General features: G+C 65.6%; 111 protein-coding genes, 1 tRNA gene and 1 pseudogene (2 of these 113 running past the window's edge). 54 read left to right on the forward strand and 59 right to left on the reverse strand.

The genetic code is table 11. The features are described 5' to 3' along the window. Positions 1-1,238, forward strand: the 3' portion of a protein-coding gene (locus AC5Y2L_RS13670; protein ID WP_499936209.1) for an outer membrane protein assembly factor BamB family protein. The gene continues 67 nt to the left of window position 1, outside the view; the window shows 1,238 of its 1,305 coding nt (coding positions 68-1,305); the start codon falls outside the window, past its left edge; the stop codon is at positions 1,236-1,238. A 64-nt stretch (positions 1,239-1,302) separates the two neighbouring features. On the opposite strand, the gene AC5Y2L_RS13675 is transcribed toward AC5Y2L_RS13670, so the two are convergent. The 8 genes from AC5Y2L_RS13675 to ctaD all read right to left on the reverse strand — a co-directional run bounded on the left by AC5Y2L_RS13675 (position 1,303) and on the right by ctaD (position 9,842). Next, on the reverse strand, positions 1,303-1,986 hold the full coding sequence (locus AC5Y2L_RS13675; protein ID WP_499936208.1) for an esterase: 684 nt from the start codon (positions 1,984-1,986) through the stop codon (positions 1,303-1,305). Between the two features lie 65 nt (positions 1,987-2,051). Further along, positions 2,052-3,233: a THUMP-like domain-containing protein gene (locus AC5Y2L_RS13680; protein WP_499936097.1), complete on the reverse strand. Its 1,182-nt coding sequence runs from the start codon at positions 3,231-3,233 to the stop codon at positions 2,052-2,054. A 10-nt stretch (positions 3,234-3,243) separates the two neighbouring features. Continuing rightward, positions 3,244-4,227, reverse strand: a complete 984-nt coding sequence (locus AC5Y2L_RS13685; protein WP_499936096.1) for a class I SAM-dependent methyltransferase — start codon at positions 4,225-4,227, stop codon at positions 3,244-3,246. Positions 4,228-4,237: 10 nt separating this feature from the next. Then, on the reverse strand, positions 4,238-5,002 hold the full coding sequence (locus AC5Y2L_RS13690) for an enoyl-CoA hydratase (RefSeq protein WP_499936207.1): 765 nt from the start codon (positions 5,000-5,002) through the stop codon (positions 4,238-4,240). An 8-nt stretch (positions 5,003-5,010) separates the two neighbouring features. Further along, a complete protein-coding gene (locus AC5Y2L_RS13695; RefSeq protein WP_499936094.1) occupies positions 5,011-5,841 on the reverse strand; it encodes an NUDIX hydrolase in 831 nt (276 codons plus the stop codon). Beyond that, positions 5,838-6,710, reverse strand: coding sequence for an ABC transporter ATP-binding protein (locus AC5Y2L_RS13700; RefSeq protein ID WP_499936093.1), 873 nt, complete (start codon positions 6,708-6,710; stop codon positions 5,838-5,840). The genes AC5Y2L_RS13695 and AC5Y2L_RS13700 overlap by 4 nt, the downstream gene beginning before the upstream one ends. Positions 6,711-6,830: 120 nt before the next feature. Continuing rightward, positions 6,831-8,066, reverse strand: a complete 1,236-nt coding sequence (gene serB / locus AC5Y2L_RS13705) for a phosphoserine phosphatase SerB (RefSeq protein ID WP_499936092.1) — start codon at positions 8,064-8,066, stop codon at positions 6,831-6,833. A gap of 15 nt (positions 8,067-8,081) precedes the next feature. Further along, on the reverse strand, positions 8,082-9,842 hold the full coding sequence (gene ctaD, locus AC5Y2L_RS13710; RefSeq protein WP_499936205.1) for an aa3-type cytochrome oxidase subunit I: 1,761 nt from the start codon (positions 9,840-9,842) through the stop codon (positions 8,082-8,084). 193 nt (positions 9,843-10,035) lie between these two features. Between ctaD and AC5Y2L_RS13715 the strand changes: the two genes are divergently transcribed. From AC5Y2L_RS13715 to AC5Y2L_RS13730, 4 genes are all read left to right on the forward strand, one after another. After that, the gene (locus AC5Y2L_RS13715; RefSeq protein ID WP_499936204.1) at positions 10,036-11,118 is read left to right on the forward strand and encodes an iron-siderophore ABC transporter substrate-binding protein; all 1,083 of its coding nucleotides are present in this window, start codon (positions 10,036-10,038) and stop codon (positions 11,116-11,118) included. A gap of 59 nt (positions 11,119-11,177) precedes the next feature. After that, entirely contained in the window at positions 11,178-11,408 is a 231-nt protein-coding gene (locus tag AC5Y2L_RS13720; RefSeq protein ID WP_499936090.1) for a hypothetical protein, read from the forward strand. Continuing rightward, the gene (locus tag AC5Y2L_RS13725) at positions 11,398-11,715 is read left to right on the forward strand and encodes a type II toxin-antitoxin system PemK/MazF family toxin (protein ID WP_499936089.1); all 318 of its coding nucleotides are present in this window, start codon (positions 11,398-11,400) and stop codon (positions 11,713-11,715) included. The genes AC5Y2L_RS13720 and AC5Y2L_RS13725 overlap by 11 nt, the downstream gene beginning before the upstream one ends. 210 nt (positions 11,716-11,925) lie before the next feature. Next, entirely contained in the window at positions 11,926-12,966 is a 1,041-nt protein-coding gene (locus AC5Y2L_RS13730; protein WP_499936087.1) for an NAD(P)-dependent alcohol dehydrogenase, read from the forward strand. Here the strand turns inward: AC5Y2L_RS13730 and AC5Y2L_RS13735 are convergent. The 5 genes from AC5Y2L_RS13735 to AC5Y2L_RS13755 form a co-directional block, all read right to left on the reverse strand. Continuing rightward, the gene (locus AC5Y2L_RS13735) at positions 12,955-13,368 is read right to left on the reverse strand and encodes a DUF3349 domain-containing protein (RefSeq protein WP_499936203.1); all 414 of its coding nucleotides are present in this window, start codon (positions 13,366-13,368) and stop codon (positions 12,955-12,957) included. The genes AC5Y2L_RS13730 and AC5Y2L_RS13735 overlap by 12 nt on opposite strands. A 256-nt stretch (positions 13,369-13,624) precedes the next feature. Further along, complete coding sequence (locus AC5Y2L_RS13740; RefSeq protein ID WP_499936085.1) at positions 13,625-13,978, reverse strand: DUF4190 domain-containing protein; 354 nt, start codon at positions 13,976-13,978, stop codon at positions 13,625-13,627. Between the two features lie 55 nt (positions 13,979-14,033). Beyond that, positions 14,034-15,008 (reverse strand): class 1b ribonucleoside-diphosphate reductase subunit beta, encoded by a 975-nt coding sequence (gene nrdF, locus AC5Y2L_RS13745; protein ID WP_499936083.1) that lies wholly within the window; start codon positions 15,006-15,008, stop codon positions 14,034-14,036. Between the two features lie 196 nt (positions 15,009-15,204). Then, positions 15,205-16,767, reverse strand: coding sequence for a flavin-containing monooxygenase (locus AC5Y2L_RS13750; protein ID WP_499936082.1), 1,563 nt, complete (start codon positions 16,765-16,767; stop codon positions 15,205-15,207). Between the two features lie 166 nt (positions 16,768-16,933). After that, positions 16,934-17,686 carry a TetR/AcrR family transcriptional regulator gene (locus AC5Y2L_RS13755; protein WP_499936081.1) on the reverse strand — a complete coding sequence of 251 codons (753 nt, stop codon included), beginning with the start codon at positions 17,684-17,686 and terminating at the stop codon, positions 16,934-16,936. 116 nt (positions 17,687-17,802) lie between these two features. On the opposite strand from AC5Y2L_RS13755, the gene AC5Y2L_RS13760 reads away from it, so the two are divergent. Beyond that, positions 17,803-18,417: a dihydrofolate reductase family protein gene (locus AC5Y2L_RS13760; protein ID WP_499936079.1), complete on the forward strand. Its 615-nt coding sequence runs from the start codon at positions 17,803-17,805 to the stop codon at positions 18,415-18,417. Positions 18,418-18,518: 101 nt separating this feature from the next. Here the strand turns inward: AC5Y2L_RS13760 and nrdE are convergent, their stop codons facing one another. The 4 genes from nrdE to AC5Y2L_RS13780 form a co-directional block, all read right to left on the reverse strand. Continuing rightward, complete coding sequence (gene nrdE, locus AC5Y2L_RS13765) at positions 18,519-20,684, reverse strand: class 1b ribonucleoside-diphosphate reductase subunit alpha (RefSeq protein ID WP_499936077.1); 2,166 nt, start codon at positions 20,682-20,684, stop codon at positions 18,519-18,521. Then, positions 20,654-21,166, reverse strand: a complete 513-nt coding sequence (nrdI, locus tag AC5Y2L_RS13770; RefSeq protein ID WP_499936075.1) for a class Ib ribonucleoside-diphosphate reductase assembly flavoprotein NrdI — start codon at positions 21,164-21,166, stop codon at positions 20,654-20,656. The genes nrdE and nrdI overlap by 31 nt, the downstream gene beginning before the upstream one ends. Positions 21,167-21,218: 52 nt before the next feature. Further along, a complete protein-coding gene (locus tag AC5Y2L_RS13775) occupies positions 21,219-21,458 on the reverse strand; it encodes a redoxin NrdH (protein ID WP_067240163.1) in 240 nt (79 codons plus the stop codon). Between the two features lie 466 nt (positions 21,459-21,924). Beyond that, on the reverse strand, positions 21,925-22,485 hold the full coding sequence (locus AC5Y2L_RS13780) for an NAD(P)H-dependent oxidoreductase (RefSeq protein ID WP_499936074.1): 561 nt from the start codon (positions 22,483-22,485) through the stop codon (positions 21,925-21,927). Between the two features lie 89 nt (positions 22,486-22,574). Between AC5Y2L_RS13780 and AC5Y2L_RS13785 the strand changes: the two genes are divergently transcribed. Both AC5Y2L_RS13785 and AC5Y2L_RS13790 read left to right on the forward strand, forming a co-directional pair. After that, complete coding sequence (locus tag AC5Y2L_RS13785) at positions 22,575-23,195, forward strand: TetR/AcrR family transcriptional regulator (RefSeq protein WP_499936072.1); 621 nt, start codon at positions 22,575-22,577, stop codon at positions 23,193-23,195. Further along, positions 23,192-24,250: a DNA polymerase IV gene (locus tag AC5Y2L_RS13790; protein ID WP_499936070.1), complete on the forward strand. Its 1,059-nt coding sequence runs from the start codon at positions 23,192-23,194 to the stop codon at positions 24,248-24,250. The genes AC5Y2L_RS13785 and AC5Y2L_RS13790 overlap by 4 nt, the downstream gene beginning before the upstream one ends. A gap of 218 nt (positions 24,251-24,468) precedes the next feature. Here AC5Y2L_RS13790 and AC5Y2L_RS13795 read toward each other — a convergent pair whose 3' ends face one another. Then, complete coding sequence (locus AC5Y2L_RS13795) at positions 24,469-25,356, reverse strand: SDR family oxidoreductase (protein WP_499936068.1); 888 nt, start codon at positions 25,354-25,356, stop codon at positions 24,469-24,471. Positions 25,357-25,382: 26 nt separating this feature from the next. Continuing rightward, a complete protein-coding gene (locus tag AC5Y2L_RS13800) occupies positions 25,383-26,039 on the reverse strand; it encodes a TetR/AcrR family transcriptional regulator (protein ID WP_499936067.1) in 657 nt (218 codons plus the stop codon). 126 nt (positions 26,040-26,165) lie between these two features. Here AC5Y2L_RS13800 and AC5Y2L_RS13805 point away from each other — a divergent pair, with 126 nt between their 5' ends. Together AC5Y2L_RS13805 and AC5Y2L_RS13810 are read left to right on the forward strand one after the other, a co-directional pair. Next, positions 26,166-27,647, forward strand: a complete 1,482-nt coding sequence (locus AC5Y2L_RS13805; protein ID WP_499936065.1) for a cytochrome P450 — start codon at positions 26,166-26,168, stop codon at positions 27,645-27,647. 197 nt (positions 27,648-27,844) lie between these two features. Further along, the gene (locus tag AC5Y2L_RS13810) at positions 27,845-29,635 is read left to right on the forward strand and encodes a CocE/NonD family hydrolase (RefSeq protein WP_499936201.1); all 1,791 of its coding nucleotides are present in this window, start codon (positions 27,845-27,847) and stop codon (positions 29,633-29,635) included. Positions 29,636-29,703: 68 nt separating this feature from the next. On the opposite strand, the gene AC5Y2L_RS13815 is transcribed toward AC5Y2L_RS13810, so the two are convergent. From AC5Y2L_RS13815 to AC5Y2L_RS13835, 5 genes are all read right to left on the reverse strand, one after another. Next, positions 29,704-30,210, reverse strand: coding sequence for a homocitrate synthase (locus tag AC5Y2L_RS13815; RefSeq protein ID WP_499936063.1), 507 nt, complete (start codon positions 30,208-30,210; stop codon positions 29,704-29,706). 185 nt (positions 30,211-30,395) lie between these two features. Beyond that, entirely contained in the window at positions 30,396-31,160 is a 765-nt protein-coding gene (locus tag AC5Y2L_RS13820) for a prolipoprotein diacylglyceryl transferase (RefSeq protein ID WP_499936061.1), read from the reverse strand. Between the two features lie 595 nt (positions 31,161-31,755). Further along, positions 31,756-32,172: a DUF302 domain-containing protein gene (locus tag AC5Y2L_RS13825; protein ID WP_499936059.1), complete on the reverse strand. Its 417-nt coding sequence runs from the start codon at positions 32,170-32,172 to the stop codon at positions 31,756-31,758. Between the two features lie 4 nt (positions 32,173-32,176). Continuing rightward, positions 32,177-33,157 (reverse strand): anti-sigma factor RsbA family regulatory protein, encoded by a 981-nt coding sequence (locus tag AC5Y2L_RS13830; protein WP_499936057.1) that lies wholly within the window; start codon positions 33,155-33,157, stop codon positions 32,177-32,179. Between the two features lie 138 nt (positions 33,158-33,295). Further along, positions 33,296-34,489 (reverse strand): thiolase family protein, encoded by a 1,194-nt coding sequence (locus AC5Y2L_RS13835; RefSeq protein WP_499936055.1) that lies wholly within the window; start codon positions 34,487-34,489, stop codon positions 33,296-33,298. Positions 34,490-34,553: 64 nt separating this feature from the next. Between AC5Y2L_RS13835 and AC5Y2L_RS13840 the strand changes: the two genes are divergently transcribed. Further along, positions 34,554-34,907 (forward strand): Zn-ribbon domain-containing OB-fold protein, encoded by a 354-nt coding sequence (locus AC5Y2L_RS13840; RefSeq protein WP_499936054.1) that lies wholly within the window; start codon positions 34,554-34,556, stop codon positions 34,905-34,907. A gap of 148 nt (positions 34,908-35,055) precedes the next feature. After that, a complete protein-coding gene (locus tag AC5Y2L_RS13845) occupies positions 35,056-35,316 on the forward strand; it encodes a hypothetical protein (RefSeq protein ID WP_499936052.1) in 261 nt (86 codons plus the stop codon). Here AC5Y2L_RS13845 and AC5Y2L_RS13850 read toward each other — a convergent pair. Continuing rightward, positions 35,313-36,176, reverse strand: coding sequence for a class I SAM-dependent methyltransferase (locus tag AC5Y2L_RS13850; RefSeq protein WP_499936050.1), 864 nt, complete (start codon positions 36,174-36,176; stop codon positions 35,313-35,315). The two genes, AC5Y2L_RS13845 and AC5Y2L_RS13850, sit on opposite strands and share 4 nt — an antisense overlap. A gap of 128 nt (positions 36,177-36,304) precedes the next feature. On the opposite strand from AC5Y2L_RS13850, the gene AC5Y2L_RS13855 reads away from it, so the two are divergent. Further along, complete coding sequence (locus tag AC5Y2L_RS13855; RefSeq protein ID WP_499936048.1) at positions 36,305-36,979, forward strand: winged helix-turn-helix transcriptional regulator; 675 nt, start codon at positions 36,305-36,307, stop codon at positions 36,977-36,979. Between the two features lie 94 nt (positions 36,980-37,073). On the opposite strand, the gene AC5Y2L_RS13860 is transcribed toward AC5Y2L_RS13855, so the two are convergent. Both AC5Y2L_RS13860 and AC5Y2L_RS13865 read right to left on the reverse strand, forming a co-directional pair. Continuing rightward, positions 37,074-39,239 carry an acyl-CoA dehydrogenase family protein gene (locus tag AC5Y2L_RS13860; protein WP_499936047.1) on the reverse strand — a complete coding sequence of 722 codons (2,166 nt, stop codon included), beginning with the start codon at positions 39,237-39,239 and terminating at the stop codon, positions 37,074-37,076. 164 nt (positions 39,240-39,403) lie between these two features. After that, positions 39,404-40,162, reverse strand: a complete 759-nt coding sequence (locus AC5Y2L_RS13865) for an SDR family NAD(P)-dependent oxidoreductase (protein ID WP_499936045.1) — start codon at positions 40,160-40,162, stop codon at positions 39,404-39,406. A gap of 111 nt (positions 40,163-40,273) precedes the next feature. Here AC5Y2L_RS13865 and AC5Y2L_RS13870 point away from each other — a divergent pair. The 10 genes and pseudogenes from AC5Y2L_RS13870 to AC5Y2L_RS13915 all read left to right on the forward strand — a co-directional run bounded on the left by AC5Y2L_RS13870 (position 40,274) and on the right by AC5Y2L_RS13915 (position 51,299). Further along, positions 40,274-41,802, forward strand: a pseudogene (locus tag AC5Y2L_RS13870) (ATP-dependent DNA ligase). A 90-nt stretch (positions 41,803-41,892) separates the two neighbouring features. Continuing rightward, positions 41,893-44,133 carry a carbon starvation CstA family protein gene (locus AC5Y2L_RS13875; protein WP_499936044.1) on the forward strand — a complete coding sequence of 747 codons (2,241 nt, stop codon included), beginning with the start codon at positions 41,893-41,895 and terminating at the stop codon, positions 44,131-44,133. 92 nt (positions 44,134-44,225) lie between these two features. Then, positions 44,226-44,561, forward strand: coding sequence for a hypothetical protein (locus tag AC5Y2L_RS13880; RefSeq protein WP_499936042.1), 336 nt, complete (start codon positions 44,226-44,228; stop codon positions 44,559-44,561). Positions 44,562-44,760: 199 nt separating this feature from the next. Then, positions 44,761-46,302: an Hsp70 family protein gene (locus tag AC5Y2L_RS13885; RefSeq protein ID WP_499936041.1), complete on the forward strand. Its 1,542-nt coding sequence runs from the start codon at positions 44,761-44,763 to the stop codon at positions 46,300-46,302. 10 nt (positions 46,303-46,312) lie between these two features. After that, positions 46,313-46,978, forward strand: coding sequence for a nitroreductase family protein (locus AC5Y2L_RS13890; RefSeq protein WP_499936040.1), 666 nt, complete (start codon positions 46,313-46,315; stop codon positions 46,976-46,978). 31 nt (positions 46,979-47,009) lie between these two features. Next, complete coding sequence (gene ppk2, locus AC5Y2L_RS13895; RefSeq protein WP_499936038.1) at positions 47,010-47,888, forward strand: polyphosphate kinase 2; 879 nt, start codon at positions 47,010-47,012, stop codon at positions 47,886-47,888. 70 nt (positions 47,889-47,958) lie between these two features. Continuing rightward, entirely contained in the window at positions 47,959-48,789 is an 831-nt protein-coding gene (locus AC5Y2L_RS13900) for an oxidoreductase (protein ID WP_499936037.1), read from the forward strand. Between the two features lie 73 nt (positions 48,790-48,862). Further along, a complete protein-coding gene (locus AC5Y2L_RS13905) occupies positions 48,863-49,105 on the forward strand; it encodes a DUF1918 domain-containing protein (RefSeq protein ID WP_499936035.1) in 243 nt (80 codons plus the stop codon). Between the two features lie 99 nt (positions 49,106-49,204). Beyond that, positions 49,205-49,987: an enoyl-CoA hydratase/isomerase family protein gene (locus AC5Y2L_RS13910; protein WP_499936033.1), complete on the forward strand. Its 783-nt coding sequence runs from the start codon at positions 49,205-49,207 to the stop codon at positions 49,985-49,987. A 16-nt stretch (positions 49,988-50,003) separates the two neighbouring features. Beyond that, complete coding sequence (locus AC5Y2L_RS13915; protein WP_499936031.1) at positions 50,004-51,299, forward strand: acyl-CoA dehydrogenase family protein; 1,296 nt, start codon at positions 50,004-50,006, stop codon at positions 51,297-51,299. Positions 51,300-51,301: 2 nt separating this feature from the next. On the opposite strand, the gene AC5Y2L_RS13920 is transcribed toward AC5Y2L_RS13915, so the two are convergent. The 5 genes from AC5Y2L_RS13920 to AC5Y2L_RS13940 form a co-directional block, all read right to left on the reverse strand. Then, positions 51,302-51,955, reverse strand: a complete 654-nt coding sequence (locus AC5Y2L_RS13920; RefSeq protein ID WP_499936200.1) for an MspA family porin — start codon at positions 51,953-51,955, stop codon at positions 51,302-51,304. Between the two features lie 234 nt (positions 51,956-52,189). Then, positions 52,190-52,384, reverse strand: a complete 195-nt coding sequence (locus tag AC5Y2L_RS13925; RefSeq protein ID WP_499936030.1) for a hypothetical protein — start codon at positions 52,382-52,384, stop codon at positions 52,190-52,192. A gap of 26 nt (positions 52,385-52,410) precedes the next feature. After that, positions 52,411-53,208 carry an SDR family NAD(P)-dependent oxidoreductase gene (locus AC5Y2L_RS13930; protein WP_499936028.1) on the reverse strand — a complete coding sequence of 266 codons (798 nt, stop codon included), beginning with the start codon at positions 53,206-53,208 and terminating at the stop codon, positions 52,411-52,413. A gap of 53 nt (positions 53,209-53,261) precedes the next feature. Beyond that, entirely contained in the window at positions 53,262-54,551 is a 1,290-nt protein-coding gene (locus AC5Y2L_RS13935) for a lipase family protein (RefSeq protein WP_499936026.1), read from the reverse strand. Between the two features lie 71 nt (positions 54,552-54,622). Beyond that, positions 54,623-55,054, reverse strand: a complete 432-nt coding sequence (locus AC5Y2L_RS13940; protein WP_499936198.1) for a DoxX family protein — start codon at positions 55,052-55,054, stop codon at positions 54,623-54,625. 127 nt (positions 55,055-55,181) lie between these two features. Here AC5Y2L_RS13940 and AC5Y2L_RS13945 point away from each other — a divergent pair, with 127 nt between their 5' ends. From AC5Y2L_RS13945 to AC5Y2L_RS13955, 3 genes are all read left to right on the forward strand, one after another. Continuing rightward, a complete protein-coding gene (locus AC5Y2L_RS13945) occupies positions 55,182-55,889 on the forward strand; it encodes a C39 family peptidase (RefSeq protein WP_499936024.1) in 708 nt (235 codons plus the stop codon). Positions 55,890-56,032: 143 nt separating this feature from the next. After that, positions 56,033-56,446, forward strand: a complete 414-nt coding sequence (locus AC5Y2L_RS13950; protein ID WP_499936022.1) for a hypothetical protein — start codon at positions 56,033-56,035, stop codon at positions 56,444-56,446. Positions 56,447-56,538: 92 nt separating this feature from the next. Continuing rightward, entirely contained in the window at positions 56,539-57,924 is a 1,386-nt protein-coding gene (locus AC5Y2L_RS13955; protein ID WP_499936020.1) for a sensor histidine kinase, read from the forward strand. On the opposite strand, the gene AC5Y2L_RS13960 is transcribed toward AC5Y2L_RS13955, so the two are convergent. Then, positions 57,913-58,581 (reverse strand): response regulator transcription factor, encoded by a 669-nt coding sequence (locus tag AC5Y2L_RS13960; protein WP_499936018.1) that lies wholly within the window; start codon positions 58,579-58,581, stop codon positions 57,913-57,915. The two genes, AC5Y2L_RS13955 and AC5Y2L_RS13960, sit on opposite strands and share 12 nt — an antisense overlap. A gap of 241 nt (positions 58,582-58,822) precedes the next feature. Continuing rightward, positions 58,823-59,164: a hypothetical protein gene (locus AC5Y2L_RS13965; RefSeq protein ID WP_499936016.1), complete on the reverse strand. Its 342-nt coding sequence runs from the start codon at positions 59,162-59,164 to the stop codon at positions 58,823-58,825. 117 nt (positions 59,165-59,281) lie between these two features. Between AC5Y2L_RS13965 and eno the strand changes: the two genes are divergently transcribed. Continuing rightward, a complete protein-coding gene (eno, locus tag AC5Y2L_RS13970) occupies positions 59,282-60,580 on the forward strand; it encodes a phosphopyruvate hydratase (RefSeq protein WP_499936014.1) in 1,299 nt (432 codons plus the stop codon). Between the two features lie 79 nt (positions 60,581-60,659). Here the strand turns inward: eno and AC5Y2L_RS13975 are convergent, their stop codons facing one another. Next, a complete protein-coding gene (locus AC5Y2L_RS13975) occupies positions 60,660-63,458 on the reverse strand; it encodes a DUF2232 domain-containing protein (protein ID WP_499936197.1) in 2,799 nt (932 codons plus the stop codon). A 385-nt stretch (positions 63,459-63,843) separates the two neighbouring features. On the opposite strand from AC5Y2L_RS13975, the gene AC5Y2L_RS13980 reads away from it, so the two are divergent. Further along, entirely contained in the window at positions 63,844-65,202 is a 1,359-nt protein-coding gene (locus AC5Y2L_RS13980) for a WS/DGAT/MGAT family O-acyltransferase (RefSeq protein WP_499936012.1), read from the forward strand. A gap of 21 nt (positions 65,203-65,223) precedes the next feature. On the opposite strand, the gene AC5Y2L_RS13985 is transcribed toward AC5Y2L_RS13980, so the two are convergent. Beyond that, positions 65,224-67,044 (reverse strand): FAD-dependent oxidoreductase, encoded by a 1,821-nt coding sequence (locus AC5Y2L_RS13985; protein WP_499936010.1) that lies wholly within the window; start codon positions 67,042-67,044, stop codon positions 65,224-65,226. Positions 67,045-67,054: 10 nt separating this feature from the next. Then, on the reverse strand, positions 67,055-67,789 hold the full coding sequence (locus tag AC5Y2L_RS13990; RefSeq protein ID WP_499936008.1) for a YwaF family protein: 735 nt from the start codon (positions 67,787-67,789) through the stop codon (positions 67,055-67,057). 168 nt (positions 67,790-67,957) lie between these two features. On the opposite strand from AC5Y2L_RS13990, the gene AC5Y2L_RS13995 reads away from it, so the two are divergent. Next, positions 67,958-69,028, forward strand: coding sequence for a hypothetical protein (locus AC5Y2L_RS13995; protein ID WP_499936007.1), 1,071 nt, complete (start codon positions 67,958-67,960; stop codon positions 69,026-69,028). A 1-nt stretch (position 69,029) separates the two neighbouring features. Here the strand turns inward: AC5Y2L_RS13995 and AC5Y2L_RS14000 are convergent. Both AC5Y2L_RS14000 and pgm read right to left on the reverse strand, forming a co-directional pair. Next, a tRNA-Ala gene (locus tag AC5Y2L_RS14000) sits at positions 69,030-69,102 on the reverse strand. A gap of 155 nt (positions 69,103-69,257) precedes the next feature. Beyond that, on the reverse strand, positions 69,258-70,889 hold the full coding sequence (gene pgm / locus AC5Y2L_RS14005; protein ID WP_499936005.1) for a phosphoglucomutase (alpha-D-glucose-1,6-bisphosphate-dependent): 1,632 nt from the start codon (positions 70,887-70,889) through the stop codon (positions 69,258-69,260). Positions 70,890-70,971: 82 nt separating this feature from the next. On the opposite strand from pgm, the gene crcB (AC5Y2L_RS14010) reads away from it, so the two are divergent. The 3 genes from crcB (AC5Y2L_RS14010) to AC5Y2L_RS14020 are packed head-to-tail and all read left to right on the forward strand — an operon-like array spanning position 70,972 to position 72,826. Further along, the gene (gene crcB, locus AC5Y2L_RS14010) at positions 70,972-71,370 is read left to right on the forward strand and encodes a fluoride efflux transporter CrcB (RefSeq protein WP_499936003.1); all 399 of its coding nucleotides are present in this window, start codon (positions 70,972-70,974) and stop codon (positions 71,368-71,370) included. Continuing rightward, positions 71,367-71,732: a fluoride efflux transporter CrcB gene (gene crcB, locus AC5Y2L_RS14015; protein ID WP_499936001.1), complete on the forward strand. Its 366-nt coding sequence runs from the start codon at positions 71,367-71,369 to the stop codon at positions 71,730-71,732. The genes crcB (AC5Y2L_RS14010) and crcB (AC5Y2L_RS14015) overlap by 4 nt, the downstream gene beginning before the upstream one ends. Beyond that, positions 71,729-72,826, forward strand: a complete 1,098-nt coding sequence (locus AC5Y2L_RS14020; RefSeq protein ID WP_499935999.1) for a DUF190 domain-containing protein — start codon at positions 71,729-71,731, stop codon at positions 72,824-72,826. Before crcB (AC5Y2L_RS14015) ends, AC5Y2L_RS14020 begins: the two co-directional genes overlap by 4 nt. A gap of 73 nt (positions 72,827-72,899) precedes the next feature. Here the strand turns inward: AC5Y2L_RS14020 and AC5Y2L_RS14025 are convergent, their stop codons facing one another. After that, entirely contained in the window at positions 72,900-73,256 is a 357-nt protein-coding gene (locus AC5Y2L_RS14025) for a DUF488 domain-containing protein (RefSeq protein ID WP_499935998.1), read from the reverse strand. A gap of 119 nt (positions 73,257-73,375) precedes the next feature. Between AC5Y2L_RS14025 and AC5Y2L_RS14030 the strand changes: the two genes are divergently transcribed. After that, positions 73,376-73,795: a hypothetical protein gene (locus AC5Y2L_RS14030; protein WP_499935996.1), complete on the forward strand. Its 420-nt coding sequence runs from the start codon at positions 73,376-73,378 to the stop codon at positions 73,793-73,795. A 39-nt stretch (positions 73,796-73,834) separates the two neighbouring features. Here the strand turns inward: AC5Y2L_RS14030 and AC5Y2L_RS14035 are convergent, their stop codons facing one another. Then, a complete protein-coding gene (locus AC5Y2L_RS14035) occupies positions 73,835-74,557 on the reverse strand; it encodes a mycothiol-dependent nitroreductase Rv2466c family protein (protein WP_499935994.1) in 723 nt (240 codons plus the stop codon). 13 nt (positions 74,558-74,570) lie between these two features. Beyond that, complete coding sequence (locus AC5Y2L_RS14040) at positions 74,571-75,488, reverse strand: HpcH/HpaI aldolase/citrate lyase family protein (RefSeq protein WP_499935992.1); 918 nt, start codon at positions 75,486-75,488, stop codon at positions 74,571-74,573. A gap of 253 nt (positions 75,489-75,741) precedes the next feature. On the opposite strand from AC5Y2L_RS14040, the gene AC5Y2L_RS14045 reads away from it, so the two are divergent. Together AC5Y2L_RS14045 and AC5Y2L_RS14050 are read left to right on the forward strand one after the other, a co-directional pair. Further along, positions 75,742-76,299, forward strand: coding sequence for a hemerythrin domain-containing protein (locus AC5Y2L_RS14045; protein ID WP_499936196.1), 558 nt, complete (start codon positions 75,742-75,744; stop codon positions 76,297-76,299). Between the two features lie 75 nt (positions 76,300-76,374). Then, on the forward strand, positions 76,375-77,820 hold the full coding sequence (locus AC5Y2L_RS14050; protein WP_499936195.1) for a protein adenylyltransferase SelO: 1,446 nt from the start codon (positions 76,375-76,377) through the stop codon (positions 77,818-77,820). 13 nt (positions 77,821-77,833) lie between these two features. On the opposite strand, the gene AC5Y2L_RS14055 is transcribed toward AC5Y2L_RS14050, so the two are convergent. Both AC5Y2L_RS14055 and AC5Y2L_RS14060 read right to left on the reverse strand, forming a co-directional pair. Then, positions 77,834-78,664, reverse strand: a complete 831-nt coding sequence (locus tag AC5Y2L_RS14055; RefSeq protein ID WP_499935990.1) for an LLM class F420-dependent oxidoreductase — start codon at positions 78,662-78,664, stop codon at positions 77,834-77,836. An 80-nt stretch (positions 78,665-78,744) separates the two neighbouring features. Then, positions 78,745-79,590 carry an oxidoreductase gene (locus AC5Y2L_RS14060; RefSeq protein WP_499935988.1) on the reverse strand — a complete coding sequence of 282 codons (846 nt, stop codon included), beginning with the start codon at positions 79,588-79,590 and terminating at the stop codon, positions 78,745-78,747. 89 nt (positions 79,591-79,679) lie between these two features. On the opposite strand from AC5Y2L_RS14060, the gene AC5Y2L_RS14065 reads away from it, so the two are divergent. Further along, a complete protein-coding gene (locus AC5Y2L_RS14065) occupies positions 79,680-80,258 on the forward strand; it encodes a TetR/AcrR family transcriptional regulator (RefSeq protein WP_499935986.1) in 579 nt (192 codons plus the stop codon). A gap of 37 nt (positions 80,259-80,295) precedes the next feature. Here AC5Y2L_RS14065 and AC5Y2L_RS14070 read toward each other — a convergent pair whose 3' ends face one another. Beyond that, a complete protein-coding gene (locus tag AC5Y2L_RS14070) occupies positions 80,296-80,703 on the reverse strand; it encodes a DUF4267 domain-containing protein (RefSeq protein ID WP_499935985.1) in 408 nt (135 codons plus the stop codon). Positions 80,704-80,725: 22 nt separating this feature from the next. After that, positions 80,726-80,992 carry a hypothetical protein gene (locus AC5Y2L_RS14075; RefSeq protein WP_499935983.1) on the reverse strand — a complete coding sequence of 89 codons (267 nt, stop codon included), beginning with the start codon at positions 80,990-80,992 and terminating at the stop codon, positions 80,726-80,728. A gap of 37 nt (positions 80,993-81,029) precedes the next feature. Here AC5Y2L_RS14075 and AC5Y2L_RS14080 point away from each other — a divergent pair, with 37 nt between their 5' ends. The 7 genes from AC5Y2L_RS14080 to cmaA2 all read left to right on the forward strand — a co-directional run bounded on the left by AC5Y2L_RS14080 (position 81,030) and on the right by cmaA2 (position 88,950). Further along, on the forward strand, positions 81,030-82,733 hold the full coding sequence (locus tag AC5Y2L_RS14080; RefSeq protein WP_499936193.1) for a patatin-like phospholipase family protein: 1,704 nt from the start codon (positions 81,030-81,032) through the stop codon (positions 82,731-82,733). Between the two features lie 45 nt (positions 82,734-82,778). After that, positions 82,779-83,444, forward strand: a complete 666-nt coding sequence (locus tag AC5Y2L_RS14085) for a DUF732 domain-containing protein (RefSeq protein WP_499935982.1) — start codon at positions 82,779-82,781, stop codon at positions 83,442-83,444. Positions 83,445-83,539: 95 nt separating this feature from the next. After that, positions 83,540-84,760 (forward strand): DUF1214 domain-containing protein, encoded by a 1,221-nt coding sequence (locus AC5Y2L_RS14090; RefSeq protein WP_499935980.1) that lies wholly within the window; start codon positions 83,540-83,542, stop codon positions 84,758-84,760. Positions 84,761-84,773: 13 nt separating this feature from the next. Then, a complete protein-coding gene (locus AC5Y2L_RS14095) occupies positions 84,774-85,919 on the forward strand; it encodes a sulfotransferase family protein (RefSeq protein WP_499935978.1) in 1,146 nt (381 codons plus the stop codon). Next, the gene (locus AC5Y2L_RS14100; RefSeq protein WP_499935976.1) at positions 85,916-86,563 is read left to right on the forward strand and encodes a TetR/AcrR family transcriptional regulator; all 648 of its coding nucleotides are present in this window, start codon (positions 85,916-85,918) and stop codon (positions 86,561-86,563) included. The genes AC5Y2L_RS14095 and AC5Y2L_RS14100 overlap by 4 nt, the downstream gene beginning before the upstream one ends. 15 nt (positions 86,564-86,578) lie before the next feature. After that, complete coding sequence (locus AC5Y2L_RS14105; RefSeq protein ID WP_499935974.1) at positions 86,579-87,382, forward strand: SDR family NAD(P)-dependent oxidoreductase; 804 nt, start codon at positions 86,579-86,581, stop codon at positions 87,380-87,382. Positions 87,383-88,044: 662 nt separating this feature from the next. Continuing rightward, entirely contained in the window at positions 88,045-88,950 is a 906-nt protein-coding gene (gene cmaA2 / locus AC5Y2L_RS14110; protein ID WP_499935973.1) for a cyclopropane mycolic acid synthase CmaA2, read from the forward strand. Here the strand turns inward: cmaA2 and AC5Y2L_RS14115 are convergent. Both AC5Y2L_RS14115 and AC5Y2L_RS14120 read right to left on the reverse strand, forming a co-directional pair. Next, positions 88,943-89,842: a DUF808 domain-containing protein gene (locus tag AC5Y2L_RS14115; RefSeq protein ID WP_499935971.1), complete on the reverse strand. Its 900-nt coding sequence runs from the start codon at positions 89,840-89,842 to the stop codon at positions 88,943-88,945. The two genes, cmaA2 and AC5Y2L_RS14115, sit on opposite strands and share 8 nt — an antisense overlap. 87 nt (positions 89,843-89,929) lie before the next feature. After that, positions 89,930-90,853 carry a lytic transglycosylase domain-containing protein gene (locus tag AC5Y2L_RS14120; protein ID WP_499935970.1) on the reverse strand — a complete coding sequence of 308 codons (924 nt, stop codon included), beginning with the start codon at positions 90,851-90,853 and terminating at the stop codon, positions 89,930-89,932. A gap of 111 nt (positions 90,854-90,964) precedes the next feature. On the opposite strand from AC5Y2L_RS14120, the gene AC5Y2L_RS14125 reads away from it, so the two are divergent. Beyond that, entirely contained in the window at positions 90,965-91,423 is a 459-nt protein-coding gene (locus AC5Y2L_RS14125; protein ID WP_499935968.1) for a GAF domain-containing protein, read from the forward strand. A 43-nt stretch (positions 91,424-91,466) separates the two neighbouring features. Here AC5Y2L_RS14125 and AC5Y2L_RS14130 read toward each other — a convergent pair whose 3' ends face one another. Next, positions 91,467-92,075: a TetR/AcrR family transcriptional regulator gene (locus tag AC5Y2L_RS14130; RefSeq protein ID WP_499935966.1), complete on the reverse strand. Its 609-nt coding sequence runs from the start codon at positions 92,073-92,075 to the stop codon at positions 91,467-91,469. 83 nt (positions 92,076-92,158) lie between these two features. Here AC5Y2L_RS14130 and AC5Y2L_RS14135 point away from each other — a divergent pair, with 83 nt between their 5' ends. Continuing rightward, the gene (locus AC5Y2L_RS14135; protein WP_499935964.1) at positions 92,159-93,331 is read left to right on the forward strand and encodes an aromatic ring-hydroxylating oxygenase subunit alpha; all 1,173 of its coding nucleotides are present in this window, start codon (positions 92,159-92,161) and stop codon (positions 93,329-93,331) included. A gap of 213 nt (positions 93,332-93,544) precedes the next feature. Here AC5Y2L_RS14135 and AC5Y2L_RS14140 read toward each other — a convergent pair whose 3' ends face one another. Next, entirely contained in the window at positions 93,545-94,516 is a 972-nt protein-coding gene (locus AC5Y2L_RS14140; RefSeq protein ID WP_499935962.1) for an LLM class F420-dependent oxidoreductase, read from the reverse strand. After that, positions 94,513-95,637, reverse strand: a complete 1,125-nt coding sequence (locus AC5Y2L_RS14145; protein WP_499935960.1) for an acyl-CoA dehydrogenase family protein — start codon at positions 95,635-95,637, stop codon at positions 94,513-94,515. The genes AC5Y2L_RS14140 and AC5Y2L_RS14145 overlap by 4 nt, the downstream gene beginning before the upstream one ends. 79 nt (positions 95,638-95,716) lie before the next feature. Between AC5Y2L_RS14145 and AC5Y2L_RS14150 the strand changes: the two genes are divergently transcribed. Continuing rightward, the gene (locus tag AC5Y2L_RS14150) at positions 95,717-96,181 is read left to right on the forward strand and encodes a winged helix-turn-helix transcriptional regulator (protein ID WP_499935958.1); all 465 of its coding nucleotides are present in this window, start codon (positions 95,717-95,719) and stop codon (positions 96,179-96,181) included. 91 nt (positions 96,182-96,272) lie between these two features. Here the strand turns inward: AC5Y2L_RS14150 and AC5Y2L_RS14155 are convergent, their stop codons facing one another. Next, positions 96,273-97,487, reverse strand: a complete 1,215-nt coding sequence (locus AC5Y2L_RS14155; protein ID WP_499935956.1) for an oxygenase MpaB family protein — start codon at positions 97,485-97,487, stop codon at positions 96,273-96,275. Between the two features lie 74 nt (positions 97,488-97,561). On the opposite strand from AC5Y2L_RS14155, the gene AC5Y2L_RS14160 reads away from it, so the two are divergent. Beyond that, on the forward strand, positions 97,562-98,197 hold the full coding sequence (locus tag AC5Y2L_RS14160; protein WP_499935955.1) for a TetR/AcrR family transcriptional regulator: 636 nt from the start codon (positions 97,562-97,564) through the stop codon (positions 98,195-98,197). Here AC5Y2L_RS14160 and AC5Y2L_RS14165 read toward each other — a convergent pair. After that, positions 98,181-99,656, reverse strand: coding sequence for a phospholipase D-like domain-containing protein (locus AC5Y2L_RS14165; RefSeq protein ID WP_499935954.1), 1,476 nt, complete (start codon positions 99,654-99,656; stop codon positions 98,181-98,183). The genes AC5Y2L_RS14160 and AC5Y2L_RS14165 overlap by 17 nt on opposite strands. Positions 99,657-99,664: 8 nt before the next feature. Further along, positions 99,665-101,833: a hypothetical protein gene (locus AC5Y2L_RS14170; RefSeq protein ID WP_499935952.1), complete on the reverse strand. Its 2,169-nt coding sequence runs from the start codon at positions 101,831-101,833 to the stop codon at positions 99,665-99,667. Between the two features lie 208 nt (positions 101,834-102,041). Between AC5Y2L_RS14170 and AC5Y2L_RS14175 the strand changes: the two genes are divergently transcribed. Together AC5Y2L_RS14175 and AC5Y2L_RS14180 are read left to right on the forward strand one after the other, a co-directional pair. Then, a complete protein-coding gene (locus AC5Y2L_RS14175; protein WP_499935951.1) occupies positions 102,042-102,440 on the forward strand; it encodes a hypothetical protein in 399 nt (132 codons plus the stop codon). Positions 102,441-102,625: 185 nt separating this feature from the next. Further along, positions 102,626-104,260, forward strand: a complete 1,635-nt coding sequence (locus AC5Y2L_RS14180; RefSeq protein ID WP_499935950.1) for an NHL repeat-containing protein — start codon at positions 102,626-102,628, stop codon at positions 104,258-104,260. A 19-nt stretch (positions 104,261-104,279) separates the two neighbouring features. On the opposite strand, the gene AC5Y2L_RS14185 is transcribed toward AC5Y2L_RS14180, so the two are convergent. From AC5Y2L_RS14185 to AC5Y2L_RS14200, 4 genes are read right to left on the reverse strand one after another with little or no spacing between them, the layout of a single operon-like run. Then, positions 104,280-104,672: a type II toxin-antitoxin system VapC family toxin gene (locus AC5Y2L_RS14185; RefSeq protein ID WP_499935949.1), complete on the reverse strand. Its 393-nt coding sequence runs from the start codon at positions 104,670-104,672 to the stop codon at positions 104,280-104,282. Beyond that, the gene (locus AC5Y2L_RS14190; protein WP_499935947.1) at positions 104,669-104,914 is read right to left on the reverse strand and encodes an antitoxin VapB family protein; all 246 of its coding nucleotides are present in this window, start codon (positions 104,912-104,914) and stop codon (positions 104,669-104,671) included. The genes AC5Y2L_RS14185 and AC5Y2L_RS14190 overlap by 4 nt, the downstream gene beginning before the upstream one ends. 42 nt (positions 104,915-104,956) lie before the next feature. After that, positions 104,957-105,496 (reverse strand): TetR family transcriptional regulator, encoded by a 540-nt coding sequence (locus tag AC5Y2L_RS14195; protein WP_499935945.1) that lies wholly within the window; start codon positions 105,494-105,496, stop codon positions 104,957-104,959. Then, complete coding sequence (locus AC5Y2L_RS14200; RefSeq protein WP_499935944.1) at positions 105,480-105,926, reverse strand: SRPBCC family protein; 447 nt, start codon at positions 105,924-105,926, stop codon at positions 105,480-105,482. Before AC5Y2L_RS14200 ends, AC5Y2L_RS14195 begins: the two co-directional genes overlap by 17 nt. An 81-nt stretch (positions 105,927-106,007) precedes the next feature. On the opposite strand from AC5Y2L_RS14200, the gene AC5Y2L_RS14205 reads away from it, so the two are divergent. From AC5Y2L_RS14205 to AC5Y2L_RS14215, 3 genes are read left to right on the forward strand one after another with little or no spacing between them, the layout of a single operon-like run. After that, positions 106,008-107,075, forward strand: coding sequence for a DUF2855 family protein (locus tag AC5Y2L_RS14205; RefSeq protein ID WP_499935942.1), 1,068 nt, complete (start codon positions 106,008-106,010; stop codon positions 107,073-107,075). Further along, positions 107,072-107,836: an alpha/beta fold hydrolase gene (locus AC5Y2L_RS14210; RefSeq protein ID WP_499935940.1), complete on the forward strand. Its 765-nt coding sequence runs from the start codon at positions 107,072-107,074 to the stop codon at positions 107,834-107,836. Before AC5Y2L_RS14205 ends, AC5Y2L_RS14210 begins: the two co-directional genes overlap by 4 nt. Continuing rightward, positions 107,833-108,579, forward strand: coding sequence for a M15 family metallopeptidase (locus AC5Y2L_RS14215; RefSeq protein ID WP_499935938.1), 747 nt, complete (start codon positions 107,833-107,835; stop codon positions 108,577-108,579). Before AC5Y2L_RS14210 ends, AC5Y2L_RS14215 begins: the two co-directional genes overlap by 4 nt. A 4-nt stretch (positions 108,580-108,583) precedes the next feature. Here AC5Y2L_RS14215 and AC5Y2L_RS14220 read toward each other — a convergent pair whose 3' ends face one another. Then, positions 108,584-110,116, reverse strand: coding sequence for a serine hydrolase domain-containing protein (locus tag AC5Y2L_RS14220; RefSeq protein ID WP_499935936.1), 1,533 nt, complete (start codon positions 110,114-110,116; stop codon positions 108,584-108,586). Between the two features lie 135 nt (positions 110,117-110,251). Here AC5Y2L_RS14220 and AC5Y2L_RS14225 point away from each other — a divergent pair, with 135 nt between their 5' ends. Together AC5Y2L_RS14225 and AC5Y2L_RS14230 are read left to right on the forward strand one after the other, a co-directional pair. Beyond that, positions 110,252-111,046, forward strand: coding sequence for a class I SAM-dependent methyltransferase (locus AC5Y2L_RS14225; RefSeq protein ID WP_499936191.1), 795 nt, complete (start codon positions 110,252-110,254; stop codon positions 111,044-111,046). 22 nt (positions 111,047-111,068) lie between these two features. After that, a protein-coding gene (locus AC5Y2L_RS14230) for a phytanoyl-CoA dioxygenase family protein (RefSeq protein ID WP_499935934.1) crosses the window boundary here: on the forward strand, positions 111,069-111,715 show its 5' portion. It continues 214 nt past the right edge of the window; only the first 647 of its 861 coding nucleotides appear in the window; it begins with the start codon at positions 111,069-111,071; its stop codon lies beyond the right edge, outside the window.

The raw sequence follows: 111,715 nt of genomic DNA on the forward strand, positions 1-111,715 counted from the left end.
GTAACACCGACGCGTGGGTGGACGCGAGGCCCGCGCAGGGTTGGTCCGCGCCCTACGGCGATGCCGCCAACAGCAGCTACACCACCACCAACGGCGCCACCAAACTGGCGTTGCGCTGGACGCGGTCGGTCAAGGGCAGCTTGGCGGCCGGTCCGGCGCTGAGCGCACGCGGTTATCTGGCGCTCAACGCGCAGACCCCGGCCGGATGCTCGCTGATGGAGTGGGAGAACGACGAGAACGGCCGGCAACGCTGGTGTGTCCGTCTGGTTCAGGGCGGTGCCGTGGGCGGCCCGCTGTTCGATGGGTTCGACAACCTCTATGTCGGTCAGCCCGGAGCGATGGACTCGTTTCCGCCCACTCAATGGACCCGCTGGCGCCAGCCGGTGATCGGGATGCCGTCCACCCCGAGGTTCTTGGCGGGCGGTCAGCTGCTGGTCAGCACGCACCTGGGGCAGGTTGTGGTCTTCGACGCCCATCGCGGCATGGTGGTCGGCCCGCCGCTGGATTTGGTGGACGGCGTCGATTCCACCGATGCCACCCGGGGATTGGCCGACTGCGCGCCGGCGAAACAGGGCTGCCCGGTTGCTGCCGCTCCGGCCTTCTCGACGGCCAGTGGGACGGCCGTGCTGGGCATCTGGCAGCCGGGCGCACCCGCCGCCGCTCTGGTGGGACTGAAATACCACCCGGGACAGACGCCGCTGCTGACTCGCGAATGGACAACCGAGGCCGTCACCGCCGGTGTCTTGGCCAGCCCGGTGTTGTCCGCCGACGGGGCGACCGTGTATGTCAACGGCCGCGACCAACGGCTGTGGGCGTTCCGCGCCGCCGACGGGAAGACGAAGTGGTCGGTGCCGCTGGGGTTCCTGGCGCAAACTCCGCCGGCGGTCACGCCGCAGGGTCTCATCGTGTCCGGCGGCGGCCCCGACACCCGGCTGGCGGCATTCCGGGATGTCGGCGACCACGCGGACCCCGCCTGGCGCCGCGACGACGTCACGCCCCTGTCGACGTCGAGCCTGGCCGGTGGCGATACCGGTTATACGGTGATCAGCGGCCCACCACGGGACAATGCGCCAGGCATGTCGCTGTTGGTGTTCGATCCGGGCAATGGACACACCGTCAACAGCTACCCGCTGCCGGCGGCCACCGGCTATCCCGTCGGGGTTGCGGTGGCCAAGGATCGCTCGGTGGTGACGGCGACGAGCGACGGCCAGGTCTACAGCTTCGGCCCGGCCTCCTAGCGCCGAGCAGACGCAAAATCCCCTCAAAACAGCCATTTTTGGGGGATTTTGCGTCTGCTCGCCGTTAAATCGCGAGCGGTGGGATGGAGCTGCGCGGCACCTGGGCTTGGGTTGCGCCGGCAAACGACGGCAGCAGCTCGCCCGGCGAGAAGTAGAAGATCAGCGCGTCGTCGGTGATGGCGAAGTTCTGGTAGTGCGACGAGTCCAGGCCCGACGACGGCGATATCGCGGCGCCCAGCGCGTTCTCGTGCTCCAGCTCGCGCTGGACGATCGGGAAGATACTTTCCAGCGGGGCGGTGCCGGGAGCGAACAGCGTGTCGAACGTGATCGGCTGTTTGGTCCCCAGGTTGTAGTTGAACGCCTTGAACCAGGTGGACGGCCGCGTCCCACCCAGATCCTGGAAGAACTTGAGCACCACGCTGCGAGTGTTGTGCGGGGGTTGCCCGGAGCTGTGCTCCTCGCTGGTGGCATCCATTTGGTAGGGGTGATCGCGCGCCCCGGACCCCTCGGCGACGTTGACGAACCCGTCGCGGTTCTGCGTGATGTAGTCGGTCAGCGCCTGCTGATCGGGATAGTCCGTCGGAAACGTCATGTTGAGCGTGTACGTCGCGCCCGAGGCGTGCACGCGGCAGGTTTGAGCGGCCACGACGGTGCCGCCCAAGCCGGCACATGACGGCGGCTCAGCGGCGGCCGGGCAGGCAGCCCAGAGCGCGAAAACCGACAGCGCGGCAGCTATTACATAGCGCATTGTCGAGTGGCCCTCGCAGACTCGAGGGGTCGCCTGGAAGAGCATCGTCGACAGCTTACCGGTCGCTAACGCGAGGGCCGGCAGACGAACACCGTCGCCTGACTTGCCGGTCCGGAGCCGATGCGGGTGATCACGGCCGACAGGGCCTGTCTCCCGCGCAGCCGCAGCCGCCGGCGCAGCGCGTCGAGATCCACCGGCAGGCCGCGGATCAGGATCTCGAGCGCGCCGCAGTCCAGCGCCGTCAGCGCCTGTCTGAGTCGGCGCTCGTCGAACGCCAACTGGTCGAGCACTTCGAAGCCCCGCACCCGCGCAGGCAGCCGGTCCCCCGACAGGTACGCGATGTCGGGGTCGAGCTGCCACAGTCCGTGTCGCGCGCCGTAGTGCCGCACCAGACCGGCGCGGACCACGGCGCCGTCCGGGTCGACGATCCATCGCCCGGCAGACCGCACCGGGCAGTCCCCCGGCTCGGCGTCGGTGATCTGCTCATGGCTGTCCAGGATGGTGGCCCGACGGCGCACGCCCGGCTCGGCCAGCCCCGGTGACCACAGGCACGCCTCCCGGACCGAACCGCGATACGACGTCACCTCGATTTCGCCGCGGAATCCCAGCCCGGCTAGTTGTTCGAAATCTATTCCAGGAGAACACTTTACGACCAGCTCCCGGCCGCGATAGCAGTCCATCAACGGTCCCAGGGCAGGCTGGTAGTCCCGGGGGTTGAACCGTCGGCGCCCGGCCGTGCGACGCCCGGGGTCGACGAGCACCACGGCGTCGCGGGTCACCGGGGCCAGCGCGTCGGCACGACACAGCAACGTCGCCGGCCCCAGATTGTGGCGTGCCATCGCCAGCCGTACCGGGTCGATATCGCTTCCGACGGCGCGGATTCCCGCGACGCGCAACGCAGCCACTTCGGTGCCGATCGAGCAGGTGGCGTCGTGCACCGGAGCGCCGGTTCGAGCCAGCCGGTCGGCCCGGTGCAAGGCCACCGGCCCCGCCGTGGCTTGCTGCACCGCCTCGTCGGTGAAAAGCCAGCTCGACACGTCACAGAGGTCGCCCAGCTTGGCCACCGCCCGGCGGCGCAGCAGCGTCGTCTCGACCAGCACCGGCGCCCGGTCGCCGAACCGGGTCCGCGCCGCGGCGGTATCGGCAACCCGGGTGACCTCCGTCAGCGGTGATTCAGCGACCGCTCGCAGGGCCTCGGCGCCGGTTTCGGACCGCAGGTATTTGACGTCGTCGACGCTGAACCGCAACGCGACGGACTCAGGACGGCTTTACCCCGGTGATCATCACGTTGTAGAACCAGCCCTTGGGCACCAAGTGACGCCATACGTTGGCGTCCACCCAGCTCAGGGTCTTCCAGCTGGTGAAGGCGAACTTCGCCCAACCCCAGCCCAGGCGCTCGGGCGGCACCGCGCATTCGAACGTGCGCAGCGGCCAGCCCAGCATGGCGGCGGTGAACTCCACGGTGGCGGTCCGGACCTCGGCGGCGCCGGCGTTTGCGGCCATCCGCTCCAGGTCACCGGGGGTGAAAGTGTGCAGGTCGACGAGAGCCTCCAGGGCAGCGGCGCGGGACGACTCGTCGAGCTCGGCCTGGGGGCGCCGCCAGTCCGTCAGACCCGGCAACTTGGTGGCATTGGTGATGACTCGCCAGGTCAGCGTGGACAGCGTGCGGGCGTAGCCGTCGCCCACGCTGGTCGGCTCGCCGGCGAACACGAACCGGCCACCCGGCTTCAACACCCGGATCGTCTCCCGCAGCGACAGCTCGACGTCGGGAATGTGGTGCAGCACCGCGTGGCCGACCACCAGATCGAAGGTGTTGTCGTCGTACGGGATGCCCTCGGCGTCGGCGACCCGGCCGTCGATGTCCAGCCCGAGCGACTGCCCGTTACGGGTGGCGACCTTGACCATGCCAGGAGAGAGATCGGTGACCGACCCGCGGCGCGCTACACCCGCCTGGATCAGATTCAGCAGGAAAAACCCTGTCCCGCAACCTAATTCCAAGGCCCGATCATAGGGCAGTTGGTGCAGAACCTCGTCTGGCACGGCACCGTCGAAGCAATCCCGGGCGTAGTCGACGCAGCGCTGGTCGTAGGAGATCGACCATTTGTCGTCGTAGGTCTCGGCTTCCCAGTCGTGGTAGAGCACCTGGGCCAGCTTGCTGTCGTGGCGTGCGGCTTCCACCTGTTCCGCGGTCGCATGCGGGTTGGGGGCGGCGTCAGCGGGGATGTTGGAGCTCCTCGTCATGCAGGGCAGCCTATCGGCCGCCCGGATCGCCCGCGTCGGCAAGGCCCTGACCAGCGGCGAATGCCTCGACATAGCGGTGGTGTTCGGCGGCCAGGCGCTCGGCAGGCTCGGCGTTCCACAGGGCATTGATCCCCGCCTTGGCGGCCGCCAGCGCGTGCGAGGGTCCGTCCAAAAAGCGGCGCGCCCAGGCCGCGGCCTCGTCGTACACGTCGTCGGGTGCGACCATCTCGTCGATCAGGCCCAACGCCATGGCCTCCTTGGCATCGAAGAAGCGTCCGCTGAACACCAACTCCTTGGCCTTGCTGGACCCGGTAGCGCGGGTCAGCCGGGCCATCCCGTCGCCACCGGGGATCAGGCCGGCCAGGATCTCGGTGGCACCGAACTTCACGTTGTCACCGCTCACCCGCCAGTCGGCGGCCAGCGCCAACGTCAGCCCGGCGCCCAATGCGTATCCGGTGATAGCGGCGACGGTGGGTTTGGGAATTGCGGCGACGGCCTCGATGGCGGCGCGCCGGACCCGGTCGGCGACGCCGGCCTCCGCCGGGGTCAGCGTCCGCAACTCGGCCATCTCGTCGCCGGCCGAGAAGATTTCGTGGCCACCGAACAGGATCACCGCGGCGACGTCGTCGCGCCGGCCCAATTCGTCTGCGGCGGAAGCGATTTCCCGGTACACCTGACGTGTCATCGCGTTGGTCGGCGGCCGCGACAGCAATAGCATCGCCAGACCGGCGTCCTGTGAGCCGTCGCTGACCACCACGCTGACGAACTCTCGCACCGAGGAGGTCACAGCGGCCACCCCATGGTTCCGCCTTTCTTGCGTGCCGCGTGGTAGCGGTCGGAGTCGAAGAACTCGAAAATCCAGTTGTCGCCCTGGATTTCCAGGTGGGGCTGCACGGCGACGATCTGACGCTCCACGGCCAGGATGTCGGCGACGGTGCGGCCGGCCAGCGAGTCGAGCTGTGTCCAGGTCGGCGGCAGCAAAAAGTTGCGGCCCGCTTCGAAGTCCGCGATGGCGGCCTGCGGCGTCATCCATTCGGCCCGGTCCGATTCGGTGTTCTCGCCGTCGGCGCGCTGACCGTCGGGCAGCGCCCCCACGAAGAAGTAGGTGTCGTAGCGCCGGGTCAGCTCGGCCTCCGGGGTAACCCAATTCGCCCACGGCCGCAACAGATCCGAACGCAGCACCAGGTTTTCCCGGCGCAGGAAATCCGCGAACGACAGCGAGCGATTGGCCAGCGCCTGCCGGGACTCGCGGTACACCGAGGCGTCGCCCACGATGGCGTCCGGATCGTTGACCGGCCCCGCGAACAGCACTCCCGACTCCTCGAAGGTCTCCCGCGCCGCGGCGCAGACCAATGCCTCGGCCAGGTCGGGTTCGATGCCGAACCGCTGTGCCCACCAGTCGGGCGGCGGACCGGCCCAGGCGATATCGGCGTTGCGGTCGCGATCGTCCACCCCGCCGCCGGGGAACACCATCACCCCCGCGGCGAAGTCCATCGCCGAATGCCGGCGCATGAGGAACACGCTGACACCCTCGGCGGAACCGGGCTCGGCGTCACGGACCAGCATCACCGTCGCCGCCGGCCTGGGAGTGAGCGGCTCCTGCGGTGTGTTCATACCTGCCTCCGGTGGGCTGCGCGGGTGCGGACCCGCCTGGCGAAATAGCGTCCGTCGACGACGTCCAGGGCGATCGACTGGCCGAAGGCGATGGACAGGTTTTCGGCGGTCAGCACATCGGGCAGCAAACCGGCGGCGACCACCTGGGCTTCCGACAGCAGCATGCAGTGGGTGAAGCCCGGCGGCACCTCCTCGACATGGTGGGTGACCAGCACCAGCGCCGGCGCGTCGGGATCGGCAGCGAGGTCGGTCAAACGCGCCACCAGCTCTTCGCGCCCGCCGAGGTCCAGCCCGGCGGCGGGTTCGTCGAGCAGCAGCAGTTCCGGGTCGGTCATCAGCGCCCGGGCGATCAGCACCCGTTTGCGCTCGCCTTCCGAGAGCGTGCCGTAGGTGCGGTCCGCCAGATGCTCGGCGCCCAGGCTCTCCAGCATGTCGACCGCCCGGCGGTAGTCGATGTCCTCGTAGCGCTCCCGCCATCGGCCCAGCACCGCGTAGCCGGCCGACACCACCAGGTCGCGGACCAGCTCGTGGTCTGGCACCCGTTGTGCCAGCGCCGACGAGCTCAGCCCGATCCGCGCGCGCAGCTCGGAGACGTCGACACGGCCCAGCCGCTCCCCCAGAACGTAGGCCGTTCCCGACGACGGGTGTTCGGTGGCCGCGGCGATGCGCAGCAGCGACGTCTTGCCGGCCCCGTTGGGACCGATGATCACCCAGCGTTCGTCGAGTTCGACGGTCCAGTCGACGGGCCCGACCAGTACGCGGCCGCCGCGGCGCAGCGAAACGCCCTTGAAGTCGATCAGCAGATCCGGGTCAGCGGTTTCGGTGTCGGTTTCGGGGCCGATTTCGGGCACCCGATCATCGTGCCGCATGCATGGCGAGCAGACACAAAAGCCCCCATATGTCACCGCGAGCGTGCGCAAATGTACGCGTTTTCGCCGTCTAAGGCGTACCTTTGCGCACCCTCGCGGCAGAGGCGGTGCTCGCGCCCCCTAGGCCGGCGGGATTTCGACGCGGCGGACCACGCCGTCGACCGCATCGGCGGCCTCGATCTCGCCGCGGGTCACGCCCAGCAAGAACAGCACCGTGTCCAGGTAAGGATGGCTCAGCGACGCGTCGGCCACGGCGCGCAATGCCGGCTTGGCATTAAAAGCCACGCCCAGCCCGGCTGCTGCCAGCATGTCGATGTCGTTGGCCCCGTCGCCGACGGCGACCGTCTGCTCCATGGGGACCCCGGTCTGCTCCGCGAAGTCGCGGAGCGCCTTGGCCTTGCCGGCCCGGTCGATGATCGGTCCGATCACCCGACCGGTCAGCACACCGTCGACGATCTCCAGCTCGTTGGCCGCGACGAAGTCCAGCATCAGCTCGTGGGCCAGCGGATCGATCACCCGCCGGAATCCCCCCGACACGACGCCGCAGTGAAAACCCAAGCGCCGCAACGTCCGTATCGTCGTTCGGGCGCCGGGCATCAACTCCAGCTGATCGGCGACCTCGTCCAGCACGCTCGCCGGCATGCCCGCCAAGGTCGCCACCCGCTGCACCAGTGACTCGGCGAAATCCAGCTCCCCGCGCATCGCAGCCTCGGTGATCGCCGCGACCTTGCCCTGGGCGCCCACCCGGGCCGCCAGCATTTCGATGACCTCGCCCTGGACCAACGTCGAATCGACGTCGAACACGATGAGCCGTTTGGCGCGCCGGTCCAGCCCGTAACTCTCGACCGCCACGTCGACCTGTTCCGCGGCGGCGACTCTGGTCAGGGCGGTCTGCAGCTCACCACCGACTCCTGGCGGCACCGATACCCGCAACTCCAACCCGGTGACCGGGTAGTCGGACACGCCGCGAATCAGGTCGATGTTGACCCCGAGTGCGGCAGCTTCCCGCGCGACGGCCGCGAACGCCTCGGCGGTGATCGGCCGTCCCAGCACCATGATGATGTGGGTGGAGGGTTCCCGGATGATCGGCAAGTCGTCACTGCGTTCGATCGCGACGTCGAGACCGACGTCGTGGATCGCGGCCTCGACGTCGCGCCGCAGGGCAGTGTCCTCGGCGACATCGGCGGTCACCGACACCAGCACACCCAGCGTGAGACGGCCGCGAATCACCACCTGTTCGACGTTGAGCAACTCGACTTTGTGCTGCGACAGCACGTTGAACAGGGCGGACGTGACACCTGGCTGATCGGCACCGGTGACGGTGATCAGCACCGACACCTTGGGTGGCGAGTTCACTCGCGGCGGCCGCCGCTACTGTTCACTGGTCGAGCGATCCGGTTCTGTTCGTGGGCCGAATCCCTTCGGCGACTCACCGGCCGTGGCGTGGCGCCCGATGTGCGCCTCGGCGCGAAGTCGTTCCACCATGTGCGGGTAGTGCAGCTCGAACGCCGGACGCTCGGAGCGGATCCTGGGCAGCTCGGTGAAGTTGTGTCGAGGCGGCGGGCAACTGGTCGCCCACTCCAGCGAATTGCCGTAGCCCCAGGGGTCGTCGACGGTCACCACTTCGCCGTAGCGCCAGCTCTTGAAGACGTTCCAAACGAACGGCAGCATCGACGCGCCCAGAATGAACGCCCCGATGGTCGAGACGACGTTGTAGGGCATGAAGCCATCGGTCTTCAGATAGTCCGCGTAGCGGCGCGGCATGCCCAAGTCGCCGACCCAGTGCTGCACCAGGAATGTGGTGTGGAATCCGATGAACGTCAGCCAGAAGTGCAGCTTGCCCAACCGTTCGTCGAGCAGCCGGCCGGTCATCTTGGGAAACCAGAAATAGATGCCGGCGAACGTGGAGAACACGATGGTGCCGAACAACACGTAGTGGAAGTGGGCAACCACGAAGTAGCTGTCGGTCACGTGGAAGTCCAGCGGCGGGCTGGCCAGCAGCACACCGGTCAGGCCACCCAGCAGGAAGGTTACTGCGAAGCCGATGGAGAACAGCATCGGCGTCTCAAATGTCAACTGGCCCTTCCACATTGTGCCGATCCAGTTGAAGAACTTGATCCCGGTGGGCACCGCGATCAGATATGTCATGAAGGAGAAGAACGGCAGCAGTACGGCGCCGGTGGCGAACATGTGGTGCGCCCATACCGCTACCGACAACGCGGCGATCGACAGGGTCGCATAGACCAGCGTGGTGTAGCCGAAGATCGGCTTGCGGGAGAACACCGGGAAAATCTCGGACACGATCCCGAAGAAAGGCAGCGCGATGATGTACACCTCGGGGTGGCCGAAGAACCAGAACAGGTGCTGCCACAACAGAACTCCGCCATTGGCCGCGTCGTAGACATGGGCGCCCAGGTGGCGGTCGGCGGCCAGCCCGAACAGGGCGGCGGTCAGCAGCGGGAACGCGATCAGCACCAGGATCGAGGTGACCAGGATGTTCCAGGTGAAGATCGGCATCCGGAACATCGTCATGCCCGGAGCGCGCATGCAGACCACGGTGGTGATCATGTTGACCGCGCCCAGGATGGTACCCAGACCCGCGACGATCAGACCCATGATCCATAGGTCACCACCGGCGCCCGGCGAGTGGATGGCATCGGTCAGCGGGGTGTAGGCGGTCCAGCCGAAGTCGGCAGCCCCACCCGGCGTGATGAACCCGGCGGCGCCCAGCGTGGCGCCGAACAGGAACAACCAGAACGAAAACGCATTCAGCCGCGGGAACGCCACGTCGGGGGCCCCGATCTGCAGCGGCAGCACCAGGTTGGCGAATCCGAACACGATCGGCGTGGCGTAGAACAACAGCATGATCGTGCCGTGCATGGTGAACAGCTGGTTGAACTGCTCATTCGACAGGAACTGCAGACCCGGCATGGCCAGCTCGGTCCGCATCAACAATGCCAGCAGGCCGCCGATGAAGAAGAAGATGAAGCAGGCGACGCAATACATGATGCCGATCAGCTTGTGATCGGTGGTGGTGATGAGCTTGTAGACCAGGTTTCCCTTGGGCCCCATGCGGGCTGGGTAGGGACGGACGGCTTCGAGTTCTCCCAAGGGGGGCGCTTCGGCTGTCAACAGCTCCTCCAAACATCCGTCCAGGACAGTGCCCAAAACGAGGCCCAAAAACCAATACTGCCCAGAATCTTAGCCTTCGATCAGGTCAGTGGAAGGCTTGGTCCTACAAACTGTCGTATTCGCGGTCAAGCCGTTTCGGCTCGGTGCCGCGAGGCGAGCGGATGTTACCGTCGAACGCGTGTTTTTCGGTCGGATGCGACTCACCGCGTCCGCAGCCTCGATAGCCGCAGCGGTGACGCTGGTGACGTGCAGCGGGTGTGGATCCGATCAGCCTTCCAAGCCGTCCCGGTCGGTGCCCACCCCGACGACCCAGATCGCCCGGGCCGGCGTGCTGGGTAACGATCGCAAGCCCGACGAATCCTGCGCACGTGAGGCGGCGGCTCCCGACGCCGGACCGCCCACCCGGCCGGCGCACAACGCCGAAGGCGTCGTACCCGACGTCGTACAAGTGCCGTCCGACCCGCAGCGCATTGTCGTGCTCGCCGGCGACCAGCTCGACGCGATATGCGCGCTGGGTCTGCAGTCGCGGGTGGTAGGAGCCGCGCTGCCGGACGGCCCGTCCGGTCCGCCGACATACCTGGGCAACGCGGTGCATGGGCTGCCCGGCGTAGGCACCCGAAGTTCGCCCGATCTGAACGCGATCAAGGCTGCCCATCCTGACTTGATCCTCGGCTCGCAGGGCTTGACGCCGCAGTTGTATGCGCAGCTGGCGGCGGTCGCTCCGACTGTGTTCACTGGGGCCCCCGGCGCGGGCTGGCAGGACAACCTGCGTGCCGTCGGCGCGGCCACCGCACGCGGCGCCGCCGTCGACGGACTGATCGCCGGCTTCACCCGGCGCGCGACGGAGGTCGGGGCCAAGCACGACGCGGCGCACTTCCAGGCCTCGATCGTGCAGCTGACCGCCAACACCATGCGTGTGTACGGGTCCAAGAACTTTCCGGCCAGCGTGCTGGGGGCGGTCGGGGTCGACCGTCCGGCGTCGCAGCGCTTCACCGACAAGACGTTCATCGAGTTCGGCGCCAGCGATGCCGACCTGGCCAAGTCGCCGGATTGGTCGGCGGCCGACGCCGACATCGTCTACGTGTCATGCACCTCGCGGGCCGTGGCGGAGCGCGCCGCCCACATCTTCGACAGCGATCCGTGGCGCAGGCTCTCCGCTTACCGCGACAACCGTGTCTTCGTCGTCAACGATGAGATCTGGCAGACCGGCCAGGGTTTGATCGCCGCGCGTGGCATCGTCGACGACCTGCGCTGGGTCAACGCGCCGATCAACTAAACCGCACAGGCAAGCTTGACCTGATCAGTCGTAACTACATTCGTATTACAGTATGTCGTATGAGCACGCTGACGATTCGCACGGACCCAGAAGTGGAACGGGCCCTGGCGGCCCTAACCAGTGACGGCAAGTCGCGGTCGGAGGCGGCCCGTGCCGCAATTCTGGAGGCAGAGCGCGCACATCGACGGGCTCGATTACGGGCAGAGGCCGAAGCACTGCGCGACGACCCCGACGACGTGGCCGCCTCTCGCGCCTTGGCCGCGGAGATGGACGCCATCCGTGCGTGGTGATTTGTACCGGCTGAAAGCCCCGAAGAACACGCGTGGGCACGAACAGCACGGCGCCCGCTACGCCGTGGTGGTGCAGTCCGACGACCTGCCGCTCTCCACATGGATCATCGCGCCTACTTCCACCGGACGGCGCGCAGCCTCTTTCCGCCCTGAGATCGAAATCGATGGCACCAAGACGCGTGTCATGGTGGAACAGCTGACCGTGATCGACCCGCAATCCCGCCTCGGCGAGTTCGCCGGGCGCCTTGGAGCCGCCGAGATGCAGGCCGTCGATACGGCTTTGCGGGCCGTACTCGGCCTGGACTGACCAGTCGGCGGAGTGCGGGCGGGCGCCGACATCCTCTATCTGTGTGCAGGTGTTGCACCTCAGATGCCGTGGCGGAGCGACTTCCAGTGGGGTGCTCCCCCAGCCGACCGTCATAAGCTGGTCGTTGGGCTCTACCTGGCCGGTTGGAAAAATAACTTTAACCTAACTAAACTTTTCTGGAACCCCCAAGACGAAGACAAGAAGGCTGTCATGAGCACTGTTTCTGCCTATGCCGCGACGTCGGCCACCGCACCGCTGACCAAGACCACCATCGAGCGCCGCGACCCTGGCCCGCATGACGTCGCTATCGACATCAAGTTCGCGGGCATCTGCCACTCCGACATCCACACCGTCAAGGCCGAGTGGGGCGAACCGAATTACCCGGTGGTCCCCGGCCACGAGATCGCCGGCGTGGTGACCGCGGTGGGTTCGGCGGTCACCAAGCACAAAGTGGGCGACCACGTCGGGGTGGGCTGCATGGTGAACTCCTGCGGCCAATGCCGCAGCTGCAAGGCCGGACTCGAGCAGTATTGCAAGCCCGGCGCGACGTTCACCTATAACTCGATCGACAAGGACGGCACTCCGACGCAAGGCGGGTACAGCCAGGCGATCGTCGTCGACGAGAACTTCGTGGTGCGAATCCCCGACTCGCTGCCGCTGGACGCCGCGGCCCCGCTGCTGTGCGCGGGTATCACGCTGTACTCGCCGCTGCGGCACTGGAAGGCCGGACCAGACACGCGCCTGGCGATCATCGGCCTCGGCGGCCTTGGTCACATGGGCGTCAAACTGGGGGCGGCGATGGGCGCCGAGGTGACGGTGCTGTCCCAGTCGCTGAAGAAGATGGAAGACGGATTGCGTTTGGGCGCAAAGAATTACTACGCGACGGCCGATCCGGACACCTTCCGCAAACTGCGCGGCAGCTTCGACCTGATCCTGAACACCGTGTCGGCCAACCTGGATCTGGGCGACTACTTGAACCTGCTCGACGTCGACGGCTCGCTGGTCGAGTTGGGCATCCCCGAGCACCCGATGCCGGTGCCGGCGTTCGCGCTGGCGCTCGCGCGGCGCAGCCTGTCCGGGTCCAACATCGGCGGGATCGCCGAAACCCAGGAGATGCTGAATTTCTGCGCCGAACACGGCGTGACGCCCGAAATCGAGCTGATCACACCGGATTACATCAACGAGGCCTACGAGCGGGTGCTGGCCAGCGACGTGCGCTACCGCTTCGTCATCGACATCTCAAAGCTGTGACGAAGCGCGTGCTTGCCACGCGATCTCTTCGGCGGCCTCGCCGTCTTCGTCGCCGGGGATCACCTCGCTGACGTCGATGCCGGCCAGCGGCCAACCGGCGGCGGCCAGCGTGGCCGCCACCCGCCGGACGTTCTCCGGGCCGGGATCGTGGTGCGTCAATTCGGCGATGGACTCGGCGATTTCGTTGCCGTCGATCACGCCGTCGACCACGGCTGGCGACCCCTTGGCGGTGAGGTTGGTGACCACCTCTTTGAGTTGATCGGGGGTAAGCGGCGTGCTGCGCAACAAGGCCAGCAACGGGACCCGATCGGGTCCGGGCACGCCGTCGGGGTAGCCGGCCTGCAGCCAGCGCACCACCGAACGCACAAAGTTGGAGTGACTACGAGGGGAACCTGATGTCATCACCCCATCAGTGTCATGGCTGGCAAACCATCCGCGCTCGCCCGAACCGGACAATTCATGCGGCGTTCACCTCTAGAAATCCCATTGGAGCGGACGGCCGTGCCAGCTCGACTCGCTCAAGCGAGCGCAGCATCTTTCAGGTGGCCATGGCCCGCCCTGACCGACCCCGCGGCGTCTGCAGATCCTAGTCGGCCGAGGCTGCTTGCGGCGCAACGCTTATCGCCGCAGGACGTCCCGCGGCACGATAGGCGCGCGACTAGTTGGATATGAACAGTTGCGCGATCCCAATCAGCACGAGCAACCCGATGACCGCGCCGCTGATAGCTATCCCGGCGATCGCCAAACCGCGGCCGTCCTGACCGGTCTGCTTGATCTGGCCCAACGCGACGAAGCCGAAGATCAACCCGAGAATGGGCCCGATGATGCACATCCAGCCGACCAGGGAAGACACCAACGACGCGATGGCCATGGCGTTGGTACCGGTGCTAGCCGGCTGCGGATAGCCATAACCGCCGGGCACCGGCGGAGGATAGCCGTAGCCACCCGATGCAGGCGGATACCCGTGATCGCCCGGCGGCGGTGGCGGTTGGTAGCTAGGCGGTTCCGACACAGCGACCTCCTTCGGGGCAAGCGAAGCTCGTAATTATCCCGCTGACCTGGAACCGCTAGAAATCCCAGTCCTCGTCTTCGGTGACCACGGCTTTGCCGATCACGTACGAGGAGCCCGACCCGGAAAAGAAGTCGTGGTTCTCGTCGGCGTTGGGTGACAACGCCGACAGGATCGCCGGGTTCACGTCGGTTTCGTCGCGCGGGAACAGCGCCTCGTAGCCCAGGTTCATCAGCGCCTTGTTGGCGTTGTAGCGCAAGAACTTCTTGACGTCCTCGGTGAGCCCGACTTCGTCGTAAAGGTCCTGGGTGTACTCGACCTCGTTGTCGTACAGGTCGAAAAGCAGCTCGTAGGTGTAGTCCTTGAGCTCGGCGCGCTTGGCCTCGTCGACCAGCTGCAGGCCGCGCTGGAACTTGTAGCCGATGTAGTAGCCGTGCACGGCTTCGTCACGAATGATCAGCCGGATCATGTCGGCGGTGTTAGTCAGCTTGGCCCGGCTCGACCAGTACATGGGCAAGTAGAAGCCCGAGTAGAACAGGAAGCTTTCCAGCAGCGTGGAGGCCACCTTGCGCTTCAGCGGCTCGTCGCCGCGGTAGTACGTGAGCACGATCTCGGCTTTGCGCTGCAGGTTGGGGTTCTCTTCCGACCAGCGGAAGGCGTCGTCGATCTCGGCCGTCGAGCACAGCGTGGAGAAGATCTGGCTGTAGCTCTTGGCGTGCACCGACTCCATGAACGCGATGTTGGTGTAGACGGCTTCCTCGTGCGGGGTCAAGGCGTCGGGAATCAGGCTGACCGCACCCACGGTGCCCTGAATGGTGTCCAGCATGGTCAGGCCGGTGAACACGCGCATGGTCAGCTGCTTCTCGCCGGCGGTCAGCGTGCCCCAGGACGGGATGTCGTTGGACACCGGCACCTTCTCCGGCAGCCAGAAGTTTCCGGTCAGCCGGTCCCAGACTTCGGCGTCTTTTTCGTCTTGCAGCCGGTTCCAGTTGATCGCCGAAACCCGGTCGATCAGCTTCATGTTCTCGGTCACCGAAACCCCACTTCACCGCTCGAATTGGTTGCCGTGTCTGGACTTCAAACACTACCCCTGGGGTCCGACAAGGCGGGGCAACACAAGAAGTTGTGTCTGCCGTGTCGTGGGGCCGGTGCGTGCAAGGTCGCGCGAACAGACGCAAAGTCACCCCATTCGGCACTGAATCGGGTGATTTTGCGTCTTCTCGGCGGAACTAGCTGGCGGCCAGCGCCGGCCGATTGGCCTTGGCGCTTTTGCCCACCCCGTAAAACTGGTACTCCTCGGGCTTGACCCCGCGGGTCGCCCGCCAGTACTGCCAGGTGTAGCCACCCCACAGCACGGTGTTCTTGCCGTGCTCGTCGAGGTACCAGCTGCTGCAGCCGCCGCTGTTCCACACGGACGTCGCCAGCTTGGCCTGCAGCTCGTCGTTGAACCGGTCCTGCGCGGCGCGCGTCGGGGCCAGCGCCTGCGCGCCCAGCTTGTCGCAGGTGGCGATCGCGTCGGCGACGTAGTGGATCTGCGATTCGATCATGAACACCACGGAGTTGTGCCCCAACCCGGTGTTGGGGCCCAGCAGGAAGAACAGGTTCGGCATGTCCGCGACCGCTATCCCGCGGTGCGCGCCGATACCCTCCCGGTTCCACCGGTCCACCAGGTCCTCACCGTGCCGGCCCTTGATCTGGACGTAGGTGTAGGAGTCGGTGACGTGGAAGCCGGTGGCGTAGACGATCACGTCGGCCTGGTGCTCGGTTCCGTCGGCGGTGACGATGCCGTCGCGGGTGATCCGGGTGATGCCGTCGGTGATCAATTGCGTCTTGGGGTCCGCGACGGCGCCGTAGTACGTGGACGAGTTGAGGATCCGTTTGCAACCGATGCGATAGTTCGGGGTCAGCTTGCGGCGCAGCTCGCGGTCCTTGACGGAGCGACGGATGTTGTATTTGCAGTAGGCCTCGATGAACTTCAGGGCATTCGGCCGCTTGACCATGCCGTAAGCCAGCGCCTCCTGGGCCCAGTAGATACCGAGACGCGTCAGCGCTCGCAGCCCGGGAACGGTCGCCATGGCCCGCCGCAACGACACCGGGATGTCCGGGTTGGACCGCGGCACCACCCAGGGCGGGGTGCGCTGGTAAAGCTGCAGTTCGGCGACCTGCCCGACGATCTCGGGCACGATCTGGATCGCACTGGCGCCCGTCCCGATGATCGCCACGCGCTTGCCGGTGAGATCGACGCTGTGGTCCCACTCCGCGGAGTGGAACGCCGGACCGGCGAATTCCTCCCGGCCGTCGATCTCGGGGAAGGACGGAATGTGCAGGGCGCCGGCGCCCGACACCAGGAACTGTGCGACGTATTCGCGCCCGTCGGTGGTGAACACGTGCCAGCGGTGTTCGTCGTCGTCCCAGTGTCCGCGGTCGACCAGCGAGTTGAACTCGATGTAGCGGCGCAGCCCGTATTTGTCGGTGACGCCCTTGAGGTAATCCCAGATCTCGGGCTGGTAGGAGAACGGGTTCTTCCAGTCCGGCTTCGGCTCGAAGGAGAACGAATACAGGTGTGACGGGATGTCGCACGCGCAGCCTGGGTAGCTGTTGTCCCGCCAGGTGCCACCGACGTCGTCGGCCTTCTCCAAAATCACGAAGTCCACGCCTTGCCGTTGCAGCGCGATCGCCATGCCCAGGCCGGAAAATCCGGTCCCGATGATGACGACGCGGGTGTGCACCGGCGCGCGGTCCTGGGACGGGCTGAGCTCCGCGTCGCTGACGGGAATCGCAGTATCAGTCATTGATTGCTTCCTATTGAGTCTCGGCGGGGCGTTTGCTGGCGGGTCGGTGGCTGGAGACGCCTGGCCTGGCAACTACCCAACAAATACCTAGTACCCAGGGTATCGGTTAGGACGAGTGTTATCGAAGCCCGCGACGATGTCAACGCCGATCGACGCTGCGCGTGACTCAGCTCACAGCGGGATTGCTGGGCACCACGTGGTGGATCGGCTGGTCGGGATCCATGGCGATGCCGAGCGTCTCGGCGGTGCCGACGATGACGCCCATCATGATCGTCGTCAGGTGCGCGACGAACTGATCGGCCGGCATCCGACGCGGGCTGTCGGGCTCCGGCCCCAGCCACCACTCGGTGGCCGACGCGGCCGACCCGAACGCGGCGAACGCGGCAAGTTCCAGCGCATCGCGGCTCAGCTCCATCTCGCGCAGCTCGTTGTTGAACATCTCGGCCATGGTCAGGGTGATTTCCCGGCCTTCGTTGAGCGTGCGCACCGCCGCCTCGGACTGGGCCACAAAACGGCCCTGGATGAAGACGCGCACGACATTCGGGTGCTTGTCGACGAGGTTGGCGTATTCCTGGACGCTGCGCCGGATCACCTCGCGGGCCGAGTCGCGGGTCAGGTCGATGTTCGGGAAGATCGCACTCCACAGCATGTCGCGCAGCCGTTCGCCGATTGCCTCGAACAGGTCGGACTTGTCGTGGAAATGCCGGTAAATCTTGGGCTTTGCGGTCCCGGCCTCTTCGGCGATCTCCCGCACACTCACATCGGGGCCGGCGCGTTCGATCGCGCGGAAAGCGGCCTCGACGATTTCGCCGCGCACCTTCTTGCGGTGCTCACGCCAGCGTTCGCTGCGCGCGTCGACCTTGCGCCCGGGCTTGATGCTCGGGTGCGGCGGTCGAGGAGGTCGAGGCATTCTCACCACGTCAAGCACCTTACCGCGCTGTGGCTGCTGAGCTGGGCAGAGCGGGCGCTCCACTCCCCTCCCATTCACACGTGGCGCTCCGATGAGTTTTGCTGTGCGTCGGAGTCTGAGTCTGTGTGTCTAGAACCAACCTGTCGATGTCCATCTCCGCCGACGGCTACGTTGCGGGCCCCGAGCAAAGCGAAGACGAGCCGCTTGGCATCGGCGGCAGGGCCCTTCACGACTGGCACTTGGGCCCCACCAAGGATCATCCGGCCAACCGGCAGGTGATCTCGGACATGATGGACGGGATGGGCGCAACAATTATGGGCCGCAACATGTTCGGCCCTGTTCGCGGCGAATGGGGAGACTCGCAGTGGAAGGGATGGTGGGGTGCCGAGCCGCCGTATCACTGCCCGGTCTTTGTGCTCACCCACTACCCGCACGCCCCGATCGAGATGGAAGGCGGCACGACGTTTCACTTCGTCACCGACGGGATCCAATCGGCATACGCCCAAGCCAGGTCGGTCGCTGGCGACCGACCCATTTCCATCGCCGGGGGCGCCTCGTGCGCCCGGCAGGCGATCGAGGCTGGTTTTGTCGACGAGATTGATCTGCAGGTCAACCCGGTGATCCTGGGAGCCGGCGAGCGTCTATTCGATGGCTTCGCGCCCGGTCGGCCACAACTCGAACTGGTTCGGGTGCTCGAGGCTCCCGGAGTGGCCCACCTGCGCTACCGCGTCATCCGATGACCGCGCGAGGCTGCGCCCCTCCGCAGGGGTTTTGCCAAACGTGAATCTGTCGACGCGACACGCCGTGCAGCCGTCGCCGGATTCACAGTCGGCGGGTACTCCTACAGCATGCAGGACACGCAGCCCTCGACCTCGGTGCCTTCCAAGGCCATCTGACGCAGCCGGATGTAGTACAGCGTCTTGATTCCCTTGCGCCAGGCGTAGATCTGCGCCTTGTTCACATCGCGAGTGGTGGCGGTGTCCTTGAAGAACAACGTCAACGAAAGCCCTTGGTCCACATGTTGAGTGGCCGCCGCGTAGGTGTCGATGATCTTCTCGTAGCCGATTTCGTAGGCGTCCTGGTAGTACTCCAGGTTGTCGTTGGTCATGTACGGCGCCGGGTAGTAGACGCGGCCGATTTTGCCTTCCTTGCGGATCTCGACCTTCGACACGATCGGGTGGATCGACGACGTCGAATGGTTGATGTACGAGATCGACCCCGTCGGCGGCACCGCCTGCAGGTTCTGGTTGTAGATGCCATGCGCCTGCACCGACTCCTTCAGCCGGCGCCAATCGTCCTGCGTCGGAATGCGGATTTCGGCTTTGGAGAACAACTGCCGAACAGCTTCGGTTTGCGGCTCCCACACCTGCTCGGTGTACTTGTCGAAGAACTCCCCTGACGCGTACTTGGACCGCTCGAAACCCTTGAAATGCGTTCCGCGTTCGATCGCGATGCGGTTGGATGCCCGCAGTGCGTGATACAGCACCGTATAGAAGTAGATGTTGGTGAAGTCGATGCCTTCTTCGGAACCGTAGAAGATGCCTTCTCGGGCCAAATAGCCGTGCAGGTTCATCTGCCCTAGCCCGATCGCGTGGGACTCGTTGTTGCCCCGCTCGATCGACGGCACCGACGTGATATGGGTCTGGTCGCTCACCGCGGTCAGCGCGCGGATCGCCACCTCGATGGTCTGGGCGAAGTCCGGCGAGTCCATCGTCTTGGCGATGTTCAGCGACCCGAGGTTGCACGAAATGTCTTTGCCCACTTTGGCATACGAAAGGTCGTCGTTGAACACCGACGGCGTGGACACCTGCAGGATCTCCGAGCACAGGTTGGAGTGGGTGATCTTGCCGTCGATGGGGTTGGCCCGGTTCACGGTGTCCTCGAACATGATGTACGGGTAGCCCGACTCGAACTGCAGCTCGGCGAGCGTCTGGAAGAACTCCCGCGCCTTGATCTTGGTCTTGCGGATACGTGCGTCGTCGACCATCTCGTAGTACTTCTCGGTCACCGAGATGTCGGCGAACGGCAGTCCGTAGACCCGCTCGACGTCGTACGGCGAGAACAGATACATGTCGTCGTTGCGCTTGGCCAGCTCGAAGGTGATGTCGGGGATCACCACGCCGAGCGACAGCGTCTTGATCCGAATCTTCTCGTCGGCGTTCTCACGCTTGGTGTCCAGGAAGCGGTAGATGTCTGGATGATGGGCGTTCAGGTACACCGCTCCGGCGCCTTGGCGCGCGCCCAACTGGTTGGCGTACGAGAACGAGTCCTCGAGCAGCTTCATGATCGGGATGACACCCGAGCTCTGGTTCTCGATGTTCTTGATCGGTGCGCCGTGCTCGCGAATGTTGGTCAACAGCAACGCAACTCCCCCGCCGCGCTTGGACAGCTGCAGGGCGGAGTTGATCGATCGCCCGATCGACTCCATGTTGTCCTCGATGCGAAGGAGGAAGCAGCTCACCGGCTCTCCGCGTTGCTTTTTGCCCGAGTTCAGGAATGTCGGGGTGGCCGGCTGGAACCGGCCGTCGATGATCTCGTCGACCAGCTTCTCGGCCAGCCCGGTGTCGCCGGCCGCCAAGGTGAGCGCGACCATGACGACCCGGTCCTCGAAACGCTCCAGATAACGCTTCCCGTCGAACGTCTTGAGCGTGTAGGAGGTGTAGTACTTGAACGCGCCGAGAAACGTCGGGAACCGGAACTTCTTGGCGTAGGCACGGTCCAGCAGTGTCTTGACGAAATTGCGCGAGTACTGGTCGAGAACCTCACGCTCGTAATAGTTCTCGCGGATCAGGTAGTCCAGCTTCTCGTCGTAGTTGTGGAAGAAGACGGTGTTCTGGTTGACGTGCTGCAGGAAGTACTGGTGGGCCGCTTCCCGGTCTTTGTCGAACTGAATCTTGCCGTCCGCGTCGTACAGATTCAGCATCGCGTTCAGCGCGTGGTAATCCGTTTCGTCAGGCAGTCCGTGCGCGGAGGTGGTTACAGGCTCTGCAGTGACGGTTGGGGGCACGTCTGTTCCTTCCAGAAGTCAGCCAGACCCGCGCGGACGGCGTCGACGTCGTCGGGGGTCCCCATCAGTTCGAAGCGGTAGAGGTATGGAACGCCGCATTTGCGGGAGACCACGTTGCCCGCATAGGCGAATTCCGCACCGAAGTTGTTGTTGCCCGCGGCGATGACGCCGCGGATCAGCGACCGGTTGTGCTCGTTGTTCAAAAAGGCGATGACCTGTTTGGGGACGTAGCCACCGTCGTTGATGTCCGGGGTGGCCCGCCCGCCGCCGTAGGTGGGCAGTATCAGCACGTAGGGCTCGTCGACCTCGATTCGGCCATGGAGCGGTATCCGCGTGGCGGGAATACCCAGCTTCTGGACAAAGCGGTGGGTGTTCTCCGACACGCTGGAGAAATAGACCAGTGGCGATCGCAAGCGCGGCGCAGCCGGGCGTTGGGGGCACCCCCAGCCGCCGAGCGGCGAGGGGGACGGGTCGACACTCATCCAACCTGGGTTGCGCGACTGCACCGCAACCTCCTTACCAATCGTCTGCCGCTCAGGCGCTCAGCGCGGCCGCTGCGAGCGCCTTGATCCGGTCCGGCCGAAAACCCGACCAGTGGTCATCGCCTGCCACCACGACGGGCGCCTGCAGATACCCCAGCGCCATCACGTAATCGCGTGCCTCGGGGTCCAGGGTGATGTCGACCGTGTCGTAGGCGATGCCTTGCTTGTCCAGCGCCTTGTAGGTGGCGCTGCACTGCACACATGCGGGCTTGGTGTAGACGGTGATGCTCATCGGAGATGCCGCTCCTTTGCGGGAAGATGGCGGAACATATTGGGAACTGTCACGAACTGGCAACTACTCTGGTGATGCGTCTGCGCTGTATTCAGCGGCCCGTCATGCCCCCAGATTCCCATCCTGCGGCCCGCCCCGCCGAAGCCGTGGCTGCGACGCGGTCAAGCCGATTCCGGGAGCTTCACCCGGCCTGGCTGGCTCGGTGATGCTGGGTTCTGCTGGCCTTCGAAACACTACACCTAGTGGGTGACAAGTTGTCGAGATACAAGATGTTCTGAATAACATTTTTGAAATTCCCTGGTCGTAAGGCTGTGTGCCGCGCGCCGCTCGGCGTGTCGCAGATCACACCTCCCTCGCAAGCCAGCCCGCGCTACGCGTACTTCCCGGTATATCACCGGCCACCGACAAATCCGCCTGCACGAGGTTCACCGACCAGGCGCCAGCAAAGCCGGCGAAGACTACGCCGTCAGCCGACTTCGGCGGCGAGTTTGCCGACCGCGTCGCGCACGTTCGCCGAGAGCTCCGCGTTTTCCGCGACGGCATTACCACCCAGCGTCTGCAAGGGCACCGACAACTTGATGGCGTCGACCACGCGTGCGCCGGCGATGCCGAATGACTTTCGCGTCTCGTCGTGCGCCCATACCCCGCCGTAGCGACCCATGGCGCCACCGATCACCGCCAGCGGCTTGTCTTTCAAGGCGCCGTCGCCGAAGGGCCGGGACAGCCAGTCGATCGCGTTCTTGACCACCGCGGGGATGCTGCCGTTGTACTCCGGAGTGACCACCAGCGCCGCATCCGCTTCGCCCGCCGCGGCCCGTAGCGCGGCCGCCGCCGCCGGTGCCTGCTCGACCGTGGCGTTCATCGCCGGGTCGATGTCCTCGTTGTAGAACGGCAGTTCGCCCAGCCCTTCGAAGACGGTGACGACGACCCCGTCCGGAGCAACCGCCGCGGCCAGTTCGGCGATCTGGCGGTTGATCGACGCCGCGCGCAGACTGCCCACGAGCGCCAAGACTTTGATGTCGGACATGTCGGGTTCCCTTCGGTCGTTGAACTACATCTTTGCACGACCGAACCGGACTATGGTCCGGATTATTCCGTTCGCGCTACAGTGCTGGTGTGAGCGAGCGGTTGGGCGAGTTGCCGGTCTCCGCTTCGCAGGAGCTGATCGACCGCCGTGCAACGGGGAGAAGCGACGCGGTGCGCAATCGCGGACTGTTGCTCGACGCCGCTCGCGACCTGATTGCCAAGCGCGGCGCCGACGCCGTCACGATGGACGACATCGCCGAGGCCGCCGGTGTCGGTAAGGGCACGCTGTTTCGCCGCTTCGGCAGCCGGGCCGGTCTGATGATGGTGCTGCTCGACGAGGATGAACGCGCCAGTCAACAGGCCTTCCTATTCGGCCCGCCGCCGCTGGGACCCGACGCGCCACCGCTGGACCGGCTGGTGGCGTTCGGTCGGGAACGAATTTGCTTCGTGCATGCTCACCACGCGCTGCTGTCGGCGGCCAACCGCAATCCACTGAACCGCTATGGGCCGGCCGCGATGGTGGTCCGGACACACGTGCGGGTGCTGCTGCAATCGGCGTGCACCACCGGTGATCTCGATGTACAGACGGACGCATTGCTGGCCCTGCTCGACGCCGACTACGTCGAGCACCAGCTCAACGACGGCGGTCACACCCTCGAGACGTTGAGCGAGGCGTGGGCGAGCCTGGCGCGCAAGCTCTGCGGCCAATGAAACCGCAGACAGTTACGCCGGCGCCGCGCTGGATCCTGCATGTCGACCTCGACCAGTTCCTGGCGTCGGTCGAACTGCGCCGCCACCCCGACCTGGTCGGCCAACCCGTCATCGTCGGCGGCAACGGCGATCCGAACGAACCCCGCAAGGTCGTCACCTGCGCCTCATACGAGGCCCGCGAGTTCGGGGTGCATGCCGGGATGCCCCTGCGCCAGGCCGCTCGCCGCTGCCCCGATGCCACGTTCCTGGCGTCCGACCCCGCCGCCTACGACGAGGCGTCCGACCAGGTGATGGGGTTGTTGCGCGACCTGGGACACCCGGTCGAGGTGTGGGGTTGGGACGAGGCCTATGTGGCCGTGGCGGCCCCTGCCGATCCCGTCGAGGTCGCCGAGCAGATCCGCACCGTCGTCTCCACCGCGGCAGGGCTGTCCTGTTCGGTCGGCATCAGCGACAACAAGCAGCGCGCCAAGGTCGCCACCGGCTTTGCCAAGCCGGCCGGGGTGTTCGTGCTCACCGACGCGAACTGGATGACGTTGATGGCCGACCGTCCGGTCGACGCGCTGTGGGGCGTGGGTCCGAAGACGGCGAAAAAGCTTGCCAGCCTTGGCATTACCACTGTCTCGGAGCTCGCGCACAGCGATGCCGAACTGCTGACGTCGGCGTTCGGCCCAAGCACCGGGCTGTCGCTGTTGTTGCTTGCCAAGGGCGGCGGCGATACCGATGTCAGCGCCGAGCCGTGGGTGCCGCGGTCGCGCAGCCATGTCGTCACGTTCCCGCGGGACCTGACCGATCGCGCCGAAATGGACTCGGCGATAACGCAATTGGCCCGCCAAGCACTCGACGAGGTGGTAGCCGCGGGGCGCATCGTCACGCGGGTGGCGGTGACCGTGCGTACCGCGACGTTTTATACCCGGACTAAAATCCGCAAGCTGGCGGCGCCCACCACCGATCCCGATGTGATCACCGAGACTGCGCTACGGGTGCTGGACCTGTTCGAGTTGGACCGGCCGATCCGGTTACTGGGCGTGCGGCTGGAACTCGAGATGCCCGCCTAGCTAGTGGCGATCGCAAGCGCGGCGCAGCCGGGCGAAGCGGGTCGCCACAATCTGGTCCCGTGGCGATCGCAAGCGCGGCGCAGCCGGGCGCTGGGGGCACCCCCGCGAAGCTGGGGGACGGGTCGCCACAATCTGGTCCCGTGGCGATCGCAAGCGCGGCGCAGCCGGGCGCTGGGGGCACCCCCGCGAAGCTGGGGGACGGGTCGCCACCATCGGTTCTAGTGGCGCGGCAGCACCGGGCTGGGCCGCAGCGCGCGGGTGAACATCACGTTGACTTGCCGCATCGCCACGCTGTAGGGCCACCACGCCAGCCGCTTGAAGGCGTACAGCGCCCGGATGTCCGGCGACGTGTAGATCAGGTATCTGTTCTTGGCGACACCGGCCACGATTTTCTCGGCCGCCCTTTCCGGCGATACCGCATGACCGCTGAACCGATCGATCCACCGGCTGACGTTGGGATCTTCGCGGTCCACGCCGGCGATTTCCACCGTGTTGACCAGCGGCGTCTTCACTGCCCCCGGTACCACGACCGACACTCCGATGCGGTGTCGGGCCAGGTCGAAGCGCAGCACCTCGGAAAGCCCGCGCAATCCGTACTTGCTCGCGCTGTAGGCGGCATGCCAGGGCAGCGCGACCAGGCCCGCGGCCGACGACACGTTGACCAAGTGGCCGCCCCGCCCGGCCGCCACCATCGGCGGAACGAATGTCTCGATCACGTGGATCGGCCCCATCAAATTGATCGAGATCATCCGGTTCCACTGATCGTGCGTGAGCCGGTCGACGGTTCCCCACGCCGAGACGCCCGCGATGTTCATCACCACGTCCATGCTGGGGTGGGCGGCATGGATGTCCGCCCCGAATGCGGCCACCTCGTCATAGTCGGAGATATCGAGGGCGCGGTACTCGGGCACCTCGGCGCCCAGCGCACGAGCGTCGGAAACCGTCTGCGCCAGACCCTCGTCGTCGCGGTCCGTCAAATACAGCTCGGCGCCCTGCGCGGCCAGCCGCAATGCCGTGGCCCGGCCGATGCCGCTGGCCGCACCGGTGACAAAGCACCGCTTTCCGTTGAAATACCGCCCTCCGAACCGCTGACCCGTCTGCGCCATGCCGGAGACCATACCGGCGGTATCAATTACGCCCGGGGCGAGCCGCCCCACAGCGCGGTCAGCCACAACTGCTCGAGCACCCGCACGCGCCGCTCCACGTCGCTGTCGTCGCCGACCAGGATGTGGTCGCCGGTCAGCATCAACGCGGTGGTTCCGGCCAGCGTGCGGACCAACGTCGGCAGGTCATGGCTGATCGGGTTCGCCGTTCCGGCTTTCACCTCGGTTTCGACGATGGCGAGGATCTCGCGCAGCACCACTTGAAACTGCTGCTCGAGAATGTCGCGGATCTGGCTATCGGTGTGGCGCGCGGTATTGCACGCCGCCATCACCGGATCGTGGCGCGCATAGACAGCTGCCGCGCTGCCGACCATCCGCTTGGCGAACTGCTCCGGTGATTCCCCTGGCTGACGAGGCGCGAAATATTGCGTGCGTTCTTCGAGCTCTTCGGCGGCCTCGGCCAGTATCTGCGCCAGCACCGAATATTTGGAGTCGAAATAGAAGTAGAAGCCGGATCGGGCCACGCCGGCACGCAGGCTGATGGCACTCACCGACAGCTCGGCGAACGACCTTTCCTCGAGTAACTCCCGCACCGCCTGCAGAATCGCCTGGCGCTGCCGGTCTCCGCGCCGGCGCAGGACGGGCGCTGAGTCCTCGTGGGTGGCGTTGGCGGCCTGGCTATTCACCCGTGATCACACCCTGACCTTGCACCACAACGTTCCGAAAGCAAACTTGACAGCCGTCAAGTTTAGCCGAAGTATAAAGAAATAAGTGACACCGCTCACGGGCAGCGGAAGCGCAAAGGAGCGTTAATGGTCGCCACCATCAGCACCCCGCACTACCTGCTTGACCAGGCACGGCGCCGGTTCACTCCGTCCATCAACAACTTTCCCGGCATGGGATTGGTGGAACGCAGGCTGCTGAAGACGGAGTTCCCGGAGCGAAAGCTCGCCGAGCCGCCGGACGGCAGTGGGCTCAAGCCGGTCCTGGGCGACGCGGGACTGCCGATCATCGGGCACATCATCGAGATGTTGCGCGGGGGGCCGGACTACGTGCTGCACTTGTACCGGACCAAGGGGCCAGTGGTATTCGGGGACTCCCCGGTGCTGCCGGGCGTCGCGGCGCTGGGGCCGGACGCAGCGCAGATCATCTACTCGAACCGCAACAAGGACTACTCCCAACAGGGCTGGGTCCCGGTGATCGGACCGTTCTTCCACCGGGGTCTGATGTTGCTCGACTTCGACGAGCACATGTTCCACCGGCGGATCATGCAGGAGGCATTCGTCCGCTCCCGGCTGGTCAGCTACGTCGAGCAGATGGACCACGTGGTGTCGCAAGTGGTCGCCAACGACTGGGTGGCCAACGATGCCCGCTTCCTGCTCTATCCGGCGATGAAAGAACTCACCCTGGACATCGCCTCGATGGTGTTCATGGGTCACGAGCCGGGCACCGACCACGAGCTGGTCACCAAGGTCAACAAGGCGTTCACCATCACCACCCGCGCGGGCAACGCGATCATCCGCACCAGTGTCCCGCCGTTCACCTGGTGGCGCGGCCTCAAGGCGCGCGAGCTGCTGGAGAACTACTTCCGCGAACGCGTCAAGGAGCAGCGCGGCAAGCAAGGCAACGACCTGCTGTCGGTGTTGTGCCAAACCGAGGACGAGGACGGCAACAAATTCTCCGACGAGGACATCGTCAACCACATGATCTTCTTGATGATGGCCGCCCACGACACGTCGACGTCGACCGCGACGACGATGGCCTACCACCTTGCCGCCCACCCGGAATGGCAGCAGCGCTGCCGCGACGAGTCCGACCGCCTCGGCGACGGCCCGCTCGACATCGAGTCGCTGGAGAAGCTGGAATCACTCGATCTGGTGATGGACGAGTCGATTCGTATTGTGACGCCGGTGCAATGGGCGATGCGCCAGACGGTCCGCGACACCGACCTGCTGGGCTACTACATCCCCAAAGGCACCAATGTCATCGCTTATCCGGGAATGAACCACCGCCTGCCGGAACTGTGGACCGACCCGCTGAAATTCGACCCGGAACGGTTCACCGAGCCGCGCAGCGAGCACAAACGACACCGCTACGCGTTCGCACCGTTCGGCGGCGGCGCGCACAAGTGCATCGGGATGGTGTTCGGACGGCTGGAGGTCAAGACGATTCTGCACCGCTTGCTGCGGCGTTACCGGCTGGAGTTGCCGCGGCCCGATTACCAGCCGCGCTGGGACTACGGTGGGATGCCGATACCGATGGACGGCATGCCGATCGTGCTGCGTCCGCTTTAATAGCGCGAGCAGACCGAAAAGCCCCCGATTTCGCCGCACGAAACAGGGGCTTTTCCGGCTGCTGCCCGTAGGAGGTAAGGATGGCAGTGTTGCGGTCCGGGCTGCGACCCAGGCGCAATATCGCGGTCAGACGACCGCGCAAGACCAGTCCGTCGCCGTTTGCGCCGGACTGGACGCCCCCGCCGGCGACATACGGCGTGGGCATCCGGCACAACGTCGCCGTGCCGATGAGCGACGGGGTGGTACTGCGCGCCGACATCCACTACCCCACCGTTCCGGAGACCGGAAAGCCCGCCGCCGGACCATTCCCGGTGTTGCTCTCGATAACGCCCTACGGCAAGAAGGCGCCACCGCCGGCCGCCCAGATCGGCGGCGGCGCAACCCCATATTTGGTCAAGCGTGGCTATATCGAGGCAATGGTCGACGTGCGGGGCACCGGCGCGTCGGGCGGTTCCTTCGAGATGTTCGGCGACCGGCAAACGCAAGACGGGGTGGAGTTGGTGAAGTGGGCTGCCGCCCTGCCCGACGCCAACGGCCGCGTTGGCATGTTCGGGATCTCCTACCTGGCCATCAACCAACTGTTCACCGCGGCGGCGGTCGGCCCGGACTCGCCGCTGAAGGCGATCTTTCCGGTGATGGCGGCGCGGGATTTCTATCGCGACGCCGCCGCGATGGGCGGAGTGCCGCATCTGCGCACGGTCCGCGCCTACGGGGCCGTCTACCGGCTGCTCAACGTGGTCAACCCGACGCTGGAGTTGTTCGCCCGCGGGGGGCACACGCGACCCCGTTCCGGGGGCTTCGCCGCGGTTCGGCAGCGCGGACGAGATCAGCGCCGCTATTTTCGCCCCCTGATCGCCAACGCGATTGCCGGCGGTGAGACGGCCTGGGACGGACCGTTCTGGGACTCCATGCGACCGGGCATGGTGCTGCCCAAGATCGTCGCCAACGACGTGGCCGTCTTCCTCGTCGGCGGTTGGCACGACGCATTCCAGCGCGGCGTGCCGCCGAACTACGCGACGCTGCAGAACGCTTTCGCGGGCCGCCCGCACGAGGCGCCGATGCAGCCGGGGCAGCCGTTGTCCGACCGGGTGCAGCTGATGATGGGCCCCTGGTACCACGTCTCGGACTTCGGCGGCCTGCACCTCAACGCGCTGCAGCTGCGCTGGTTCGACCACTGGCTCAAGGACGAGCCTGCCGCCGCCATTTCCGGGCCGCCGTTCGTCTTCCAAGCGATCGGAAGCTCGCGATGGTATCGCACCGAGGACTATCCGCTGGCCGAGGCGACGCCCACTCGCTACTACCTGTCCGAGTCGCGCCGCCTGAGCCGCGACAGCGCAACGGACACCACTACGGCGACCCTCGACTACCTGGCAAGAGGGCCACTGTCCGGCCGCAGCCTGGAGCAATGGACGTTGGGAATGAACAGCTACATGCTCTCCCGCGGCGGCCGTGCCATTCGCTACGACCAGGACAATCGGCGCCTGCAACGCGATGCACTGACCTACACCACCGAACCGTTCGCCGAAGCGCGGCTGGTGGCCGGGCCGATCGCGCTGACCATCCACGCGACCGCCACCACCACCGAGACGCTGTGGGTCGCCCATCTCGACGACGTCGCCCCCGACGGCGCCAGCCGTCCGCTGACCCAGGGAGCATTGCTCGGTTCACACCGCGCGCTGGATCCTGAGCGAACCTGGTATCTGCCCGACGGCACCGTGCTCAAACCGCATCACTTCAGCACCCAGTCGGCCGCCCAGCCCGTCGTCCCGGGCGAACTCACCCGCTACGACGTGGAGATCTTCCCGACGGCCGCGCTGATCGCGCCCGGTCACCGGCTGCGGCTCACGATCACCACCTACGACTTTCCGCATCTGGTGCCGACAAAGCCCGCTCGTCGCGCTCTCGCGGGCGGCCGCTACCAGTTGCATCAAGGTGGCCCTACCCCGTCGCACATCGTCATCCCACTGGCCGATCCCGACGCGCTTTAGCCGGCGAGCAGACGCAAAATCACCAAAATCCTCGGCGTGTCGGGCGATTTTGCGTCTGCTCGGCACTGTTAAGTGAGCAGACGGTTCGCGCAGGCGATCAAGGCGCGTAGCGCGGACTGCGTCGGGTCGTCCGACCAGCCCATCGCCCACTCGTGGCGCATGCCGTTGGTGCCGTAGATGAAGGTGACGGTCTGCCCGCCCGATCGCATCTGATGGAAGTCCAACGTTTCGATCTTGATCCCACGGTCATGCAGCATCGCGGTGAGTGCCGCGATAGGTCCGCTCGCCGCGGCCGTCGAGGTGCTGATCGAATCGCCGACGGCGATCATGGCCCGGAAATGACGGGGTTGCGGGCCCAGTCGGCCGGCGGGCCGCTCGCTATCCGTGCAAGCCCAATGGCCCAGCCGCAGCGGCCCGGTGCTGTGGCCGTAGGTGGCGATGAAGCCCTCCCACGACATCGCCCCGGCGTGCTCGCGCAAGCCGTGCGGCAATGCGGCATGGAAGCGCTCGCCGAACTCAGCGGTGGCGCTGGACTGACGTGGCGCGTCACTCAGAGTGTGCGGAAGGGGTGTCATGGTGGCGGTCTTCTCTGGTCAAAAGGAGTGACCGACGGCAGTAGCTTCCGACCCACAGCGGGGGGTCGGTCTGGATCAGACCCCGCTGCGGGTGCTGGCTACTGCGGCATGCTTCAGAAGACGCACGAGGTCCGAGGCTAGCCCTCGCCGGCTGGCCATGCAACCACGTTCGGGGACCGTCGCAGCTACCCGAACTTCAGCACGAAGGCGGCCAAGCAGACCACCGCCAATAGCGCCGAGAACGCCACATTGATGCGTGTCGGCAGCGCGGCGCTCGACGCGTCTGCGCGCAACAGTTCCAGACCGAACCTGCCAATTGCGTAGGCTGCGGCCGAACCGAGAAACAACAATCCCGGGTGCTCCGATGGCGCATATAACCACAACCCGACACCCAAAATGATCGCCGACCAGCCCGCCTCGAAGAGTTGCGTCGGATAACGGCGCTTCCATTCGCCGCGGTCATCAGGTAACCACAGTCCTAGAGGCCCGCGAGTTTCCCGTCCGGAACAGCAACCATTGATCAGGCAACCGATACGCGTGACGGTCATCCCGACCAGCATGATAATGGCTGTACCGTCCCAGAACCGCCAGAACTCCAGCCCCATCATCCGCAGCAGTGGCCACGAGACCGCAAAACTCAGCACCAAGCCGCCGTAGAGTCCGGCACCGGCGTTTGTGACCCGCACGCTACCGGTACGGTCGGTAACAAATTCCGGATGGCCGACGAGAAACCAGATCCGTGCGCCAACCAATGCAAATACCAGAAGTATCAGGGCCGATAGCGCGAAACGCGAGTGGCCTAGGCCCGTTTCGTATCCGCCGAGCATGACCCCACCGGCAAAACCCAGATACAGCAAGGCCGAGAACGTCGGAATACGCAGTCGCCCAACGCAAAAGAGATAGCGACGGCCCAACCACCGCGACGACCGCGGTGACGTCGAAGTGCTCACGTCGGCCCACTCGCTGACAAAGGAATTGCTGCACCGTCTGCAATCAGATCAAACATGGAGCCACGCCGCCGATCGCCATCATTGCCGGAACAGACCTCAAGGTAGCGCATCCGTCGGCAATAAATCCCGAATTGCGCGATGTCCACAGCGCCGCGATACGTCCCGACACCCCTGTGCAATCGACGTCAACATCGTGCACCCACCCGATCTGCGCTAGGCAAAGCAAAACGACGTCCGACACGATGTAATTGCCGCATTCGATCCTGGCGCGGCGGGCATATCCAACGCGCGCAACCAGCTGATTAAGTTATTTGACTCAAATAGAATAAACCGTTCCGCGGTCCCGGGTAAAGGGATAGCATCCATTGGTGTTCATGGCCGCAGATGGGGCCATGCACCTCGAATTGGAAGGCACGATCGATGAACGCGAACTGCAAGAAATACTTGAAGGTCGGAGCCACAATCGCCGCCGGACTGATCGCGACGTTGCTACCGACAGGGTGCCAGTCGGAGATGCCCGTGCCGCCGGCCCCGGAGGCCCAGGGATCACCTGACACGGCAATCACGTCTCCCGTAGTCGACTGACGGGGCCTGACTACGCGCCCGGAGAAGAGCCGCCCGCGACTTCCTGCAGCGCGTCGTTGAGCATTCCGCGGACAGCGTCGGCGATCTCGTCGAGCCCGGACTCGTTGGTCACGTCGACCATCACTTTCGGATCCATCGCGTCGACGATCACCGAATCGGGTGCGTCCGGGTCTCTTCGGACGACGACATTGCACGGCAGCAACACGCCGATGGGCCGATAGATATTGACGGCCCGGTGGGCGAACGACGGATTGCACGCGCCCAGGATCAGGTAGTCCTCCATGTCTTCCCCGAGCTTGGCTTTCAGCGTCGCCTTCATGTCGATCTCGGTCAACACGCCGAAGCCTTGTCGAGCCAGCGCCGCCCGCGTCCGCTCCACGGCGTCGTCAAACGACATATGCAGCGTGGTCGACAGTGCAACGCCCACGGTTTCAGCCTGTTGGCCCGGGCGCCGGGTCGAACCGAAGATACGCCTGGATGGTGGTGCCGTGGGCGCTGGTGTGGGTACGCACCAGATCCGCCATGGCGTTGACCAGGAACAATCCGCGACTGGCCATGCCTTCGGCACCCGGCGGCCGGCGCCCAGTCAGCGGGTCATCGAACCGTCCGCTGTCGCGCGCTTCGCAAACCAGATGGTCGTCGTGCCGCCAGAAGGCCAGCCGACAAGCTCCCCCGGTGTACATCAGGCTGTTGGAGGCCAACTCGGTGGCGATCAGCTGCAGCTCCTCGGTGCCGCCGCGGGATAGTCCGACCCAGTCGGCGTAATCGACGACAAATGAGCGCGCCGGACGCAGGTCCGCGCTGTCGTTAACGGTGTATACGACCGCGCCCGGATTGGAAGGCAGCGGCTGGTTGCAACGCTGCACGACGTGCTGTGGCGCGTAGTCCGCGCTGGCCCCCGCCGTTCCGCGCCTCCACAGCATCGGGTGGGTGGCGCGCGCATCCGCCAGCGCATCGTCGTCCAGGCGGTTTTCGTCATAGAGGCACAGCTGCGTAATCTCGTCGCCGGCCAGATCTGCGTTGATCAACGCCTCATGCTGCGCGCAGGCGAGACGTTCATCGGTGCTGCGGCCGGGCCACACGACCTCGCTGACTACCCGTACCCGCCGGTCCGGATGTTCCGCGGCGAAGGAACTCGCCATCGTCAGCAGGCGACCCGGATTTCGGGCCACCTCGGTGATGTCGACCATGCGCAGGCCAGCGGGTAATCCGTGGCAGGTGCGCCACAACCAGCCGGCCAGCAACGCCAGCTCGTCGCCGGGCACCGCCACCAGAACCGGCTCACCCGCGTTCACGCCGTCGACCACGAAACCCACCACAGCGTCCACGTACTCACGCTGGGAGCGGTACAGCAACGCCGTATGGACGAAGCCGCGTTGCTTGGTCTCGGCGCTCTCCATGGTCAATGTCATCTCAGCGTCCCCGCCCTCGGTGGCCGGCGCCCCTGCTGGACCGGCACTCGCTGTGTGCGGGTACCCCAACCGGGCAGCCGATATACCTCTGGATGGACGGGAATCACATTTGCCCGTCGAATGCCCGTCGAAAACCGCTCAGCAGGTGAGGAGCATGCATCCGGCGACGGGTCCGCCGCCGACGCATACCACTCCGACCTCCGGGCGTTGCGACACCTGCCGCTCCCCCGCCTCGCCGCGCAACTGCAAGCACCCTTCGTGCAGTGCCCAGTAGCCATGCATGCGTCCCGCGGACAATTGACCGCCATAGGTGTTCAGTGGCAGCTGACCGTCACGCGCGATGCGTACACCGTTTTCGACGAACGGGCCGGCCTCGCCATCGCCGCATATCCCAAGAGCCTCGAGCCAGGCGATCGTCAGAAACGTGAAACCGTCGTACAACTCGGCGACGCCGATGTCGGCGGGCGTCAACTCCGTTCGAGACCACATCTGCGCAGCCGCATCGGACATGGCCATCTTGGGATAGTCCTCGCGGTGGAACCATCCTCCGGCTCCGTCGGACCCGCCGATCGCCTCCACCGCTACGGCGCGATGCGGGCAGTCAGGCGCGTACCGCGAACTCGACACCACCACCGCGATCGAGCCGTCGATGGGTACGTCGCAGTCCAGCAGCCCGAACGGCGTCGACACCGGCCGCGCGCCCAGGTAGTCGGCCATCGTCATCGGCTCGCGGTAGACCGCAAGCGGATTCAGCGCGGCGTTGCGCCTGCCGTTGAGTGCGATCCAGCCCAGCTGCTCTTTGGTGGTTCCGTATAGCTCCATGTGCCGACGGCAGTTCAGCGCCAGCCAGTTCGCCGCGGAATATGCCTGAGCCGCAACGAGATCGTTGACGTCGTCCATCGCGCCGACTGCCGGACGCTCGTCACCCTCGGGCGTTTCGAACATGCGCGCAAGGGGTGGGGCGGGCGCGTTCTGGTCCTGCTTCACTGGGACGGTCCCGCCGAGCATTTGAATGGTCCGGTAGATCACCACATGACGGGCCCGTCGCTCGGCCACCGCTCGGCACGCGGACATCACCGGGCTGAGCAGGCCACCGGTGCCGAATCCGGTGCCGCAATCGACGGCTTCGATGTGCAGCGCGGCGTTGACCTCGCCGGGCGGTGTGTCACCGAGGGTGGCGATGCCGTCGACATGGGCGGCGGCCAAGCCGGCGTCCTCGATGGCGGCCCGCACCGCCTCCATGGTCAGGTCGAATCCGGGAATGCCGGTGCGACGGCCGATTCGCGAGATACCGATGCCAGATATGATTGCGTCTTTTTCGAAATAGCTCATCGGCACCCATTTCTGAAACGACAGCCCGCATTCGCGAAAACAAATAGAGTGTACGGTATTGGTCGTGTCATCCGGACCGACGTCTCCCTCGCCCCAACTGCTTGTCGAACATTGCGACGCTTGCGCTCGCTGGGTGCATCCTCCCGCGGGCGAATGCCGCGACTGCGGCGGCCCGTTGGTGGCCCGCCCGGTGTCAGGACGCGGCACGGTTTTTACCTACACCGTCAACTACCACCCGTACAACCCGGAGATCCCGATTCCGTATGTGATCGCCATCGTCGAGCTCGCCGAACAGAGCGGGCTCCGCATTGCGGCGAATATCGTTGACTGCGAACCGGATTCGGTGAAGTGCGGGATGGCGGTGAATGTGCGGGCCGAGCGCAGCGCCGGCGGAGCGCCGTTGTTCGCGCCGGCTTGAGGGCTTGGTAGTTTGCTGCGAGTCCGCTGATTGCCGCGCGCACCGCCGCCTGACTGTGCATACTATTTCCCAATGACCGATCGGCCGGCTCGCTCCGGCTGTCTCCAAAATGCCCAATCAGAGGCGGGAGGGAAGGCGTCCGCGCTAAATGAAAACGTTCCAGTTAATGATTCCAGGTGACACTTATAACCGCCCTGCGGTGGCGGTTGCTGTTGTGCTAATTGTTTTGATGGTTGGCGCCGGCTGGGTTTACCGCGACGCCAAGGAGCAGGCACAGCGCGGAAATCCAGTTGTGGTTTCGGTGAATTCGTTCCAGCTGAGCACCCCGGTGGGATGGTTCGTGTGCTGCTTGCTATTGGGCGAGCTGTTCTTTCCGCTTTACCTGGTCAGCCGCGGCATGGCCGGCTAGGCCTCGCGCCGACGAGACGTCTGCTCACCTTTTCGCGCGGTCACCAGTAGGAACTCCCACTCCATGGTCGATGTGCCGGCCAGGTACCGGTCACCGAGTTCGGCGAGCTGAGCGTCCAGCGCATTGACCCGCTCCGGGTCGCCAGCGAGCCCGCGGTAGGCCGCGATGGTCGGCCCGTAGTTGGCCTTGAAGTAGTCGCGGAACGCCACCCCGTCGGCGAACCGATCCACGCGCAGCGTGCGGCGTTCAGCGGTGAAGTCCGTGACGCGATCGCCCAACAAACCACGCACGTGGTCCGCGCTGCCCCACAGCGGCGCCGGCTGCGCGCCGGGCGGCGGCGGCGCCACGAACGGCTTCATGGTGGCGAACATTTGGCCGATGAAGCCTTCGGGCGTCCAACTGATCAGCGCGATGACCCCGCCGGGCCGGCATACCCGGACCAGTTCGTCGGCAGCGTCCTGATGGTGCGGGGCGAACATCACGCCAACGCAGGACAGCACCGCGTCAAACCGATCGTCTTCGAACGGCAGTGCTTCGGCGTTGGCCTCCTGCCAGGTCAGGCTGACGCCGCTTGCCTCGGCGATCGCACGGCCCCGCTCCAGCAGGTCGGGGCACAAGTCGCTGGCGATTACGTCGGCGCCGGCCAGCGCGGCGGGTATCGAGGCATTACCGGAACCGGCTGCGACGTCGAGCACGCGGTCGCCCGGGCCGATTCCACTGGCCTGCACCAACATCGGGCCGAGCGGTGCCACCAAGTCGGTCGCTACACTCGCATAGTCGCCCAGCGCCCAGAGCGCCCGATGTTTGCTTTCATATCCGCGATCGGCGGTCGCGGGACCGGTTCCTGTCGATGCGGTCATGTCGGGTTTCCCTTCCGTGTGGCGGCCGCTGAGCTCGCCAATGAATCAATTGCACTGCCAAAATGTGAATCAACGGAAGTTCAAGATCTGTACTAGTCAACCGCGCAGCTGCAGCGATACTGGATGACATGTCGACGTATAGCCAGTTCTGCCCCGTGGCCAAGGCGATGGAGTTGCTCGACGAACGCTGGACGCTGCTGGTGGTGCGGGAATTGCTCAAGGGCAGTACGCATTTCAACGACCTGCGGCGCGGCCTGCCCAAGATGTCGCCGGCGCTGTTGTCCAAGCGGCTCAAGTCGCTGAGCCGGGCCGGCATCGTCGAACGCACCGAGGTCGACGGCCGCACGTCGTATTCGCTGACGCGCTGCGGCCAGGAACTCGCCGGTGTGGTGAACGCGCTGGGCGAATGGGGCGTTCGCTGGATCCCCGACATCGGTGACGAGGACCTCGATCCGCACCTGTTGATGTGGGACATCCGCCGCACCGTGCCCGTCGAAGCCTGGCCGAGGGCACGCACGGTGGTGGCATTCCGGTTGGCCGGGGTCGCGGCCAAGGCATCCCGCTGGTGGCTGGTGGTGTCCGAGGGTGCTGCAGATGTCTGCGATTTCGACCCGGGCTACGAGGTAGCCGCGACGGTGGAAACCAGTCTGCGTACGCTGACGCAGCTTTGGCGCGGCGACGTGTCCTGGTCACGCGCGATGCTCAACGGCAGCGTGACCGTCGAGGGTGCCACCGATGCCCGGCGGGCGATACCGCGCTGGCTCGGCCAGTCAACGTTGGCGGCGGTTCCCCGCCCGGCCTAGTGGCCTGCGCCGGGTGGCGCGAGCGGCCGCAAAAGCACGAGGAATGACCGATTTTGGCGTAATTTTGCGGCCGCTCGCCACACTAAACCGCGCCCTAATTGATCAGCGGGTCGCGGGGCATGCCCAGAATCCGCTCGGCGATCTGATTGCGGGTCACCTCCGAGGTGCCGCCGGCGATCGCCATGCCGCGGGCGCCCATGATCATCCGGCCGGCCAGCGCGCCGGGCCCGTCGGTTAACGCGAGCTCGGGTCCCAGCAGCGCCGCCGAGATCGCGGCCCCTTCGATCATGTGCTCGGCCAGTTTCAGTTTGGTGATATTCCCCTCGGGGCCCGGACCCGTGCCCTCGACGCTGCGTGCGGCCCGGCGCAGGTTCAGCAGGCGCAATGCGTTTTCCTCGGCGAGGTAGCGTCCGACGCGGATTCTCGCACCCGCCAAGCGATCTCCCCGCTGCATCACCAGCTGCACCAGTTGCGCCGCCAACCCCTCGTAAAACGACCCGCTGCCGCCGATGCTGACCCGCTCATTGCCCAAGGTGGCGCGCGCCACGGTCCACCCGGAGTTGGGAGCTCCGACGACGTCCTCGTCCGGAACGAACAGGTCGTTGAAGAACACCTCGTTGAATTCCGAGCCGCCGGTGATCTGCCGCAACGGTCGCACCTCGACTTCCGGCGCCTTCATGTCGACGATCACGGTGGTGATACCGGCGTGCTTGGGGGCATCCGGGTCGGTACGTACGGTCGCCAGGCCGCGCGCGCAGTACTGGGCACCACTGGTCCACACCTTCTGCCCGTTGATCTTCCAGCCGCCGTCCACCCGGGTGGCGCGGGTCTTGACCGACGCGGCATCCGACCCAGCCCCGGGTTCGGAGAACAGCTGACACCAGATCTCGTCTTTCCGTAACGCCTTCTCCACGAATCTTTCTATCTGCCAAGGCGTTCCGTGCTGGATCAGGGTCAGGATGACCCATCCGGTGATCCCGTAGTCGGGACGTTTGATGCCCGCCGCGCGGAACTCCTCCTCGATCACCAACTGCTCGACAGCATCGGCCGCCAGACCCCAGGGCTTGGGCCAGTGCGGCATCACATAGCCGGTTTCGATGAGCTTTTCGCGCTGGGCCGTCTTCTCCAGCGCGGCGAAAGAGGCGGCATCGGCACGGATCCGGGAGCGCAGTTCTTCGGCCTCGGGTGGCAGGTCCAGGCTGTTCTCCCGGACGACACCGGCCGCGGTGCGGTCGAAGACGTCGCCAGCCGGCACGTCTCCGCCGAACAGGCCGGAGGTCACCAGTGCCCGTCGCAGATGCAGATGCGCATCGTGTTCCCAGGTGAAGCCGATACCGCCGTGTACCTGAATGTTGAGTTCGGCATTGCGCGCGTAGGCGGGGAACGCCAGCGTCGCCGCCACCGCTGCGGCCAACCGGAACTGCTGCTCGTTTTCGCCCGCCGCGCGCGCGGCGTCCCACACCGCCGCGATACCCGACTCGGCGGCGACCAGCATGTTGGCGCAATGATGCTTCACGGCCTGGAAAGTGGCAATGGTCCGCCCGAATTGCTCGCGCACCTTGGCATAGTCGACCGCCGCCTCGACACAGTCGGCCGCCCCACCGACCGCCTCGGCGGCCAGCAACGTCCGCGCTCGAGCCAGCGCCGACTCCCGCGCCCCGGGCAGGATGTCGTCGGCCGTCACACTGACCTTCTGCAGACGCACCCGTCCGGATCGCCGGGTCGGATCGAAATTGTCGGGCACCTCTACCGACACGCCCTCGCGGCCGCGTTCCAACACCAGCACGTCATCCCCGGCAGCGACCAGCAGCAGGTCAGCCAGCCCGGCGCCCAGCACGATCCCGGCCTCGCCCTCGGCTACGCCGTCGGAAACCTGCACCCCACCGTCCAGACCGATGCCAGCCGTGACCGAGCCGTCGACCAGGCCCGGGAGCAGGCGCGACTTCTGTTCGGGCGCCCCGTCTTTGGCGATCACCGCCGAGGCGATCGCCGTCGGCACGAAGGGTCCCGGTGCCACCGCGCGACCGAGCTCTTCGATCACCACCACGAGTTCGGGGAGCCCGTAACCCGAGCCGCCGTATTCTTCCTCGACGTGCAGGCCCAGCCAGCCCAGCTCGACCAGGCCGGGCCAGAAGCCGGGCCGGGACTCCTCGGCCGCATCGAGCAGCGACCGCGCCGCCCACCGCGCCTTCTGTGAGGTCAAGAACCCGCGCGCAACCTCGGCGAGTTCACGATGGTCGTCGGTCAGTGCGATACCCATCCGGGCCTCCTCGCGGCTGTACCCGGCCAGCGTCGTCGCCGGGCTCGGTCGATTGCCCCGCTCCTCCGCGGGCAGCTGCGCGGCCCGCATTGTCGCCGGGGCGGTTCGGAAAGAGTGTATTTAACGGCCCAGAACCGCGGTCCGGCGCCCGAGCCGGGCACCGGCTACTTGGGCGCGAAGCGCTGCCCGGCGTCCAGCCGCAGGCACTGACCGTTGAGCATCGGGTTGTCCACGATCGCCGCCACCAGCTTCGCGTATTCGATGGGCCGGCCCATGCGCTTGGGGAAGGCGGCGTCGCGGGTCAGGGTGGCCGCCATCTCGTCGGGAACCATCGAGGTCAGCCCGGTCAGGAACAGGCTCGGAGCGATGGCCAGCACCCGGATACCCAACGACCCCAAATCACGGGCCATCGTCAGGCACATGCCGGCGATCCCGGCCTTGGCGGCGGTGTAGGCGACCTGCCCGATCTGGCCCTCGAAAGCCGCGATCGATGCGGTGTTGATGATGACGCCGCGCTCCTCGTCTTCGGGCTCGTTCTTGCTCATGTGTGCGGCGGCCAGCCGGCTGATGTTGAAGGTGGCGATGAGGTTGAGGTCGACCACCGAACGGAAGGATTCCAGGTCATGGGGTCCGGACTTGGTCAGCGTCCGCTTTGCGATGCCGCCGCCGGCGGTGGTCACCACCACGTGCAGGCCGCCCAGGTCGTCGACCGCGCTCTGCAGCGTCTCCTCGGTTCCGGTGAAGTCCGTGACGTCCACCGGGTAGAACTTGCCGTCGATGCCCTCGGCGACGGTCTTGCCGTCCGAATTCTCCCGGTCGAGGACGGCGACCTGCGCGCCACGCTCGTGCAGAAGCTCCGCGCTGGCTCGCCCCATCCCCGAGGCGCCGCCGATGACGACGACCTTCTTTCCGCTGATCTCCATCCGGACCTCCTCAATCGACTTGTCAGATTCCTAGGAATTTGTAACGTTACGTAGGCACGCTAGCGTGTCCGGCCCAATGGGTTGTCACCGAGCCGTGTCAAGCTTCCCAATGTGCTCCTTCTCGACGTGGCCGCCACCTCGGTTGACGTCGGTGGGACGTCGTCGCGGCTGACCAAGGTCGAGCGCATCGCCGAGCTGTTGCGGCGCGCTGCACCCGATGCGGCACTGGTCGCGATCCTGGTTTCCTGGCTCTCCGGGGAGTTGCCGCAACGGACCATCGGCGTGGGCTGGGCGTCGTTGCGGTCGCGACCACCGCCGGCTTCGCACCCGACCCTGACCGTCGCCGGCGTGGACGCCGCCTTCACCGAGATCGGCGGGGTATCGGGCAAGGGATCGCAGACCCGGCGCGCCGAACTCGTCGCGGCGCTGTTCGCCGCCGCCACCGAAACCGAGCAGACCTTCCTGGCGCGGCTGATCAGTGGCGAGCTGCGCCAGGGTGCACTGGCCGGCATTATGGCCGACGCGGTCGCCAAGGCCGCCGAGATTCCCCACGCGGCGGTGCAGCGCGCGGCAATGCTGGGCGGAAACTTGCCGGCGGTGGCGGCGGCGGCGCTGACCGGCGGAGTCCCCGCGCTGGCCGCTTTCACGCTGCAGGTGGGCCGGCCGGTCGGCCCGATGCTGGCGCAGACCGCGACCAGCGTCGAAGACGCGCTCGAACGCCACGGCGGCACAACGATTTTCGAGGCAAAGCTGGATGGTGCCCGAGTACAGATCCACCGGGCCGACGACGACGTCACCGTGTACACCCGAAGCCTCGACGACGTCACCGCCCGGCTACCGGAAGTGGTGGAGGCGACGCTGGCGCTGCCGGTGCGCAGCCTGGTCGCCGACGGTGAGGCGATCGCGCTGCGCCCGGACAACCGGCCGCACCGCTTCCAGGTCACGGCCTCGCGATTCGGCCGATCGGTCGATGTAGCTGCAGCCGCTGCGGCGCAACCACTTTCGGTGTTCTTCTTTGACATCCTGCACCACGACGGTGAAGACCTACTGGATGCGCCGACCACCGAGCGGCTGGCCGCCCTGGACGCGTTGGTACCCGAGCGGCACCGAGTCGACCGGCTGGCCACGTCCGACGCGTCGGCCGCGGCCGAGTTCCTGAGCGCGACGCTGCGAGCCGGCCACGAGGGCGTCATGGCCAAGTCGCCATCGGCGCCGTACCAGGCGGGCCGTCGCGGCGCAGGCTGGCTGAAGGTCAAACCGGCGCACACTCTGGACCTGGTGGTGCTCGCCGTGGAATGGGGTTCGGGGCGCCGGCGAGGCAAACTGTCCAACATCCACCTGGGCGCCCGCGATCCGCGCACCGGCGATTCGTCATGGTGGGAAAGACTTTCAAAGGTATGACGGACGCCATGCTGGACTGGCAGACCACCCGGTTCAGCGAGCTCGCCCTGGGCGGGACCGACTCATACGTCGTCCAACTGCGCCCCGAGCAGGTGGTCGAGGTGGCGTTGGACGGCGTGCAGGCATCACCGCGCTATCCGGGCGGTGTGGCGCTGCGGTTCGCCCGGGTGGTGCGCTACCGCGACGACAAGAGCCCGGCCGAGGCCGACACCATCGACGCAGTGCGCGCGCTGTACTGACAACCCCCGCGACGGTGAATCGCACGACGCGACACGCCGGTCACGCGTCGGTAGATTCACCTTCGCCAGCGACGCGGGAAGGGAGCTCGGGTGGACGGAGACATCGACTTCATCCACACCGACCATGCGCTGCCCCCGGTGGCAATCGTCGACCGCTCCCCCATCAGCGTGGTGCACAAGGCCGTCTTCGGCACCGTCGCGGTGATCGGTGCGATCGCCTGGGCCATCATCGCTTTCGTCCGCGGCGAGCCGGTCAACGCGGTGTGGTTCGTCGTCGCGGCGATCTGCACGTACGTCATCGGTTACCGCTTCTATGCCCGGCTGATCGAATCGAAGATCGTTCGCCCGCGCGACGACCACGCCACCCCGGCCGAAGTTCTCGACGACGGGACCGACTACGTGCCGACCGACCGGCGCGTGCTGTTCGGGCATCACTTCGCGGCCATCGCCGGAGCCGGGCCACTCGTCGGCCCGGTGCTGGCCACCCAGATGGGGTACCTGCCGGGCAGCATCTGGATCGTGATCGGCGCGGTGCTCGCCGGGTGTGTGCAGGACTACCTGGTGTTGTGGATATCCACCCGGCGCCGCGGCCGCTCGCTGGGTCAGATGGCCCGCGACGAGCTCGGCGCCACGGGCGGGGCCGCCGCCCTGGTCGGGGTCCTGGTCATCATGGTGATCCTGATAGCGGTGCTCGCGCTGATCGTGGTCCGGGCGCTGGCACAAAGCCCGTGGGGCGTGTTCTCCATCGCGATGACCATTCCGATCGCCCTGTTCATGGGCTGCTACTTGCGATTCCTGCGCCCGGGGCGGGTGGGCGAAGTCTCGGTGATCGGCTTCGTGCTGCTGCTGGTCGCCGTCGCCTCCGGCAATTGGGTGGCCGAAACATCTTGGGGCGCATCGTGGTTCAGCCTGTCTCCGGTCACCTTGTGCTGGTGCCTGATCGGCTACGGTTTCGCCGCTTCGGTGCTGCCGGTGTGGTTGCTGCTCGCCCCGCGTGACTACCTGTCGACCTTCATGAAGGTCGGGGCCATCGCCTTGCTGGCAATCGGTATCTGCATTGCCCATCCGGCGATGCAGGCGCCGGCCATCTCACGGTTCGCAGCGAACGGCCACGGCCCGGTGTTCGCCGGATCGCTGTTTCCGTTCCTGTTCATCACCATCGCCTGCGGCGCCCTCTCCGGTTTTCACGCGCTGATCTCGTCGGGAACGACTCCGAAGCTGCTGGAAAAGGAAGGCCAGATGCGGCTGATCGGTTACGGCGGCATGCTCACCGAATCGTTCGTCGCGGTCATGGCGCTGATCACGGCGGCGATCATCGACCAGCACCTGTATTTCACTCTCAACGCACCCGCGGCGCAGACCGGCAGCACCGCGGCCACCGCGGCGGACTACGTCAACAAACTCGGGTTGCCGGGCGCTCCGGCAACCGCCACGCAAATCGGTCAAGCCGCCAGCAGCGTCGGCGAGCAGTCGATCGTGTCGCGCACCGGTGGCGCGCCGACACTGGCGTGGGGCATGTCCGAGGTGCTGCAGCGGGTATTCGGCGGCGCCGCTCTCAAGGCCTTCTGGTATCACTTCGCGATCATGTTCGAGGCGCTGTTCATCCTCACGACGCTGGACGCGGGCACCCGGGTCAATCGCTTTATGCTTTCCGACGCGCTGGGCAACTTCGGCGGCCCGCTGCGCAAACTGCGAAATCCGAGCTGGCGGCCGGGCGTTTGGATCTGCAGCCTGGTCGTGGTCGGAGCCTGGGGCAGCATCCTGCTGATGGGCGTCACCGATCCGCTGGGCGGCATCAATACGCTGTTTCCGCTGTTCGGCATCGCCAACCAGCTCCTCGCGGGCATCGCGCTGACGGTGATCACCGTGGTGGTGATCAAGAAGGGCCTGACGCGGTGGGCGTGGATACCGGGCGCTCCGCTGCTGTGGGATCTGGCCGTAACCCTGACCGCGTCGTGGCAGAAGGTCTTCTCCGGTGATCCGGCCATTGGCTACTGGTCTGCGCATTTCCAGTATCTGGCCGCCCGGAACGCCGGCAAGACGTCGTTCGGTTCGGCGAAGAACGCCCATCAGCTCGATGAGGTCATCCGGAACACGTTCATTCAGGGCAGCCTCTCGGTGGTTTTCGCCCTGGTCGTCGTCATTGTGTTCGTCGCCGGAATCATCGCTGCAGGCAAGGCAATTCGCGGTCGCGGACGGCCGTTGACCGAGGACGAACCGGTGTCTTCGACGCGGTTCGCCCCCTCCGGTCTGATCGCCACCGCGCCCGAACGGCAATTGCAAAAGCAGTGGGAAGCGCACGACAGACGGGTCGCAGCCGGGTCACCGTGACGGCGTCCGCGCCAGGAAACCACGGTGAGCCGGCGTGCGAATACAGGTAGTCGACTACGCATCCCAAGAGGTGGCCGCCGACCGTACGTTGAGTGCACCAACGGCCGACTCGGGCCGCGAAGGCCGATCAGGAGATCACCGAAATGTCCATTTCATCGGAGATATTCGCCAGCACCATTGACCCAGTCGAGGAGCACACGCCCCAACCGGCCGGAGTTGAAACCGCGCAAGTCCTGATCACCACCCAAGAGGTGCTTTTCAGCACCGCAGCCGCTCGCGGCGTGCGCCCCGACCGCAGCGTCGGGCGGATCGGCTTCACGCGGCGATTCTTCGCGACCTCCACCGATGGTCCACGGCAGCGCCACGAGGCGAGGCGTTACGCGTTCCTCGAGAACGCCCTGATGTCACGGGAAATGGACAGGTTGTGAACGTAGTCGTCGCCGTCGGTTCCGCCGTGCTGATGCTGATGGCCGCAGCCGCCATCTACCGCCTGCAGGGCTGGCTGGAGCGGATCGACTATCGACGCCACTTCGAGGATTGACCGCAGGCCCGCGAGCAGGGCGGAATCCCGGCGCGCCGGGCAAAGGGTGGTACCGAATCCCTCGCGCGGCCCTAAGATTGTGCGGGATGAGAGTCGGTATCGACTTCGGCACCACCCACACCGTCGTTGCCTCCGTCGACCGCGGCAATTACCCGGTCGTCTCATTCGACGGCGCCTTCGAAAGCGCTCATGCCTGGCCTTCGCTCATCGCCGCCAATGCCGCCGGGGAGCTGCGCTTCGGTGTGGACGCCGCGGCGGTTCGACACGAGCCGGGCTGGTCGGTGCTGCGATCGTTCAAACGTCTTCTCAACGACGCCGGGCCGCAGACCGAGGTGAGCCTGGCCGGCCGCAACTACCGGTTGGCCGAACTGCTCACCGGATTTTTGGCTGCGCTCCGAAGCGACCTCTATCACCGGTCGAACGCCGGCCCGGAGCCGGGCGAAACCATCGAGGCCGCCATCGGAGTGCCGGCAAATGCCTCTAGCGCGCAGCGCCTGTTGACGCTGGATGCGTTCCTGGCGGCGGGTTTTCACGTGGTGGCGATGCTGAACGAGCCCTCCGCCGCGGGCCTCGAATACGCCCATCGGTACCGCTCCACGATCACCGCGAAGCGCGAACACGTACTGGTGTACGACCTGGGCGGGGGTACCTTCGACGCGTCGCTGCTGAGAATGACCGGGCCGCTGAACGAGGTCGTCGTCAGCGAGGGCATCCAGCGCCTCGGCGGTGACGATTTCGACGACGCGATCCTGCGCCTCGTCCTGGCCCGGTCGAAGCTGGACACCGACGCGGCTACGCAAGACCTGCTCAAGGAGGAGTGCGCGGTCCGCAAGGAGGCCGTCGGACCGCAGACTCGCCGCTTCCTCGTCGATCTGACTGCCGTGGACCGGCCACCGTTCGCGTGTGGCATTGACGACGTGTACTCGGTGTGCGCGCCGCTCGTCGATCAGACGATCGAACTTCTCGAGCGCGTCCTGCACGACCCGACAAAAAGTGGCCGGGACGTGGCAGGATCCGTGCCGATGTCCGAAGTGGCCGGCATCTACGTGGTGGGCGGGGCCGGCGGGTTCCCCTTGGTTTCCCGGATGCTGCGCACAACGTTTGGCGACAAGCGCGTCAAGCGCTCGCCGTACCCGTTCGCTGCGACGGCCATCGGCCTGGCGGTCTTCCTGGACAATGAGGCCGGTTTCGAGTTGTCCGAACGCTTTTCGCGTCACCTCGGGGTGTTCCGTGAAGCACAAGCCGGGGCCGACGTCGTCTTCGACCCGATCGTGCCCAAGGACGCGTCGCTGCCCGCGGACGGGCGTGGCCCCCTGGTGGTCCGACGGAAATACCGCGCCGCGCACAACATCGGGCATTTCCGGTTCGTGGAGTGCAGCCGACTGGTCAACGGCCGGCCCGACGGCGACGTTACGCCCTACGATCCCGTCCTCTTCCCGTTCGACCCCGCGCTGCACGACCGGGAGGATCTCGGACGTCAGCCGATCGGCCGGTGGAACGACGGCCCCGACGTCGAAGAGCGTTACGTGGTCGCACCCAGCGGCGCGGTCGAGGTAACCCTCACGACCCAGCCGGCCGGTTTCGAGCGCACCTTCCGGCTGGAGCGGCGCGCCGCGGCAACACGGTGAGCCATCAAGGATGGAACTCTACGACGTCATGCGAACCACGTTCGCGGCGCGTGAGTTCACCGACGATGACCTGTCCGACGACGTCCTATGGCGGATTTTGGACAACGCCCGGTTCGCCCCAAGTGGTGGCAACCGTCAGGGCGCACATATCACCGTGGTGCGCGACGCCGACGCCCGAAGCCGCCTTGCCGAGTTGGGCACCGGCGCCGCCCGCCGCTACTTCGCCCAGCTGACCGCGGGCGAAAACCCTTGGAATTCCATACATCCCAGCGCTGTTTCGCAAGACGTCATCGACGCGACGGAAGTCCCCGAAGCTTTCGTAGCGCCGTTCCTGCAAGCGCCGGTGGTGCTGGTCGTCTCCGTTGACCTGGGCGTGGTGGCTGCTATCGATCAGGACTTGGACCGCGTCGGCCTGGCCGGTGGCGCCTCGGTGTATCCACTGGTGTGGAACGTCTTGCTGGCCGCTCGAAACGAGGGCTATGGCGGCACCATCACCACGATGGCCATCGCCGAGGAGGCGCATGTCCGTCAACTATTGGGAATCCCCGACACGCATGCGGTCGCCGCCCTGCTGCCGCTTGGCAAGCCCGCCCGCCAGCTGACCAAGTTGCGCCGCCAGCCGGTCGGCCAGTTCGTCACCCGGGATCGGTTCGACGGCCCCGCATTCGACGGGTGATGCCGCCCCCGGTGCTTGATAGCTTCAGGGCATGAAAGAGATAGATCTGGAAGCCCTTTCGACACCGGAACACGGCTACACCGTCATCGACGAGGACGAAGACGACCCGGTCTTGTGCGATCAGGATGGCAACGACATCGACACGTGGCGAGAGGGATATCCCTACGACCACAGAATGCCGCGCGAGGAATACGAACACGTGAAGCGGCGGCTGCAAATCGAGTTGCTCAAGCTGCAGAAGCACAGCAAGGCCACCGGCACCCGGCATGTGATCGTGTTCGAGGGTCGTGACGCGGCGGGCAAGGGCGGCACCATCCAGCGGTTCATGGAACATCTCAACCCACGCCACGCCCGGGTGGTCGCGTTGGAGAAACCCAGCGAGCGGGAACGAACGCAATGGTATTTCCAGCGCTACATCACCCATCTACCCGCCGGCGGCGAGATCGTGCTGTTCGACCGGTCGTGGTACAACCGCGCGGGCGTCGAGAAGGTGATGGGCTTCTGCTCCGACGATCAATACCGCGAATTCATGCAGCAGGCACCGCAATTCGAGCGGATGCTGGTCGACAACGGCATCAACCTCACCAAGTTCTGGTTCTCGATCTCCCCCGCCGAGCAACGCACGCGGTTCGCCGTCCGACTGGTCGACCCGATTCGGCAATGGAAGTTCTCGGAAATGGATATCGAGTCCGTGCACAGGTGGGACGACTACACGGCGGCGAAGGAGGCCATGTTCGAAGCGACCGACACCGACGTCGCACCGTGGATCGTGGTCAAAAGCAACGACAAGAAGCGAGCCCGGATCAACGCCATGCGCTACGTTCTCGCCAAATCCGAGTACGCCGACAAGGACGACGAGGTCGTAGGAGAGCCGGATCCGCAGCTTGTCGGCCGCGCGTTGGCCGACTAGTGCTCAAGCGTCTGGTTGTGCTGCGGGCACAATGACCACGGACGCTCCCGACTGGAAGGACTTAACTCTCATGTCCACCTGGCTCATCACCGGCTGCTCGACCGGACTCGGCCGCGCCCTCGCCGAAGCCGTGATTCGCGACGGGCATAACACCGTCGTCACCGCACGCGATGCGGCCAAAGTGTCGGACCTCGCGGACAGCGCACCCGAGCGGGTGCTCGCCGTCGCGCTGGACGTCACCAAACCCGACCAGATCACGGCTGCCGTGCAGCAGGCCGAAGACCGGTTCGGTGGCGTCGACGTTCTGGTCAACAATGCCGGGTACGGCTACCGCGCCGCGGTCGAAGAGGGTGACGATGCTCAGGTCCGCGAGTTGTTCGAGACGCACTTTTTCGGCACCGTCGCGATGATCAAGGCCGTCCTGCCCGGCATGCGGGCCCGCCGCAGCGGCGCCATCGTCAACATCTCGTCCATCGGCGTGCAGCTGACCCCGGTGGGTTCCGGCTACTATGCGGCGGCCAAAGCCGCCATCGAAGGCCTCAGTGGAGCTTTGTGCGGCGAGCTGGCACCGCTGGGCATCTCGGTGACAGTCGTTGAGCCAGGCGCATTCCGGACCGACTTCGCCGGACGCTCCCTCATGGAATCGCCGACGAGAATCGACGACTACGACGCCACCGCCGGCAAGCGTCGCAAGTCGAACGACACCATGCACGGCACTCAGGCGGGCGACCCCGCCAAGGCCGCCGCCGCGATCATCGGCGCGGTCGAGACAAGCGAGCCGCCGTCATTCCTGCTGCTCGGTCCCGACGCACTGGTCGCCTACCGCTATATGGCCGATCGGCGTGCCAAAGAGATCGCCAAATGGGAGACGATCACCACCGCCACCGACTTCGACTCCTGACCTTTCCTTGCGTCGCCAACGCGCGCACCATGGAAGGGTCCGCGGGTCACACAGGAGCGAGAAGGAGCAGGTGATGAAGGCCCAAGTCGGTGACTTCCTCGTGGTCAAAGGCACCACCACCGAAAGGCATGATCAGCACGCGGAAATCATCGAAGTGCGTTCGGAAGACGGTTCGCCGCCGTACGTCGTGCGATGGTTGGTGACCGGCCACGAGGCGACGGTGTACCCCGGCTCTGACGCGGTGGTCGTGACCGCGGCCGAGCACACCGAGTCCGCGCGACGTGCTGCGGCGCGGACCGGCCACGGTCCGAAATAGCCGCCTCACAGCGCCACCTTTGAAAGGGAGTCCCGGGAATCTTTGGCCCCTTAGGAGAAGGTAGTTCTCCTAAATCGAGAGACGCATTACGATCGGACGGTGACTTCGGCGCAGACGCTGGAATTCGACCGACCGCACGACGGGGTCGCGGTGGTGCGGCTCAACCGGCCCGAGCGGCTCAACGCCATCAACGAAACAATGCAGTCCGAATTACGGTCAGCCCTAGGCGGTTTGGCCGCCGATCGCTCCGTGCGTGCCGTCGTACTTACCGGCGCCGGCCGCGGCTTCTGTGCCGGCATCGACCTGCGCGACTTTGGACCCAACGCCCCGGAAGCCGCCGCGCCCGCGCTGGACCGAATGCGCTTCCAGGAGGGCATGGCGGCCCTCACCGAGGCGATCCGTGCGGTGCCGCAGCCGGTGATCGCGGCGGTCAACGGTCCGTGCGTCGGCGCGGGATTCGCGCTGTGCCTGGCATCCGACATCCGGATCTGTTCGACAACAGCATCTTTCGGCAACGCAGCCATCCTGCTCGGCCTCTCGGGCGCCGAGATGGGAATGAGCTATCACCTGCCCCGCGTCGTCGGCACCAGCGTGGCCGCCGACTGGATGCTCACCGGCCGGACGGTGTCCGCGCAGGAGGCCGATCGCCGCGGGCTGGTCAGCGAAATCGTCGAACCCGATCGGCTGACCCAGCGTGCGGTGGAGTTGGCGACGCTGATCGCGGGTCTGGCTCCGCTGGGTGTGCAGCTGACCAAACGTGCCCTGCAGGTCAACACCGACGCGACCAGCCTGTCGTCGGCGCTGGAACTGGAGAACCGTAACCAGGTGATCTCCCACGCCACCGACGACGCTGCCGAACTTCGCAAGAAGTGGTCTTCATGATCAGAGAGGACGACCGATGTCCTGGGATTTCTCCACCGACCCGCAATGGGCGCAACAGCTCGAGTGGGTGGACGACTTCGTGCGCACCGAATGCGAGCCGATCGACCTGATTGTCAAGGAATCTCACGACCTCAACGACCCGGTACGCCAGGCCTTGATCCCACCGCTGCAGCAGATCGTCAAAGAGCGTGGCCTGTGGGCCACCCACCTCGGGCCGAAGCTGGGCGGTCCGGGCTACGGGCAGGTGAAGCTGGCGCTGCTCAACGAGATCCTGGGCCGTTCGGAGTGCGCGCCCATCGTGTTCGGCTCGCAGGCCCCCGATTCCGGTAACAGCGAGATCCTGGCCCACTACGGCACACCTGAACTCAAGCAGCGCTACCTCGAGCCGCTGTTGGACAACCGCATTGTGTCCTGCTTCTCGATGACCGAGCCACAGGGCGGTGCCGACCCGAAAGTGTTCCGCACCAACGCCGTTCAGGACGGCGACCACTGGATCATCAACGGAGAGAAGTGGTTTTCGTCGTTCGCCTCGATGGCCTCCTTCATCATCGTGATGGCCATGACCGACCCGGAAGCGCCACCGTATCAGCGCTACTCGATGTTCGTGGTGCCCGGTGACACGCCGGGCATCAACGTGTTGCGCAACGTCGGACTCGGGTATCAACCACTCGGCGGTGGACGTGAGGGTTATGTCCGCTACGAGAACGTGCGGGTGCCGGCCGATCACATGCTCGGCCCGCGCGGTGGTGCCTTCGTCGTGGCGCAAACGCGGCTGGGCGGCGGGCGCATCCACCACGCCATGCGCACGGTGGGGCTGGTGCGGCGCATCTTCGACATGCTCTGCGAGCGGGCGGTGTCGCGCTACACCCAGGGCGAGGTGCTGGCCAGCAAGCAGCTGGTGCAAGAGATGGTGGCCGACTCCTGGATGGAGATCGAGGCCTTCCGGCTGCTGACCCTGCAAACCGCTTGGAAGATAGACCAATTCAACGATTACAAGGCGGTGCGGACTGATATCTCGGCGGTGAAGGCGATGATGCAGAAGGTACTGCACGACGTCTCGTCGCGGGCGCTGCAGCTGCACGGCTCGTTGGGCACCACCCACGAAATGCCGTTCGTGCAGTACCTGGTGGAGTCCTTCGTACTGGGCCTGGCCGACGGCCCAACCGAAGTGCACAAGGTGACGCTGGCGCGCCTGTTGCTCAAAGACCGCCCCGCTTCGCCGGATCTGTTTCCCTCCGAACACCTGTTGCGGTTGCGCGCGGCCGCCGAAGCGAAGTTTGCCGACAAACTCGCCGGCATCCATCGCGGGTGAACTCAGACCGCCTTGGTGACTCCGACGTAGGACAGCACAACGTCGGATTGATCGGTCGCTCGAGTGAGCGTCGCGTAGGAGCGGATGAACGACTGGCCCACGCACCCGTCGATCTTGACGTGGAAGCCCGAGATCATGACCCAGGGGTTTGGACCCTTGAACTGTTTCTTGACCACCGGCACCACGATCACCAGACCCGGTTTGAGGCCCACGCTCATCAGGCCGTTGACCGGCGTCGAAACGTACGGCAGCAAAGGCGGCAACGTACCCGTGGTATCGAACGTTGGCGTGACGCCGGGGATCACCCCGGCACCACCTTCCATGATGACGCCGTTGGACGTGCTCATATCGATTCCGCAGCCGATTTGGTAGCCCACCTCCAGCGTTCCGCGGGGCTCTTCCGGGCCGTTTACCGAGCCGACGAATGTGCCGCTGGACATGTATTCGCGCGACGATATGGCGGCGTTCATTGCCGACACCGGAACTTGCATCTCGTCCTTGGCGCCAAGGGCCAGGGTCCAGCCGTCGGGCGTCTTGATCGTCGACGGAGGGCTCGAGGGCACCGATCCCTCGGCCGGGGGCGCCGCGTCTGGAGGATCGGCAGCCGTCGAGGGCGCCGCGGCCACAGACATGGCCAGGCAAACGGCGACAGCCATGGCGCGACGAATGACGACGGCTATCGGCCTCACGGGCGCCACGCTACGCAGCGCCGGTTTCGAGTCGCGAAGTTTGCTGGCCCGCTGAGCAAAGTTGTTGCGCGTTCGTAATGCTCATGCGATGTAGAATTGGCGTTGGCGACTAACCTCTGGGATAGCCACTGATCCGGACAGACAACAGAGGGGCCAAAGATGGTACTTCGCAGGTACGCCCGTCAGTTGCTGATCGGCACGCTAACGGTTGTAGCTCTGGCGAGCGGTATGGGTATAGCGCAAGCGTCGCCGGACCCAGGTGGGCCGGGGGTGCAACCGGATGTCGACGAATGGCTGGTCCAGGATCCCAGCACCTTCGTGAATCCGACGGATGAAGGCGGGCCCGCCGCCGAGTGGGGTGGGGTCGGAATGTATTGCGAAAACCTGTTCGCTCACTGCAGTTAACGCACCACGCGCTGATCTCAACCGTTTGGTTTCACCCAATCCTCTTCTGCGAGGAACGACTGGGTATGCACGATGCGTCCGGTCATGGTCTTCGGATCGCCCGTACACAACCGCAGCGCGGTCTCGGTGATCAGTTCGATGTCCTCGGTGTCGGTCTTGGCCAGATCGAGAGTGCCCGCTCCGGGAGTGGCTACCGGTTTTGACGGCGCGGCGGCGTTGACGGCGATGCCCTCGTCGTAGAGTTCGGCGGCAAGGCTTTTCGTCAGGCGGTTGAGTGCGGCTTTGGCCGTCCCGTAAATGCCGAATCCGGCGGTGCGGTCGAAATCGGAGAACGGCGGCCCGGGCGGCAGGTCGCCGGCCACGGACGTCACATTCAAAATCCAGCCCCGTCCGCGGTGGCGCATCGCCGGAATCGCCAACTGGATCAAGTGCAGCGGGCCGAAAAGATGCATCTCCATCATCAGTCGAACGCGCCGGTCCGGGAATTGGTCGAGGGGACGCAGGAATGTCACCGCCGCGTTGTTGACCAGAATGTCGGGAGCGCCGACGGAGCTGACCACCGCACCGAAAAGCCGTTCGCGCTCTTCGGCCTTGGAAATATCCGCCTGGATCGCGATGGCCCGGCCTCCGGCGGCAGTGATCTGGTCGACGGTTTGGTTCAGCGACCCTTGATATTTGGGATCGGGGTCCAGGGTGCGTGCCGTCAGTGCCACCGTGGCGCCCTGCGCCGCCAGTCGTGCCGCGATCGCCTTGCCGAGTCCACGACTGCTTCCGGTGACCAGCGCCACCTTCCCGTCACACCGATGGTCATTCATGATCGGACCTCCTTGTCGCCCAAACGCATCAGCCGCCGGGAAGTTTCACGATCCTAGAACTGGCCGCAGTTCGGTGTGCTGGGTTCGCCGTTGAAGCGCGCGGCGATCCATTGCATGGCGGACTCACCGTCCACCAACATCGTCAGCGCGTGGTTGATGATCAGCTTGTTGAGGAACGGCGGCTCCTCGTTGGTGCGGAATTCCACGTTGGCGCCCTGGGCGCACCAGTCGCGGCCGAGTTGATTGGCCGCTGTCCACGGCACCAGCGGGTCGTAACGGTTGATGTCGATCAGGACCGGCGCGTTGGGTTTGTAACGTCCGATTCGCTGCGCGTCGAACAGGGTGCTGAACGGTTCCTCGTTGACCAACTTATAGATGTCTTCGGTGAAGTAGGGCTGCAGATGACGGAACATGAAGTCGAGAAGGGTCTGGCCGACGCATTGGCGCGACACCGATTCCAGCATCGCCAGCCCGCGCGGTGTCATCTTGGAGCGGATGAGATCGGCGAACTCGGGATAGGCGGCCATGACGCTGTTGAGCGCGTACCCGACGGCGCCGACCAGGGCGCTGCCGTCGGCGTAGGGGAACAGTTCCTTCAGGTCGGCCGGCGGCGCCCCGGCGTAGGTGCCCACGATATGGAGCTCGGGGGCATACGAGGGGGCCAGCTCGGCCGCGGACGCGGTCGCACCACCGCCCTGCGAATATCCCCAGAGCGCAACGGGCCCATGCGGATTCAAGGAGGTGTTCGGTAGCTGCATCGCCGCGCGGGCGGCATCCAGCACGGCCTGCCCTTCGGCCAAGCGTCCCACATAGGTGTGCATCGGCGGGGTACCCAGGCCCTGGTAGTCGGTCATCACGATGGCGAAACCACGCGCAACCATCGTGGCGACGAACAGCTCTTCGTAGTTGAACATGATGTCCCAGCCACCCGAATAGTGGATGCCCTGGTTGAACATTCGCGACGGTGCGCACTGGTTGCCCTGGCCCTGAGTACCGGGTGCATAACTGATCAACGGCCGTGGCCCGTTACCTGGCCAGGGGTTGTCGGGCTCGAAATAGGTGCCGGTCACGGCGATTGGATTGCCACGAGTGTCGGTGCTGCGGTACATGATTCGGGTGCCGCTGGCCACGATCGCGCCTAGCTGACCGGACGGCTCCAGGACCAGCCGCGACGGCTCGGTGCGGATCAAGTCACCCGGTTTCCCGGGCGGCAACGGATCTGGTGGTGTGTAGAACTCCGCGTATTGCGGTTCGTCACCGCTGTCGGCCTTCGCATTTCCGATGCCCGCCAGCACTACGGCGATCGCCAGCAAGATCCCGAAGACATACTCGAACCGGCGCATCACGAAAAGGTAACAACGGACAACCTGTCAACGGAAGGGCGTCGTTGACTCTGTTTGGCAGAGGAGAGTCCCTAGGCCCGCAACGCCTTCCGAGTGCGTATCGCATCGATCGAATAGGCGCCGGGTCCCACGAAGACCAGCAGGAAGAAGGCGAAGCAGAAGAGTATCGCCAATGCCCCGCCGTTGCCGCCCGGTGGGTCACCGATGGGCCATAGCGCCTTCGGTTGGTGAATCCAGAAGTAGGCGACCGCCATTTCTCCCGAGGCGATGAATGCGGCGGCCCGGGTGAACAAGCCACTCGCGATCAACAGTCCGGTGATCAACTCGATGAGGCCTGCATACCATCCTGGCCAGGCGCCGACCTCGGTGGCGGATGGGGGTGGAACCGGCCAGCCGAAGATGATGTTCGAGCCGTATCCGGCGAACAGCATGCCGTAGACGAATCGGAACAAGCTGATTACGGCCGGTGTGTAGCGCGCAAGGCGCGGGTTGAGATTTTTCAGCACCACACAACTTTAGGCGGTGTGAAATCCCCGGATCCGGCGCGGGGATTCCGTACACTCTTGCCAACTTTCACCGCCGTAAAGCCCTTCCCGACCAGCCACTCCGCCACAGGGACGAGGACACATCATGATTGGCACCTGCGTCAGGACTGCGGGCGTCGCGATCGCTGTCATGCTCGGACTGGCGCTGGCGCCGTGCATAGCCCAAGCCGGTCCCCCCGTGCCCAACCTGCCGGAAGCCCGGCGCGTGCTCTACGGCGATCCCGTAGCCGCCGCCCGGTTCTGGCGGCACCAGGAGTACGACGACGACTGTGTGCCGATGGCAGTCGCTGACGTGGTCGGTCAACTGACCGGTGACCAGCCGACCGAGGAGGAGATCATCGCCGTCGCCCACTTGTCACGTAGTACAGTGCACAACGGCCCGATGTACACCAAGCCCGCGAAAAACCGTCCGGCGCAAGGCACTTCCTTCGCCGATGAACCGGCGCTGCTCGCCCACTACGGCATCCACGCCGTGAATTCCTACCTCGCCGACGGCCCGAAAGGCGACGCTCCCACCGGAATGGATGTGCTCGAGCTGGCCCTGGCCGAGGGCCGCAAGGTGATCGTCGCCGTCAATGCCGAACTCATCTGGGGCAGGCCCGTCACGACCAAGACCCGCACCGGCGAGCCCGACGCCAACCATGCCGTGGTGGTGACCGGCATCGACATCGGGGCGGGCAAGGTGCACGTCAACGACACCGGCAGTGTTACCGGCCGCGACGAGCAGATACCCATCGACGTCTTTGCCCGATCATGGGCCAGCAGCGGCGACCAAATGACGATCACCGACTAAGCCGCCGTCATATCGGGCTCAGCGGCACCCCATCATCGCCGAACTGTTCTCAAGTATGGGTTTGCTGTGTATCGTCAGACTCGGTCAGCGCGACAACATACCCGCTCGTCAGCGGCTCGCGCCGCACGGAATAGGAGTTAACGATGAACAGCTCGGCCGCACCCACCGCAGGCGCGTTTCGGATACCGTCGCTGGTCCCCCGGCCCACGATATTCGCGGGTTTGCTGACAGCAGCTGCAATGGCCGTGGCCGTCGCAACGCCGGGCATGTTGCCCCCGGCGGCCGCCGAGCCGCACCACACGGTGACCTACCAAATCACCGGCGCCGGTGACGCTTTCTCGATCATTCCCGACCCTGGAACCCCGGTGTATCCGGCCAACACCAACACCTGGGTGCCGCTGCCTTGGTCGCAGACGGTGAAAGTCGCTGGAAGTCCGTACCTGGCGTTGAACTGGACCGACCACAACGGCACCCACGACTGCGTGATCACCGTTGACGGCAAGCCCGTCCCGCTCAGCGAGCACTCGCCGGGACGGTGCGCTTACCAGATTCCATAGACAGACTGACCCTCACCGCAACAGTTCTTCAGGGTCTTCTCAGCCGCCCCGCGGCACACTGAGGGCACAACTGCTCAAGGAGGCCCTCGCGGGTGAAGCGGGTGAAATTGTCGGCACGTCTACGGCCACGCCACTGGGGGATCGCCACCCGCGCAGCGGCGGTGTCCGCGGCCGTCGTCCTCGCCGCGCTCGCCCTGGCCACCGCAGGCTTACTGACCTTGCTTTATGTCCTGCTGCTGTCCGGTGTCGACGACGCCACCGGCGCCCGAGTCAGCGATATCGTCGCCGCATTACGGGTTAAAGCTCCTGCTCAGCTCGACGAGAGTTTGATGGCGACGAACCAGCGGGTGGCGGCGGTACAGATCCTCGACGCCGACGGGCACGTAGTGCGCCGGTCCTCGGGGGCGCCGACGTCGGCTTTGGCGCCCGCGGGATCATTCGGCCCCACACTGAAATCCGGCCTGCCCGACGATGTTTCGCCCGACGACGACATGCGGCTGGCCGGTCAGACCACTGCCACCCCGGCCGGCACATACACCGTCGTGGTCGGCGGTGCCAGTGAGGCCGTCGAAGCAACCGTGCGCACGGTGGCGATCCTGCTGGCGGCGGTTGCCCCACTCATGATCGCGGTGGCGGCCTATGTCAGCTATACGCTCGTGAAACGCTCGCTGCGTTCGGTCGATGCGATCCGCAGCCGGGTGGCCGAAATCTCGGTGTCGGACCTGTCCGAGCGGGTTCCGGTGCCCGCCAGTGCCGACGAGATCGCCGCGTTGGCCGGGACGATGAACGCGATGCTGCAACGTGTCGAGGCAGGCCATCTGGCGCAGCGCCAATTCGTCGGCGATGCCTCCCATGAGTTGCGCAGTCCACTGACCACCATCATCTACGCACTCGAGCTCGTCGAAGCACATCCCGAGCTACTCGACATCGACATGGCCACAAGCACTTTGCTACCCGAGGCGCAGCGGATGAAGGCACTGGTGGAGGATTTGCTGCTGTTGGCTCGCGCCGACGAGAAAGGCTTGGCATCGCCCGCCCATGAGGTGAGCTTGGCTGACATCGTCGAGTCTGCGGCCGCACGACTCCGCCGCGACACCACGCTGACGATCGACACCGACATTGACCAACACGCCGAGGTGACCGGTGACGAGGCCGCACTCGCCCGCATGGTGCGCAATCTCGCCGACAACGCGGCCCGCCACGCGGTGTCTCAGATCGAGCTCTCGGTGCAGCATGCCGACGGCAACAGCGTATTCGTCATCGCCGACGACGGCCCCGGCATACCGGAAGCCGATCGCGGTCGGGTGTTCGACCGCTTCGTGCGACTCGACACCGATCGGTCACGCCAAAGCGGAGGCAGCGGCCTCGGATTGGCGATCGTCGCCGAGATTGTCCGCGCACACCACGGCGGCATCACCATCACCGAGCGGACAGGCGGGGGCGCCCGCATCGCCGTTACCCTGCCGTCACGGCAATAGCCGGTATCCGACTCCCCGGATGGTCTCAATACTGTTGGTGTCGAACGGGTTATCGATCTTTCGCCGTAAATAGCCGACGTAGACCTCCACCACATTGGCCGGCCCACTGTAGTTCACGTCCCACACGTTGGCCAGGATGTCGGATTTGGTGAGCACCCTGTCCTTGTTGCGCATCAAATACTGTAGGACACCGAATTCACGTGCTGTCAAAGAGATCTCAGTGTCGCCGCGGGTGACCAGGCGGCGGGAGGGATCCAGTGACAAGGTGCCGGCGGTGAGAACCGTCGGGCGTTCCGGGGCGCCGCGGCGCACCAGCGCCCGTAGCCGAGCGACCAAGATCTTGAAGGAGAACGGCTTGGTCAGGTAATCGTCGGCGCCCAAGTCGAATGCGTCGGTCTGGTCGTATTCCCCGTCCTTGGCGGTCAGCATGATGACCGGTGTCCACACCTTTGCGCGGCGCAACCTGCGCAGCACTTCGTATCCGCTTCGGCCGGGCAGCATGATGTCCAGAACGATGACGTCGAACTCGTTTTCCAATGCTTCGTGCAGGCCGTCGTCGCCAGTTGCGGCGGTGACCACGACAAAGCCTTCGGCGCGCAGGCCCTTGGCCATCGTCGACGACAGCCGTTCCTCGTCTTCGACGAGCAAGACCTTCACCGAGCTACCCCTCGATTCGCTAACCCGTACCTACTTCGACGCATGATCCGATTGTGCAGCGCCTCGAGCCAATTGGCCGCTGAGCACTTCAGCAGGTACCGACCACACTTCCCTCGACCAGTCCTTCCTTACGCGTCTGCCGATGTGGCAGTGCGCCGCGGTTCAACGGTCCGGACGATCACCCAAATCGCGGCCAGGACATGGACGACGATGTATGGCAGGTTCGCGGCGTAGAACACCGTCAGGTTGAGAGGCTGACCTCGCTCGTCACATCAGCGATCATGTAGATCCCGGTGATGGCGACCATCGCGCCCGCGAGGGGCAGCACGACGTAAGGAAGCCACCGCTTATTGCGGAAGAAGGCAAACGCCGTGACGAGAAAGAATGGTCCCGTCGCGAAAGCGAACCATTGAATGGTCTTCACCCATGAAGGCGGATCGTGAGTGATTGGGTCCACCCTCGTGGAGTAATACTCGCTCGACTTGCTCGACATGCCGAGCGGTATGAGCAGGTCTTGGTTGATCCAAAGTACAAAGAACAGAACGAAGAGCACGGCGAAGGCGAGGTCCACTTTATGACGCATCAGGTCCTCCCGATGTTTAGGCCTGATCCTGTCACGGATGCGCGCTGAGCGGCGAAGAACACCGCTACCCGCGTTCTCAGCGAGGTCTCAGCGATCCCCGCCTACGCTGGCGCTGCCATGTTCAGCACGGCCCGCCCACGGATCGCATCTGTCGTTGCCCGGCAGCTGCTGGACTGCAAGGCGCGTCCATTGGTCGAAGTTGAAATCACCACGGACACCGGTCATGTCGGTCGAGGCGCGTCGCCGACGGGCACTTCGGTAGGCGTACACGAGGCATTCGTGCTGCGCGACGGCAACCCGGCCGAATACGCCGGGCTGAGCGTGCACCGCGCCGTCTCCGCCGTGCGTGACGAAATCGCCCGCGCACTCGTGGGCACCGAGCTCGACGACCCGCGAGTTCTCGATCGGCTCATGATCGAGCTCGACGGCACCCGCGATAAACACCGGCTCGGCGGGAACGCGATCTACTCCACCTCGGTCGCGCTGCTGCGAGCGGCGTCCGCGGTGGCGGGCATGCCCGCCTACTCCTACGTCGGTGCGCTGTTGGGGCTGAAATCGCCCACCACCGTGCCGGTGCCGACGTTCAACATGATCAACGGCGGCCGCTACGGGGATACGTTCCAGGCGTTCTCTGAGTTCCTCGTCATGCCGTACCGCGCCGACTCGATCCAGGCGGCGGTCGAGCGGGGAGTGCGCTTGTTCGCTGTGCTCGGCGACGTGCTCACCGAGCGGTTCGGCCGCCCACCGCAGCTGGCATCGTCGTACGGCTATGTCGCCCCCTCTGGCGACCCCCGGGTCGTCATGGAAGTGCTGACCGAGGCTGTCGAGCGCGCCGGCTGTGCCGACGTCATGGCGTTCGCGCTGGACTGTGCGTCCGGCGAGGTGTACGACAAGCGCACCCACACCTATCCGCTCAACGGGGAGCGGGTGACGGCGGAGGCGTTGATCGACTACGCGCGGACGCTGACGGAGGACTTCCCGATGGTGTTCATCGAGGATTTGCTCGACGCCGACGACTGGGACGGCTTCATCAAGGCGGCCGAAACGATCGACCGCGCAATGATTCTCGGTGACGACCTGATCGTCACCAACCCTGAACGACTGCGGCGGGCGGTGCAGCTCTCCGCGGTCGACGGGTTCATCCTGAAGCCCAATCAGGTGGGCACCGTCGCCGAGGCCCTGGACTGCTACGAATACGCCTGCCAGAACGCAATTCTGGCGATCCCGTCCGGACGCTCGGGCGGCGTCATCGACGACGTCGTGATGGATCTGGCGGTGGGGCTAGCGGCACCATTCCAGAAAAACGGGGCGCCGCGGTCCGGTGAGCGCATCGAGAAGCTCAATTTCCTATTGCGAGCGGCCGAACGCATTCCGGACTGCGGGCTCGCCGACGTGCCGGCGCTGGTGCGGTTCTGAGCCGGGTAGCGGCACGCCGAACGTGGGGCTTATCCATATATTTTGGTTTGCGTCCGTAGCGCCCACGCTCGGCGGGGGGCTATATTCCCAGCGCCAGCTGGGCGAGCACGGCGGCGGCGCACACCGCCAGCACGATCGAAAGTGCTAGCCAGTCAGCTCGTTTCGGCCGCGACGGGGCCGCTGAGAGTTGACCGGCGCCGCCGCGCGCGGTGATCGCATCGCCCATCTCGTCTGCCCGCCGCAGCGTCACGGTGATGACGGCGACGACCAGGTCGATCACGTCTGCCACCAGTTGCCGCAGGCGGGCCCTGTGGGTTGGCGGTGTCTGCTTGGGCCGCAACCGGCGCGCGGCGAAAAGTACCCGGAATTCGTCGATCAGCATTGGGAAGGTGCGCAGTGCGAGCGCCAATGCGACCGACCAGTCGTCGATCGGGATTCGCAGTGGCCGTAGCCGGCGACCCAAAGTGGCCACCGCCGGGGCGATTTCGGCGACGTTGGTGGTCCACGACACCAGCCCGCCCAAGCCGAGTAGCACGATCGACAGCGCCCCGATGCGCAGGAAGTCCAGCAGGCCGCCGAGACCGAGCGAGAAGTAACCCAGGTGGAGATGCGGACTGCCGCCGGCCGCGGCGGCAGTGGCGCCGACGATGGCCAGCAGGACCCACAGCCAGCGTGGGACCGACGGCAGCACACCCCGGGGAATGCCGGCAATCCAGACCCCGCCCAATACCAGCGCCGCCATCAGCCCGATGGCCAGCCATCCCGGGTTTACTGCCAAGAACGCGGAAATGCCCAGTGCGACAAGCAGTTTAGTACCTGCCCACAGTTCGTGGATGCGCGATCGGCCGGGCACCGGACGTAGCAACACCACCGGACGCGGCGAGCGACGAGGGCGCTTGGGCGGCAGGGCGGCTGGCTGGTCATCGACCGAGGTCACCGCCGGCGCCGACGCCAGCCGCCCGTCACGCAGGTGCAGGGTACGCGGGCACAGCTCCTCGAGCCCGGCGAAGTCATGCGAGATGACCACCACGGTCAGCCCGGTGGCGCGGCGCCGCTCGGCGAGTAGCCGGACCAGCCCGCGCTGGCTGACGGCGTCCAGCCCGGCCAGCGGCTCGTCGAGAATCAGTACCCGCGGCGCGCGGGCCAGCAACCCGGCGAGTACCACGCGGCGCATCTGGCCGCCGCTGAGCTGGTCGATGCGCCGCTTCGCCAGCGCCCCGTCCAGGCCGACGGCGGCCAGCGCCGCGGTCACCCGGGCGTGATCGTCAGGCGAAAAGCCCGCCGCCGAGGCAACTTCCAGATCGACCCGGCTGCGCATCAACTGCAGCCGGGCGGACTGAAACTGCAGCGAGACGGCGCCGACCTGCTCAGCGGCGGCACGCCCGTCGAGAAGGCAAGTGCCCGAGGTGGGTACGGTCAACCCCGCCATGATCCACGCCAGCGTCGACTTACCGGATCCGTTGCCGCCGTGGATCAGCAGCCCGTCGCCTTCGTACACCGTGAAGCTGATACCGCGCAGCGCGGTCTGCTCCCACGGGGTGCCGCTGCCGTATTCGTGTGCGACGCCGGTGAGTTCGAGCACGGGCGCGTGGGGCTGGTGGCCCAACGCAACCGTCGGCGGCGGCGGGGCTGCGGTCTGGACCATGGCGGCGTTGTCCAGCGAGTCGCTGAGATCGATTGTGCGGTCGGCGAAATCGGCCTCATCACGATAATGGGTGATGTGCACCAGCGCGGTCTGGTGACGGTCGGTCAGCGTGGACAGCACGTCGAGCAGAGCCTCGCGGCCCTGGGGGTCGACCATACTGGTGACCTCATCGGCGATGAGCAGCGCGGGTTCGCGCGCCAGCGCCGCGGCGACGGCCAGGCGCTGCAGTTCGCCGCCGGACAGGCCGCCGGTGTCGCGGTCGGCGAGGCCGTCCAGCCCCACCTCGCGCAGTAACCGGTCGACATCAGTGGTCCGGCCCGGAGGCAGCCCCCAGACCACGTCGTCGGCAACTCGCGTGCCCAGCACCTGGGTTTCCGGGTGCTGCATGATGACCGCGGTGCCGCCGATCTCGCCGAGACCCACGGTGCCGGGCCGTTCCACGGTGCCCGATGTCGGTTCGCGGCCGGCCATAACCAGCATCAGCGTGGTCTTCCCCGACCCGTTGGCACCGGTGATCGCGACATGCTCGCCCGCGCTCAGGTCCAGACTGACCGCCCGCAGCGCGTCGTGGTCGGCGCGCGGGTAGCGGAGGCGGACCTGGTCCAGCCGCACCGGCAGCGGCTGAATTGGCCCGGCGCCCGCCGGGATGTCCAGTTTGTGCACGTCCGGTACCACGCGCAGCCGCTCCAGCACCCGCGACAGTGCCCACCAACCGATCAGGGACGCGCCGACGATCGCGACGACGGCGTATCCGAGCACCAGCCACTGCCAGTAGTCCAGTGCGTCCGCGAAGAACCGCTTGAGTTCCGGTGCGACGGTCTGCAGGTGGGGCACCCGCGCCACGAGCGTCGCGACGCCGTCCACGGTCGCGGTGATCGCGTGGAATACCAGCTGCCGCAGCTTCGTCAGGACGGTCAACGCGCCGACACCAGCGGCGCCGGCGAGGAAGCCGGCGCCGACCGCAACCGCGAGCACGGTTGGTGTGCCGCGACGGCGTCGTTTCACGGCTCCGGCCAGGCCGCCGACATAGGCGCACAGCGCGATCGCACCCAAGCCGCTCACGCCGACGACCAGGAAGCCGATCACGCTGGCGGCGACGGTCGCGGTGATCAGAACGCGCATTCGGTAGCGGTAGGCCAGCAGCCCCATCGGCACGGTGCCCAGCAGTCCCAGGCCCCCGGCGTGCGGAAGGACGACGGCAATAATCGCGATTGCCGCGCACAACGCGCCCATCACCGATGCCTGCGCCAATTCGTGGGGTGGCAGCGACCGAGCCCGGTGCCGCCCGTTCGCCGGTAGCGCGCAAGGTTCCTCGACGTCATCGCGACTACATACCGGGACCATTTGCCGCATCGCTTGACCCCCCAACGGTGTGTGCCCGCAAGACGGGTAAACCGCCCCGGGCGTGGGAGCGCCAGTGTATTAGCGCGCGGCTGAGACCCCGCTGAGAAAGAAGCGGCACCGTCCGGCTCTAAGCGACCTCATATGGGCGACGGCTTCGCGAGAGTCCTCATATTGCCAGGAATTATCGGTGTATCGCGTACATATGCGGTCTCTGGCGACGTCAGGCTCAGCCAAAACCAGGGCAGCCAATTTGCTGGCGCGGTCTAATGGGTGGATGGACTTGATGGTGCCCACCGACTCGCTGTATCTACTCGCCGAATCACGTGAGCACCCTCTGCACGTGGGCGGCTTGTCGTTGTTCACACCACCAGAAGGGGCAGGTCCCGAGTTCGTCCGGAATTTCACCGGCGCGCTGGTTGCCAACGAACCGATTCAGCCCACCTTCCGTAAGCGCCCCGCCCGGATAGTGCCTGGGGTCGACATCCTGGCATGGACCTACGACGACGAGATTGACGCCAATTACCACGTGCAGCGAGTGGCACTGCCGTCCCCGGGACGAGTTCGTGACCTGCTCGAGCTGACCGCCAAGCTGCATACCAGCCTGCTCGATCGTCGTCGCCCGCTCTGGGAGGCGTATGTGGTGGAAGGGCTGAACGACGGCCGATTCGGCTTGTACATCAGGGTGCACCACTCGCTGATCGACGGCGCCGCGGCGGCCAAGCTATTGGAACGCTCACTCTCTGTCGATCCGTTCGAGACGGAGGTGCGCGCGATGTGGACCGTGCCTCAACTCGAGCGTCCACCGGCAGCAGGGCAGTCCATATTGGGTTCTTTGACCAAGGCCGCGGGATCCGTTGCGGGGCTTCCCTCTTCGACGTTGAAGCTGGCTCGTGGAGCGCTGGTGGAGCAGCAGTTGACGTTGCCTTTCGCCGCACCGCGCACCATGTTCAACGTCAAGATCCGGGAAGCCCGCCGGTTCGCTGCTCAGTCGTGGTCGCTGGACCGGGTGATGCGGGTGAAGAAAGCCGCCGGGGTGAGCTTCAACGACGCAGTCCTGGCGATGTGCGCCGGCGCCTTGCGCTACTACCTACTCGAGCAGGAGGCGCTGCCGGACACGCCGCTGATCGCGTTGGTGCCAGTGAGCCTGCGGCCGACGGCAGACGACGGCAGCAGCGGCAACAAGGTCGGCGCCATCCTGTGCAACCTGGCCACCGACGTCGACGACCCCGCGCAGCGGATCGAGATCATCGCCACGGCAATGCGGGGCAACAAGAAGGTTCTCGCCGAGCTGCCGCGGGCGCAGGTGGTCGCATTGTCGGCGATGAGCATCGTTCCGCTCGGGCTGGGTGATCTGCCCGGTTTTGTGTCGACGACGCCGCCGCCCTTCAACCTCGTCATCTCAAACGTGCCCGGACCGGCCGAGCGGATGTATTCCGGCGGTGCCCGGATGGATGCCAGCTACCCGCTATCCCATCTCACAAATGGGCAGGCCCTGAATATCACCTTCATCAACAATGCGGATAGCCTCGATTTCGGCCTGCTGGCATGCCGCCAAAGTGTGCCGCACCTGCAGCGACTGCTGGCGCACCTGGAAACGTCTCTCAAGGATCTCGAACGCGCTGTTGGTGTGTGAAAGGCGTTGCTGCACAAGCACTTAACTCAAATGGTGCACTTCCTGCAACCCGTATACCGGTGTGGGGATGCCTTCATAGCGGGCCTTGAGTTGCAGCGCGAGAAATAGCGAATAGTGCCGGGATTGGTGCAGGTTGCCGCCGTGGAACCACAGGTTCTCCTGCTGGGTCGGCTTCCACATGTTGCGCAACTCGCCTTCCCACGGGCCGGGATCTTGGGTGGTGCCCGACCCCAGGCCCCACACCTTGCCGACTTTGTCGGCGACGTCCTGGCCGATGAGGTCCGCCACGAAGCTGTTCATCGATCTGAATCCGGTGGCGTAGACGATCAGGTCGGCGGGCAGTTCGGTGCCGTCGTCGAGAATCACCGCCTTCTCGGTCAGCCGCTGGATCCCGCCGTGGCACAACTTGATGCTGCCGTCGCAGATCAGGTCGGACGCGCCGACATCGATATAGAAGCCGCCACCGCGGCGCAGGTACTTCATGAATTGGCCGGAATCGTCGTCGCCGAAATCCAGGCGGAAGCCAGCCTTGTCCAACCGCTCGTATAAGTCCTTGTCCCGCAGCCGCATTGCGTCGGATATCGGTTTTTGAAAGTCCGCGATGATTCGGTATGGCAGCGATGCGACCGTCAGGTCGGCTTTCTCGGTGGTGATACCGGCGGCCGCCGCCTGCTCCGAGTAGAGGCCGCCGAGCCCGATCTCGAGCACCGCCTCCGACGTGACGACGAGGGTGGACGCGCGCTGCACCATCGTGACGTCAGCGCCGTTCTCGTACAGCGCTTTGCAGATGTCGTGCGCGGATGTGCCGGAGCCGATCACCACGGCGCGCTTGCCGGCATACCCGTCCGGGCCGGGGTGCTGGCTCGAATGATGCTGCTCTCCGCGAAAGACGTTCTGGCCAGGTAACTTTGGCAGGTTTGGCTTGCCGGCCATTCCCGTCGCCAGCACCAGGTGGGTGGGCCGCAGCGTGAGCCGTTCGGCGCCGCGGTCGACCTCGACTTCCCACCGCTTTGCCTGGGCGTCGAACGACGCCGACAGGCACGTCGTCGAGGTCCAGTACGGGATCTCCATCACCCTCGCGTAGAACTCCAGCCAGTCCGCGATTTTGTCCTTGGGCGAGAAGACCGGCCAGTTCGCCGGGAACGGCAGATACGGAAAGTGGTCGTACCACACCGGATCATGAAGGCACAGCGTCTTGTACCGCTCGCGCCAGTTGTCGCCCGGGCGCGCATGCTTATCGACGACGATGGCCGGGACCCCGAGCTGGCGCAACCGCGCACCGAGTGCGATTCCGCCTTGCCCTCCGCCGACGACCACCACGTAGGGCTGCTGCGAATAGCCCAGCGACGCTTCCTCTTCCGCACGCTTTTCCGCCCACGACCGGCCGTCCGGATCGGGGCCGTGTACTGCGCCCAGTGCGCGACGGGAATTGATCGGCTGCTCATGGCCCTTCAACTCGTCGAGCGCGGTCAACAGTGTCCAGCCGAGGCCGTCCTTGAGCCGCAGATGACCGACACCCCGCCCGACCGCCGTCTCGAATTCGATGAACGCCGACGTCACGCCACCGCCGTCGTCGGTCGGTGTTTCGCGGGTACGGAATCCGGACGGCTCGGTGTCTTCGAGTCGCGCGCGCAACATATCGGCGATGCCGTCGCGTCCCTCGACGGTTTTGATGTTCCAGGTGAACGCCACCAGGTCGCGCCAGAGGCCGTCCGGGACGAACTTCGCTACCACCCGGTCGATGTCGCGCGCCGCCAGCGCGGACTCGAATTCGTCCAGCCACGCCTGCACGCGCGTCTGCGGTGATTGCGCGATGGCCGCCGCATCCAGCTGTCGAGTCATGGGCAGCACGCTACTCGCGGCCCGGGCCGTCTCGTGGTGTTCGCTCCCAAGGCCAGGTCATCAGGGCCCAGACGATGACGATCAGCACGCCCGCGGTCAGTATGTACAGCGGCCATGGACCCAGTACATCCAGCAGCGTCGCGGTGGCGGGTTTTCGGTTGAGGAAGCCGTAGTTGGTTCCAGCGAGTGTGTTGAACGTGAATGTCACCGCCGCCCATAGCAGCGTTGCGGCGACCGCGATGCGATAGCTGCGCCACCGCGGCCGCCTTCCACGGCCCCAGGTGAGATAGATGGCAGCCCAGACGACAAGCAGATGGATGGCCCAGAACGCAAGGAATTCGTAGTGGGGAAAGTCCGGGGCATACAGAACCGGAGAAATCAATGCCTGTGTGCTCAATACCAGGCCCCAGTAGTAGGTGAGGGCGAAAGCCCAATGTCGTTGCGACCACAGGGCATAGGCCGCCGTAACGGTCGCGAGATCGGTCAGGCGCAGCGGCACCGAATCGGCGATGGTCGGCGGGAGCAGCAGATACACCAGCTGCGCAGCGTAGATCGCCGCAGTCAGAGCCGCTAACACCCGGCGCAGGATTCGTGCCTGCGATTCGCTCTGCCGACGTCCGATCCAGACCAGCGCAGCCGACCCGATCGCGAACACTGCAAGCACCGCCCAATGCGACGAGTGGTACGGGCTGAACTCGCGCACGGCGGTGTTCAGCGCAGCGAATTCGGCGGTGTTGGGCCACATCAGCTGGCCGCCTCTCGGTCCGCACTACACGGCAGGTCTTGGCGCACCGAGCCGGTAATTTTGCAGGCTTCTTCTCGAGCTTTTGCTGCAAAATTACAGTTTCGGCGAAACTAGTCCACCCGGGGACGCGCGGGAGCCGCAACCTTTTGTCAGCGAGGCGGTGCATCAGTGACAAAGCAACAAGCCACACGTCGCGGTCCGGTATGCCGCAACTTCACCGGCCAGGGCTATGCGGAGTCGTTCATCTTCATCGCGATCGCGACGATCCTGGTCACCCGCTCGTACTTGAAGCTGACCGGCTATCCGCAAGTCGGCGGCGGCAATCTGCACATTGCGCACACTCTGTACGGGGAGTTGCTGATGATGGCCGCCCTGCTGACGGGCTGGCTGCTGCTGGGGCGAGACGCCCGCAATGTTGCTGTCGTGCTGGGTGGAATCGGGTTTGGACTCGTCCTGGATGAGGTCGGGAAATTCGTGACCAAGAACAACGACTACTTCTATGGCCCTGCCGCCGAAATCATGTACGTGCTTGTCACCGTGGTGTTGGTCGGTACCCGCGCGATGCGCGCAATCCGCCCACTGAGCGCACACGAATGCTTGGCTTCCGCGAGCATGATCGCCGCGGACGGGGTCGCACGCGGCCTGGGCGAGCACCGGCGCGAGGTGGGGTTGAGGCTGGTCGAACGCGCCCGCCTCGGCGGGGTCGATGCCGACGACGCCGACCACGTACATGCGCTGTTGCACTCGGCTCCCACGGCTTCGGATCGGCTCTACACCGCCCAGCTGTGGATCCAGCGTCTGACTCCGGCCTTCGTCAAAAGCAGCCGGCTGGTTCCGGTTATCGGCTGGCTGATTGTGGCGGCCGCGCTGGGCAGCCTGTTCTTCCACACCCTGGGCGTAGCGCTGGACGGGTATCTCCACCGCGACACGCTGGTGAAGTTTCACCTGGCCGGGATGAACGTCGGAACCGCGATTCTGATGGGTGGCGCTGCGCTGACGTTGGCCATGGCACTGCCGGCGACGATCGCGCTACGACGCACCCAACACATCTGGCCGCTGCGTTGGCTACGAGACACCGCACTGTTATTTACGTTGCTGAGCGCGTTGGTCCATTTCGCCACAGAGGGTTTCGCAGCGCTGATCAACTTGTCGCTCGGTCTGATTGCCATGGCCTTGCTGAGCAACCAGCTCAATCAGCGCGATCGCGAAGCGGTGCCCGTGGACGAGGACGAGGAGTGAGTGGAGCTAAGGGGACTCGAACCCCTGACCCCCACACTGCCAGTGTGGTGCGCTACCAGCTGCGCCATAGCCCCGAGAAGTTGTGCCAATCGAAGCTACACCACTGTCAGGGTGCCTTCAAAGTCGCTGGTGAGGGCACAGTGGTATCGCATGCGATACCGTATTCCGAGATCGGATACGACCTCCCTGCAGGGACGGAAGTGACGGGTGTGGCGAACCAGCCACGGCCCTACCCAATCACTTGATCGACGACCTGCTGAGCGGACTTCTGCACCTCGGCCAGGTGTTCCGGCCCATTGAAGGACTCGGCGTAGATCTTGTAGACGTCCTCGGTGCCCGACGGCCGGGCGGCAAACCACGCGTTGGCGGTGGTCACCTTGAGCCCGCCCAGCGGAGCGCCGTTGCCGGGCGCGCAGGTCAGCTTCGCCAAAATCGGCTCCCCCGCCAGTTCGGTGGCGCTCACCTGATCGGCCGACAGCTTGGCCAGCCGCGCCTTCTGCTCGCGGTCAGCGGGCGCATTGACCCGCGCGTACGACGGGGTGCCGTACTGGCCGGCCAACGCCTGGTACCGCTGCGACGGCGTCTCACCGGTGACGGCCAGGATCTCGGCGGCCAGCAACGCCATGATGATGCCGTCCTTATCGGTGGTCCACACCGAACCGTCGCGCCGCAAAAACGATGCCCCCGCCGACTCCTCGCCGCCGAAACCGATGGTGCCACCAATCAGGCCGTCGACGAACCACTTGAACCCCACCGGCACCTCGACCAGCCGGCGATCGAGACCGCCCACCACCCGGTCGATGATCGACGAACTGACCACCGTCTTGCCCACCGCTATGCCCGCGGGCCACGCAGGCCGGTGCGTATAGAGATAGTCGATGGCCACCGCTAGATAGTGGTTCGGATTCAACAAGCCCCCGTCGGGCGTGACGATGCCGTGCCGGTCGGCGTCGGCGTCGTTGCCGGTGGCGATCTGGTAGTGCTCGCGGTTTGCGATCAGCGAGGCCATCGCGTCCGGCGAACTGCAGTCCATCCGGATCTTGCCGTCGGTGTCCAGCGTCATGAACCGCCACGTCGCATCCACCAGCGGATTGACGACGGTCAGATCAAGTTCGTGCCTTTCAGCGATCTCCCCCCAGTAGTCAACGCTGGCCCCGCCCAGCGGATCCGCGCCGATCCGAACGCCGGCTGCGCGGATCGCAGCGACATCGACGACATTGGGCAGGTCGTCGACATAGCTTGCGAGATAGTCGTGCCGGCGCGCGGCCTGCCGCGCGCGAGCAAACGGCACGCGCTTCACCGCCGAGCCGCTACGCAGAATCTCGTTGGCGCGCTTGGCAATTGCATCGGTGACGTCGGTGTCCGCCGGACCGCCGTTGGGCGGGTTGTATTTGAAACCGCCGTCTGCGGGAGGGTTGTGCGACGGCGTCACGACGATCCCGTCGGCCAGCGAGTCGGCGTGGTCGCGGTTGTAGGTGAGGATGGCGTGGCTGATTGCCGGCGTGGGCGTGTAACGGTCTCTCGAGTCGATCACGACCTCGACGTCGTCGGCGGCCAGCACCTCGAGGGCCGACACCCAGGCCGGCTCCGAAAGGCCATGTGTGTCACGGCCAATGAACAGCGGTCCGGTGATGCCGTGGGCGGTGCGATGCTCGACGATGGCCTGGGTGATCGCCACGATATGGGCCTCGTTGAACGCTCCGGCCAGCGACGACCCGCGATGGCCCGACGTGCCGAACGACACCTGCTGGGCGACGTCGTCGGGATCGGGCTGGATGGTGTAGTACGCGGTCACCAGATGGGGCAGATCGACGAGGTCCTCGGGCTGGGCCGGCTGACCGGCACGCGGGTTGGCCACCATGACGACCATTCTGCCCGTGCGCCACTCGTGCGTCCCGTTACGCTGCGAAGCGCACCACCGGCACATCGAAGGGATTCGACCAGTGGCAAAGCACGACTTTCGGGAGCTGTCCGCGATTTTCGCCGGTGGAGCGTTGGGTGCGCTGGCCCGAGCCGCGCTTGCCACGCTGGCGGTCCCCGATCCGGCGAGCTGGCCCTGGCCGACGTTCACCGTCAACATCGTCGGCGCCGTTCTGGTCGGCTACTTCACCACCCGGCTGCTCGAGCGGTTGCCGTTGTCGAGCTATCGACGTCCGCTGCTCGGCACCGGACTCTGCGGTGGACTGACCACGTTTTCCACCATGCAGGTCGAGACGTTGAGGATGATCGAACACCACCATTGGGCCCTGGCCGCGAGCTACACGATCGTCAGCATTGTGGTCGGCTTGTTGGCGGTACACCTGGCCACGGCGTTGACTCGGCGGGTGCGCGTTCGCTCATGACAGCTTTGGTCTGGACCGGTGTGATGGCCCTCGGCGGGTTCGGGTCGGTGGCGCGTTTCCTGGTGGACCGCGCCGTCGCGCGTCGAACGGCCCGGACGTTTCCGTTCGGCACGCTGGCGGTGAACATCAGCGGCGCTGCGCTGTTGGGTTTTCTGGGCGGTCTTGCGCTGAGCCGGGAGGCGGCCCTGCTGGCCGGCACCGCGTTCGTGGGCGCCTACACCACGTTCTCCACCTGGATGCTGGAGACCCAGCGGCTTGCCGAGGAGCGCCAGGTTCGCCCGGCGCTGGCCAACGTGGTCGTCAGCGTCGGCCTTGGGATGGGCGCGGCGCTACTCGGCCAATGGTTGGCGGAGCAGCTGTGAACCAGCCGTGTTTGAAGTTGACGACGTACTTCGCCGAGCGGCAACGGGCGCTCGGTCCGGGACGCAGGTTCTTGGCCGATGCGATGCTGGACCTGTTCGGCGCCAGCGGGGTCGCGACGAGCGTAATGCTGCGTGGCATAGCCAGTTTCGGCGCCAAACACGAACTGCGTAGCGACGTATCGTTGAGCCTGTCCGAGGATCCCGCGGTGGCCGTCGCCGCGGTCGACGTCGAGTCCAAGATCCGCTCGTTGGTGCGCGACGTGACCGCGATGACCGCCAGCGGACTGGTGACGCTGGAACGTGCCCGACTGGTCACGCAGTTGGACGGCTTGAGGTTCGACGGTTACAACAACGGCCAAAGCGACGACGGGGCCAAGCTCACCGTGTATGTGGGTCGTCAGGAGCGGATCGGCGGGAAACCGACCTACTACGCAATATGCGAGGTGCTGCATCGACACGGATTCGCCGGCGCGATCACGCTTCTCGGCGTCGACGGAACCGCGCGCGGCGAGCGTCGTCGGGCCCGCTTCTTCGGCCGCAACGTCGATGTTCCGCTGATGATCATCGGGATCGGGTCCACCGCCCAAGTCGCTTCCGCTGCAACCGAACTCACCGCACTGACACCAAACCCGCTGCTGACCGTCGAACGGGTGCGGATGTGCAAGCGCGACGGCGAACTCTACGCGCGCCCACAGGAGCTGCCGGCGACCGACGACCAGGGACGCCCCCTCTGGCAGAAGCTGATGGTCTATACCACCGAAGCAACCCGGCACGACGGCCTGCCGATCCACCGCGCCATCGTCGAGCAATTGCTGAGATCCGGGACCGCCCGGGGCGCGACGGTGCTACGCGGCATGTGGGGATTCCACGGTGACCATAAACCACACGGCGACAAGCTATTTCAACTGGCACGCACGGTGCCGGTGACCACGATCGTCGTCGACACGCCCGAGTCCATCGCGCGCAGCTTCGACATAGTCGACGGGCTCACGACTCGTCACGGGCTGGTGACCAGTGAGATGGTTCCGGCCGCGGTTTCGATCGACGAGACACGGCGCCCCGGTGATACCGCGCTGGCGCAGTACGACTATTAGCACGGCGAGCAGACGCAAAATCCCCCGGAAAGCACGCTTTTCGGGGGATTTTGCGTCTGCTCGCCACTCAGCCTCAGCGGCCTTTCAGTGCCTTTGCCAGAACGGCCGCGTGGCTGCCGTCCAGGTCGCGGACGGCGGTGACCAGGGTGACGACGCCGCTCTTGGCCAGCTTTCGCAGTTCGTCCAAAGCGGGATTGTCGGTCAGCTCGGCTTTGTAGCGTGCGGCGAACTCGTCGAACCGTTCGGGTCGGTGGTGGTACCACTCGCGAAGCTCTTTCGACGGCGCCACGTCTTTGAGCCAGATACCCACCCGCGGGTCGTCTTTGCGTATGCCGCGCGGCCAAATGCGGTCGACGAGAACGCGCTGACCGTCATCGGGATCGACGTCCTGGTAGATCCGGGCTATTCGGATCCGACGCTTGGCTGGCACAGGATAACGATAGTCACTGCGCGGGACTACGCGGGCCTTTCGGATGCGAACCATCGCAAAAAGACCAACGGCCCGGGGCGCTGGACGCTAATCTCTAAAGGCCTCAGGGAGGTGGCGAAATGAAGATCAGAACGCTTATCCGGAACATCGCAATGTTTGCCGGCATCTCGGTCGTTCTCGCGGCGCCGGCGCAGGCGAACTATTTCGAGGGTAAATACGACGTCACATCGTCTGACCGCACCGTCACAACGTGGTCGGTGACTCCGTGCGGTTCAGGATGCGTCCATATCGTCTCGTCAACTGGTTTCATCAACCAGGACGTACATTTGCAGAATGGCAAGTGGGTCTGGAATAGCAGGGATCCGAAAGGCATCAAGTGCGGCGACGGAACGTCGCAGCCGGCGAATCAATCGTATTCATTAGACGCGATCACGTTGAACGGGACAATCCACGCTGTCAGCGTCGGACCAGCCTGTGGACTTCCCTCGATGGAAGCCGACCAGACGATCAGCTTGATCCAAGTCGCTCAAACTCCTTAACAGGCCGGGAAGTCCGAGCCGCGGCCGCTGCGCACGCCGCTACCCGGAACCGCTTCCGCCGGTGAGCTTTTCGACGTCGACGATCTCACCACGGTTGATGCTGACCCAATCGCGCCCGTCGAGGTAGGGACGCAGATGCGTCCCTATGAGTTCCGCGTCGGCCTGCGATTTCGGCCGCTGCAGTTCGTAGACGTGCGGCAACTCGGCCATGCCGGTGACGACGTCCCAGAGCCTCAGCGCGGCCGGACCGGTCGGCGGGTCGACCAGTACCGGCCCGAACAGGCATTGGTCCGAGATAAACAGCGTCGGGACGCCATATCCGCCCGCGTCGACGACGCGCTGGTGCTCGGCGCGAATCTCGTCGTGCGTCGTCGGATCGCCAAGTGCCACATCGACAATCGCCTCGTCGACACCGATGTCACCCAGCAGACGGCGCGCCACCATCGGGTCGTGCGGTTTGCCGCCGAGCGCGTGCAGTTCATGTCCGATCGCGGCATACCACTTGTCCAGCAATGACATGTCAGTACGGCGCAGCAGCGCCCCGATCCGCATCAAGGACCAACCGTAGGACCACCCTCTCTCCCAAGGATGCATCTTGCCTTCGACGCGATTGATCTCCTCGAGACTGAAGAACCGCCAATTGACCGTGATGCCGAGTTGCTCGCGGACGTCGCGGATCCACAACGAAGTCTGATACGCGAACGGGCACATCGGATCGAAGTGGAAGTCGACGTCGAAGTCAGCAGCCGCCGAAGTGTCCATCACGCCTCCTGACTCAGTAGTGATAAGTGTCCGTCGGGGCCGGGCTGTGCACGCGTTCGTCGTCGAAGTCGGACACTTCGATGCCGTAGGAGCGGGCCAGGTTGAGGATCTTGGTGGCCCGAGCGATGCGCGGCAGGTCGGAGCCGTTACGAATCTCCCGGCCGTCGCGTTCGAATTCAGCGAAAAATTCCTTGGCCCAGGAGATTTCGTCTTGCGACGGCGATAGGCCCTCGTTCACCACCGCACATTGGTCGGGGGTGAGGCAGATCTTGCCCGTCATGCCGAATTCGGCGGAGACGGCGGTGGCCTCGATGAGCTTCAGCGCGTTGGAACCGATGGTCGGCCCATCGATGGCGCTGGGCAGGTTGGCCGCTTTGGCGGCGATGGTGAACCGCGATCGCGCGTAAGCCAGCGTGGCCGGTTCCTCGCCGAACCCGGTGTCACGGCGAAAATCGCCGATGCCGAACGCCAGCCGGAAGGTGCCTTTGGCAGCGGCGATTTCGGTGATGCGCTCCAGGCCCCTGGCCGTCTCGACCAGCGCCACGATCGGCACGTTAGGCAACCGTAAGGCGGTCTCGGTGACGTGGTCCACCGATTCGACCATGGCTAGCATCACCCCGCCGACCGAGCTGCCGGCCAGCGCAGCGAGGTCGTCTGCCCACCATGACGTGCCGAAGCCGTTGATGCGAACCCAGTCGGTGTTTCCGGCTCCAAGCCACTGCACTACGTTGCTCCGAGCGGCGATCTTGTCCTTCGGTGCCACCGCATCCTCGATGTCCAGAACGACGATGTCGGCAGGCGAGTGCGTCGCCGCCTCGAACCGGTCGGCGTGCGCGCCGTTGACCAGTAACCAGCTCCGGGCTAGCACCGGATCGATCCGTGAACCCGCGTTGGTGGGACCCGGGGCTTGGCTGTTGACCTGTTCATACATTGATTGAGCCGCTGTCTTTCTTGGTGCTGTCGATGCCGAGTTGATGTTGCGTAAACGGTAGCCGCATGGCTATCGCATGACGACATTCTTGCCGACGCCCAAATCCATCGGTACAGGACGGGCAAATCCTCTCGGCACCGAATCGAACAACGCCGCAGAGGCGTTTAGCTGTCCGTTCGCCGGGTATCTATCGCCCGAGCGGCGCACAGCCCAGCCCGCATCCCCAATCACCGGAGGTACCGCCGTGGCCGAGATGATGATCGAATCGCCCGACGAAGTCGTCGCGTTTCTGAAAGCGCAACACAATCTCATCGAGGACATGTTCGACGAGGTATTGCACGCATCCGACCCCGAAGCACGGGAAAAGCCTTTCATCGAGTTACGCCAATTGCTTGCTGTGCACGAGACGGCCGAGGAAATGGTGGTGCATCCACGAGTGCGCCGGGAGGTCGATGGTGGTGACGGAATCGTCGACGCCCGATTAGCAGAAGAGCACGGCGCCAAGGAGCAGCTGTCGAAAATCGAGAAGCTCGACATCACCTCGAAGGAATTCATCGACGAATTCGGCAAGCTGCGCGACGCGGTGCTCGAGCACGCCGAACGGGAGGAAAGCGACGAATTCCCGCACCTAGAGCGCACACTCGACGTCGATGAGCTCAAGCGGATGGGAACAGCGGTGCGGGCCGCCGAGGCCATCTCGCCGACCCGCCCACATCCCGGTGTGGAATCGGCCAAATTGAACTTCGCCGTCGGACCGTTCGCCTCGATGCTCGACCGCGCCCGTGACCTGATCAAACAAGCGATCGGCTAGGGGTTGCATACGGCCGAGGACGGCTGAGTCCGGCGGCTCGCCCGTAGGCTGGGTCACGTGAGCGTCACTTCGGACATGGCCGTCGCCCTGGACGACCGCTTTTCCCGTGAGTTGCCGGAATTGGCCGTCCGCTGGCAAGCCGAGTCGACTCCGGCACCGCGGCTGCTCGCCCTCAACGAGCCGCTGGCCAGCCAACTCGGCCTCGACGCCGCCTGGCTGCGCAGTCCCGATGGAGTGCGTTTCCTGGTCGGCAACCTGGTCCCCAGCGGCGCCGTTCCGGTAGCGCAGGCCTACGCCGGGCATCAATTCGGCGGGTGGGTCCCGCGGTTGGGGGACGGACGCGCACTGCTGCTGGGCGAGCTCCTCGGCGCCGACGAGCGAGTGGTGGACATCCATCTCAAAGGCTCCGGACCTACGCCGTTTGCCCGCGGCGGTGACGGCCTGGCCGCGGTGGGACCGATGCTGCGCGAATACATCGTCAGCGAGGCGATGCACGCTTTGGGCGTCCCGACGACGAGGTCCTTGGCCGTCGTGGCCACCGGGCGCCCGGTGCAGCGGGAAACGGAGCTTCCCGGCGCCGTGCTCGTCCGGATCGCCAGCAGTCACCTGCGGGTTGGGACCTTCCAGTACGCCGTATCCACCGGCGACGTCGAGCTGTTGCGGCGCCTGGCCGACCATGCGATCGCCCGTCACTATCCCAGCGCGGCCCAGGCCGAGAACCCTTATCTTGCGCTGTTCCAGGCGGTGGTGGCGGTCCAGGCGTCGCTGGTGGCCCGGTGGATGCTGATCGGGTTCGTCCACGGGGTGATGAACACCGACAACATGACCATCTCCGGCGAAACCATCGACTACGGGCCCTGCGCCTTCATGGAAGCCTATGACCCCGAAACGGTGTTCAGTTCAATCGATTACTGGGGCCGCTACGCCTACGGCAATCAGCCGGTGATCGCCCAATGGAACCTCGCCCGGTTCGCCGAGACACTTCTTCCTTTGTTGTCCGACGACACCGAGGAGGCAATCAAGCTGGCAGAGCAGTCCTTTGGAGTGTTCGGCATGCAGTATGACGCGGTGTGGTGGTCTGGGATGCGCGCCAAACTCGGCTTGTCCGTTGATGTTTCGCCCGGCGTCGGCATGCCGTTGGTCGACGAGTTGCTCGCCCTGCTCAAGGAGAGCCATATCGACTACACCTCGTTCTTCCGGCATCTTGGTCGAGCCGCGCGCGGCGAAGCCGAAGCCGCACGTGGCATGTTCATCAATCTCGCCGGCTTCGACGAGTGGTTGTCACGTTGGCGGGCGCTGGGTCCGGATGCCGAACTGATGGATCGCAGCAACCCGATCTACATTCCACGCAACCATCTGGTCGAGGAGGCCCTGACCGCCGCGACGGCCGGTGATCTCGATCCACTCGAGCGGCTCCTTGACGCGGTCCGTGCTCCCTTTGACGAGCGACCGGGTCTCGAGCGGTACACCAAGCCGGCGCCCGAGGATTTCGGCGCCTACCGGACCTTCTGCGGCACCTGAGCCCCGCACGGCCTCAGCCCAATTGGGCGAGGTCGGCCGCCAATTCGTCCAGCCGTCGCAGCGTCTGGTCGCGCGGCTCGGTCGGCAGGTCCAACAGAACTCGCTCCACGCCTAGATCTCGATAACCCGCAACGGTTTTCGCGGTTTGGTCCTCGCCCCACTGACACACCGTGACCGGCACATCGTCACCGGCCACGGACCGCAGCTCTTTCAGCGGACCCGAAAGAAGCTCCGGCAGCGGGCTTATCGCGATCCACCCCGCACCGATCCGGGCGATGCGCCTGAAGTTCGCCGGCCCGCCACCCACATACAGCGGAGGGAACGGCTTCGTCACCGGCTTGGGCCAGCAAAAGATCGGGTCGAAGTCCACAAACTGGCCGTGGAATTCCGCCTCCTCCTGCGTCCAGATCGCGATCATCGCGTCCAGCCGCTCGTCGGTCAGCCGTCCGCGTACCGCGGGATCGACACCGTGGTTGGCGATCTCTTCGCGCAGCCACCCCACCCCGACACCGAAGCGAAATCGCCCCTGCGACACCAGATCCAGTGATGCCACCTCTTTGGCGGTCACGATCGGGTCGCGTTGTGGGACCAGGGCGATGCCGGTACCCACCACCAACTGCTCGGCGGCCACCGCGGCCGCCGTCAGCGCCACGAACGGGTCGAGCGGGCGGTAATACTTCCGTGGGAGCCGGCCGCCGCTGGGGTACGGCGTCTTCCGGTCGACGGGGACGTGCGTGTGCTCGGCGACGAACAGCGACTCGAACCCGCGCTCCTGCAGCGCCACGCCCAGGTCGACCGGACCAATGCCCTCGTCGGTGAGAAACGTCAGAACACCGAAACGCATGCTTGCACCTCCCTGCTAACGACCCGACCGCGCAGAAGCTGAGCGTACCTAGGCCGGCGCGACGATTCCCGGCCGTTGGCTCAGCGTGCGGCAACCAGGTTCGGTTTAGGCGTCGCAGCCAACTTGTTGGCCTTGCGAATTCCCTTGTCCAGCAAGGAAGCCGGGGCAAACCTGCGCAGCAGCGCCAGCCGATGGGCCATGGGTCCGGCCGGATACCTCAACTTGGGCGTGCGACTGGTCGCCGCCTTCAGCACGACCTGGGCGACCACCGCAGGATCGTCACCGCCGCGCACCGCCTGGCTAAGGGCCTGCCGCACCTGCTCGCGGGTGGTCGCGTAACTGTCGATCGGCGAATCGGCCTCGGTTGCGTTGGCCTCGAAGGAGGTGTTGGTATACGCGGGTTCGACGACGGAGACCCGGATGCCGAATTCGCGGACTTCGTGGTCGAGGGATTCGGAGTATCCCTCCACCGCGTGCTTTGTGGCCGCGTACAACGCACCGTATGGCGCCGGCAAGATCCCCAGCACCGAGCCGATGTTGACGATGCGGCCGCTGCGCTGTGCACGCAGGTACGGCAGCACCTCACGGGTCACGCGCACCAGCCCGAAGAAGTTGGTGTCGAAGAGCTGTTGGGCCTGGGCGACCGAACTCTCCTCCGCGGCGCCGATGACCCCCACCCCGGCGTTGTTGACCAAGATGTCGATGCGGCCCGCGCGCTGGACGACCGTCGAAACCGCCGCGGTGACCGAGGCGGCGTCGGTGACATCGAGCCGGACCAACTCCACCCCGGGGACGGGTTCGGTGCTGGCGGGATTGCGGCTGGTGCCGAAGACCTCAAAACCCTTCGCCGCGAACGCGTTCGCAACGGCTCGGCCAATTCCCGACGAGACACCGGTAACCAACACCACGGGCGATCGACGATTCATTTCCACTCTTAGTAAACCGAACGGTGTACTCCTATTCGTGACGCTACACCACTTGACCGCTGAAGTAAACCGTTCGGTATACTTCTGCCATGGCGCAGCGCACGAAGAGCAGGAACGGCCGTGGCGCGCGCCAGCGCATCCTGGACACTGCTGCCGAGTTGTTCTATCGAGACGGCATCAACGCCACCGGCGTCGAACGGCTGGCAACCGAATCGTCGGTGTCCAAACGTACGCTCTACCAACACTTTCCGAGCAAGACAGCGGTGGTCGAGGCGTACCTCCGCAGCATCGAGCCGCGCGTCGCGAATCCCATCGGGACGCTGGCCGCTGACCAAACGCCCCGTGAGCGACTCCTGGCCCTTTTCCAGGCTCCGGTCGGACGCGGAGCGCTACTGCGGGGCTGCCCCTTCCACAACGCGGCTGTCGAGGCCGCGGGATCCATGCCGAGGGTTGAAGAGATCGTCCGTGCCAACAAGCGCAAATTCATCGACGCGGTTACCGAGCTGGCCGAGCAGGCGGGCGCTGTCGACCCGCGACTATTGGCCAACCAGCTCGCCGTGCTGTATGAGGGTGCGGCCGCACTGGCCACGTCGTTGAACGACCCATCGACGTGGGAGCAGGCTCGCACGGCGGCCGAGACGCTGATCGACGCAGCGCTCGCCCAGTGAGCCCACGTTCGTTGGCGCTCGAACCCTGCGAACGCCGTTATTGGTCGCTGGTAGCCACGGCTGGCGGTTGGTCGGCTCTCGTCGTCGGGCGCGCCGCGCCCCAAAGCCCGACGCCGATGCCGACGACAGCACCGCCCAGGCCGATGAGATGTGAACGTTTCAGCTCGTCGCGCACGCTCATCCCGCCAAGCAGATCAGACGCGTCAGCGCCGGCGGACGCCAAAAACCAGCCGCGGGTGTTCTTGCCGCGCAGGCCCGAGGCCGACAGCAGCCCACCGATCAAGGCATCGCGGTAACCCATCGACCGCAGCAGCAGTCGCGCCGTCGGCGACGGCTGGTCGGGGTCGCCCCAGAGCCGGTTGGCGCGCAGCGGATCGACGAGGAATTGGACGCCCGAGGCCAGCCGGATGCTGCCCGCGATCACTGCGGCACGATCTATCGACATTGCCGCAGAGTAACCTGCCCCATCAGCGCGCCGGGCAGGCATCGGCGATCTGCAGCGAAGCCGGCCAGAGCGCCGTCGTCAACAGGAATGCCCCCACGTCGGCTCCCACCGGGGAAATCTGTTCCAGCCGCCGCTGAATCTGCTGAGTCTGCACCGGGTGTAAAACCGTCCAGGCCGAGCCCAGACACAGGTACGGAATCGCCAGCCACAACGCCAGCTCCAGCAGGGCCCCGATGCTGATCTGGTAGTTCACCACGCGCTGAAGCCGGGCCCTGGTGCCTTGGACCATGTATCGACGCTACGTCACCATGAGAGGGTTGGTCCTCATGCGGATCCCGTTCGCCTTTAACCAGATGCGGCTGCGCGGCCGATTGAGGCGGGGCGGCCATCAGCTCGAGCTCATCGAGGAAGCCGAGGACGAGGCGACCGACACCGATGCGGCCGAAGACACGGTCGATCTGCCCGAAGCCGACCCCGCGCTATTGCTGCAGCGGATGGAAAACCGGCTCATCCGGCTGCACTTGGCGACGCCGGACGTGCTGGGCAGCGAGGAACTGCGCAAGCTGCGCTACATCCTCAACTTCGCCAGACTCGACGACTTCGAGCCAGGGGCGGCCGGTCCGGGCGGCAGCCGCGGACGTGGGGACATCGCCGTCGGCGCTGAAGTGGCCCCGTGGCGGTCCAGGGTTACCGACGCGCTGTACGGACCGCTGCGCGAGGAGCAGGACCCGGTCACGGCACTGACCACGGCACGAGACGCGCTGACGGTCCTGGCCGCCGATCAGGACGACCAGCGTCAGGTGCTCATCGAGCGCCACGGGAATGACTTCTCCCCCGCCGAACTGGACGCCGAAGTCGGCTACAAGAAACTCGTCACGGTGCTCGGCGGCGGCGGCGGTGCGGGTTTCGTCTACATCGGCGGCATGCAGCGCCTGCTGGAGGCCTGCCGGGTGCCGGACTACCTGATCGGGTCGTCGTTCGGGTCGATCATCGGCAGCCTGGTGGCGCGGACCTTGCCGGTGCCGATCGAGGAGTACGTCGACTGGGCGAAGACGGTCTCCTACCGCGCCATCCTCGGACCCGAGCGGACGCGCCGCCGCCATGGTCTGGCCGGCCTGTTCGCACTGCGCTTCGACCAGTTCGCACGAGCGTTGCTCAGCCGTGAGGATGGCGAGCTGCTGCGGATGTCGGAGCTGGCGATCCCGCTGGACGTCGTCGTCGCCGGTGTGCGCAAGCAGCCCTACCGGGCGCTGCCGTCAAAATTCCGGCGTCCTGAGCTGGCCGCGCTGCAGGGGCGCTCGCTGCCTTTCATTCCGATCGGCATCGGACCGCGGGTGGGTGCCCGCATGTGGCAGGTGTCGGCGTTCATCGACGTGCGGGTGGTCAAGCCGATAGTCATCAGCGGTGACGACCCGGCCCGCGACCTGAATGTCATTGATGCGGCGTCGTTTTCGTCGGCCATCCCCGGCGTTTTGCACCACGAGACCAGCGACCCTGACATGATCCCGATCCTCGACGAGCTGTGCGAGGAAAAAGACGTCGCCGCCCTCGTCGACGGCGGCGCGGCCAGCAACGTGCCCGTCGAGCTGGCGTGGAAGCGAGTGCGCGACGGCAAGCTCGGCACCCGCAACGCCTGCTATCTGGCCTTCGACTGCTTCCACCCGCAATGGGACTCGCGGCACCTGTGGCTGGCACCGATCCTGCAGGCGATCCAGTTGCAGATGCTGCGCAATGCGCCCTACGCCGACCACCTCGTGCGGTTTGCGCCGACGCTGTCACCGATCAACCTGGCTCCCTCGGTCGCGGCCATCGACCGCGCGTGCGAGTGGGGGCGCAACAGCGTCGAGAAGGCGATTCCGGTGACGTCGGCGCTGCTAGAGCCGACCTGGTGGGAGGGCTCCGGCCCGCCGGCCCCCGGTGAGCCCAGAGCACACGCGAAATCGGTGGCCTCGTCGATGAGCTCGGTGATGGCCGCGATTCCCTTGCCCGCGGGTCGTCTGGCTCGGTGGCGCAACCGTTACCTGACTTGACGCAGTTGCCGCGGGTCGGGGATTCGGGTGGCTACCATGGCCCTCATGGCCAAGCGTGTCCGGCGGCCTTCCGACCCCACCGTCGCCGCCTCACTAGATGGCGGCCAGACCGTCGCCTCCCCGCTCGGCGGGGGTCAAACCAGTGCGCTGCCGAACACCAGACCCACCGACAAGGTTGAGCTGGCTTGGTCGACCGGCAACGACGTGGGCGACGACTTGGGCGACTTCAGCGAGGTCCGCGAGGAAGAACCGCGCGAGGAAGCAACCGGCCAGTCGTGGTCGGCGACGCTGCGGATCGCCGGCCTGCTGGTGGTGGCCGGGGTGGTGCTGGCCGGTGCCATCGTGTTGGGGCGTTGGATTCTGGCCACGGACAACTCTCCGACCAAGGCCGCACCCTCGCCGGCGACGACCACCCTTACCTCCGCCGAACCCGCGAACTCGGCGACCGCCGGGGCACCGTCGACGTCAGTCACCTCGAGTCCAGATCAGGACAGAAGGTATATCCAGGCGCTCAACAACAAGGGCATCACTTTCAGCAATCCCGACACCGCTATCGCCAACGGCAAGCTGGTCTGCAGCGACCTTGCGCGGGGTGTGACCAGACAAGCTGAGGCCGACGCGTTTCGCCAGAGTAATCCCGACCTTGCCAGCAAGGCCGACGACTACATAGACGTCTCGATTCAGGCGTACTGTCCGCAACGCGCTCGCTGAATCCACTAAACCCATTGACAATTCTGCCGGTTGGCAGCGATAGTGATTCAGCGTTAAGTGAAAATGCTATTTTCAGATAAGCATCCGGAGGAGCCGTGGCGGACAGACCGCTGGCGTGGTTACCGCTGTCCATCGCCGAGGCGTCGTTGTCGGCCAGACCGGAGGGCGACATCGAGCTGCCGCAGGCGTGGTCGCATCTGACCCGCGGGCTTGCCGAGGCAGCACAGGCTGTCGAATCCGATCCGGTGAATCGGAACCGGCGCGATTTCGCCGCCGGCATGCGCCATTTGCTGGTGCTGCTTGCTGCGGGAATCGACGAAGCGTTGCGTTTCGATCCGGATCCACCTCTGACAGTCCGGCGCACCAGCACCGACGACATCTTGACGTGGGGCATGGAGTGCCCGGACTGCATCTACACCCGCGCCATTCTGCGCGGCGGCGCGAGCTACCGGCTCTTCGGCAACCGCGGCTCCGCTCGCTATGTCGGGCTGCAGACCATGAACGGAATCGTCTCTACCGCAAACGAATTGGTCGACGAACTCGAGGTGGACGCCGACGGCAACTTCGAGGTCGTGCTGTCCGCCGACGAGCGCGACGGAAACTGGATGCGCATCGAGGGAGATCATCCCACCCTGACCGTCCGGCATTTCTTCTACGACTGGGACACCGAGGTGCCGTCGTCGCTGTACATCGAAAACCTTGGCGGCTCAGTCGAAGCCGCGACGCCATCGGTCGATTCAGACGTGGCGCTTTCCCGGCAACTGGTCGCGCTAGGCGACTTCGTTCATGACAACCTGCAGTTCTTCTTGCAATTCGGCAGCGCGCCACCGGCCAACGGGTTCCTGCCGCCGATCGACCGCACCGCGATAGGAGCCGCCGCGGAGAACAAGCCGGTGATCGGTCGCTGGGAACTTGGTCCTGACGAGGCGTTGATCCTCGAAGTCGAACCACCCGAGGGCGTGTATTGGAGTTACTCACTCGGCAACCCGTGGTGGGAGACGATCCATTACGGCCGCCACCAGTCCAGCCTGAACGGGCATCAGGCCGTCGTGGACTCCGACGGGCTGGTGCGGGTAGTGCTGTGCGGACGCGACCCCGGGGTTGCGAACTGGCTGGACACCGCCGGCTTCAGCAATGGCCCGATGATCCTGCGATGCGTGCGGACTTCAACGGCCCCGACCCCGAGCGCTCGGCTGGTCTCGTTCGATGACATCGCCGCGGCTTTGCCCGCGCAGACCATGCGGATCACCCCCGACGAACGGGCGTCCGTGCTGGCGCGGCGCCGCCGCGCCGTGGCAGAAAGGTTCGCACGATGAGGTTTTCGGCCTCGTGACGTTCTCGGCCGACCAGCTGGAGGACGGTGCCCGCGCCGCGACGGGCCTCGACGACTTCGGCTCGCCCTATTACCGGGAGGGCTTGGAGCGCACCGTCGAAGCGCTGAACACCGAGGCGGGGCTGTCCGAAATGGGCGAGATCATCCAGCACGCCACCATCAGTAACGCCCTGATCCAGCGCCTCAAGATCGAGGACACGTACGCCCGGCACCCCGAAATCGACGACGAGGTTGTGGGCGGGCCGGTCTTCGTGATCGGGCTACCCCGCACCGGGACAACAGCTTTGAGCCAACTGGTCGCGGCCGACCCGCAGTTCCGATCCTTGCGGATGTGGGAATCGCAAGCTCCGACCCCGCCACCCGAGGCTGCCACTCAGCACACCGATCCCCGCATCGCCCAGGCCGAGGCGGGGCTGAAGATGCTGCACGACATGTTCCCGTTGATGAAGACGCTGTACAACTCCGAGGCGACGGCCCCAACCGAATGCCAGGACTTGATGGGGATGAGTTTCCGTACCTACCATTTCGACGGAGTCGTACGGGTTCCGGGCTATGTCGCGTGGCTGATGCATTCCGATATGCGCGAAACCTACACGTTCCATCGCCGGGTGCTCAAACTCCTGCAGTGGCACTGTCCACCGACTCTGTGGCATCTCAAGACCCCGGTGCACATGTTTGCCCTGGACGCTCTTGTGGCGGCCTACCCAGAAGCCAAATTCATGTGGAGCCACCGTGATCCGGCCAAAGTCATGGGTTCGGTCTGCAGCCTCATCCGGTACGTCCGCAGCTGGAGCAGCGACCGGGACGACCCGGAAGAACTCGGGGCCGAGCAACTGGCCAGCTGGGCCGAGGGTGTACGACGAGCAATGGACTTCCGCACGCGTGTCGGTGACGACCGGTTCGCCGACGTGGCCTTCGCTGACCTGCAGAGTGACCCGGTGAAAACGCTTGCGGCGGCATACGAATCCCTGGGGCTGGAGTTCACCGACGCCACCCTGCGTTCCGTCGAGCAATGGGCCCACGAGCACCGGCCCGGTTCGCGCGGGGCACACGATTACGATCTCGCGGACTACGGTCTGACGCCAGAGGGTGTGCGGGAACGGTTTGCCGAGTATCTGCGCACCTACGACGCGACCGCATGACACCGCCAGCAACGCGGCGGCGGAACAAACTTCCACCCGACCCCGACGTCCGTACCGCCATACTGACCGCAGCAGCGAAATCCATTCGCGAGCAAGGAGTTCGAGGGCTCAGCATCGCTACGGTCCTGGACCACGCGCAACTGAGTACCCGCGCGTTTTATCGCCACTTCGAATCCAAGGACGAGTTGGTCGCGGCGATATTCCTGGAGATGGCACGGGTCGAGATGCGAAGGCTGCGAAGAAAAATGGCGGACGCTCCGTCTCCGGTCGAGTCGGTTGCGGCGTGGATCGACGGACGCCTGGATCTGGCGTTCGACGACAACATGAAATCCGATTTGCGCCAGCTTTCCCTGGAGGCCCAGTCGCAGATGTTCGCCGCGCCTGAACTCATTCAACCCGCCTATGCCCAGATGCTGGAGCCGCTGATCGAAGAGTTGCGGCGCGGGGTGCAGTGCGGCGTGTTTGGTGACATCGATCCCGTCACTGCGGCGCAGTCTATTCAGGGTGTGGTCTGGGCCAGCACTGAACGGCATTGGGCGACAGGGGATTGCGAGCGCGCCCATGTCCGTCGGCAGGTGCTGCATTTCTGTCTGCGCGGACTGGGCGTGGCGCCGGAAGACATCGCCAGATTATCAGCTCACTGAAAATAAGGAGACGCGATGGACCTGGGATTTGCCGGATCGACGGCCGTTGTCACCGGCGGCAGCAAGGGGATGGGGCTGGCCATCGCGGAAACCTTGGCCGCCGAAGGGGCCAGCGTCGCGGTGATGGCCCGAAACCGTCCGGGACTCGACGCGGCAGTGGAAAAGCTCCGGGCGGCCGGCGCTCCGGAGGCGGTGGGAATCAGCGTGGACATGGCCGATGCCGCGTCCATCACCGCCGGCTTCGCCGCGGTAGCCGAGCGCTGGGGACAACTCAACAGCCTGGTGCACACCATCGGCCCGGGCGACGGGTATTTCGAGGAGCTGGATGACGCGGGTTGGGACAACGCGTTCACGCTTGGCACCATGTCGGGCGTGCGCGCGATTCGCGCGGCGTTGCCCTTGCTGCGCGCAGCCGACTGGGCTCGCATCGTGACGCTGTCGGCGCACTCGATTCAGCGACAGAACCCGCGCATCGTGGCCTACACGGCATCCAAGGCGGCGCTGTCCAGCGTCACCAAGAACTTGTCGAAAAGCCTTGCCGCGGACGGCATTCTGGTGAATTGCGTCTGTCCCGGCACCATCGTCACGGCCAGCTTCACCGAACAGCTCAAAGACGTCCTCGCCGCCGACGGACTCGATGCCAGCAACCCGGTTGACGTCATGACCTGGATCGACAAGTACTTCCACCAACCCTGCGATCTCGGCCGGGCCGGGCTGCCCGAAGAGGTCGCCTCCATCACCGCCTACCTGGTGTCGCGGCGCAACGGCTATGTCACGGGTGCATCGGTGAACGTCGACGGCGGCTCCGACTTCATCTGAGGACGTTCGCGCTGTGTCGTCACAGGAGCCACTTGCGTACCGGGAAAGCGAGCCATGTTGCGATCTGTGATGCGATACCGCCGGCGGTATCAGTGCGTCACTCCATACCCGGGCATTTGGGTGTACTGATGGCTTTCGGTGTGTACCAACGGCTTTCGGTGTGAGCGCAGGGGCGGGATTCAGCGCGAATTTTCGCCCTGGCTGCACACGCGAATCCCACTATTCACACCGAAGACCGAGGATTCACAGCCAAACTCCAAGACTGCGACGTCGCAAGTGTTCCGTCCTGTGCACTGCCAATTTCGTGACACCGCGAATATAATGACCGGATCGTCAATATCGAATCGAGTTGGCAATGATTCACGTCCGACGCATGTTTGCGCTGTCAGCATTCGCCGCAGCGGCGGCCACCGGTGGAGTGATCGGCTCGGCGGTAGCACACGCGGACCCTGAACCACCCCCGGCCCCTGCCCCCGACGTCCCAGGCATTACGCCTGAACAACAATGCGCCTGGATCGCTTTTCGGACCTGGACGCCGTGCAACTGGATCATGAGAGAACCACCGCCACCGGGTACTCCGGGCACCTTGTACGGACCACCTCAGTAGACGCCGCCCCAGCGCATCGTTGCGCCGTCCCGGGCGGAAAAGTACCGTCGGCGCCATGACATCACAGCGTGCAGAAGAACGGCCTCAGCTTTCACCGCCGATCGAAGCTGTGCAGTCGCACTATGACCGGTCGAACGAATTCTTCAAGCTCTGGCTCGATCCATCGATGACCTACAGCTGCGCCTACTTCGAGCGTCCCGACATGACGCTGGAAGAAGCCCAACGCGCCAAACGTGATCTGGCGCTGGGCAAGCTCGGACTCGAACCGGGGATGACGCTGCTCGACATCGGTTGCGGCTGGGGCTCGACCATGCGCCACGCGATCGAGAAGTACGACGTCAACGTCATCGGCCTGACCCTCAGCGAAAACCAGGTGGCCCACAACAAACAGAAGTTCGCCGAGATGGACAGCCCGCGCCGCAAGGAGGTACGGCTACAGGGTTGGGAGCAGTTCGACGAGCCTGTCGACCGCATCGTGTCGATCGGGGCATTCGAACACTTCGCCGACGGCGCGGGCGATGCCGGAATCGAGCGCTACGCAAGCTTTTTCAAGATGTGCTACAACGTCATGCCCGACGACGGACGGATGCTGCTGCACACGATCATCGTGCCCGACGCCAACGAGGCCAAGGAGCTGGGGTTGACGGCGCCGATGAGCCTGCTGCGCTTCATCAAGTTCATCCTGACCGAGATCTTCCCCGGCGGCAGGCTGCCCCAAATTCCCCAGGTTGACCACTACGCGTCGGAGGCCGGTTTCAAAATAGAGCGCCACCATCGGATCGGCTCGAACTACGTCCCCACGCTGAACGCCTGGGCCGCGGCGCTGGAAGCACACAAAGAGCAAGCCATCGCCTTGCAGGGTCAAGAGGTCTACGACATCTACCTGCGCTACCTACGGGGATGCTCGGACCTGTTCCGCGACCATTACACCGACGTCTGCCAGTTCACTCTGGTCAAGTAGCCAGTCGCCGCAGCAGCAGCGACAACAAGCGCACGACTGCGAGGGCCACGGTTCCGACGACCAATCCGACCACCGCGGAGACCGCGGTGTCGGCTAGCCAGGACAGCACGCCACCAACCACCGGCACGGCGTGGCGGATTTGATCGTCGAGGTGGTGCAGCAGGCCGTACGGGGTGTGCCAGCCGAGCCGATTGGCCCCGGTCAGCAGGATGTGTCCGCCCACCCACAGCATCGCCATCGTTCCGACCACCGAAAGTGTTGCGAGAACCATCGGCATCCCGGCAACGAGGGCATGACCGACCTTCCGCCCGATCCGCGAGGTGGTCTGGGCGAGGCTCAGACCGACGTCGTCCATCTTGACGACGATGGCGACGACCCCGTAAACGACGGCGGTGAGAACCAGGGCGACGACGACGAGAATGATGAGCCGCGGCAGGAACGCCTGAGCGGCCACCTCGTCCAGAGCGATCACCATGATCTCGGCGGACAGGATCAAGTCGGTGCGAATCGCCCCGGCTACCACGTCGTCCTCATCGGCGGGCGTCGCCTCGCCTTCATGGCCGCGGATGCTGCTCCACACCTTTTCCGCTGCCTCATAGCACAGGTAAGTGGCGCCGAGCATCAGGATCGGACTCAGCAAGACCGGCGCGACCTGGCTCAGCAGCATCGCGACGGGCAGGATCACCACGAGTTTGTTGCGCAGCGATCCCTTCGCGATGCGCTTGATGATGGGCACCTCGCGGTCGGCCGCGATCCCGTGGACGTATTGCGGCGTCACCGCCGTGTCGTCGATGACCACCCCCGCGGCCTTAGCGGTCGCGCGGCCGCTGGCGGCGGCCAGTCGCGCAAGCAGCGCTACATCGTCGAGCAGTCCAAACAGACCGGCACTCATCGCGTCCCCACCATTGCGTTGCAGGCTACCTGCTGCCGGTAACCGGGGTGCATCGCTTGCTGCCGGCCACCTGGCCGTAACGGATTCTTACTGCGGGTGACTCGCCAAGTAATCGGCGACCGGAATGCGTTGCGCCTGAGCGTAACCGACGGGCAAGAGCACGTCACCAGAGGTCGTGTGGTAGTAGATATCCCACCGGTAATAGCCGGCGAAGGCGGCCGGATCACCGCCCAGCACCGCGGCGTAGTCATCGATCGCGCCGACGTAATTGCCGGAGTGGTTGTACGCAAAGATGGCCCGATCGCGATCGTTGGCGAAGCCGTTGGCGGCGAGCATGCGACCGGCCGCCATGATGCTGTCGTGCGGTGAAGCGATGTCACCGCCGTTGCCGTAGCTGGCGAAGGTCGAGGGCAGGAACTGCATGGGCCCCTGCGCGCCGGCGGTGCTCACCCCGACGATGCGGCCGAAGCCGGTTTCCACCAAGTTGATCGCTGCCAGGTAGTTCCAGCCGACGCCGCTGGCCGCCTCCGCTTCGCGGTAGAAGCCGAGCAACGCGTCGGCGGGCGCCGGCTGTTCGATGCGCCAGGCGGGCAGCGTGTCTTTCGCTTCTCCCCCGTTGAGCGCGACGAGATGGTGGCGCGCCGAGACATTGCGGTCGTAGGCCCCGACGAGCGACGACGGCATTTTCGCTCGCGCGATCGGCTCCCACTCGGGGTGGCGGCCGATTTCGCGGTAGGCCGCTTGCTGGCGCAGTGCCGCTGATACCAGCGCACTTTCGGGCGCCGACGGATTTCGCAGGGTCTGCTCGTCGGCGGCCAGATCGGCGCCGAGCAGCGCGGGGTCCGCAGCCAGCGCGGGCTGGGCCGGCACCGTGGTCGCGATCGGCGACGGCACGCCCGTCGAGGTTGTCCGTGCCGGCGAGCACCCACCCAGGACCAACATGATTGCGGCAACGAGAAGTGCTGCGCTGCAACGGATTACGCCTGCTCGGTATGCGGGAGCCGTGTGCATCCTTGCTCCAAGGTCGGGAACGACGCCCGGCTCACGCCGGACGCTGAATAGCTCGACTATACGGGGTGACTGGGTGCGAACCCATACAACGGTGGGCGCATCATATTCCGCATGACCGCGGTTTACCGAGCGCCGACGCGATCCCGCAGCGACGCCGTCGATACCCGCGCGACCATCGAGCGCGCGCGTCGGCTTGGCCTGTGCGGATTCGGTCGCATGGTGCGCGGGCCGGGCGAGCAGGACCGGCTGGCCCGACGGGTCGCGCGGTTCGCCGCGGTCGCGGACGGTTCGTTCGTGTGGACCCGCGATACCGACGGGCTGTTCTGGCTCGGCCGGATCTGCGGCGAGTACCGCTATGACGCTGATGTGGCCGCCGCGGCTGTCGATCTGGTGCACGTGCGGCCGTGTGACTGGCTGTCCCAGCCGCTACTGGAACCGCAAGTGCCAGACGCAGTGGTCGCCACCTTCGGCCGGGGCGGACGTAACTTCCAGCAAACCCATCACCCATCGGTAAGCCAAGAGACACAACGGATCTGGGACTCTCGGGCAGCGGCCCCAGAGCGCCGATAGGGTCGAGACCCGTCGCTGACCGGCGGCTTGACCGGGGGCGCCGTTAGCGTGAGTAAGCCGAATGGGCCCTAACGGCGGGAGCGACCCATTCGCCCAGATACCGCCTCAGCTGTTGGCCCGTTCGCTGCGGCCGGCCAGGGTCAACGATCAACGACTGCAGGATCCGCAGCATGAACTCGACCAGCTCATCGAGCTTTTGATCGGTGAAACCCGCTGTCGCCCAATCGATATCAAAACGTTGGAGGATCGAGCGGCCGAAGCCGATCGCGACGTCGGAGGTGACACCCGCGGCGAAGGCGCTCGCCTTGCCTGGCTGCATGACCAGGCTCAGGTACTTGTCATGCGGAAGTTGCTCAAAGGTGTAGGCGATGCCCTCGACCACGGCGACGGTTGGGTCGTCGATCGACCCCAGTTCGGCAGCCAGGCGATCGAGGAATCCGTTGACCGCCGACATCGCGGTGCCGGCCAGCAGCGCCTCCTGCGTCGGAAAATACCGGTACACCGTCTGACGGGTAATCCCAAGTGATTGAGAGACCGCCGACACGCTCACGCCGCCGGATTCGTCGATGGCGTTCCGGGCCGCCGCGATGATGCGGCGCCTGGCCTCGTCGTCATCCACCGGTATGTCGCCCGACCAGCCATGCCTACGCATGCGTCGATAGTGGCACAGTTGTGAGCTTGACAATACAATCGCTCACCAATGTATGGTCAGAGTCGGTTCGCTGAGGAGGCGCGATGAACTCGACTCGCAATCCGCCTGTCGGCAGTCAGGACGAAGCGCTGACCCGCCGCGCGCTGCAACATGCGCTGAACGGGACCACCGATATGGCCGAGCGGGAGTTACGCGTCCCGCTGCACTACTACCGCGACCCAAAACTGACCGAGATCGAAGAGTCGCAGATCCTGCGGCGGGTGCCGCTGGCGATTGTCCCGTCCGCCCAGCTGCCGACAAAGAACGACTTTGTGGTCCGTTCGGTGCTCGGGGATTCGTTGTTGGTGACCCGTGACCGTACCGGGACGAGCCACGTCTTCTTGAACTATTGCCGGCATCGCGGCGCCATGCCGGCCTGCGGGTCGGGCAACGCATCCCGGTTCGTCTGCCCGTACCACGCCTGGACCTACAAGAACACCGGTGAGCTGTTCATGGTGCCGGGCCGAAGTGGATTCGATTCGATCGACACCGCCGACTACGGGTTGGTCGAGCTACCGTCGCAGGAAAGCCACGGTTTCATCTGGGCGGTCCTCACCGCGGGCGAAAGCATCGACGTCGCAGCGCATCTCGGCCCGCTCGGGCGCGAACTGGAGTCGATGAACTACACCTCGTTCGGATACCATACCGAGCGCGAGTTCGTCTCGGACGTGTCGTGGAAGGGGGCGCTGGAGGCTTTCGCCGAGGGATATCACTTCCCGTTCGTGCACGGCGACAGCCTGATCGGGCAGAACACGTTGGCCAACACGTCTATCTATGACGAGTTCGGCAAGCACCACCGGCTCGGCTTTCCGTTCAACTGGATTGTCGACGTACACAACGACACCGGCGCCGCGCGTGATCCGCAGTCGAACATGGGGGTGATCTTCTGGGTCTACCCGAATCTGATCTTGGCCAACAGTCCAGTGGGAGTGGAGATCATCGACATCCTGCCGGCCGGGGATCCGACTCGCTGCACGGTGCGGCACAGCTGGATGGGCCGAATCCCCGCCACCACCGACGAGATGCGGGACACCTACGATGCAATCTACGCGGGCGTCCATGCCGCCGTGCGGGACGAGGATTTCGCGATGTTGCCACAGTGCGGCCAGGGCGTGCGACATGGGCAGCACGATCACATGGTTATCGGCCGCAACGAGATTGGCGTGCAACACATGATCAAAGTGTTCGCCGACGAACTGGGCGTCGCGCTGCAGTAGGGCGCGGCGCGGGAAGCATGTGTCTTTTGCCCACCTCGGAGCGACAAATTGGTTGGGCCGTCGGGGGATTGAAGCCTTGAGCCATGGGCGGGGCAGCGGGGCTGCCTCGCTGGCGACGTAGAGCGTGAACTGACGGCTTTCGGCGTGAACCCTGGGTGCGGTTCGGCGCGATTTCCCGTCCAAGGCCTTACACTGAAAGTCGTTGATTCACAATCAAAGCCAAGGATTCGCAGCGCTGAGTGCGGTCAAAGTCAGCCGCGCTCCGGGGTCTTCGGCGGTGGCTGGCACGATCGCGACGCAGTCCGCCCCGGCCTGCCGGTAGGCGTTCAGCCGAGCCGCGACTCGTTCCGCAGACCCCAGCGCGCCGACTTCCCCGAGCAGTTCGACGGGTATCGCCGCGGCCAGCTCACGGCGGGACGCGCCGGTGCGGGCCTGCCGGACAAGTTCGTCAAAACCCAATGCGCTGAACATTTCTCCGTAACCGGGCGGGGCCAGGTAAACAGCCAGTTGGGCGGCCAGTTGAGCACGCGCGGCCGCACCGGGGTCCAGTGCGACCGGCACCCACACCGTGAGGCGGGGCGCGGGCCGGTTGATCGCGGCCGCCTGGATTGCCGCCCGCACTTCCGCGACGCGGGCCGGCGAGGCAAGGTTGAGCACGACTTCGTCGGCGTGCTGGGCGGCCAGCCGGATCATGCCAGGACCGTAGGCGCCCAGGGCGATTCGCGTATCGGGGCACGCTTGACGCAGCCGGAAACCACGGCTGCTGACGTAGCGGCCGACGTAGTCGACGCGGTCACCGGCCAAGATCGAACGCAGGCTCTCGATGGTTTCGCGCATGACCGGCACATGGTGCGCCCATGGACGGTCATGCCACTCGGTCACGATCGTGGGACTCGAGGCGCCCAGGGCGATGTCCACCCGGCTGCCGGTGAGCGACGCGACGGAGCTCACCCCGAGGGCCAGTGTCACCGGCCCACGAACACCCACGGCCAGCGGCCCGATCTTCAGCGGCATTCGCGGCGCGCGCAGGCCGATCGCGGTCGCCAGCGCAAAGGCGTCGTAAGTGGCCATTTCGCCGACCCACACTGCCTCGAAGCCGGTGTCGAACGCCGCCAGCGCGACGTCCAACGCCTCGTCGTCGGGACGGTCCAGCCAAAAGGGCAGGGCGACTTCTAAATTCGTCACAACATCGACACGTCGGCCGGCTGGTCGAGCAGGACACGGCCCGGCAGTTCGCGCGAGGCCTCGTTGACCTGGAAGTGCGCGGTAGCCGTGAACGCGTCGCGGAACCGGCGCTGCAGCGGTGCGCCGTCGTAGATGGCGCTCCCGCCCGCCAGGTCATACATGTTGCGCACCACGTCAGCCGAGGCCCGCACGGCATGTGTGGCGGCCAGTCGGAGCCGGTTGCGCAGCACTACCGAAACCTCATCGCTGCCCTGGCTGGCCTGCCAGGCCGCCTCGATCGACTCGTAATACAGTGCGCGAGCGGCACTTAGCGATGCTTCGGCCGTCGCCACCGCGCCTTGGGTGGCCGGGCGTTCTGCCAAGGTGCGCGTCGAGCCCAGGCCCTTCTTGCCGCCGGCCAACTCGACCAGGTCGTCGATGGCGGCGCGGGCGTTGCCCAACGCGGCGGCCCCGATCGACAACGCGAAGAACCCGAACACCGGGAACCGATACAGCGGCCGGTCCAGTACCGGCCCGTCGAACACCGAGAACACGCGATCGGCCGGCACGAAGACATCGTCGGCAACGCTGTCGTGGCTGCCGGTGCCACGCAGACCCAGCGTGTGCCAGGTGTCGAGGACCCGCAGGTCGCCTTTGGGGATCGCAACCACCGACGGCACCCGGCGATCGTCGACGAAGCACCCGGCGAACAACATGTCGGCATGGTTGATGCCGCTGCAGAACGGCCAGCGTCCGGACACCACAACGCCGCCGCTGACGGATTTCGCCCTACCGCGCGGCGCCCACACTCCGGCCGCGACACCCTTTCCGCCGCCGAACATTTCGTCGCGGCTGGACCCCGGCAGGTACGCGACCAGCAGGGCGCTGGTAATGGCAATCGACACACACCAACCGGCCGCCGCGTCGCCGCGTGCCACCGCTTCGGCGCATCGCAGGGTCAGTCCGGGCGGCAGCTCGGGCGCGGCCACCTCGCGCGGCATGGTGGCCCGCAACAGCCCGGCCTCGTTCAGCTGCGCCACCAGCTCGTCCGGAAGCCGGCGCTCGCGCTCGATCTGCGCCGACATTTCGCCGGCCGAAAGCGCGATCTTCTCGGCGACGGTCTCGATGTCCGGGTGACTCATCGCGGCTCCTGATGACGTGGCGGTTCAATTACGTTACCACCTATGGTTCAGCAATTGAACCGGGTACAGTCATTGAACTATGACGGCCGCCGATCTGTCCCACCGCTTCCAGGGCGAGTCCGTCAGTCGGGCTCTCGAGCTGGTGGGCGAGCGCTGGACGCTGCTGATCCTGCGCGAGGCGTTTTTCGGAGTGCAGCGCTTCGGCCAGCTCGCCCGCAACCTGAACATCCCACGCCCCACGCTGTCATCGCGGCTGCGCATGCTCGTCGACGTCGGATTGCTCGCCCGGGTGCCCTATTCGCGGGATCCCGAGCGTCACGAGTACCGGCTCACCGAAGCCGGCCGCGACCTTTTCGCGGCGATCGTCGTGCTCATGCGGTGGGGAGACGAGCACCTGCCGACCCCGGACGGACCGCCGATCGTGCTGCGCCACCAGAATTGCGGCGAACTCGCCGATCCCCGGCTGATCTGCGCGCACTGCGGCGACGAGATCACCGCGCGGAATGTGACACCGGAAGCGGGGCCGGGACTCCGCTCCACATAGGCCCCTGGCGCGGGTATTGACTCTGCATCCTTGGCGACAAAGTGCGAGTGGCGGCCACCGCTGGCGCAGAGTCAATGCCGGCCTCAGGTCGTCACGCGACCCTGACCAGGTGCGCGGCCGAGTCGCCGATGTTCGCCGTGCCGTGGCCAATGATGGTGTGCAGCAACGCTTTTTGCTCTCGCTGACCGCGGTCCGCCGCGCGGTCCATACCGCCGGGCAAGGTCAGGTCTGCGATGCTGCGGGTCACGTTGACTGGGATCCGCAACAGCGGATACCACGGCGGGATGTAGGCCGGCAGCCCGAGCGCGCGCATGGCGCGCGGGCCGAGGAAGCCGCTGGTCACCGACAGGTGCTGGGTCCGAGCGAGGCGGCGGCGTAAGCCCGGCAGCCGGCGGTAGTGCCACACCAGCGGGTCGTCGGCCATCGGGACCGCCAGCTGCTTGGTGGACTCGTCGGACCGGGACAGTGCCGTCGCGGTGTGATAGAGCACCCGCATGCCGTCGCGGAAGCTGTGCGGCAGCCATTCGTCCTGCACGCCGATCAGCCAGCCGACGTAGCGGGTCAGATGTGCGATCGCGTCCAGGTCGGCGGGCGTAGTGATGATTCCCATTCCGAAGCCGCCGACCGGCGGGGCGATGAGCGCGCCCACCAGCGTCGCGGCCATGTCGGTCTGGTTCACCGGCAGGCCCCATTCGTCGGCGCGCCAGTCCGGCATCGCCGCCACGTGCCGGCGTACCAGCGCATGAATCAGCCGCACCCGTAGGGTCGCGCGGTAACCGACGCCGAACGGCGCAAGGCCGCCGTCGGAGATGACGTCCATCGCCCACTGCATTGTCTCCGCGAAGCGTTGGTTGGAACCCTTCTCCAGCGCACCGGTCCGCAACAGGGTCTTGTTGAATCCGGAGAATTGGTAACCGCCCAGAAGTGACACGTCGCGAGCGACGTACATGCCGTCGGCGCCGCCCCGGCGCAGGGCTCGTTGCCCTCTGCGTATCGTGTCCGGGTCCACCCACGCCGGCAGCGACTCAATCCCGTCAAAGAACTCGCGCAACGGGTCCGGTGCTTCGGGGACATTCTCGATGCCGTCGGCGAGGGCCCGATCGAACAGTGGCCGCGTCTGCTTCATCCCGGCCGACGACATCCACTCGACGAGGCGGTCCATCGGCTCGTCACCGACGGTCAGCCGCTCGCCGAGCCGACGCCACTGCTCCGGCGTGGGCTCGCGCAGGCGCAATAGCCGCGCGAACAACCAGAGCGGAGCCGGAACAGGCAAAGGCTGGTCGGGATGGCGCCCCGGAATAGTCATCACCGCTCCTTGAGCCCAGTTATTTTGGATAACGGTCGTGTTCCGAATCTAAGCGCCGGGTAGGGTTGCTGTCAATGAAACGCGCGGAAGTGGTGCGGGATTACGGCGGCATCAGCGCGCCCGACCGGCGCGCCGAACGCCGTCGCAAACTGCTCGCCGCGGGGCGGCAGCTCTGGGGTGAACGCGGTATCAGCGAGGTGACCGTCCGCGGTGTGTGCAACGCGGCCGGGCTGATCCCGCGCTACTTCTACGAGCAGTTCCCGAACCGGGATGCGCTGCTGTTCGCGGTCTCTGACGACGTTCGCGACCAGTTGCTCGACGCGATGGTGGTCGCCGGGGTTGGCGACCCCGGCACGCTGCGAGACAAACTCCGCTCGGCCCTGACGGCTTTCCTGGACATCATTGCCGCCGATCCCCATGTCCATCGGATCGCCACCGGCGACGTGAGCAGCGTGGCCGGCCTGAGCCAACACCGCACCCACATCCTCGACATGATCACCGATCTGGTCGTCGAGCACAGTCCGGACGTCCTCGGCGGCGACACACCAAATCCTGCGGACCTGCGTCGCGGCGCGGTGTTCATGGTCGGCGGGGTGAACCAGCTCATCGAAGCCTGGCTCGAGGATCCCAAGGAAACCATTCACGAGCTGGCCGGCATCTGCGCTGACCTCTGCGTCGCCGTGGTGCGCGGCGCTACGCAGGCGGGTTAGCTGATCGCCGCAGTCCCGCGATGAGCCGCCGCATGCGTCGGGTCAGAGATTGCGGTACGTGGTCGGGATCCATCAGCTCAATCTCCGCCAGTGGGCTCGCCTCTTTCGCCACCGTCCGCTCGGTGACCGGCCGCAGCGTCCTGCCCTCTCCGCGCAGCGCCTCGACGGTTTTCAGGAAAGACCCGCATTCGGCCATCGCCCTTTCGAACTCGCCGACGGAAACGCCAAGGTGTTCGGACACCAGCCGATTGCGCGTCGACGTGACCTGGCGGCGGACGTCATCATGTTGTGGCGCATCTGCATTCGCCTCGATGGCGAGATCGCACTCGCTGTCGAAACCCATCGACCGGTTGTTGAGGTTCGACGATCCGATGCGCAACAGGCGATCGTCGACCACCATGACCTTCGAGTGAATGTAGATCGGCGTACCGTCGCCGGTCGCCGGCCAATAGACGCCCAATCGGTGGTGTTCGTCTGCGGCCCAAAGCACTTGAATGAGCCGGTGACGTGCGCCGTCCATGGTTCCCCGCTCGAGCGGATTGTTGCCTTTGCGAGGAAGGACGATGACGATCTCCGGACCGTCGTCTTCCCGGAGCCGCGCGGCCAGCGCCTCCGCGATGCGCCGAGCCGCCAAATACTGGTTCTCCAGATAGATGGTGTGGCGGGCCGCCGCTATGGCCGCCAGATTGAGCGCTTCGACTTCTCGAACCTCGATGCGGCCGGCGAGTTTTGGCAACGTTCGGGCGATTCCGACGTCGACGTTGCCCAGCGTCGGTTCCAAACCGCTGGGCCAAGCGGTGTGCTTGGCCTCGACCGGCTCCAACGATCGGTCCGTCGCGGAGCGCCAACGTGCGCGGGCTTGCTCACCGAGTGCGCGTGCTGCGGCACCGTCGACCGCCACTGCGACGTCATGGCGAGGGCCGTAACTGCGGCCCAACGCGCGGCGATGGCGGCTGCGCTGCTCATGCGCAGGGGTATCCCATCGGCCGATGGTGAGGTCGATGCCGCCGCAGAACGCAACCGCATCGTCGACGACCACGATCTTCTGGTGATGAACGGCACCGGTCGGGCGCTCGCCGTCGATGGCGAAATGCATTCGCTTACTGGTGATTTGATTGACCAGCGCCACCGGCGTGAGCCCGTACCAGATGCCATCGAGGGCAGGAAGCAGGCGCAGATTGGACTTGAGCAGATAAACGTCGAGGGCCGGCCGTTTCCACACCATCCAATAAAGAAAGGCCCCCAGCTGGTTGGGGCCCGGCAGGGTCTTGGCGCCTCGTTCGAACGTCGTCCTGGCGTCCAAATCCCAACCGATGAGCATGATCCGGTGCCGGGCGCGCAGCATCGCCGCCTTGACATGCTTGAAGTAATCGGCGGCGTCGATGATGCAAGCGAACTGGTCGGCCCGCTCGATGCGCCAGCAGGTCCGCCCGGGTGTCAGCAGTCGATCGTCGGGCACACGAAATCTTACGTCTTCCCGCCTGCGGCTTCGGCCTCGGAACTGCCCAGGCACTGCGGCAGCCGGTGCAGTTCGTCGGGATCCTTACCCTGCACCCGAAGGTGGCGTCGCCCGTCCTCTGTCGTTGCGACGCAGATCAGTGTCTCCTCGCTGCCGGTGCCGTCGGGATCCAGGAAAAGCTCCAATTCTCCGGAGTCCACGAACAAGATGGCGTCATCGTTGGACAGCTTCCAGGGTTGGCCGTCGGTGGGCCACCTGCCGCCGACCAGCCGAATCTCGTTGCGGCCGTTGTCTTCCTGACCGTCGGCTGCCGCGGCCGTGGCACAACTGACCCACAGTTTGCCGGGCAGCGCACGAAAGTACACCGCCAGGCGCTGACGGTTGAGGTTCACGTCGACCGGTATTCCGATCGGCGGCAGCAGCGTGCCCTCGGGATGGTCGTTCAGCGATTTCTTGACTTGGCGGGACCCCACCCCGGTGCCGAACCAGTCGATGGTGAGCACGGTGGTGAGGTATTGCGCGATCGCCAGCGTCAGTAATCCCCCCGCACCGGCCGCGCCTACGCCCGCGGCCCCCACCGCCCAAGTGACCGGCAGCGCAAGCAGGCCGACAACAGCGGCCGCCCCGGCGGCAGTGGCGGCCTTGCCTGCCATCGAAAGGTTGAAGTCGGCATCCACGTCTGGCTCCGGGGGATTCTGCGCCGGTCGGACCCCGACCGTCCTGGGTAGCTCATCGAACCGTTCGGTGACACGCTTGACCTCGGCCTCGTAGTCCTGATGGCTGAGCTCACCGGCGCGCTTTTTGTCGGAGGCCGCGCGCAGTTCCTGTTCGAGGCTCTCCACGGTTTCGTTGACCCGCTGGGTCTCCTGGCTCTTCGGGTCACGCGGTATGTCGTCGAGGCCCATCTCGTAGGTCACCTTGAAGTTGGCTTTGAAGTCGTAGAGCTTGGTTTCGGCGCTCACCGTGCCGTCGACGACCAACCGGCCGTCCTCGGTTCGGGGCACGATATCGGCGTCGAGAGCGTCCAGGCTGCGGTCTTGGCCGCCGATGTTGATGGTCTTAGGGCCCATCAGCAGGCAGGGCGCTTCGTCGTCGAAGTCACTCTCGTCGAGACCGAAGCTGTTCATCACGGTGTCCCGGACCTGCCGCAGGATGCTCCACCCGGTGACCGCCAATCCGGCTTTCTCCCTTGGGTTTTCGGCCAGTATCGAGGCCGGCAGGTCCTCGCCGGCCGGAAGTTCGCGCAGCGTCTGCAGCTGGACCACCATGGACTCGTGGATGGCGTTCTCCGATGACGTGCCGACATAGAACCGCTGCACGACGGCGTCAAGAGCCTTGAACGTGCTGTCGTCCTGCGCGTCCGGGTCCACCTCCAACGGCGACGGCAGCAGACCGACTATCCCGTCCTCGCCCATCTCCGAAAGCTTCGGGCGGACGGCGTCGGCGATCTGGGCGGCCAACGAGTCGAGCACCCTGTTTCGGGCCTCGTCGTCGGACAGGCCGGGGTGCTGCAGCTTTTCCAGGTTCACCATCAGCTCGCCCGCGATGCTGTGGGTTATCCAATATGCCTCGGCGTAGTCCAGTTCCCAGGTGATCCGCGGGTCCTGTCCGGCGAAGGCGGTTTCGCCGACGGCACGGCGCTCGATGTGCGCACCGAACAGGCGCGGTGCGTACTCGTCGCGCAAAGCGGTGGCGACCAGCACCGGAGCGTCTTGCACACCGAAGTTCAGGGCAATCGTCTGCTTCCCCGGCTCTGTTTCGTGCGGCTCGAGCTGGTCGTGAATCGTCAACCGGCCGAACAACGGTATCTCGTTGTACGGGATGTCGCGGGACTCCCCGGCGCGGGGACCGTCCGGGACCGTGATCGTCGCCGGCGGCAGCTCGACCAGTGGTATGCAGGTAACCGAGTCGATGACGATTTTCGAGTCGAAGATCACCAGATCGATCGCGAAATGCCTTAAGGGATCCCGGGATTCGCCGTCGGCTTCCTCCTGCCACAGTCGCTGATGCGAATCGAGGATGAACCACACTCGATCCAGGGTCAGATCGAGTGTGGCCGTCGCGGAGTAGCCGGTGCCGTCGACGGATTCCGTGTACCTGTCGCCGCTGAACATGTCGGCCGTCTGGTCCTGGACGCGCTCACGATGAATTTCGATGATCGTGTCGGGACGTTGCATTACAAACTCCAAGGGCTGGGCGGCGCAGTCGGGTCGGCTTGCCGATCCTGTACCCACAACCGCGTGTTTTGAGTCACCGTCGCAAACCCAGTTGCTGGGTTGAAATCGCAATGGCCTGTCAAGCTGGATCGGCAGCCCCGTCAGACGCAAGGATTCGGCAAGTGGTCCGCGGTAGCTTACGGCCCGGCAGCAGGTAGGAGGAACCGCAATGGACGAGTTGCTGACCGATCACGGTGACCCCGAGAAACACATCGCCGAACTGGAGCAACAGCTTGCCGGGCAGCAGCGCCACGCAGACGTGCCGCCGGCAAGCGGGGGCAATGCGGCTGCATCGCGTCGTTTCGTGGCATCCGCCGCCCCGCCGAGCACCAAGCAGATGATGAAGTACACCAACCTGCTCATCTTCGGGGGCATGGCAGCGCTCGGCGCGGTTAACATCGCGCTCTTCATGATTGGCGCGCTCGTGGGCTCGGATACCGTCATCAAGGTCGTCGGCACCGTGTTGCTCTTCGCGTTCATGCTCGGGGGTATGCCGGCGTTCGCTTTTTTCCAGCGGAGGATGAATCGCAAAAGCAGGTCCTCATCGACGTCGGCAGCAGCGGCCTGACCACCAGCACGATGCCGGGAGATGTTTTTTCATTCGGCGATGCGCAGCTGGGCCGTTGGACTCTCGCCGGGTACGGCGAAACAGGCAAAGGAACGGCGCTGCACCTGCGCAGCGGCGAGCATCGCTTTGTTCTCGGCGGAGAAGATCATCGCATCGCTGCCGAAACACCCTTGGAAGCACCGCCGGTGGACAGCGTGGACGCGGTGATGTCGGCATCGGAGTTCGATGAGCTGCTCACCGTGGTCGGCGGTGCGGGTGCACTGGATGTGCGCGCGACCACGCCGGGGCAACCCATTCGCTGTCTGCTGACCCCCAATCCGGCCAGGAAATACTCGTCTTCGTTTGTCGGGATGTTCAAAAACACCGCCACGGCGACCAAGTTGAACGCCAACCCGCCGAAAGCCGGTATCGCCCTTGATGTCGGCGACGATGCTATTTCGGTGATCGACCTGAAGAGCGGTGCGCGGCGGGCCTCGGCTTCCCTGGAGCAGGCCAGCGCGACAGCGGCGGCAAGCACCCGCTCGGTTCCTCGCAGCGGAGTGCTGACGGCGGCCGTGCTGGTGGTGCGCATCCCCGGTACGCAACCACTGTCCATCGGATGTCCCGATTTCGCCGGACCGCCACAGACCACGGCCAGCGGCAGAACCAAGCTCACCTACCGCTTTGCCTGGCGCGACGAGGTGCCAAAGGAAAGTGAACCGGAATATGTCGTGTCAGCCGCGGACTGGCTGACGCTCGTCGAAAAGTTCGGTCTGGCAGCACAACTGGAAGACAGGGCGCGAGCCGACGAGGTCGCGGCATCGCCAGCGAGCGGGACGCCTCTGGCCCGGCCCAAACGCAAGCTCTGGGTTTATGCCGTCATCATCGCCGCGGTCATATTTGCGGGAATCCCCGCGATGATTTTTGCCACCGGCAGCATTCAGAACAGCCGTCAGGGCAACGAAGATCGGCTGAAGGCGGAGCAGCTACGCCAGTACGCGTTGCCGTTCGCCGGCCTGCGCCTTCCGCACGGCGTGGCGGTGGATTCCGCCGGCAACATCTACGTCGCCGACACCCGCACCAACCAGGTGCTCAAACTGGCGGCTGGATCGAACACGCCAACCGTGCTGCCGTTCACCGGCCTCGATCTCTCCGCCGGCGGGGTCATCAATACTTCCACCGGCGGCGTGGCCGTCGACGGCGCCGGCAACGTCTACGTCACCGACGCCGGCCACAACCGGGTGCTCAAGCTGGCGGCCGGGGCGAACACCCAAACCATGCTGCCGATTCACGCGTTGAATTTCCCCGAGGGTGTGGCGGTAGACCGTGCCGGCACCGTGTATGTCGCCGACACCCACCGGTCCCGGGTGGTGAAGTTGGCGGCCGGGTCCAGCGACCAAACGGTGCTGCCGTCGCTGCGCGGGGCCAGTCCCAATGACGTGGCGGTGGACAACACCGGCAACGTCTACGTCAACGCCTCGTGCAGCAGCGGACGCTATAGCCACAGTTGCCTGATGTGGCTTGCGGCCGGGTCGGACGGGTGGGTCAAGTTGCCGTCTGCCCCCAACGACGCGCAGTACGTTGCGGTCGATGGCGACGGCAACGTGTACGTGGTCAGCGCAGCGGGCGTGCAAAAGTTGGCGCACGGGTCGAAGAACTGGATCGAGGTGCCGGGAGGGTACCGCTTCATCGACCCCATGGGGTTGGCGGTGGACCCCAGCGGCAAGTACGTCTACGTCACCGATCACCTGGGATCCCGGGCGCCGGCATCGTCATTTTTCGGCCTCTGGCATTCGAAGGACGACGCCGAGGGTTTCGTATTCAGGCTGCCGGTCAGCTAGGTCAGCCGCCGCCCGCTGATCAACGGTATTGCACGATGCCGAGGCCATCGATACGACGGAAGTCCGCCACGTTCGCGGTGACTATCGGAATGCCCAATCGAAGGCTCGTGCAGCCGATCCACAGATCGTTGGCACCGATGAGTTCGCCGCGGCGACGCAGCTCCCGTACGACCTTTGCGTAGACCATTGCGGTCTGGTCGTCCACCGGGACCAGGGTGTGTCGCTCGCGCATGGCTTCGACGATCGGGTGCTCGACACGGTCGAATCCTTCCGCGAACTCGCCCAGCGCAATCGTCGAAAGGAACAGCTCGGCCTCGGGTGAGCGCTTGAGGAAACGATGCGCGGCGCCGTCGTCGTTACCCGCGGATCGTTCCCGCTGCAGGTCGATGAGAAACGTCGTGTCGACGCTCACCCGGAGCGCCACTGGTCTTCCGGCGGTGTGTCGGCGCGCTGTGCCTCATCGAGGCGGACGAGAACGTCGTCGGCCACTGTCGGTAGCTCAGCGAGTACATCGAGAAGCGCTGCTGCCGTGTGGAGTTCGTTGCGCCAGTGCGCACGCTTTATGACGCGCGAGAATGACTCGTTGGGCGACTGCCGAGCGGCCCGTAGGCGCTCGTATGCCTCCATATCGATCGATATCGTCTTGGTCGCCATAATGCATGTATACATGCATGGATCTGTGTATGCAATTCCAGTTCAGCGCCGGAGAAGTTGCGCAAATGCCTGCGCCGCCGCGGTCACACCGGCCTCGTCGTTGGTAGCCACTAGGTCGAGCAGCAGCCCGCGGGTGACAGCCAGGCCCAGGCGCACCAGCGCCGGGTCGCTGGCCCCGCCGGCCGCCTTGTCCACCTCGGCCAGCCAGGTGTCCACAGCGCCCGGCACCATGCGGACAAAAGGCTCCTCGCCCTGGACACCGCGGGAGTAGCACTCGAAGAAGAGCCGCTCGAACGGCCGTAGCTCAGGCCGGCACAGGATGGCCCACATCGCCGCGAAGCTGTCGGCAGGCGAGTCCGGCAGCTCCGCGAGGACCGCCATCTGGCGGCGTTCCACTTCCTCGACGATTGCCAGCAGCAGGTCACCACGGGAGGCGAAGTGGTGCAGCAACATTCGATGGCTGGTACCGACGGCGGCGGCCACCTCGCGCAGCGAACGGTCCCCGATGCCCCCGGCGGCGAATTCGTCGACTAGAGCATCGAGAAGCTGCTGGCGACGAGCGACGTCAGGAGTGCGGGCCAAGGGATTGCCGCAGTTGCTCGCTGCGGCCCTTGAGGCCCTGGGCTTCCATCTCGAGATAGCGGCGCGTCGTGCGGAGCATGAGCCGGCCGACGATCGCGCCTATCGGCCCCTGCTGGTCGAGCTTCTGCTCGACGAGCGTCCGGTCATCGGCGACTGCCGTCACGGTGTGAGTGGCCAGGGTGGTGCCGCCGGGGGAACTTTGCGCCCAGGTCCACGACACCCCAGGGGACACGTCGGTCACCTCCCACACGAGGGTCGGCAGTTTGGGCTGTTTGATCTGGTACCGCTTACCGACGGCCAGGGACGGCCCGTCCAGGGCGACCAGGCTGGTCACCGAGGCGGTCCATTCGGGCCATCGCTCGACATCGCTGAAGACCTCCCACACCAGGGACGCCGGTGCAGCGATCTCCACGCCGCTCTCAGTAATCATGTACCAGATGGTACATCAATCGTTGCCTCGGTGGCCAGTCCGATCTTTCCGATTACCGCCCACGCCCATAGGCTCGCCTCCATGGATTTCGAGTTGCGTCGCGACGACCTACACCAGACCCGTTTCCTGTTCGGCGATGCACCGACGCCGATTGGCGGGCAGGCGCTGCTGCGCGTCGAATCCTTCGGCCTGACGTCGAACAACATCACCTACGCGGTGTTCGGCGAGGCGATGAAGTACTGGGATTTCTTCCCCGCCTCCGACCCCGACTGGGGAAAGCTCAACGTCTGGGGCTACGCCCACGTCGAGGAATCGCGACATCCCGACCTGGCGGAGGGCAAGCGCGTCTACGGCTACCTGCCGTGCGCCAGCCACCTCCTGGTCATCCCCGACCGCATCAACGAGAAAGGCTTCATCGACGCCGCCCCGCACCGCGCGACGCTGCCCTCGGCCTACCAGGGCTACCGCGACGTCCACTCCGATCCGGTCTACTCGGCCAGTCGCGAGGCCGAACATATTCTCTTCTTCCCGCTCTTCTTCACCTCTTTCCTCATCGACGACTTCGTCGCCGACGAGGGCTTTTTCGGCGCGGACACCATCGTGATCTCCAGCGCGTCGTCGAAAACGGCGATCATCGCGGCCTACCTGCTGGCCAAGCGCGAAGGCATCGACATCGTGGGCCTGACCTCGGCGGGTAACAGCGAGTTCGTCAAGGGATTGGACGTCTACGACTCGGTGTACGGATACGACGACATCGCCGGATTGCCGGGCGACCGTGCGGTCTACATCGACATCTCCGGCGATGCCGCCATCCGCGCCGGCGTCCACTCCCACTACGGCGCACGGCTGGCCCACAGCGCCGCGGTCGGGATGACCCACTGGACCCAGATGGCGCAGGGCAGCGGAGAGCTCGCGGGGCCCAAGCCGGTGTTCTTCTTCGCGCCAGACCGGATCAAGAAGCGCGGATCCGATTGGGGCACAGCGAAACTGGACCTCAACGTGGCCGAGGCCTGGACGCCGTTCGCCGAGTGGGCGTCGAATTGGCTTCGGGTCGAACGGATCTCGAGCACCGACGACATTCAGCGGGCCTATCTCGAGTTGCTCGACGGGAAGGTCGACCCGTCCGTCGGCACCATTGTGGACCTGTGAACCGGCTGCAGCGCGACGACGGGGTCACGCTCGCCTACCAGGTGCACAACCCGCAGGCGTCGGGTGTGCCGCTATTGCTCACTCACGGTTTCGGCGCCACCGCGGGCATGTGGGCGTCCAATATCGATGCCTTGAGCATTGACCGGCCGGTGATCGTCTGGGATCAGCGCGGCCACGGCAGCAGTGACGCGCCCGAGGACATGGCCTGCTACAGCGAGCAGATCAGCGTGGCCGACATGGCGGCCGTTCTCGACGCCGCAGGCGCCGACCGGGCGGTGCTCGGCGGAATGTCCCTGGGCGGCTACCTATCGCTGGCGTTCCACCTCGTGCATCCGCACCGGGTGGCCGCGCTGGTGCTGGTCGACACCGGACCGGGGTATCGCAACGACGAAGCCCGCGCGAAGTGGAACGCATGGGTGGAACGGCGCGCCCAAAAGCTCGAGCGCGGCGAAGCGCCCGTCGACATGTCGGCGGAACTGGCGCAGGCGGTCCATGAGCATCCCGAGGGATTGCCTCGCGCCGCCCGCGGTGTGATGGCCCAAAAGGATGCTCGGGTGATCAACTCGCTCGACGGCATCGCGGTGCCCACGTTGGTGATCGTCGGTGCTAATGACACCGACTTCTTGGCGGGTGCCGATTACCTGCACCGAAAGATCCCCAACGCCCGCAAGGTGGTCATCGAGGGCGCGGGGCATGCGGCGAATATGGACCAGCCTGAGGCATTCAACGCCGCGGTGTGCGAACTCCTGGCGCAGCTGTGAGCACCCTGGACAGGCGCCGGATCGCGGTTGCGGCCGTACTCGTGACCGCCGCGCTGGTGCTGGTGCAGTGCAGCGCCGCGCCCCCACCGCATGCGGCGACCCCGGCATCGTCTGCGCCGCCGTCGCCGTCGCCGACCCCCGCGTCGTCGTCGGCCATTCCCCCGTCCGCCAGCACGCCACCCGCACCTGCCGGTGCGACGGTGCAGCCGGTCACCGCCGCGGATCTGGGCACCACCTGGCATCCGGGGTGCCCGGTCGAGCCCGAGCAGCTGCGCCGGGTCGACGTGGACTACATCGGTTTCGACGGCCAGACCCACCGCGGCACGCTGATCGTCCACGAAGAATTGGCGGCGGACACCGTCGCGGTCTTCGAGCAGCTGTACCGAATGGGTTATCCCGTCGAAAAGATCCGCACGGTCGACCACTACCCAGGCGCCGACGACGAATTGTCCATGGAGGACAACAACACTTCGGCATTCAACTGCCGGCTCATCCCGGGAACCAACGACTGGTCGCCACACGCCTACGGTCGGGCAATCGATATCAATACGCGGGTCAACCCGTGCCTATATGCCAACGGATATTTCGAACCGCAGAACGCAGCGGCGTACCTCGACCGCAGCCGCACCGATCCGGGGCTGCTGCACGACGGCGACCTAGCCGTGCGCGTTTTCACCGATCACGGTTGGCAATGGGGCGGCTATTGGACGACGCCCGATTACCAGCACTTCGAGCGGCCGTGAGCCGTTAAAGACCCAGGGCCTGCGCGGCTGCCGTCGCCACCTGACCTCGGATGTCCGAGATCGGTGAACTGCCCCGGGTATGAATCGCATTGGTGAGCAGCACCACGTAGCTGTCGGAGCCCGGGTCCAGCCACATCGAGGTACCGGTGAAGCCGGTATGGCCGAAGCTGCCGATGGGAAAGATCACCCCGCGCGGCATGGAGAGCGGCGTGTCGATGTCCCAGCCGAAGCCACGCAGATTCTGCCCCGCAATTGCCGGATAGTGTTGGGCGAACAGCGAATCCGCCTTATTGGGCCGCTTTGCGATGGCCTGCCGGGCGGCATCGTTTGCCGCTTCCAGTTGCCGTGCCGTATGTCCGGGCTGCTGCGGGGTCGTCATCAACTCCAAAGTTGCTTGGCTCAACGGGAATTCGCTCGGCCGACCGGCAAGCCGATCGAGCAGCGCCTGCGCGAAGATGCCGACGTCCTGCGCCGTCGAGAACACACCGGCGTGCCCGGCCACCCCTCCCATGCGCCGCGCCGTCGTGTCATGCACGGTGCCCCGGAGCAGCTGATCGAGATTGGGATTCCTGGCCGGCTCGGCCCTGCTCTCCTCGTCACGCGCGGTCGGTGCGATGCGCGACAACAGCCCGACGTTCCAGGTGCCCGCGCCGCAACCGGCGGGGCCGGCGCTTACCGGCGCGGAAGCAACCGCAGCCCCGCGCACCGTGTGCGGACCGCATGCCTTGGCGGCGGGCAGGTAGCGAGTGTCTTGCATACCAAGGGGCGCGAATACGTGTTGTCGTACGTAGACGTCTTCGGCCTCGCCGGTGAGCTTCTCGAGCAATGCGCCGAGCAGGATGAAGTTGATATCGGAGTAGTGGAAAACCTCCCCGGGACCCGCCTGCAGCGGCGTCGTCAGAGCCCGAAAAATGCCCTCCGCTTTATCGGTTCTGTCCAGTCCCCACGGGTCTTTTAGTTCAACGTCTCCCGGTTCGCCCGAGGTGTGGGTGAGCAGCATGCGAACCGTCACCTTGGCGCGCACCGGGTCGTTCGCCGGGTTGAAGTCGGGCAAATACTGCTGCACGGGATCGTCGAATGCGACGCTGCCTTGTTCGTAGAGCTGCATGACGGCGGTCGCCGTGGCCAGGATCTTGGTCAACGACGCCAAGTCGAAGATCGTGTCCTCGGTCATCGGCTCCGCCGGTTCAGGCAACCCGCTCAACCCCGGTTCGCCGGCGAGCTTGCGGGAACCATAGGCCTGGTGGAAGGCGATCCGACCACCGTGTCCGATCAGCACCACAGCCCCCGGCATCCTGTTGGCCGCAATGGCATCGGTGATCAGCTTGGACACCTTGGCGAACTCGAGTGCGGCTGCCGGATCGGGCGGTGCAGACGGCGTCGTCGTGGTGGGCGCCGGAAGCGCAGGAGGAAGTGGCGCCGCAGCCGCCGGCGGCGACCCATGCCCGGAGTCGTTCACCGCGGTGTGCGCCGCTTGGCCACGGGAGCAGGCCGTGAGCGCAACGAAGACCGTTCCAATGGCAATGGCCTTTCGCATCTGATTCCCGCCGCCGCGTTCACCGCATTCCAGCGGTGGTCTTCTCGCGATGCTGTGTCCGGCAGAGCGGCTTGTCAAGCATTCGGCAACCGCAGGCAACGAATGTCGCCGCTCGCAGGCGAAGCATCATCCATGATGGACGTCATGGTCCCAGAGACTTTCGACGTCGACAGCATGCCTCGCGGCGGACCGGATGCATCGCTTCTGGACCGATGGTTGCAGACCGATCGGCTGGAATACCTGGACCGCGACGACTCCGAACACCTGAAACGCAAGGTTGTGCGGTCGCTGGACCGCCTGGGCCGATATTTGGGAATGCACAAGAAGTTCGCTGAACTGGCAGTCGAGCAAGTGGCTGACATACCCGAGCCGACGATCCTCGAACTCGGCTCCGGCCACGGCGGGCTGTCGCGGGCGATGCTGACGATGCATCCCACCGCCCATGTCACGGTCACCGACATCGAGCCCGCGTCGGTGGCCGCCATCGCCGCAAGCGAGTTGGGCCGCCACCCCCGCGCGGTGGTCCGCGAGATGGATGCCACCGCCATTGACGCGCCCGACGGAAAGTACGACCTTGCCGTGTTGGCGCTGTCCTTCCACCACCTGCGACCGTCGCTGGCCGCCCGAGCATTAGCCGAAGGCACCCGGGTCGCCGACAAATTCCTGATCATCGATTTCCGTCGCCCACCCGCATGGCCCCACCTGTTCGGATTGGCGCTGCGGCTACCATTCGCAGCGCTGTGGCCGACGGCGCATGACGGGCTGATCAGCTCGCTGCGCGCCTACAGCCCGTCGGCGCTGCGCGCGTTGGCCCGGTACGCCGGGCCGGACATCACCCTCGACCTGCGCGGCGGGCCGCTCCGACCGCAGATCGTGGTGGCCAGCAGATCCCGTCGGGATTCGCAAGCGGCTCAACCGAACTCGGCTTAGTCAGCGGCATAAGGACGGCCCAATGGACATCGACGACGAGTCCGTCACCACCCTGGAGGACCTTCGGGGTGATCTGGCGCAGCGGTACAAATGGGCACCGACCGGCGGAAGCTCCGTCGACAGCGCGATCGTGGAGGCCGACTTGGCGGCAATCGACCGCGACGGCTACGTCGTCTGGCCGAACCTGCTGAGCCCAGCGGAGTGCGGACAAATCCGTGCGACCGTGCGCCCGTGGCTCGGACCCACCGGACGCAACTCCTTCGAGGGCCGCCGTACCCAGCGCATCTACAGCGTGCTGAGCCGGACGCGAGTCTGCGACCGGCTGGTCGACCATCCGCGGGTGCTGGCGGTGCTGGATCGGTTGCTGATGCCCAACTATCTGCTTTCGGCGTTGCAGGCCATCAACATTCAGCCCGGCGAGACCGCGCAGTTGCCGCATCATGACGACGGCTTCTATCCGGTTCCGCGTCCGCGGCCACCGTTGGCGGCGGCGACGATCTGGGCGATCGACGACTTCACCGCCGACAACGGCGCCACCGTCCTCATCCCCGGCAGCCACCGCTGGGGCAAACGTCGCCCCACCCCGGAGGATCCCGCGATACCGGTGGTGATGCCCGCCGGCTCCTGCGTCTTCTTCGTCGGCACCCTCTGGCACGGCGGAGGTGCCAA

Source organism: Mycobacterium sp. NGS66 (assembly GCF_059812225.1).

Excerpts from the sequence above, each read along its gene's own strand:
- AC5Y2L_RS14065 (WP_499935986.1), top strand. The coding sequence starts at position 79,680 with ATGGCGCAGCGCACGAAGAGCAGGAACGGCCGTGGCGCGCGCCAGCGC.
- AC5Y2L_RS13930 (WP_499936028.1), bottom strand. The coding sequence starts at position 53,208 with ATGAATGACCATCGGTGTGACGGGAAGGTGGCGCTGGTCACCGGAAGC.
- AC5Y2L_RS14150 (WP_499935958.1), top strand. The coding sequence starts at position 95,717 with ATGACGGCCGCCGATCTGTCCCACCGCTTCCAGGGCGAGTCCGTCAGT.
- AC5Y2L_RS14060 (WP_499935988.1), bottom strand. The coding sequence starts at position 79,590 with ATGAATCGTCGATCGCCCGTGGTGTTGGTTACCGGTGTCTCGTCGGGA.
- AC5Y2L_RS14190 (WP_499935947.1), bottom strand. The coding sequence starts at position 104,914 with ATGGCGACCAAGACGATATCGATCGATATGGAGGCATACGAGCGCCTA.
- AC5Y2L_RS14030 (WP_499935996.1), top strand. The coding sequence starts at position 73,376 with ATGAAGATCAGAACGCTTATCCGGAACATCGCAATGTTTGCCGGCATC.
- AC5Y2L_RS14135 (WP_499935964.1), top strand. The coding sequence starts at position 92,159 with ATGAACTCGACTCGCAATCCGCCTGTCGGCAGTCAGGACGAAGCGCTG.
- AC5Y2L_RS14175 (WP_499935951.1), top strand. The coding sequence starts at position 102,042 with ATGGACGAGTTGCTGACCGATCACGGTGACCCCGAGAAACACATCGCC.
- AC5Y2L_RS13900 (WP_499936037.1), top strand. The coding sequence starts at position 47,959 with ATGTCCACCTGGCTCATCACCGGCTGCTCGACCGGACTCGGCCGCGCC.
- AC5Y2L_RS13700 (WP_499936093.1), bottom strand. The coding sequence starts at position 6,710 with ATGCGGCACGATGATCGGGTGCCCGAAATCGGCCCCGAAACCGACACC.
- AC5Y2L_RS13865 (WP_499936045.1), bottom strand. The coding sequence starts at position 40,162 with ATGGAGATCAGCGGAAAGAAGGTCGTCGTCATCGGCGGCGCCTCGGGG.
- AC5Y2L_RS14205 (WP_499935942.1), top strand. The coding sequence starts at position 106,008 with ATGGATTTCGAGTTGCGTCGCGACGACCTACACCAGACCCGTTTCCTG.
- AC5Y2L_RS13830 (WP_499936057.1), bottom strand. The coding sequence starts at position 33,157 with ATGACATTGACCATGGAGAGCGCCGAGACCAAGCAACGCGGCTTCGTC.
- AC5Y2L_RS13905 (WP_499936035.1), top strand. The coding sequence starts at position 48,863 with ATGAAGGCCCAAGTCGGTGACTTCCTCGTGGTCAAAGGCACCACCACC.
- AC5Y2L_RS14075 (WP_499935983.1), bottom strand. The coding sequence starts at position 80,992 with ATGGTCCAAGGCACCAGGGCCCGGCTTCAGCGCGTGGTGAACTACCAG.
- AC5Y2L_RS14040 (WP_499935992.1), bottom strand. The coding sequence starts at position 75,488 with ATGTATGAACAGGTCAACAGCCAAGCCCCGGGTCCCACCAACGCGGGT.
- AC5Y2L_RS13815 (WP_499936063.1), bottom strand. The coding sequence starts at position 30,210 with ATGACACCCCTTCCGCACACTCTGAGTGACGCGCCACGTCAGTCCAGC.
- AC5Y2L_RS13780 (WP_499936074.1), bottom strand. The coding sequence starts at position 22,485 with ATGTCCGACATCAAAGTCTTGGCGCTCGTGGGCAGTCTGCGCGCGGCG.
- AC5Y2L_RS13835 (WP_499936055.1), bottom strand. The coding sequence starts at position 34,489 with ATGAGCTATTTCGAAAAAGACGCAATCATATCTGGCATCGGTATCTCG.
- AC5Y2L_RS14105 (WP_499935974.1), top strand. The coding sequence starts at position 86,579 with ATGGACCTGGGATTTGCCGGATCGACGGCCGTTGTCACCGGCGGCAGC.
- AC5Y2L_RS14170 (WP_499935952.1), bottom strand. The coding sequence starts at position 101,833 with ATGCAACGTCCCGACACGATCATCGAAATTCATCGTGAGCGCGTCCAG.
- AC5Y2L_RS14050 (WP_499936195.1), top strand. The coding sequence starts at position 76,375 with ATGGCCGTCGCCCTGGACGACCGCTTTTCCCGTGAGTTGCCGGAATTG.
- AC5Y2L_RS13915 (WP_499936031.1), top strand. The coding sequence starts at position 50,004 with ATGTCCTGGGATTTCTCCACCGACCCGCAATGGGCGCAACAGCTCGAG.
- AC5Y2L_RS13735 (WP_499936203.1), bottom strand. The coding sequence starts at position 13,368 with ATGACATCAGGTTCCCCTCGTAGTCACTCCAACTTTGTGCGTTCGGTG.
- AC5Y2L_RS13845 (WP_499936052.1), top strand. The coding sequence starts at position 35,056 with ATGAAAACGTTCCAGTTAATGATTCCAGGTGACACTTATAACCGCCCT.
- AC5Y2L_RS13685 (WP_499936096.1), bottom strand. The coding sequence starts at position 4,227 with ATGACGAGGAGCTCCAACATCCCCGCTGACGCCGCCCCCAACCCGCAT.
- AC5Y2L_RS13750 (WP_499936082.1), bottom strand. The coding sequence starts at position 16,767 with ATGACTGATACTGCGATTCCCGTCAGCGACGCGGAGCTCAGCCCGTCC.
- pgm (WP_499936005.1), bottom strand. The coding sequence starts at position 70,889 with ATGGTGGCCAACCCGCGTGCCGGTCAGCCGGCCCAGCCCGAGGACCTC.
- AC5Y2L_RS13775 (WP_067240163.1), bottom strand. The coding sequence starts at position 21,458 with ATGAGCATCACCGTCTACACCAAGCCCGCATGTGTGCAGTGCAGCGCC.
- AC5Y2L_RS14200 (WP_499935944.1), bottom strand. The coding sequence starts at position 105,926 with ATGATTACTGAGAGCGGCGTGGAGATCGCTGCACCGGCGTCCCTGGTG.
- AC5Y2L_RS13860 (WP_499936047.1), bottom strand. The coding sequence starts at position 39,239 with ATGGGTATCGCACTGACCGACGACCATCGTGAACTCGCCGAGGTTGCG.
- AC5Y2L_RS14155 (WP_499935956.1), bottom strand. The coding sequence starts at position 97,487 with ATGACTATTCCGGGGCGCCATCCCGACCAGCCTTTGCCTGTTCCGGCT.
- AC5Y2L_RS13675 (WP_499936208.1), bottom strand. The coding sequence starts at position 1,986 with ATGCGCTATGTAATAGCTGCCGCGCTGTCGGTTTTCGCGCTCTGGGCT.
- AC5Y2L_RS13980 (WP_499936012.1), top strand. The coding sequence starts at position 63,844 with ATGGACTTGATGGTGCCCACCGACTCGCTGTATCTACTCGCCGAATCA.
- AC5Y2L_RS13720 (WP_499936090.1), top strand. The coding sequence starts at position 11,178 with ATGAGCACGCTGACGATTCGCACGGACCCAGAAGTGGAACGGGCCCTG.
- cmaA2 (WP_499935973.1), top strand. The coding sequence starts at position 88,045 with ATGACATCACAGCGTGCAGAAGAACGGCCTCAGCTTTCACCGCCGATC.
- AC5Y2L_RS13850 (WP_499936050.1), bottom strand. The coding sequence starts at position 36,176 with ATGACCGCATCGACAGGAACCGGTCCCGCGACCGCCGATCGCGGATAT.
- eno (WP_499936014.1), top strand. The coding sequence starts at position 59,282 with ATGTTCAGCACGGCCCGCCCACGGATCGCATCTGTCGTTGCCCGGCAG.
- AC5Y2L_RS13890 (WP_499936040.1), top strand. The coding sequence starts at position 46,313 with ATGGAACTCTACGACGTCATGCGAACCACGTTCGCGGCGCGTGAGTTC.
- AC5Y2L_RS13965 (WP_499936016.1), bottom strand. The coding sequence starts at position 59,164 with ATGCGTCATAAAGTGGACCTCGCCTTCGCCGTGCTCTTCGTTCTGTTC.
- crcB (WP_499936001.1), top strand. The coding sequence starts at position 71,367 with ATGACAGCTTTGGTCTGGACCGGTGTGATGGCCCTCGGCGGGTTCGGG.
- nrdI (WP_499936075.1), bottom strand. The coding sequence starts at position 21,166 with ATGAGTGTCGACCCGTCCCCCTCGCCGCTCGGCGGCTGGGGGTGCCCC.
- ppk2 (WP_499936038.1), top strand. The coding sequence starts at position 47,010 with ATGAAAGAGATAGATCTGGAAGCCCTTTCGACACCGGAACACGGCTAC.
- AC5Y2L_RS14080 (WP_499936193.1), top strand. The coding sequence starts at position 81,030 with ATGCGGATCCCGTTCGCCTTTAACCAGATGCGGCTGCGCGGCCGATTG.
- AC5Y2L_RS13945 (WP_499936024.1), top strand. The coding sequence starts at position 55,182 with ATGATTGGCACCTGCGTCAGGACTGCGGGCGTCGCGATCGCTGTCATG.
- AC5Y2L_RS13795 (WP_499936068.1), bottom strand. The coding sequence starts at position 25,356 with ATGGCGCAGACGGGTCAGCGGTTCGGAGGGCGGTATTTCAACGGAAAG.
- AC5Y2L_RS14035 (WP_499935994.1), bottom strand. The coding sequence starts at position 74,557 with ATGGACACTTCGGCGGCTGCTGACTTCGACGTCGACTTCCACTTCGAT.
- AC5Y2L_RS14130 (WP_499935966.1), bottom strand. The coding sequence starts at position 92,075 with ATGCGTAGGCATGGCTGGTCGGGCGACATACCGGTGGATGACGACGAG.
- AC5Y2L_RS13935 (WP_499936026.1), bottom strand. The coding sequence starts at position 54,551 with ATGCGCCGGTTCGAGTATGTCTTCGGGATCTTGCTGGCGATCGCCGTA.
- AC5Y2L_RS14220 (WP_499935936.1), bottom strand. The coding sequence starts at position 110,116 with ATGCGAAAGGCCATTGCCATTGGAACGGTCTTCGTTGCGCTCACGGCC.
- AC5Y2L_RS13730 (WP_499936087.1), top strand. The coding sequence starts at position 11,926 with ATGAGCACTGTTTCTGCCTATGCCGCGACGTCGGCCACCGCACCGCTG.
- AC5Y2L_RS13990 (WP_499936008.1), bottom strand. The coding sequence starts at position 67,789 with ATGTGGCCCAACACCGCCGAATTCGCTGCGCTGAACACCGCCGTGCGC.
- AC5Y2L_RS13695 (WP_499936094.1), bottom strand. The coding sequence starts at position 5,841 with ATGAACACACCGCAGGAGCCGCTCACTCCCAGGCCGGCGGCGACGGTG.
- AC5Y2L_RS13855 (WP_499936048.1), top strand. The coding sequence starts at position 36,305 with ATGTCGACGTATAGCCAGTTCTGCCCCGTGGCCAAGGCGATGGAGTTG.
- AC5Y2L_RS13715 (WP_499936204.1), top strand. The coding sequence starts at position 10,036 with ATGCGACTCACCGCGTCCGCAGCCTCGATAGCCGCAGCGGTGACGCTG.
- AC5Y2L_RS13950 (WP_499936022.1), top strand. The coding sequence starts at position 56,033 with ATGAACAGCTCGGCCGCACCCACCGCAGGCGCGTTTCGGATACCGTCG.
- AC5Y2L_RS13920 (WP_499936200.1), bottom strand. The coding sequence starts at position 51,955 with ATGGCTGTCGCCGTTTGCCTGGCCATGTCTGTGGCCGCGGCGCCCTCG.
- AC5Y2L_RS14125 (WP_499935968.1), top strand. The coding sequence starts at position 90,965 with ATGACCGCGGTTTACCGAGCGCCGACGCGATCCCGCAGCGACGCCGTC.
- AC5Y2L_RS14145 (WP_499935960.1), bottom strand. The coding sequence starts at position 95,637 with ATGAGTCACCCGGACATCGAGACCGTCGCCGAGAAGATCGCGCTTTCG.
- AC5Y2L_RS14115 (WP_499935971.1), bottom strand. The coding sequence starts at position 89,842 with ATGAGTGCCGGTCTGTTTGGACTGCTCGACGATGTAGCGCTGCTTGCG.
- AC5Y2L_RS14120 (WP_499935970.1), bottom strand. The coding sequence starts at position 90,853 with ATGCACACGGCTCCCGCATACCGAGCAGGCGTAATCCGTTGCAGCGCA.
- AC5Y2L_RS14055 (WP_499935990.1), bottom strand. The coding sequence starts at position 78,664 with ATGCGTTTCGGTGTTCTGACGTTTCTCACCGACGAGGGCATTGGTCCG.
- AC5Y2L_RS14070 (WP_499935985.1), bottom strand. The coding sequence starts at position 80,703 with ATGTCGATAGATCGTGCCGCAGTGATCGCGGGCAGCATCCGGCTGGCC.
- AC5Y2L_RS13885 (WP_499936041.1), top strand. The coding sequence starts at position 44,761 with ATGAGAGTCGGTATCGACTTCGGCACCACCCACACCGTCGTTGCCTCC.
- AC5Y2L_RS13805 (WP_499936065.1), top strand. The coding sequence starts at position 26,166 with ATGGTCGCCACCATCAGCACCCCGCACTACCTGCTTGACCAGGCACGG.
- AC5Y2L_RS14225 (WP_499936191.1), top strand. The coding sequence starts at position 110,252 with ATGGACGTCATGGTCCCAGAGACTTTCGACGTCGACAGCATGCCTCGC.
- AC5Y2L_RS14160 (WP_499935955.1), top strand. The coding sequence starts at position 97,562 with ATGAAACGCGCGGAAGTGGTGCGGGATTACGGCGGCATCAGCGCGCCC.
- AC5Y2L_RS14085 (WP_499935982.1), top strand. The coding sequence starts at position 82,779 with ATGGCCAAGCGTGTCCGGCGGCCTTCCGACCCCACCGTCGCCGCCTCA.
- AC5Y2L_RS13985 (WP_499936010.1), bottom strand. The coding sequence starts at position 67,044 with ATGACTCGACAGCTGGATGCGGCGGCCATCGCGCAATCACCGCAGACG.
- AC5Y2L_RS14100 (WP_499935976.1), top strand. The coding sequence starts at position 85,916 with ATGACACCGCCAGCAACGCGGCGGCGGAACAAACTTCCACCCGACCCC.
- AC5Y2L_RS14045 (WP_499936196.1), top strand. The coding sequence starts at position 75,742 with ATGATGATCGAATCGCCCGACGAAGTCGTCGCGTTTCTGAAAGCGCAA.
- AC5Y2L_RS13790 (WP_499936070.1), top strand. The coding sequence starts at position 23,192 with ATGAAACCGCAGACAGTTACGCCGGCGCCGCGCTGGATCCTGCATGTC.
- AC5Y2L_RS13975 (WP_499936197.1), bottom strand. The coding sequence starts at position 63,458 with ATGGGCGCGTTGTGCGCGGCAATCGCGATTATTGCCGTCGTCCTTCCG.